Source organism: Microvirga terricola, from assembly GCF_011777495.1.
GTDB classification, from domain to species: domain Bacteria; phylum Pseudomonadota; class Alphaproteobacteria; order Rhizobiales; family Beijerinckiaceae; genus Microvirga; species Microvirga terricola.
Window position 1 is genome coordinate 679,883 of the sequence record NZ_JAATJS010000003.1, and the last position, 112,587, is coordinate 792,469.

Annotated in this window: 106 protein-coding genes and 2 pseudogenes (2 of these 108 only partly in view); 50 read left to right on the forward strand and 58 right to left on the reverse strand. The window is 61.4% G+C overall.

Features of this window, described 5'->3' with window-relative positions:
• Window positions 1-250: the 3' end of a glucose 1-dehydrogenase gene (locus tag HB375_RS11605; RefSeq protein ID WP_167673130.1), read on the forward strand. It extends 509 nt beyond the left edge of the window; the window shows 250 of its 759 coding nt (coding positions 510-759); its start codon lies beyond the left edge, outside the window; the stop codon is at window positions 248-250.
• A gap of 71 nt (window positions 251-321) precedes the next feature.
• On the opposite strand, the gene HB375_RS11610 is transcribed toward HB375_RS11605, so the two are convergent.
• The 3 genes from HB375_RS11610 to HB375_RS11620 form a co-directional block, all read right to left on the reverse strand.
• Window positions 322-477 carry a DUF1127 domain-containing protein gene (locus tag HB375_RS11610; protein ID WP_167673131.1) on the reverse strand — a complete coding sequence of 52 codons (156 nt, stop codon included), beginning with the start codon at window positions 475-477 and terminating at the stop codon, window positions 322-324.
• A 358-nt stretch (window positions 478-835) separates the two neighbouring features.
• Window positions 836-1,246 (reverse strand): four-helix bundle copper-binding protein, encoded by a 411-nt coding sequence (locus tag HB375_RS11615; protein WP_167673132.1) that lies wholly within the window; start codon window positions 1,244-1,246, stop codon window positions 836-838.
• Between the two features lie 160 nt (window positions 1,247-1,406).
• The gene (locus HB375_RS11620) at window positions 1,407-2,120 is read right to left on the reverse strand and encodes a hypothetical protein (protein WP_167672552.1); all 714 of its coding nucleotides are present in this window, start codon (window positions 2,118-2,120) and stop codon (window positions 1,407-1,409) included.
• A 326-nt stretch (window positions 2,121-2,446) separates the two neighbouring features.
• Between HB375_RS11620 and HB375_RS11625 the strand changes: the two genes are divergently transcribed.
• From HB375_RS11625 to atpC, 3 genes are all read left to right on the forward strand, one after another.
• Window positions 2,447-3,655, forward strand: a complete 1,209-nt coding sequence (locus tag HB375_RS11625; RefSeq protein ID WP_167673133.1) for an acetate/propionate family kinase — start codon at window positions 2,447-2,449, stop codon at window positions 3,653-3,655.
• A gap of 172 nt (window positions 3,656-3,827) precedes the next feature.
• Window positions 3,828-4,064: a hypothetical protein gene (locus HB375_RS11630; RefSeq protein WP_167673134.1), complete on the forward strand. Its 237-nt coding sequence runs from the start codon at window positions 3,828-3,830 to the stop codon at window positions 4,062-4,064.
• Window positions 4,065-4,154: 90 nt separating this feature from the next.
• Complete coding sequence (gene atpC, locus HB375_RS11635; RefSeq protein ID WP_167673135.1) at window positions 4,155-4,556, forward strand: ATP synthase F1 subunit epsilon; 402 nt, start codon at window positions 4,155-4,157, stop codon at window positions 4,554-4,556.
• A 15-nt stretch (window positions 4,557-4,571) separates the two neighbouring features.
• Here the strand turns inward: atpC and HB375_RS11640 are convergent, their stop codons facing one another.
• The gene (locus tag HB375_RS11640) at window positions 4,572-4,898 is read right to left on the reverse strand and encodes a DUF1476 domain-containing protein (RefSeq protein WP_167673136.1); all 327 of its coding nucleotides are present in this window, start codon (window positions 4,896-4,898) and stop codon (window positions 4,572-4,574) included.
• Between the two features lie 140 nt (window positions 4,899-5,038).
• On the opposite strand from HB375_RS11640, the gene HB375_RS11645 reads away from it, so the two are divergent.
• The gene (locus tag HB375_RS11645; protein ID WP_167673137.1) at window positions 5,039-5,215 is read left to right on the forward strand and encodes a hypothetical protein; all 177 of its coding nucleotides are present in this window, start codon (window positions 5,039-5,041) and stop codon (window positions 5,213-5,215) included.
• Between the two features lie 5 nt (window positions 5,216-5,220).
• Here the strand turns inward: HB375_RS11645 and ald are convergent, their stop codons facing one another.
• The 4 genes from ald to HB375_RS11665 all read right to left on the reverse strand — a co-directional run bounded on the left by ald (window position 5,221) and on the right by HB375_RS11665 (window position 9,609).
• The gene (ald, locus tag HB375_RS11650; protein WP_167673138.1) at window positions 5,221-6,336 is read right to left on the reverse strand and encodes an alanine dehydrogenase; all 1,116 of its coding nucleotides are present in this window, start codon (window positions 6,334-6,336) and stop codon (window positions 5,221-5,223) included.
• Window positions 6,337-6,406: 70 nt separating this feature from the next.
• Window positions 6,407-8,239 (reverse strand): ATP-dependent zinc metalloprotease FtsH, encoded by a 1,833-nt coding sequence (ftsH, locus tag HB375_RS11655; RefSeq protein WP_167673139.1) that lies wholly within the window; start codon window positions 8,237-8,239, stop codon window positions 6,407-6,409.
• A gap of 193 nt (window positions 8,240-8,432) precedes the next feature.
• Window positions 8,433-9,092: a dienelactone hydrolase family protein gene (locus tag HB375_RS11660; protein WP_167673140.1), complete on the reverse strand. Its 660-nt coding sequence runs from the start codon at window positions 9,090-9,092 to the stop codon at window positions 8,433-8,435.
• Window positions 9,093-9,135: 43 nt separating this feature from the next.
• On the reverse strand, window positions 9,136-9,609 hold the full coding sequence (locus HB375_RS11665; RefSeq protein ID WP_167673141.1) for a YbhB/YbcL family Raf kinase inhibitor-like protein: 474 nt from the start codon (window positions 9,607-9,609) through the stop codon (window positions 9,136-9,138).
• Between the two features lie 141 nt (window positions 9,610-9,750).
• Here HB375_RS11665 and HB375_RS11670 point away from each other — a divergent pair, with 141 nt between their 5' ends.
• A complete protein-coding gene (locus tag HB375_RS11670; RefSeq protein ID WP_167673142.1) occupies window positions 9,751-10,254 on the forward strand; it encodes a peptide deformylase in 504 nt (167 codons plus the stop codon).
• Between the two features lie 54 nt (window positions 10,255-10,308).
• Here HB375_RS11670 and HB375_RS11675 read toward each other — a convergent pair whose 3' ends face one another.
• The 6 genes from HB375_RS11675 to HB375_RS11700 form a co-directional block, all read right to left on the reverse strand.
• On the reverse strand, window positions 10,309-11,967 hold the full coding sequence (locus tag HB375_RS11675; protein ID WP_167673143.1) for a bifunctional metallophosphatase/5'-nucleotidase: 1,659 nt from the start codon (window positions 11,965-11,967) through the stop codon (window positions 10,309-10,311).
• A gap of 129 nt (window positions 11,968-12,096) precedes the next feature.
• Window positions 12,097-12,870, reverse strand: a complete 774-nt coding sequence (locus HB375_RS11680) for a ferredoxin--NADP reductase (protein ID WP_167673144.1) — start codon at window positions 12,868-12,870, stop codon at window positions 12,097-12,099.
• A gap of 184 nt (window positions 12,871-13,054) precedes the next feature.
• The gene (locus HB375_RS11685; RefSeq protein ID WP_167673145.1) at window positions 13,055-13,759 is read right to left on the reverse strand and encodes an ABC transporter ATP-binding protein; all 705 of its coding nucleotides are present in this window, start codon (window positions 13,757-13,759) and stop codon (window positions 13,055-13,057) included.
• On the reverse strand, window positions 13,759-14,505 hold the full coding sequence (locus tag HB375_RS11690) for an ABC transporter ATP-binding protein (RefSeq protein ID WP_167673146.1): 747 nt from the start codon (window positions 14,503-14,505) through the stop codon (window positions 13,759-13,761). The genes HB375_RS11685 and HB375_RS11690 overlap by 1 nt, the downstream gene beginning before the upstream one ends.
• Entirely contained in the window at window positions 14,502-16,373 is a 1,872-nt protein-coding gene (locus HB375_RS11695; protein WP_167673147.1) for an ABC transporter permease subunit, read from the reverse strand. The genes HB375_RS11690 and HB375_RS11695 overlap by 4 nt, the downstream gene beginning before the upstream one ends.
• A gap of 6 nt (window positions 16,374-16,379) precedes the next feature.
• Window positions 16,380-17,585, reverse strand: coding sequence for an ABC transporter substrate-binding protein (locus tag HB375_RS11700; protein ID WP_167673148.1), 1,206 nt, complete (start codon window positions 17,583-17,585; stop codon window positions 16,380-16,382).
• Window positions 17,586-17,739: 154 nt separating this feature from the next.
• Between HB375_RS11700 and HB375_RS11705 the strand changes: the two genes are divergently transcribed.
• From HB375_RS11705 to HB375_RS11715, 3 genes are read left to right on the forward strand one after another with little or no spacing between them, the layout of a single operon-like run.
• Window positions 17,740-18,063 (forward strand): XdhC family protein, encoded by a 324-nt coding sequence (locus HB375_RS11705; protein WP_167673149.1) that lies wholly within the window; start codon window positions 17,740-17,742, stop codon window positions 18,061-18,063.
• A 5-nt stretch (window positions 18,064-18,068) separates the two neighbouring features.
• Window positions 18,069-18,761 (forward strand): XdhC family protein, encoded by a 693-nt coding sequence (locus HB375_RS11710; protein ID WP_167673150.1) that lies wholly within the window; start codon window positions 18,069-18,071, stop codon window positions 18,759-18,761.
• Window positions 18,758-19,348, forward strand: a complete 591-nt coding sequence (locus HB375_RS11715; RefSeq protein WP_167673151.1) for a nucleotidyltransferase family protein — start codon at window positions 18,758-18,760, stop codon at window positions 19,346-19,348. Before HB375_RS11710 ends, HB375_RS11715 begins: the two co-directional genes overlap by 4 nt.
• Before the next feature lie 6 nt (window positions 19,349-19,354).
• Here the strand turns inward: HB375_RS11715 and HB375_RS11720 are convergent, their stop codons facing one another.
• The 3 genes from HB375_RS11720 to HB375_RS11730 form a co-directional block, all read right to left on the reverse strand.
• On the reverse strand, window positions 19,355-20,161 hold the full coding sequence (locus HB375_RS11720; protein WP_167673152.1) for a DUF72 domain-containing protein: 807 nt from the start codon (window positions 20,159-20,161) through the stop codon (window positions 19,355-19,357).
• 105 nt (window positions 20,162-20,266) lie between these two features.
• A complete protein-coding gene (locus tag HB375_RS11725; protein WP_167673153.1) occupies window positions 20,267-21,799 on the reverse strand; it encodes a UxaA family hydrolase in 1,533 nt (510 codons plus the stop codon).
• A 30-nt stretch (window positions 21,800-21,829) separates the two neighbouring features.
• Window positions 21,830-22,510 carry a GntR family transcriptional regulator gene (locus tag HB375_RS11730; protein WP_246728447.1) on the reverse strand — a complete coding sequence of 227 codons (681 nt, stop codon included), beginning with the start codon at window positions 22,508-22,510 and terminating at the stop codon, window positions 21,830-21,832.
• Between the two features lie 171 nt (window positions 22,511-22,681).
• Between HB375_RS11730 and uxaC the strand changes: the two genes are divergently transcribed.
• The 6 genes from uxaC to HB375_RS11760 are packed head-to-tail and all read left to right on the forward strand — an operon-like array spanning window position 22,682 to window position 29,676.
• A complete protein-coding gene (gene uxaC / locus HB375_RS11735) occupies window positions 22,682-24,085 on the forward strand; it encodes a glucuronate isomerase (protein ID WP_167673155.1) in 1,404 nt (467 codons plus the stop codon).
• Between the two features lie 52 nt (window positions 24,086-24,137).
• Window positions 24,138-25,325, forward strand: a complete 1,188-nt coding sequence (locus HB375_RS11740; RefSeq protein WP_167673156.1) for an ABC transporter substrate-binding protein — start codon at window positions 24,138-24,140, stop codon at window positions 25,323-25,325.
• 15 nt (window positions 25,326-25,340) lie between these two features.
• On the forward strand, window positions 25,341-26,414 hold the full coding sequence (locus HB375_RS11745) for an ABC transporter ATP-binding protein (RefSeq protein ID WP_167673157.1): 1,074 nt from the start codon (window positions 25,341-25,343) through the stop codon (window positions 26,412-26,414).
• Between the two features lie 11 nt (window positions 26,415-26,425).
• Complete coding sequence (locus tag HB375_RS11750; RefSeq protein WP_167673158.1) at window positions 26,426-27,331, forward strand: ABC transporter permease; 906 nt, start codon at window positions 26,426-26,428, stop codon at window positions 27,329-27,331.
• 4 nt (window positions 27,332-27,335) lie between these two features.
• Entirely contained in the window at window positions 27,336-28,178 is an 843-nt protein-coding gene (locus tag HB375_RS11755) for an ABC transporter permease (RefSeq protein WP_167673159.1), read from the forward strand.
• A 7-nt stretch (window positions 28,179-28,185) separates the two neighbouring features.
• A complete protein-coding gene (locus HB375_RS11760; protein ID WP_167673160.1) occupies window positions 28,186-29,676 on the forward strand; it encodes a mannitol dehydrogenase family protein in 1,491 nt (496 codons plus the stop codon).
• Here HB375_RS11760 and HB375_RS11765 read toward each other — a convergent pair.
• Window positions 29,666-30,487: an alpha/beta fold hydrolase gene (locus HB375_RS11765; RefSeq protein ID WP_167673161.1), complete on the reverse strand. Its 822-nt coding sequence runs from the start codon at window positions 30,485-30,487 to the stop codon at window positions 29,666-29,668. The genes HB375_RS11760 and HB375_RS11765 overlap by 11 nt on opposite strands.
• Before the next feature lie 259 nt (window positions 30,488-30,746).
• Between HB375_RS11765 and HB375_RS11770 the strand changes: the two genes are divergently transcribed.
• Complete coding sequence (locus HB375_RS11770; RefSeq protein WP_167673162.1) at window positions 30,747-30,911, forward strand: hypothetical protein; 165 nt, start codon at window positions 30,747-30,749, stop codon at window positions 30,909-30,911.
• A 94-nt stretch (window positions 30,912-31,005) separates the two neighbouring features.
• Here the strand turns inward: HB375_RS11770 and HB375_RS11775 are convergent, their stop codons facing one another.
• From HB375_RS11775 to HB375_RS11835, 13 genes are all read right to left on the reverse strand, one after another.
• Window positions 31,006-31,977, reverse strand: coding sequence for a PhnA-like protein (locus tag HB375_RS11775; RefSeq protein ID WP_246728448.1), 972 nt, complete (start codon window positions 31,975-31,977; stop codon window positions 31,006-31,008).
• 166 nt (window positions 31,978-32,143) lie between these two features.
• Complete coding sequence (locus HB375_RS11780; RefSeq protein WP_167673163.1) at window positions 32,144-32,476, reverse strand: hypothetical protein; 333 nt, start codon at window positions 32,474-32,476, stop codon at window positions 32,144-32,146.
• 321 nt (window positions 32,477-32,797) lie between these two features.
• Window positions 32,798-33,547: a 7-carboxy-7-deazaguanine synthase QueE gene (queE, locus tag HB375_RS11785; protein ID WP_167673164.1), complete on the reverse strand. Its 750-nt coding sequence runs from the start codon at window positions 33,545-33,547 to the stop codon at window positions 32,798-32,800.
• A complete protein-coding gene (gene queD / locus HB375_RS11790; protein WP_167673165.1) occupies window positions 33,526-33,882 on the reverse strand; it encodes a 6-carboxytetrahydropterin synthase QueD in 357 nt (118 codons plus the stop codon). Before queD ends, queE begins: the two co-directional genes overlap by 22 nt.
• Window positions 33,883-33,885: 3 nt before the next feature.
• Window positions 33,886-34,596 carry a 7-cyano-7-deazaguanine synthase QueC gene (queC, locus tag HB375_RS11795; protein ID WP_167673166.1) on the reverse strand — a complete coding sequence of 237 codons (711 nt, stop codon included), beginning with the start codon at window positions 34,594-34,596 and terminating at the stop codon, window positions 33,886-33,888.
• Between the two features lie 116 nt (window positions 34,597-34,712).
• Complete coding sequence (locus HB375_RS11800; protein WP_167673167.1) at window positions 34,713-35,576, reverse strand: urea carboxylase-associated family protein; 864 nt, start codon at window positions 35,574-35,576, stop codon at window positions 34,713-34,715.
• A 61-nt stretch (window positions 35,577-35,637) separates the two neighbouring features.
• Complete coding sequence (locus HB375_RS11805; protein WP_167673168.1) at window positions 35,638-37,260, reverse strand: ABC-F family ATP-binding cassette domain-containing protein; 1,623 nt, start codon at window positions 37,258-37,260, stop codon at window positions 35,638-35,640.
• A gap of 158 nt (window positions 37,261-37,418) precedes the next feature.
• On the reverse strand, window positions 37,419-39,020 hold the full coding sequence (gene ctaD, locus HB375_RS11810) for a cytochrome c oxidase subunit I (RefSeq protein WP_425515174.1): 1,602 nt from the start codon (window positions 39,018-39,020) through the stop codon (window positions 37,419-37,421).
• A gap of 270 nt (window positions 39,021-39,290) precedes the next feature.
• The gene (gene fabI, locus HB375_RS11815) at window positions 39,291-40,097 is read right to left on the reverse strand and encodes an enoyl-ACP reductase FabI (protein WP_167673170.1); all 807 of its coding nucleotides are present in this window, start codon (window positions 40,095-40,097) and stop codon (window positions 39,291-39,293) included.
• Entirely contained in the window at window positions 40,094-42,442 is a 2,349-nt protein-coding gene (locus tag HB375_RS11820; protein WP_167673172.1) for a DUF3141 domain-containing protein, read from the reverse strand. The genes fabI and HB375_RS11820 overlap by 4 nt, the downstream gene beginning before the upstream one ends.
• A 40-nt stretch (window positions 42,443-42,482) precedes the next feature.
• On the reverse strand, window positions 42,483-43,700 hold the full coding sequence (locus HB375_RS11825; RefSeq protein ID WP_167673173.1) for an acetate/propionate family kinase: 1,218 nt from the start codon (window positions 43,698-43,700) through the stop codon (window positions 42,483-42,485).
• A 2-nt stretch (window positions 43,701-43,702) separates the two neighbouring features.
• Entirely contained in the window at window positions 43,703-44,680 is a 978-nt protein-coding gene (locus HB375_RS11830) for a phosphate acetyltransferase (protein ID WP_167673174.1), read from the reverse strand.
• Between the two features lie 93 nt (window positions 44,681-44,773).
• Window positions 44,774-45,172 carry a (R)-mandelonitrile lyase gene (locus tag HB375_RS11835; protein WP_167673175.1) on the reverse strand — a complete coding sequence of 133 codons (399 nt, stop codon included), beginning with the start codon at window positions 45,170-45,172 and terminating at the stop codon, window positions 44,774-44,776.
• Window positions 45,173-45,302: 130 nt separating this feature from the next.
• On the opposite strand from HB375_RS11835, the gene HB375_RS11840 reads away from it, so the two are divergent.
• Window positions 45,303-46,007 carry an SDR family oxidoreductase gene (locus tag HB375_RS11840; RefSeq protein WP_167673176.1) on the forward strand — a complete coding sequence of 235 codons (705 nt, stop codon included), beginning with the start codon at window positions 45,303-45,305 and terminating at the stop codon, window positions 46,005-46,007.
• Window positions 46,008-46,027: 20 nt separating this feature from the next.
• Here the strand turns inward: HB375_RS11840 and HB375_RS11845 are convergent, their stop codons facing one another.
• On the reverse strand, window positions 46,028-47,572 hold the full coding sequence (locus tag HB375_RS11845; RefSeq protein ID WP_343232401.1) for a flavin-containing monooxygenase: 1,545 nt from the start codon (window positions 47,570-47,572) through the stop codon (window positions 46,028-46,030).
• Window positions 47,573-47,710: 138 nt separating this feature from the next.
• Between HB375_RS11845 and HB375_RS11850 the strand changes: the two genes are divergently transcribed.
• Complete coding sequence (locus HB375_RS11850; RefSeq protein WP_246728449.1) at window positions 47,711-48,181, forward strand: hypothetical protein; 471 nt, start codon at window positions 47,711-47,713, stop codon at window positions 48,179-48,181.
• Window positions 48,178-49,509 (forward strand): GAF domain-containing protein, encoded by a 1,332-nt coding sequence (locus HB375_RS11855; RefSeq protein WP_167673178.1) that lies wholly within the window; start codon window positions 48,178-48,180, stop codon window positions 49,507-49,509. The genes HB375_RS11850 and HB375_RS11855 overlap by 4 nt, the downstream gene beginning before the upstream one ends.
• Here HB375_RS11855 and HB375_RS11860 read toward each other — a convergent pair.
• On the reverse strand, window positions 49,506-49,859 hold the full coding sequence (locus HB375_RS11860) for a hypothetical protein (RefSeq protein WP_167673179.1): 354 nt from the start codon (window positions 49,857-49,859) through the stop codon (window positions 49,506-49,508). The two genes, HB375_RS11855 and HB375_RS11860, sit on opposite strands and share 4 nt — an antisense overlap.
• A 54-nt stretch (window positions 49,860-49,913) precedes the next feature.
• A complete protein-coding gene (locus tag HB375_RS11865; RefSeq protein ID WP_167673180.1) occupies window positions 49,914-50,786 on the reverse strand; it encodes a MurR/RpiR family transcriptional regulator in 873 nt (290 codons plus the stop codon).
• Window positions 50,787-50,884: 98 nt separating this feature from the next.
• On the opposite strand from HB375_RS11865, the gene HB375_RS11870 reads away from it, so the two are divergent.
• From HB375_RS11870 to HB375_RS11900, 7 genes are read left to right on the forward strand one after another with little or no spacing between them, the layout of a single operon-like run.
• Window positions 50,885-52,495, forward strand: coding sequence for an ABC transporter substrate-binding protein (locus HB375_RS11870; RefSeq protein WP_167673181.1), 1,611 nt, complete (start codon window positions 50,885-50,887; stop codon window positions 52,493-52,495).
• Between the two features lie 42 nt (window positions 52,496-52,537).
• On the forward strand, window positions 52,538-53,515 hold the full coding sequence (locus HB375_RS11875; RefSeq protein ID WP_167673182.1) for an ABC transporter permease: 978 nt from the start codon (window positions 52,538-52,540) through the stop codon (window positions 53,513-53,515).
• Window positions 53,512-54,423, forward strand: a complete 912-nt coding sequence (locus tag HB375_RS11880; protein ID WP_167673183.1) for an ABC transporter permease — start codon at window positions 53,512-53,514, stop codon at window positions 54,421-54,423. The genes HB375_RS11875 and HB375_RS11880 overlap by 4 nt, the downstream gene beginning before the upstream one ends.
• Window positions 54,423-55,403: an ABC transporter ATP-binding protein gene (locus HB375_RS11885; protein WP_167673185.1), complete on the forward strand. Its 981-nt coding sequence runs from the start codon at window positions 54,423-54,425 to the stop codon at window positions 55,401-55,403. Before HB375_RS11880 ends, HB375_RS11885 begins: the two co-directional genes overlap by 1 nt.
• Entirely contained in the window at window positions 55,400-56,404 is a 1,005-nt protein-coding gene (locus HB375_RS11890) for an ABC transporter ATP-binding protein (protein WP_167673186.1), read from the forward strand. The genes HB375_RS11885 and HB375_RS11890 overlap by 4 nt, the downstream gene beginning before the upstream one ends.
• Window positions 56,401-57,273: an alpha/beta hydrolase gene (locus HB375_RS11895; protein ID WP_167673187.1), complete on the forward strand. Its 873-nt coding sequence runs from the start codon at window positions 56,401-56,403 to the stop codon at window positions 57,271-57,273. The genes HB375_RS11890 and HB375_RS11895 overlap by 4 nt, the downstream gene beginning before the upstream one ends.
• Before the next feature lie 44 nt (window positions 57,274-57,317).
• Window positions 57,318-58,736, forward strand: coding sequence for a M20 family metallopeptidase (locus tag HB375_RS11900; protein ID WP_167673188.1), 1,419 nt, complete (start codon window positions 57,318-57,320; stop codon window positions 58,734-58,736).
• 25 nt (window positions 58,737-58,761) lie between these two features.
• On the opposite strand, the gene HB375_RS11905 is transcribed toward HB375_RS11900, so the two are convergent.
• Complete coding sequence (locus HB375_RS11905) at window positions 58,762-60,129, reverse strand: NAD-dependent succinate-semialdehyde dehydrogenase (RefSeq protein ID WP_167673189.1); 1,368 nt, start codon at window positions 60,127-60,129, stop codon at window positions 58,762-58,764.
• A gap of 308 nt (window positions 60,130-60,437) precedes the next feature.
• Between HB375_RS11905 and HB375_RS11910 the strand changes: the two genes are divergently transcribed.
• Window positions 60,438-62,405: an aconitate hydratase gene (locus HB375_RS11910; protein ID WP_167673190.1), complete on the forward strand. Its 1,968-nt coding sequence runs from the start codon at window positions 60,438-60,440 to the stop codon at window positions 62,403-62,405.
• A gap of 9 nt (window positions 62,406-62,414) precedes the next feature.
• Here HB375_RS11910 and HB375_RS11915 read toward each other — a convergent pair whose 3' ends face one another.
• A complete protein-coding gene (locus HB375_RS11915; RefSeq protein ID WP_167673191.1) occupies window positions 62,415-62,837 on the reverse strand; it encodes a DUF983 domain-containing protein in 423 nt (140 codons plus the stop codon).
• 199 nt (window positions 62,838-63,036) lie between these two features.
• On the opposite strand from HB375_RS11915, the gene HB375_RS11920 reads away from it, so the two are divergent.
• A complete protein-coding gene (locus HB375_RS11920; protein ID WP_167673281.1) occupies window positions 63,037-64,410 on the forward strand; it encodes an aminotransferase-like domain-containing protein in 1,374 nt (457 codons plus the stop codon).
• Window positions 64,411-64,427: 17 nt separating this feature from the next.
• On the opposite strand, the gene HB375_RS11925 is transcribed toward HB375_RS11920, so the two are convergent.
• Together HB375_RS11925 and HB375_RS11930 are read right to left on the reverse strand one after the other, a co-directional pair.
• Window positions 64,428-64,700, reverse strand: coding sequence for a hypothetical protein (locus HB375_RS11925; protein WP_167673192.1), 273 nt, complete (start codon window positions 64,698-64,700; stop codon window positions 64,428-64,430).
• 174 nt (window positions 64,701-64,874) lie between these two features.
• Window positions 64,875-65,330, reverse strand: coding sequence for a hypothetical protein (locus HB375_RS11930; RefSeq protein WP_205800148.1), 456 nt, complete (start codon window positions 65,328-65,330; stop codon window positions 64,875-64,877).
• 171 nt (window positions 65,331-65,501) lie between these two features.
• Between HB375_RS11930 and HB375_RS11935 the strand changes: the two genes are divergently transcribed.
• The 5 genes from HB375_RS11935 to HB375_RS11955 all read left to right on the forward strand — a co-directional run bounded on the left by HB375_RS11935 (window position 65,502) and on the right by HB375_RS11955 (window position 72,991).
• A complete protein-coding gene (locus HB375_RS11935; protein ID WP_167673194.1) occupies window positions 65,502-66,953 on the forward strand; it encodes an alkaline phosphatase family protein in 1,452 nt (483 codons plus the stop codon).
• Window positions 66,954-67,159: 206 nt separating this feature from the next.
• Window positions 67,160-67,783, forward strand: a complete 624-nt coding sequence (locus HB375_RS11940; RefSeq protein WP_167673195.1) for an isochorismatase family protein — start codon at window positions 67,160-67,162, stop codon at window positions 67,781-67,783.
• Window positions 67,784-67,876: 93 nt separating this feature from the next.
• On the forward strand, window positions 67,877-68,242 hold the full coding sequence (locus HB375_RS11945; protein ID WP_167673196.1) for a nuclear transport factor 2 family protein: 366 nt from the start codon (window positions 67,877-67,879) through the stop codon (window positions 68,240-68,242).
• 422 nt (window positions 68,243-68,664) lie between these two features.
• Entirely contained in the window at window positions 68,665-69,771 is a 1,107-nt protein-coding gene (locus tag HB375_RS11950; protein WP_167673197.1) for an efflux RND transporter periplasmic adaptor subunit, read from the forward strand.
• Window positions 69,772-69,775: 4 nt separating this feature from the next.
• Entirely contained in the window at window positions 69,776-72,991 is a 3,216-nt protein-coding gene (locus tag HB375_RS11955; RefSeq protein ID WP_167673198.1) for an efflux RND transporter permease subunit, read from the forward strand.
• On the opposite strand, the gene HB375_RS11960 is transcribed toward HB375_RS11955, so the two are convergent.
• Window positions 72,992-73,414 (reverse strand): hypothetical protein, encoded by a 423-nt coding sequence (locus HB375_RS11960; protein ID WP_167673199.1) that lies wholly within the window; start codon window positions 73,412-73,414, stop codon window positions 72,992-72,994. It lies immediately after the preceding gene.
• 299 nt (window positions 73,415-73,713) lie between these two features.
• On the opposite strand from HB375_RS11960, the gene HB375_RS11965 reads away from it, so the two are divergent.
• The 3 genes from HB375_RS11965 (at window position 73,714) to HB375_RS11975 (ending at window position 77,121) form a co-directional block, all read left to right on the forward strand.
• On the forward strand, window positions 73,714-75,438 hold the full coding sequence (locus HB375_RS11965) for a SulP family inorganic anion transporter (protein ID WP_205800149.1): 1,725 nt from the start codon (window positions 73,714-73,716) through the stop codon (window positions 75,436-75,438).
• On the forward strand, window positions 75,435-76,517 hold the full coding sequence (gene cax, locus HB375_RS11970; RefSeq protein ID WP_167673201.1) for a calcium/proton exchanger: 1,083 nt from the start codon (window positions 75,435-75,437) through the stop codon (window positions 76,515-76,517). Before HB375_RS11965 ends, cax begins: the two co-directional genes overlap by 4 nt.
• A gap of 64 nt (window positions 76,518-76,581) precedes the next feature.
• Window positions 76,582-77,121, forward strand: coding sequence for a transporter suffix domain-containing protein (locus HB375_RS11975; protein ID WP_167673202.1), 540 nt, complete (start codon window positions 76,582-76,584; stop codon window positions 77,119-77,121).
• Between the two features lie 53 nt (window positions 77,122-77,174).
• Here the strand turns inward: HB375_RS11975 and HB375_RS11980 are convergent, their stop codons facing one another.
• The 4 genes and pseudogenes from HB375_RS11980 to HB375_RS11995 form a co-directional block, all read right to left on the reverse strand.
• Window positions 77,175-77,831, reverse strand: a complete 657-nt coding sequence (locus HB375_RS11980) for a 3-oxoacid CoA-transferase subunit B (protein ID WP_167673203.1) — start codon at window positions 77,829-77,831, stop codon at window positions 77,175-77,177.
• Window positions 77,832-77,853: 22 nt separating this feature from the next.
• A complete protein-coding gene (locus HB375_RS11985; protein ID WP_167673204.1) occupies window positions 77,854-78,501 on the reverse strand; it encodes a CoA transferase subunit A in 648 nt (215 codons plus the stop codon).
• A gap of 39 nt (window positions 78,502-78,540) precedes the next feature.
• Window positions 78,541-78,740, reverse strand: a pseudogene (locus HB375_RS18240) (enoyl-ACP reductase FabI); the annotation flags it as partial.
• Window positions 78,741-79,138: 398 nt separating this feature from the next.
• Window positions 79,139-80,368: a thioredoxin family protein gene (locus tag HB375_RS11995; protein WP_343232402.1), complete on the reverse strand. Its 1,230-nt coding sequence runs from the start codon at window positions 80,366-80,368 to the stop codon at window positions 79,139-79,141.
• A 389-nt stretch (window positions 80,369-80,757) separates the two neighbouring features.
• Here HB375_RS11995 and HB375_RS12000 point away from each other — a divergent pair, with 389 nt between their 5' ends.
• The 7 genes from HB375_RS12000 (at window position 80,758) to HB375_RS12030 (ending at window position 87,985) form a co-directional block, all read left to right on the forward strand.
• Window positions 80,758-80,961, forward strand: coding sequence for a CsbD family protein (locus HB375_RS12000; protein ID WP_167673205.1), 204 nt, complete (start codon window positions 80,758-80,760; stop codon window positions 80,959-80,961).
• A 106-nt stretch (window positions 80,962-81,067) separates the two neighbouring features.
• On the forward strand, window positions 81,068-82,042 hold the full coding sequence (locus HB375_RS12005) for an alpha/beta fold hydrolase (protein ID WP_167673206.1): 975 nt from the start codon (window positions 81,068-81,070) through the stop codon (window positions 82,040-82,042).
• Window positions 82,043-82,074: 32 nt separating this feature from the next.
• On the forward strand, window positions 82,075-83,118 hold the full coding sequence (locus tag HB375_RS12010) for an alpha/beta fold hydrolase (RefSeq protein ID WP_167673207.1): 1,044 nt from the start codon (window positions 82,075-82,077) through the stop codon (window positions 83,116-83,118).
• Between the two features lie 104 nt (window positions 83,119-83,222).
• Entirely contained in the window at window positions 83,223-83,693 is a 471-nt protein-coding gene (locus HB375_RS12015; protein WP_167673208.1) for a (2Fe-2S)-binding protein, read from the forward strand.
• A 2-nt stretch (window positions 83,694-83,695) separates the two neighbouring features.
• Entirely contained in the window at window positions 83,696-85,891 is a 2,196-nt protein-coding gene (locus tag HB375_RS12020; RefSeq protein ID WP_167673209.1) for a xanthine dehydrogenase family protein molybdopterin-binding subunit, read from the forward strand.
• A 46-nt stretch (window positions 85,892-85,937) separates the two neighbouring features.
• Window positions 85,938-86,123 carry a hypothetical protein gene (locus tag HB375_RS12025; protein ID WP_167673210.1) on the forward strand — a complete coding sequence of 62 codons (186 nt, stop codon included), beginning with the start codon at window positions 85,938-85,940 and terminating at the stop codon, window positions 86,121-86,123.
• 224 nt (window positions 86,124-86,347) lie between these two features.
• The gene (locus HB375_RS12030) at window positions 86,348-87,985 is read left to right on the forward strand and encodes an arylsulfatase (protein WP_425515175.1); all 1,638 of its coding nucleotides are present in this window, start codon (window positions 86,348-86,350) and stop codon (window positions 87,983-87,985) included.
• A 408-nt stretch (window positions 87,986-88,393) separates the two neighbouring features.
• Here the strand turns inward: HB375_RS12030 and HB375_RS12035 are convergent, their stop codons facing one another.
• The 7 genes from HB375_RS12035 to HB375_RS18245 all read right to left on the reverse strand — a co-directional run bounded on the left by HB375_RS12035 (window position 88,394) and on the right by HB375_RS18245 (window position 93,838).
• Window positions 88,394-89,290: an SUMF1/EgtB/PvdO family nonheme iron enzyme gene (locus HB375_RS12035; protein WP_167673212.1), complete on the reverse strand. Its 897-nt coding sequence runs from the start codon at window positions 89,288-89,290 to the stop codon at window positions 88,394-88,396.
• A 61-nt stretch (window positions 89,291-89,351) separates the two neighbouring features.
• The gene (gene nirK / locus HB375_RS12040) at window positions 89,352-90,482 is read right to left on the reverse strand and encodes a copper-containing nitrite reductase (protein ID WP_167673213.1); all 1,131 of its coding nucleotides are present in this window, start codon (window positions 90,480-90,482) and stop codon (window positions 89,352-89,354) included.
• Between the two features lie 358 nt (window positions 90,483-90,840).
• Window positions 90,841-91,347, reverse strand: coding sequence for an NADPH-dependent FMN reductase (locus tag HB375_RS12045; RefSeq protein WP_167673214.1), 507 nt, complete (start codon window positions 91,345-91,347; stop codon window positions 90,841-90,843).
• 109 nt (window positions 91,348-91,456) lie between these two features.
• The gene (locus HB375_RS12050; RefSeq protein ID WP_167673215.1) at window positions 91,457-92,329 is read right to left on the reverse strand and encodes a DUF4238 domain-containing protein; all 873 of its coding nucleotides are present in this window, start codon (window positions 92,327-92,329) and stop codon (window positions 91,457-91,459) included.
• Between the two features lie 384 nt (window positions 92,330-92,713).
• Window positions 92,714-93,157 carry a hypothetical protein gene (locus HB375_RS12055; protein ID WP_167673216.1) on the reverse strand — a complete coding sequence of 148 codons (444 nt, stop codon included), beginning with the start codon at window positions 93,155-93,157 and terminating at the stop codon, window positions 92,714-92,716.
• 98 nt (window positions 93,158-93,255) lie between these two features.
• Window positions 93,256-93,462: a hypothetical protein gene (locus HB375_RS12060; protein WP_167673217.1), complete on the reverse strand. Its 207-nt coding sequence runs from the start codon at window positions 93,460-93,462 to the stop codon at window positions 93,256-93,258.
• 73 nt (window positions 93,463-93,535) lie between these two features.
• A complete protein-coding gene (locus HB375_RS18245) occupies window positions 93,536-93,838 on the reverse strand; it encodes a plasmid stabilization protein (protein WP_167673218.1) in 303 nt (100 codons plus the stop codon).
• 180 nt (window positions 93,839-94,018) lie between these two features.
• Between HB375_RS18245 and HB375_RS12070 the strand changes: the two genes are divergently transcribed.
• Complete coding sequence (locus HB375_RS12070; RefSeq protein WP_167673219.1) at window positions 94,019-95,548, forward strand: CYTH and CHAD domain-containing protein; 1,530 nt, start codon at window positions 94,019-94,021, stop codon at window positions 95,546-95,548.
• A 423-nt stretch (window positions 95,549-95,971) separates the two neighbouring features.
• Here HB375_RS12070 and HB375_RS12075 read toward each other — a convergent pair whose 3' ends face one another.
• On the reverse strand, window positions 95,972-96,127 hold the full coding sequence (locus tag HB375_RS12075) for a con-10 family general stress protein (protein ID WP_167673220.1): 156 nt from the start codon (window positions 96,125-96,127) through the stop codon (window positions 95,972-95,974).
• Window positions 96,128-96,405: 278 nt separating this feature from the next.
• On the opposite strand from HB375_RS12075, the gene HB375_RS12080 reads away from it, so the two are divergent.
• Both HB375_RS12080 and HB375_RS12085 read left to right on the forward strand, forming a co-directional pair.
• Window positions 96,406-96,813 (forward strand): DUF1236 domain-containing protein, encoded by a 408-nt coding sequence (locus HB375_RS12080; RefSeq protein WP_167673221.1) that lies wholly within the window; start codon window positions 96,406-96,408, stop codon window positions 96,811-96,813.
• 358 nt (window positions 96,814-97,171) lie between these two features.
• Entirely contained in the window at window positions 97,172-97,543 is a 372-nt protein-coding gene (locus tag HB375_RS12085) for an SOS response-associated peptidase family protein (RefSeq protein ID WP_425515172.1), read from the forward strand.
• Window positions 97,544-97,678: 135 nt separating this feature from the next.
• Here the strand turns inward: HB375_RS12085 and HB375_RS12090 are convergent.
• The 6 genes and pseudogenes from HB375_RS12090 to HB375_RS18590 form a co-directional block, all read right to left on the reverse strand.
• Window positions 97,679-98,181, reverse strand: a pseudogene (locus tag HB375_RS12090) (transposase); the annotation flags it as partial.
• Between the two features lie 206 nt (window positions 98,182-98,387).
• Window positions 98,388-101,384: a TrlF family AAA-like ATPase gene (locus tag HB375_RS12095; protein WP_343232403.1), complete on the reverse strand. Its 2,997-nt coding sequence runs from the start codon at window positions 101,382-101,384 to the stop codon at window positions 98,388-98,390.
• Between the two features lie 903 nt (window positions 101,385-102,287).
• Window positions 102,288-104,120, reverse strand: a complete 1,833-nt coding sequence (locus tag HB375_RS12105) for a TniQ family protein (protein WP_167673224.1) — start codon at window positions 104,118-104,120, stop codon at window positions 102,288-102,290.
• A complete protein-coding gene (locus tag HB375_RS12110) occupies window positions 104,117-105,205 on the reverse strand; it encodes an ATP-binding protein (RefSeq protein WP_205800150.1) in 1,089 nt (362 codons plus the stop codon). Before HB375_RS12110 ends, HB375_RS12105 begins: the two co-directional genes overlap by 4 nt.
• Before the next feature lie 2 nt (window positions 105,206-105,207).
• Window positions 105,208-107,373 carry a Mu transposase C-terminal domain-containing protein gene (locus tag HB375_RS12115; protein ID WP_167673226.1) on the reverse strand — a complete coding sequence of 722 codons (2,166 nt, stop codon included), beginning with the start codon at window positions 107,371-107,373 and terminating at the stop codon, window positions 105,208-105,210.
• Window positions 107,370-108,083 (reverse strand): TnsA endonuclease N-terminal domain-containing protein, encoded by a 714-nt coding sequence (locus HB375_RS18590; RefSeq protein WP_425515176.1) that lies wholly within the window; start codon window positions 108,081-108,083, stop codon window positions 107,370-107,372. Before HB375_RS18590 ends, HB375_RS12115 begins: the two co-directional genes overlap by 4 nt.
• 1,042 nt (window positions 108,084-109,125) lie before the next feature.
• Between HB375_RS18590 and HB375_RS18595 the strand changes: the two genes are divergently transcribed.
• Together HB375_RS18595 and HB375_RS12130 are read left to right on the forward strand one after the other, a co-directional pair.
• Window positions 109,126-109,509, forward strand: a complete 384-nt coding sequence (locus HB375_RS18595; RefSeq protein WP_425515173.1) for an antitoxin Xre/MbcA/ParS toxin-binding domain-containing protein — start codon at window positions 109,126-109,128, stop codon at window positions 109,507-109,509.
• Between the two features lie 21 nt (window positions 109,510-109,530).
• On the forward strand, window positions 109,531-110,793 hold the full coding sequence (locus HB375_RS12130) for a type II toxin-antitoxin system HipA family toxin (RefSeq protein ID WP_167673229.1): 1,263 nt from the start codon (window positions 109,531-109,533) through the stop codon (window positions 110,791-110,793).
• A 104-nt stretch (window positions 110,794-110,897) separates the two neighbouring features.
• Here the strand turns inward: HB375_RS12130 and HB375_RS12135 are convergent, their stop codons facing one another.
• Window positions 110,898-111,329 (reverse strand): MerR family transcriptional regulator, encoded by a 432-nt coding sequence (locus HB375_RS12135; protein ID WP_167673230.1) that lies wholly within the window; start codon window positions 111,327-111,329, stop codon window positions 110,898-110,900.
• Window positions 111,330-111,618: 289 nt separating this feature from the next.
• Between HB375_RS12135 and HB375_RS18600 the strand changes: the two genes are divergently transcribed.
• Both HB375_RS18600 and HB375_RS12145 read left to right on the forward strand, forming a co-directional pair.
• Window positions 111,619-112,086: an antitoxin Xre/MbcA/ParS toxin-binding domain-containing protein gene (locus HB375_RS18600; protein WP_167673231.1), complete on the forward strand. Its 468-nt coding sequence runs from the start codon at window positions 111,619-111,621 to the stop codon at window positions 112,084-112,086.
• A gap of 397 nt (window positions 112,087-112,483) precedes the next feature.
• A protein-coding gene (locus HB375_RS12145) for a DUF6998 domain-containing protein (protein WP_167673232.1) crosses the window boundary here: on the forward strand, window positions 112,484-112,587 show its start. 373 nt of this gene lie beyond the right edge of the window; 104 of the gene's 477 nt are visible here — the first part of the coding sequence; the start codon lies at window positions 112,484-112,486; its stop codon lies beyond the right edge, outside the window.

Here is a 112,587-nt window from a genome sequence, read left to right on the forward strand (position 1 = left end):
GACGATCGGGCTGTCGCAGGAACTGGCGGCAGACGGGATCCGGGTCAACGCCGTGTCGCCGGGGATCACGCGAACCGACATTCATGAGCGCAGCACGGGCGATGCCGGGCGGATGGAGCGCTTCCGGTCGAAAATTCCGCTCAATCGGATCGGCGAGCCGGAGGAGATTGCCGAGGCAGTGCTGTTTCTGATGTCGGACGCCGCATCCTACATCACCGGCGCCAATATCCCGGTCTCAGGCGGCCGGTAAAACTCGGCCCCAAAAAAGCGAACGCCCGCCGAGGGGCGGGCGAGGGCCTATGCTGCAGTGCAGCGAGTTTTTTACGCGAGAGCGTGTTCGCGAGCGATGTTCTCGATCTGGAAGCGCGAGATACCGAGATCGTCGAGCTCACGGTCAGAAAGCTGCGAGAGCTCGCGGACGGTATCGCGATAACGCAGGTAAGAGCGGACCTTAGAGAGGATGTAGGACACGAACATTGGGGTCTCCTATTAGTTAGCCGGTCCGAAGTGACCGACAGCCTTTGTTCTTGCGTGTGCGATGCAGCATATAGACGCGTGCGGCGCGAAACGGGAGTGGTAATAATGTAGGTCTGTTATGCTTTAGTAGCATAGCGACTTAAGGCCGGGTTAATCGGGCCTGCATCTGCCGCATGGGCGTTAACCCTGTTCCCGCCGGGCCAGCGGAAATTCCTTCAAGGCATTGTTTTGAAAACATTATTTTCAGCGTGCCGCTGGCGGAAGCCTCGGGGCAGGATTGCACACGCCCAACGTCGGCCCCTTCGTCGAGGCCGGCGAATGTGAATGTAGTCTGTACGTCGGATGACGCTTTTATGAATCAGTGCCACGAGCCCATGCTGTGCAGGGCCTGCTGGCAGGCCTGTTCGCAGCGGCGACAGGAATCGGCGCAAATCGCGCAATGCTCATGCTGGGCAGCATGACGCTCGCATTCGTCACCGCTCAGGCGGCAGGCCGCGATGCAAGTTTCCAGCAGCCGCTTCAGAACCTCATCGTTGGAACCCGTCCTGCGTGTCGCGACGGTCCCCATCATGGCGCAGATGTCGGCGCAGTCGAGATTCAGCCTGATGCAGAGGGTGAGCTGCTGGACCATCGACTCGCCGAGGCAGGCGTCGGCGCAGGAGGTGCAGACCTGCGCGCAGTCGTAGCATTCCTCGATGCAGCGGATCAAAGCCTCGTCGGCCTTTCCCTTCATCGCAGGGTGTGTGCGAATGATTTCCTGAGTGTGCATTGGCGACTCCTTCTTGCAACGGGGACCGGGGGCCGGCCTTAAGGAAGCAACAGGGAGGAGGGCCGCTCGTTCCCTGAATGAGACGAGGCGCTGAGGCGAGGCTTACGCGAAAAGACGCCGCTTGAATGCGGCGTCTCTCTCAGTTTCTGCTGTTCGCGTCCTAGTAGCGGACGCGGCGAACCGTGTGGCGAACGGGGGCGACGTGGCGGATGGTGGCCGTGTGATAAACCGGCCTGAAGGCGCGATGATAGACCACGCGCGTCCGATAAATGGGCCGATAGGCGACCCGATAGCCAAGAGGCCTGTAGTAGGCGAAGCGGCGGTAATAGCCGAGAGGCCGGTAGTACGCGAACCGGCGGTAGTAGCCGGGCCTGTAATAGGCGTAACGGCGGTAATAGCCGGCGACGAGGGGACGGCGGTAGTAGCCGCCGTAATAACTCGCGACCGGATAGTTATAGTAGGAGGACGGATAATACGCGTAGGGAGAGCCGTAGCCGTATCCGCCGTAATACGGATAATACGACGAGTAGTCGTAATACGGATATGCTGCCGCAGCGCTTCCGATGATCGCGCCGCCGACCAGGCCGGCGGCTAAGGCGCCTCCGTCCCACCAGCCGCGATTCCATTCCCAGCCGCGACCCCATCCCCAGCCGCCACCGCGCCAGGCAGCACCACGCCAACCCCAGCCACCACCACGCCAGCCGCCGAAACCACCGCCACGGAAGGCGGCGCCGCGGAAGCCTCCGAATCCTCCATGGAAGCCGCCAAATCCCCCATGGAAGCCGTGGAAACCACGTTGAGCTTGGGCTTCATTGGCACCGCAGAGAGCGAAAGCGATAACGGCGGTGCCCGCGAGAAGAGTAGACTTGAACATCACTCGACTCCTCAATGACTCGCACAAGACGGAAGAATGATATCCAAGCTAAGGGCGATGGCTTCCGCGGTGATTGACTAAAGTCAGATTAGCCGACCTTCCATGGTGCGCGAGGCACATGGCTCATGCGACAAATCAGCAATGCGGCACTGAGGACCGAAGCAATGCCATTCTGCCCATTGCTGCCACGGCACCATTGATATTTCGCAATGCTCTAGCCCGCGATCTTCCTACCGTCGTGGAGCAAACGAGGCATTCCGCGCATCTCCATACCGCTTTTGAATTGCCACGTCCGCAGCGTCCCGATCTTGCAGGGGGAACACGCGATGATGCCGGTTTTTGCGGCTATCAATGCCGGACTATCCAGCTTGAAATTCCAGATTTTCGAGGTTTCGAATCTGGCAGAACCGCGCGCCGTCTTTCGCGGTGTGTTCGAGGGACTAAAGGAGAGCGCGCAGCTGATCGTCAAGGATCGGTGCGGAATGGTCTGCGCGAAACTAGCCTGGGGAGCGGACGAGGGATTCGATCATGAGGCCGCGCTTGCTCATGTCGCGTCATGGGTGAGTGAGCATCAGGCGCGTTACAAGCTCGTTGCGGTCGGACACAGGGTGGTTCACGGCGGCCATGCCTTCACCGGGCCGGTTCTTGTCGACGACCATGTCCTCAAGAGGATGGAAGAGCTGATCCCCCTCGCGCCGTTGCACCAGCCGCACAACCTTGAACCTATCAGAGCCATCCGCAGAAGGCTGCCGCACGTGCCGCAGGTGGCGTGCTTCGACACGGCTTTCCACCATGATTTGCCGCAGCTCTCGCAGCTCTTCGCGCTTCCGAAGGGGATGACGCAGCAAGGCATCAGGCGCTACGGCTTCCACGGCTTGTCTTACGAATACATCGCGTCGGTTCTCGGCCGCCACGACCGTAGCCTTGCGTCGGCGCGGGTGATCGTCGCGCATCTGGGAAACGGCGCGAGTCTTTGTGCGCTCAAAGGCGGCGTCAGCGTCGCCACCACCATGGGTTTTTCTGCCCTTGATGGCCTGCCGATGGCAACGCGCTGCGGTGCGTTGGACCCTGGCGTGATCTTCTACATGCTTCGGGAGATGAAGCTAGATCCTCATGAAGTCGAGCGCATCCTCTACTCGGCATCGGGCCTTCTCGGCGTCTCGGGCATCTCCGGCGACATGCGCACCTTGCGCGCGCTTGCACCGACCGACGCGGATGCCCGGCAGGCGATCGATCTCTTCATCTACCGCATCGTGCGCGAGACCGGCTCGCTCATCGCGGCGCTCGGCGGTCTCGACGCATTCGTATTCACGGGTGGAATCGGCGAGAATGATGCCGCCACCCGCGCCGAGGTCCTTTCCGCGCTCTCGTGGGTCGGTTTCAACATCCACGAAAGATCCAACTGGGGAGGGGCGCGGCGCATCACGCGCGGCCGCGGACCGTCCGCCTGGGTCATTCCGACCGATGAGGAACTGGTTATCGCCCGGCAGATGAGCTGCGTGCTCGATGCGGAGCGCCAGCGCCTTGCATCCTAGCGGCTGGGTACGAGGTTTTTGCGCCAAACGTGGGACCAAATAAAAGCTTGGGCGTTGTCTGCTTAACATCTGGGAGAGAGAGATGCCGCCCCATCGCAGACCATCCGTCGAGCCTCCGCACGGTCACGCGCGTGACAAGTATCTCACGTAGCTTTCTGTTCGGAGGAGAACCATGCGCCAACATCCGATGTCGTCGAGTTTCACGCCCCTCGGGCGAGCGGAGGCCGTTCTCTATAGCTACCTCCCCAATTCCGCGTGGAGCCACGAAGCGGCGCGTGAATTGGTCGAGTATCACATGTACGTGGCTCTTGAATTGGAGCTTTTCGAGCGCGCCAGCGAGCTCAGCGCGGCTTTAAGCCTGATGGGCGCGATCGGCCCAGCCAGCCTCGCCAAAGGACGCTCTTCATAGGCTGAACGTCGACTTGCCGCCATCGGTCGCTTCGGTCAGGAATAAAGGCAGGTCGGCGCCGTTGCGGCGGCTCGGAAGGGGTTTCTGACGATGGCGGTTCTGAAGCTGGAGCTTCTGTCCCCCGAGCGCGTCATTCTTTTAGGAGAAGCGGAGGCCGTAATGTTGCCGGGCGTCGATGGCGATATGACCATCCTGCCGGGACACGCCCCCCTCGTGGCTCAGTTGCAAGCGGGCCTTGTGGTCGTGACGGATGCGCAGGGTCACGGCCAACGTGCTTTCGTCGGGGGCGGCTTGGCCGAAATCACGGGCGCCAGCGTGACGGTTCTCGCCAACCGCGCGCTGCCCCCGGAGGAACTGAGCCGCGAGCGGCTTGAGGAGGAGATCCTCCATTTCGAAACCTTGCGGGATGCGGCTCAGACTGATTCAGCGCGCCGTGAGGCGGACCTTTCGATCAGTCGCCTGCGGCAGGTTCAGGCCGCCCTCAAGTTCTGAACGAGCGGCGACGGCCTAAGACGCCGCGCTGCGGACCTGAGTGAAAGCAAGTCCGAGAAGTTCCTGCATCTTGTCGCGGATCTGGTCGTCGGAAACGGCGACGCCGCCGATCTCGAAATCGGCGTGAATTCTGCTGACGATGGCCTCGTCCGTTGGTGAGGCGACAACGCTCTCCATTAGCCTTTCGGCATAGCGCGAAGCCGCTTCTCCAATCAGGCCCATCTGCTCGGCGGCCCACAGTCCAATCAGCTTGTCGCGCTTCGCGACGGCCTTGAACCGCGTCTCTTCCTCCTGAACGAACATCTGCTCGAAGCCGCGTTCGCGATCATTAAAAATCGTCATGACCTACTCCTGATGACGAGCCCGACGAGCTTCATGCAGAACCGCCGACTGGAAATTGAGGAACCGCAATGAACGGCCTCGGTCATATGGTAGCCGTGTCGGCTCGCATCTGATGAGGTGATGTCGCGATGACGCGTGGAATGAAGACGCCGAAAGACCAAAGCGCCCGTCAGGCTGAGAAGAAGTCCGGCGCCGACACGCGGCTCGATGAGGCTTTGGAGGAAACCTTCCCCGCCAGCGACCCCGTGGCGGTCGGCCATTCCGAGCACGCGGGAAGCCCGCCGAACCACAAATCCGCGCGCCGCAAGCGCCCGTGATCCGCTCAGGCCAGCACGACATCCGGCGGCGTGTAGTGTAGCCCCTGCGCCTCGGCTACCGGGCGGCAGGTGATCTTTCCGGAATAGATGTTGAGCCCTTTGCGCAGGTATTCGTCCTGCCGCAACGCATCGCGCCAGCCCTTGTTGGCAATGGCGAGTACGAAAGGCAGGGTGACGTTGTTGAGCGCAAACGTCGATGTCCGCGCGACGGCGCCGGGCATATTGGTCACGCAGTAATGCACCACATCGTCGACCACGTAGGTCGGCTCGGAATGCGTGGTCGGGCGCGAAGTCTCCGAGCAGCCCCCCTGGTCGATGGCGATATCGACAAGCACCGAGCCTGGCTTCATGGTCGAGACCATCTCGCGCGTCACGAGCTTCGGTGCGGCAGCACCCGGCACCAAAACGGCGCCGATCAGGAGATCGGCCCGCGCCACAACCTGTCTGAGCGCGTCACGGGTGGAAAAGAGCGTCCGCACCTGCGAGCCGAATTGAACGGCGATACGGCGAAGCGCCTCTGCCGAACGATCGACGACGGTGACGGTCGCACCCATGCCATGCGCGATTGTTGCCGCGTGGGTTCCCGACACGCCGCCGCCGAGGACGACCACTTCGGCTGCAGGCACGCCCGGAACGCCACCGAGCAGGATTCCGCGTCCACCTTCGGCCTTTTCGAGATAATGCGCTCCGACCTGCGGGGCGAGGCGGCCGGCCACCTCGGACATGGGCGTCAGCAGCGGAAGGGCTCCTGAGGGCGATGTCACGGTTTCATAGGCGATGCAGGTCGCGCCGCTTAGCAGAAGATCACGGGTTTGCTCCGGGTCCGGGGCAAGGTGGAGATAGGTGAACAGGATCTGGCCAGGCTTGAGCTTGCGGCGCTCCTCCGGAAGCGGCTCCTTCACCTTCACGATCAGCTCCGCCCGGTCGAAGATCGCGTCGGGGCCGTCCACGATTGTGGCGCCGGCTGCGTGATAGGCCTCATCCGGCAGTCCGGCGCCGAGCCCAGCGTCCTTCTCGATCAAGACGTCGTGCCCCTGTGCGACCAGTTCCGTGACCGACGAGGGGACCAGCCCGACGCGGTATTCGTGGTTCTTGATTTCCTTCGGTACGCCGATGCGCATTTGCCAACTCCTCGCCAGGCAGTCACTAGCTTGGCGATATAGAGCCAGTGCGCCGCTCGGCGAGGTGATCTCAAGCTGCCTTTGTCGCCGCCTTCCCGGTTTGGCGGAGCGCGGGAAACTCGTCCGCCGTCAGCGTCTCCTGCCGTAGAAGGCGCGCTGTTCCTTCCTCCAGGTCGCCCATGCGCGAGCGGAGAATATCGCAAGCCCTGTCAAAGGCTTGTGCGACGATGTTGCGGCACTCGATGTCGATCTCTCGCAAAGTTTCCTCGGACGCGTTCGGCTTATCAATCATATTTGTGCCGAGGAAGGATTGCGGTGGCGGGGCATAGGTGCGCTGGCCAGTGGTTTTCACCATGCCGTGCCGCGTCACCATCTCCATCGCAATTTCGGTTGCACGCTGCAGGTCGTCAGCGGCGCCGGTGGAGACGTCGCCCACGAAGATCAGTGACTCCGCCGCGCGACCGCCCATGAGAACCGCGATCCGGTTGCGCAGGTCGCTTTGGGCCAGAAGAAACCGGTCCTCCGTCGGGCGCTGAATGGTGTAGCCGAGAGCACCCACGCCGCGCGGGATGATCGACACCTTGAGCACCGGATCGACACCCGGCAGGCTCGCGGCGACGAGGGCGTGGCCCATCTCGTGATAGGCGACGCGCCGTCGCTCGGCATCGTTGAGAACGCGGCTCTTCTTTTCCAAACCGGCCACGATGCGCTCGATGGCGACGGTAAAGTCATCGAGCGTGACTTCCTCCGCCTTGCGCCTTGTCGCGACGATGGCGGCCTCGTTGACGAGGTTGGCGAGGTCCGCGCCGGTAAACCCCGTGGTGAGCCCCGCGACATCGTCCAGCGAAACGGTGGGGGCGAGGCGGATCTTGCGCGCATGCACCTGAAGGATTTCGACGCGCCCCGTCCGGTCGGGACGATCCATGAGAACCTGGCGGTCGAAGCGCCCCGGTCGGAGCAACGCCGGGTCAAGCACCTCGGGCCGGTTGGTCGCGGCGAGCAGGATAACGCCGCTGCTGGGGTCGAAGCCGTCCAGCTCCGCGAGGAGCTGGTTCAAGGTCTGCTCCTTCTCGTCAAATCCGCCGACGAGATTGCCTGCTGTGCGGCTGCGGCCGAGCGCATCCAATTCATCGATGAAGATGATGCAGGGGGCCGATTTTCGCGCCTGCTCGAACAGATCCCGCACGCGTGCCGCGCCGACGCCTACGAACATTTCCACGAATTCGGAGCCCGAAATCGAAAAGAAGGCCACGCCCGCTTCGCCCGCGACGGCGCGCGCCATCAAGGTTTTGCCGGTGCCGGGAGGGCCGACGAGCAGGATACCCTTTGGGGCGCGGGCACCGAGGCGGCCATAGGACTTCGGGTCCTTGAGAAAGTTCACGACTTCCTGCAATTCGAACTTGGCCTCGGTCGCCCCTGCGACGTCTGCGAAAGTCACCTTGGTATCCGTCTCTACATAGACCTTGGCTTTCGACTTCCCGATGGATAACAGGCCGCCAAAACCCTGCTTGTCGGCCATGCGGCTGAACAGAAATGTCCAGAGCAGGTAGAAGCCCAAAAGGGGCAATACCCATGACAGCACTGCCGCCAGCAATCCGCCGCTTGGCGCGCCTGTCACCTTCACGCCCTTCACCGAGAGCTTGTCAGCCAGTGCGGGATCGACCCGCGCGGCGGTGAACTGGCGGCGGCCATCCGGCAGCGCCTCTTTCAAAGTGCCGGTGATAGAGTCCTGGCCGATGGTCACGTCGGCGACCTTGCCCTCGGAAACCAGCTGCTCGAACTGGCTGTAGGGGATCGTTTCCACCTGCCTGTACGTGGTCCAGAACTGCTGGAGCACAATGACCGCCATGAACGCCGCGAAGATGGACCAGAGGGTCCATTGCTGTCGAGAGTCTGCATCCATCCCGCATTCTCCCCGTAACGCCGCGGAGGCGACGGTGTGACACCAAACGTTACTGCTTCACCATAACGGCTCGTGCCGCTTCGCGGTTGCGTCGGAGCGCTGCCGTTCAAGCCGACCCTCGGCTCACTCAAGGCTTGGAGACGGCCTGAGGGGAGCGATGCAGCGCCATCTCTTTCGGGACTGTGATGGCTCATCAAGAGGAGGTCACTGGGTGCACCTTGCCGGCGAGGTGCTTCGTGAACCAATTCGATGCCGCCGCGACGACCTGACCCAATGTCCCCGGCTCTTCGAAGAGATGTGTCGCTCCCGGCACGACGACGAGACTGGTTTCGCAGCGCAAGTGCCGTTGAGCGATGCGGTTCAACTCCAGCACCTGATAATCCTCGCCGCCGACGATCAGAAGCGTTGGCGCTCTCACACGCTCCAGCACCGGCCCCGCGAGATCGGGCCGCCCGCCGCGCGAGACGACGGCGGAGACAAGATCGGGTGCCTCGGCTGCCGCGACCAAGGCCGCTGCAGCGCCGGTGCTGGCGCCGAAGAGGCCGACCGGAAGAGCGTTCAGGGTAGGCTGGGTGATTGTCCAGTGCAGAGCCTCGACCACGCGTCCGCCCAGAAGGGGAATGTCGAAGACATTCCGGCGGTCCATGGCTTCGTCGTCCGTGAGAAGGTCGAACAGAAGCGTTGCGAGGCGGTGCTCATTCAGCTGCCTCGCAACCATTGTGTTGCGAGGGCTCAAGCGGCTCGATCCGCTGCCATGCGCGAACACGACGAGGCCGATAGAGTCGGAAGGGACCGTCACCGCTCCGGGCAGTCCCAACTTTCCGACGAGCAATTCCGTGACCGAATGCACCATCGCAAAACGGTATCTCCGCAGCCGGAGCCGGTTTTGATATTCGTCAACGGGTCGATGGCCGCCCGAAATGGCCGACCAGTTCCGCAAGAGCGATCACGGAGGGCTTCGCTTTTTCCAGGATCTGCGCATATCTTGCATGGGCCGGGAGGCCGTCGAGGAGGTGGTCGATGGCCATAAGCCTGAAGCGATAGCGATGCGGCCGGTCTCCGCGAGGCGGGCAAGGGCCACCATAACCGACGCCGCCGAAGTCGTTGGTTGCCTCCTGGAACACGCCTCCCTGGCGCGACCCAGCACCTTCGGCAAGACCGTCGAGATCAGTTGGGATGTTGAACGCAACCCAATGGGTGAACACGCCGCGCGGGGCGTCCGGATCATCGCAAATCAGGAGCAGCGACGCCGCCCCAGCAGGGACGCCTGTCCAAGCCAACGGGGGAGAAAGGTCATCACCCTCACAGGTGTAGCGTTGCGGGATTGGGCCGTTCTGGACGAAGGCCGGGCTTGTCAACGTCATTCCCATCGCCGGTTTCCTGCATCACCCGGACAGAACTACCATCGGAGCCCGGCGGACGGCTGACAATTGTCAACGGCTTCATGCGACGAGTTGCGACGAGCGAGAGGGTGTGATCTCTCGCGAAAATCCTTCTCTTGGAGACATCGTGTGGCCCTGCTCCCCATCGTCCGTTTTCCCGATCCGCGCCTGCGCCAGAAGGCCGAGCCTGTGACATCGTTCGACGAGGCGTTGCGTGTGCTGGCGCAGGATTTGCTGGAAACGATGCACGCTGCTCCCGGCGTCGGCATCACCGCGCCGCATGTGGGTATCCTCAAGCGTCTCGTGGTGATCCAGCTCGAGCAGGCAAGCGAGCCGCGCATTTATGTGAACCCTGAGGTCGCGTGGGCGTCGTCCGACACTATCCGGCACATGGAGGGCAGCGTGTCCATGCCGGGCGCGACGGAGGAGCTCGAACGGCCGGCCCGCGTCCGCGTGCGCTATGCCGACCTTGAGGGACGGGAGCACGAGGAGGAGACTGAGGGCTTCATGGCGGTCTGCCTTCAGCATGAGATCGACCAGCTCGACGGGATTTTCTGGATCGATCGGCTTTCAAGGCTCAAGCGTGACCGGGTCGTCAAACGCTTCGAGAAGCTGCAGCGCGCCCGGCCCTGAAATGCAAATGGCCGGGACAAGCCCGGCCATCGCTTCGATCATGAGGGGTGAGCCTCAGTTGAGGCGCGTGATGCGGTCCAGCTTCACCGGCTCAATCGGGCTGTTGCCAGCGAAGTAGGCGGCGAAGGCGTCGATATCGAACGGGCCGTAGAGCGGGTTCTTCGCCTGCTTGAGCACGGAGAAGCCGTCGCCACCATCAGCCAGGAAGTTGTTGATGGTGACGCGATAGCTCTCTTCCAGAACGATCGGCTTGCCGTTGAGCTTGATGCTCTCGGCCAGAACCCGGTCGCCGGCAGGGCGGGCGTTGTCCCAAGTATAGCTGAAGCCCTTCGACACGTGCAGGACGCGCGGCTTCGGCTGATTGGCCCATTGTTGCTCAAGCATCGTCTTGATCTGCGCGCCGGTCAGATCGACGGTGACGAGAGAGTTGGCGAAAGGTTGCACGGCGAAGAGGCCCGCATAGGTCACCTTGCCTTCGTCTTTCTTCAGAAGATCGGTGCGCACGCCGCCGGGATTCATGAAGGCGACGACGGCGCGTCCGTCACGCTCCGCAGCGGTGGCTGCAAGCTGGCTATCGGCGATCACGCTACCAAGCGTGGTTTCGCCTGCCGGGCTTTCCTCCTTGGTCAGCGAAGCGCCGATGATGCCGACCACCCGGTTCGCGAGCGGGGCCGCAAGCTTCTGATATTCCTCGATCAGCTTGGTCTGCTCGGGGTCCTTGGCATAGGTCTCGGTCGCAACGATCACGTTGTCGGCCTTGGCCTCGATCAGAGCGCGGGTCTTGCGGTCGATCTTGATGTCGATGTTGGTGACGATGCTGCCGAACTTGTCGCCGCTCGTGACCAGACGGCCATCGATCCGGCAGTTATAGGCCTTGTGCGTATGGCCGCTGATGACGAGGCCCACTGCCTTGTCGAGCTTCTTGACGATGTCGACGATGGGGCCGGAGATACCGGGGCACTCGTTGTAGTCACCGGTCGGGAAGCCGCCTTCGTGGATTAGCACGACGATGGTGCCGACGCCCCTGGCGCGGATTTCGGGAATGAGGGCGTTCACGGTTTCCGCCTCGTCCTGGAACTTCAGCCCTTCGACGCCCGACGGCATCACGATGCCGGGGGTGTCCTTGAGCGTCAGGCCGATGAAGGCGACCGGAATGCCTTCGAATTCCTTGATGTAGTAGGGCGGAAGGAGCGGCTTATTGGTGGCCGTGTCGATAGTGCTGGCTGCCAGGTACTTGTACTTGGCACCTGTGAACGGGCGCGGGCCGGCACAGCCGTCCTTCTGGTGGCAGCCTCCGTTCTGCATGCGGAGCAGCTCGACCTTGCCCTCGTCAAACTCGTGGTTACCGACGGCGGACGCCTCAAGGCCCATGAGCGACAGGGATTCCACAGTCGGCTCGTCATGGAAGAGCGCCGAGAGCAGGGGGCTCGCGCTGATCAGGTCGCCCGCCGCGACGAAGATCGAGTTCTTGTTGCCGCTCTGCAGTTGCTTGACGAGCGTCGCCATGGCCTCGGAGCCGCCGGCCGGGACCGAGATGGTCTTGGACGGGTCCTTCGGGTCGCGGATCTTGATGGTGCCGGGCGGCAGCAGATTGCCGTGGAAGTCGTTGATCGCCAGGATTTTGACGTCAAGCGCGTCCTGTGCGTAGGCGACCCCTGTCGCCCCGAAGAGGGCGAGCTGAGCGGCCATGGCCAGGGTGGAGAAACGTTTCATGGAAGTTCTGCCCTCTGGAAAAGATCGTCGTTAGCCTGTTACGGCGGCGCGGGTTAAGTCACCCGCGCGCCGCGCAAAATAGCCGCCGTTCGTTATCCGGCTCATTTTCTCGGCGGAGTGCCCGTTCGCTCAGCGCTCGGCGAAGGCTTTCTCGATAACGAAGTGCCCGGCCTCACCGTGGTTGCCTTCCACGAAACCCCGCTCATCGAGCATGGTGCGGAGTTCCTGGATCATCTGCGGGCTGCCGCACAGCATGACCCGGTCGGATTCGCGGTCGAGCGAGGGGAGGCCGATGTCCTCGAAAAGCTTGTTCGTGGAAATCAGGTCCGTGATCCGTCCGCGATTGCGGAAGGGCTCGCGCGTGACAGTGGGGTAATAAATCAGCTTTTGGCGGATTTCCTCGCCCAAGAACTCGTCTTCGGGCAAGATCTTCGTGATGGTCTCGCCATAGGCGAGCTCATCGACCTGACGGCATCCGTGGACGAGGACGACCTTCTCAAAGCGCTCATAGGTCTCGGGGTCGCGGATGATGCTCATGAAGGGGGCGAGGCCCGTGCCGGTACCGAGGAGGTAGAGGTTTCGTCCCGGCAGGAGGTTGTCGAGAACGAGTGTCCCCGTCGCCTTGCGGCTGACGATGATGGGGTCGCCTTCCTTCATGTGCTGAAGCCGCGAGGTGAGGGGGCCGTCTGGCACCTTGATGCTGAAGAATTCCAGCTTTTCCTCGTAGTTCGGGCTCACGACGCTGTAGGCTCGCAGCAGCGGCTTTCCGTCGACCGGGATGCCGATCATCGTGAACTGGCCATTCTTGAAGCGGAAAGACGGGTTCCGGGTCGTGGTGAAGCTGAACAGCGTGTCGGTCCAGTGATGGATGCTCAAGACGCGTTCTTCGTTCAGATTGCTCATGCCTTCGGTCCGTCCTCGAAAGTGTTCAAAAAGTCCCGTCTCAAGGACGAAACTCCTTTGTCGGCCTGCTGTGCCGCTCGCATGCCCATTTATCTCCGCGATTTCTGAGCAGAAGGTCAGGCCGCAGGCATCAATTCCTTGCCTTGCCGCTTTGCGTGGCTCTCATACCACAAGGTACGAAAGATCAAACAGCCAGATAAGCGTCGCGGATGCCGGGATTGGCTTCGAGCTCGGCCATCGTGCCGCTGAAGCGGATGCGGCCCTTCTCGATGATAGAGGCGCGATCCGAAATTTTTCGGGCGAAATGCAGGTTCTGCTCCGAGAGGAGGACGCTCAGGCCCTCCCGCTTCATGGCGAGAACGACCTCGGCCATTTCCTCGACGATCTTAGGGGCTAACCCCTCCGAAGGCTCGTCGAGGAGGAGGAGGGAGGGGTTTCCCATCAAGGTTCGGCCAATGGTGAGCATCTGCTGCTCGCCCCCGCTCATACGCCCGCCAAGCCTACCGCGCATCTCGCCGAGGTTTGGGAAGAGGGAGAAGACCTTGTCCCGCGTCCAGGCCGGCGCTCCCTTACGGGGTGGCTGGCGGCCGACCATGAGGTTTTCCTCCACGGTCAATTCAGTGAAAATCCGGCGGTCCTCCGGCACATAGCCGAGGCCAAGCCTTGCGATCTCATGGGTCTGGAGGGTCGAGATATCTCTTCCCTCGAAGACGATGCGGCCTGTTCTCTGCGGCACGAGCCCCATGATCGAGCGCAGGGTCGTCGATTTTCCCGCCCCGTTGCGCCCCAGAAGCGCGACAACCTCGCCGGCGCCGACGTCGAGCGCGACATCGGATAGGATGTGAGCCGGGCCATAGAAGCTATCGAGCTGCGAGACGCTGAGCTTCATCAGGTCGCCCCGCCGAGATAGGTGGCCTTGACCCTGGCGTCGTTCCGCACCTGCTGCGGCACGCCTTGAGCGATCAGTTCGCCCCGGTTCAGCACCATGATCCGGTCCGCATGGGCAAACACCACGTCCATGTCATGTTCGGTGAAAAGCACACCAAGGCCTCGCTCGCGGGCGATGCGAGCCGTCAGGTTCATGAGGTCTGCACGTTCCTTTGGCGCCATTCCAGCGGTCGGCTCGTCCATGAGAAGTAACTTCGGCTCGTTCGCCAGCGCCACGGCGAGTTCAAGTCGCTTCAGGTCGCCATAGGCGAGTTCCCCGCAAGCGCGCTCGGCCTGATGGCCCATGCCGACCAGATCGAGGAGCGCATCGGCCCGCCCGACGTGGAAACGGCCCGCGAAGCCGCGCGGAACGAAAAGCTCGCGATGGTGGGAGAGCAGGGCGACCTGCATATTTTCGCGCACGGTCATGGAATTGAAAGTCGCCGTGATCTGAAAGGTGCGCCCGACACCTAAGCGCCAGATGGCGCGCGGGCTGAGACCAGTCGTATTTCGGCCCGCAATGCGGATGACGCCTCGATCTGGTCGGATCTGGCCATTGAGCATGTTGAAACAGGTGCTCTTGCCCGCACCGTTCGGGCCGATGAGGGCGAGGATCTTGCCGGTTTCAAGCGCGAACGAGACATCTCGGACAGCATGAACGCCGCCGTAGGACTTGGTGAGACCCTCGACTTCAAGGAGCGCCGTCATTCTGCGGCCTCCGCGACGGCGGCGGCTTTCGCGCGCGGCCTTCGGGCCCGCATGTCCTCGATGAAGCCGACGATGCCTTTCGGAAAAGCGACGACCAAGGTCACGATGACGCCGCCGAGTACCAGTTTGGAGAATTCCGCCTGGCTGACGAGCCAAATGGCGAGCGCCTTATAAACAATGGCCCCGGCGACCGCGCCGGACACCGTCTCGACGCCGCCGAGCAGCACCATGACGAGACCATCAATCGAAAGCGGGATCGCGAGGTTTTCGGGAAAGACGCTGCCTTTCAGGAACGCGAAGAGCGCTCCCGCGATGCCGGCGAAGGTGCCTGCAACGATGAATGCTGTCCACTGGACCCGCTTGCGGTCGATGCCGATGGCCTCCGCGCGCAGATCGGAATCCCGCGCCGCGCGCATGGCATAGCCGAAGGGCGAGAAGGCGAGGGCGCGTAGCGCTGCAATGCCGGTCGCGGTGATGGCAAGAACGAGCCAATAAAATCGCTCGGGATTTGCGGCCCAAGCCGAAGGCCAGACGCCCAGAATGCCGTTGTCGCCGCCCGTCCCTTCCACCCATTGGAAAGCGACCGACCAGGTGATCTGCGCGAAGGCCAGCGTCAGCATGGCGAAATAGACGCCGGAGAGCCGGACGCAGAACCAGCCGAAAACGACCGCGCCCGCAAGGCCGAGAAGCGGCCCGACAAGAAGCGCCACTTCCATCGGCAGGCCTGCACTTTTAGCGACGAACGCCGCGCCATAGGCGCCGAGCCCGAAATAGGCGGCATGGCCGAACGAGGAGAGGCCGCCGACCGTCATGAGAAAGCCGAGGCTCGCGGCAAACAGGGTGAAGACCAAAATCTCCGCCGCGACGGTGAGCGCATAAGCACCATCGACCAGAGGCAGCAGCGCCGCGACCAGCGCGGCGAGAGCGGCAGCGATACGCTCAGTGCGCGTAAAGGGCTTCCAGGGGCGGATGGTCAGGCCGAGGGTCTGACGAGGCTGGCCTTCGGCGCGGCCAAACAATCCCCACGGCCGAAAAACGAGGATCGCGGCCATAACGAGGAAGACGAGAACGAGCGATATTTTAGGTAGGATCAGGATGCCGAAGGCATTGAGTTCGGAGACGATGACCGCCGCGATGAACGCGCCGAACACGCTGCCGAGGCCGCCGATGACCACCACCACGAACGCCTCGACGATGATGCGCAGGTCCATGGCGTGGCTCACCGCATCGCGCGGAATCTGCAACGCCCCACCGAGCCCGGCGAGAAAGACGCCGAGCGCAAAAACGCTGGTGAACAGCCATTTCTGATTGACGCCCAGCGCCGCGACCATGTCCCGATCCTGCGTCGCCGCGCGGACCAGCACACCCCAGCGAGTGCGGCGAAAGAGGAGCCACAGAAGCCCAAGGACGGTGGGGCCGAGAACGATCAGAAACAGGTCGTAGCGCGGCACCAGCTGGCCGAAGATTTCGATCGCACCCTTAAGGCCGGGCGCGCGCGGACCCACAAGATCCTCCGGCCCCCAGATCATGACCACGAGGTCCTGCACCATCAGTGTCAGGCCGAAGGTGGCCAGCAACTGAAAAAGCTCGGGCGCGCGATAGATCCGCCGCAGCAGCATAATTTCGACGATGACGCCGATGGCGGCAATAGCGAGCGCGGCGGTCAAAAGACCGCCCCAGAAGCCGAGCGGCCCGGAAAGCCGCTCGGTCAGGGTGTAAGCTAGGTAGGCGCCGAGCATGTAGAAGGCGCCGTGCGCGAAGTTCACGATCCGCGTCACGCCGAAGATGATCGACAGGCCTGACGCGACGAGAAACAGCGAAGCTGCACTCGCAAGGCCGGTTAGAAACTGGACGGCGAGAAATTCCACGGAGGGTTATTCCGCAGGCCGCAGCTTCTTCACCTCGTCGTCGCTGGGCAAGTACTTGGCGCCGCTGCGATAACCGAAATCGACCATCACGCCCTTGCCATCCTTGACCGCCGTCTTGCCGACGAAGGCTCCGAGCGTCGATTGGTGGTCGCTCTTGCGGAAGGCGATTTTTCCGAAGGGCGAGTCGAGTTCGATCCCTTCCGCCGCTTCGATCATCTTGTCCGTGTCGGTCGAGCTCGCCTTGGCCAGGATCGCCGCGACCGATTTCATCGTGGCGTAGCCGACAATCGAACCGAGGCGCGGATAATCGTTGAACTTGGCCTGATAGGCCTTGAGGAAAGCGTCGTGTTCCGGTGCCTTGATGGCGTACCAGGGATAGCCGGTCACGGTCCAACCCTCCGGCGTCTCGTCCTTCAGCGGGTCGAGATATTCGGGCTCGCCGGTCAGGAAGCTCACGACCGCGCGGTCTTTGAACAGGCCGCGCGTATTGCCTTCGCGCGCCAGCTTGACGAGGTCGGGGCCGAACGTGACGTTCAGGATCGCTTCGGGCTTCGACGCGGCGATGGCCTGCACCACCGCCCCGGCGTCGATTTTGCCCTGCGGCGGCCATTGCTCCGCCACCCATTCGATATCCGGGCGCTTGGCCGAGAGAAGTTGCTTGAACACCGTCACGGCGGATTGGCCGTATTCGTAGTTCGGCGCGATGGTGGCCCAGCGCTTGGCGGGCAGCTTGGCGGCTTCTTCGGCCAGCATCGCCGCCTGCATGTAGTTCGAGGGGCGCAGACGGAAGGTATAGCGGTTGCCCTGTGACCAGGTCATAGCGTCGGTGAGGGGCTCCGCCGCCATGAAGAAAACTTTCTTCTGCTTGGCGAAATCCGAAACGGCGAGGCCAATATTGGAAAAAAAGGTGCCGGTGAGGAGCGCAACGCCCTCCCGCGAAACCAGCTCATTGGCGGCGGTGACGGCATCCGCAGGCTTGCCGGCGTCGTCCTTCGAGATCACGACAATTTTCTTGCCGCCGATGCCGCCGGCCGCGTTGACTTCGTCAACCGCGAGCTGCCAGCCCTTGCGATAGGGCTCGGTGAAGGCTGGAATACCGGAATAGCTATTGATTTCGCCGATCTTGATCTCGTTCTGCGCCAGGGCAGCCGTTCCCGCGCCCATCACGGCGAGGAAGGCGAGGGACGCCGACAACCGAAACCCCATCTTCATGACCTGCTCACTTTTCATCTGACCGGCAACAGCGCCCCTCCATACCGCCAAAGGCCGCCGCAAACAAACGCTGTCTCGCATTTCCCCTGGCCCTGTTCGATCCCGCCTCCACATTGAGCGTTGAAGGATGGAGGCGAGCGAGGAGGTTCAAAAGATGCTTTCCAGCGATACCGACATTTTGGGGCAGGCCGAGGCGTGGAGGCGCGCCGGGAAGGGCGTGGCGCTCGCCACCGTTATCGAAACCTGGGGGTCAGCTCCCCGTCCGGTCGGCAGCCAGTTGGTCGTTGATGCGGACGCCCATTTCCTCGGTTCCGTCTCCGGTGGCTGTGTGGAGGGGGACGTCATCACCGAGGCCATCGACGTGATCGGCGACGGGAGGCCCCGCCTGCTGGAATTCGGTGTCGCGGATGAAACCGCCTGGCGGGCCGGCTTGTCCTGCGGCGGGCGCATCAGGATCTATCTCGAGCGCTTGGATTAGCCCGTATGAAGCTTGACCTCCTGTCCGAACTCAATGTGGAACGGTCTGCCCGTCGCGGCGCGGTGGTGGTGACTGATATCGAAACCGGCGCGCAGCGCCTCGTGCGCGGCGAGGGCCTGAAAGGCGATCCTCTCGCGGAAGAGTTGAGGGAGTATCTGGGCCTTGGCAAAAGCGGTTTAATCGAAAGGGAGGGGCATCATTTCTTCCTGAACGTCCAAACGCCGCCCGTCAGGGCCGTGATCGTTGGCGCCGTGCATGTCAGCCAGGTGCTCGCGCCTCTCATGCGCAACCTCGATCTCGACGTGACGATCATCGACCCGCGCGCGGCTTTCGCGACGCCCGAACGTTTTCCCGATGTGCCGGTCGTGATCGAATGGCCCGACAAAGTGCTGCCTGCACTTGGACTCGATGCCTACACCGCGCTGGCGGTGCTGACCCACGATCCGCGCATTGACGATCCGGCCCTGATCGCCGCATTGCGGGCCGACTGCTTCTACATTGGGGCGCTCGGCTCGCGGAAGACACATGAACGGCGGGTCGAACGATTTAAGGAGGCGGGGTTCAGCGAAGCAGATATCGCTCGCATTCATGCGCCGATCGGGCTCGATATCGGAGCCGCATCGCCCGGCGAGATCGCAGTGTCGATCCTCGCGGAGATGATCGCAACTTTGCGAAAAGATCGGAGGCGAACAGCATGAGTGGCGTTGCCGCTCTCATCCTCGCCGCAGGACAGGGGAGCCGCTTCGGCACGGAGCCGAAGCTTTTGGCACACTTTCGCGGAAAACCCCTCATTCGCCATGTCGTGGAGGCGGTCATGGGATCGTCCGCACGGCCGGTGATCGTGGTGACAGGCTACAGGGCGCGAGAGGTTGAACGAACCGTTTCCGGGTTAGAGGTCGGCATTGTGCGCAACCCGTCCTTTTCCGAAGGTCTTTCGACTTCCCTGAAAACCGGGTTCGCGGCCCTGCCGCCGGAGGTTCAAGGCGTCATTATTCTTCTTGGCGACATGCCGCTTATCACCACCGGCCTTATCAACGTGTTGATCGCCGCCTGGAGCGAGGAAAGACCCTATGCGCTGGTTCCGACGTTCAACGGAAGACGCGGCAATCCCGTCGTGCTCTCGCGTGAAATCGGGATGATGGTCGGCTCACTTTCTGGAGACACAGGTGCTTCTCTCATCTTGCGCGGAAGAAGCGACGTGCTGGAATGGCCGGTCGATGACCCCGCCATTCTGGAGGATATCGACACGCCGGATATGCTACAGGAAGCCGCAATGCTGAAGTAGCGGTCTCTATTTCAGCTTGTCGATCATCGCTATTGCTGCTGCCGGGTTGCGTACCTTGAAGCCGCTGATGACATACATGAAAACATCATGCGGGCCGGTCTTGCCCTTGTGCGGGGTAACGATCTCCAGCCCGTCGGGCACGCCGCCGGCGGCCCAAACCTGCGCTCGTTCCGCCCAAAGCGCGATAGCTTTCTTGGAGTAGCCAGTCTCTTCGCTCTCAGACGTGCCCATAAGGCGCGCGTAGACGAAGGGCGCCGTGATGTCGGCGATCTGCGGATGCTCGCTGTCCGCCGCAACCACGATGGCAACGCCATGATCGCGTGCGAGGGCAATGAAATCGGGCGTGCGGAAGCTATCATGGCGCACTTCGACGGCGTGGCGGATCGTTCGACCCTCGACGCTTTTCGGCAAGAGTTTCAAAAAGCCTTCGAAATCCTGAGGATCGAACTTTTTCGTCGGCATGAACTGCCAGTTGATCGGGCCGAGCTTGTCTTTCAGCTCCATGACGCCGCTGGAAAAGAAACGCTCAATGGATTCGCCCGCCTCCGACAGAACCCGCCGGTTGGTGGTGAAGCGCGGACCTTTGAGCGCGAACACGAAATCGTCTGGCGTTTCGGCATGCCACTTGGCGAAGCTTTCCGGCTTCTGCGAGCCGTAATAGGTGCCGTTGATCTCGATGGAGGTCAGCTTGCTGCTGGCGTATTCCAACTCCCGTTTCTGCGTCAGGCCCTCGGGATAGAAGGTCCCCCGCCAGGGCTCATAGGTCCATCCGCCGATCCCGATATGGATTTTCGGCTTTGCGTCCTGCGGCATGTCTCAAGTCTCTCGGATTCGGGTTGCTGGCGTCGCTGCCCATAAGTAGTGCGCTTCAACGATAAAGCATCCCGTTTCCTGCTCTCAAGGCGGAGTCCTGCGTTTTCACATGGTCGCGCCGACCTGCCAGGGCACGAACTCGGCATCGCCGTAGCCCATCTCTTCCGACTTCGTGCGCTGTCCCGAAGCCATCTTGAGGATGGCCTCGAAGATTTCGCGGCTCTTTTCCTCAATCGAGACGCCGTCGAGAATGTCGCCGCAGTTGATGTCCATGTCGTCGAGCATGCGGCGGTAGATTTCGCTGTTGGTGGCGAGCTTGATCGAAGGCGTCGGCTTGCAGCCATAGGCCGAGCCGCGTCCGGTCGTGAAGCACAGAACATTCGCCCCCCCGGCCACCTGGCCCGTGGCTGAAGCCGGGTCGTAGCCGGGCGTGTCCATGAACACGAACCCCTTCGCCGTGACGGGCTCTGCATAATGATAGACGCCGTTCAGGACCGTCGTGCCGCCCTTTGCGGCCGCTCCGAGCGACTTCTCCAGAATGGTGGTGAGCCCGCCCGCCTTGTTGCCGGGGGAGGGGTTGTTGTTCATCTCGGCCTTGTTGCGGGCGGTGTAGTCCTCCCACCACCGGATCAATCCGATCAGCTTTTCTCCGATTTCGGGTGTCGCGGCGCGGCGCGTCAGGAGGTGCTCGGCCCCGTAGATCTCCGGCGTTTCGGACAGGATTGCGGTGCCGCCATTATGGACCAGAAGGTCGACTGCCGCGCCCAGGGCCGGGTTGGCCGTGATGCCGGAATAGCCATCCGACCCACCGCATTGCAGCGCCAGCATCAGTTCGGAAGCCGGTACGGTTTCACGTGTCGCGCGGTTGGCGATGGGGAGCATGTCGCGCACCGCTGCAACACCGGCGGCGACGGTCTTCTTCGTGCCGCCGATGTCCTGAATGGTCATCGAGCGGAAGGTGTCACTCTCTTCGAGATTGTAGAGTTCCTTCCAGCGGCCAATCTGAAATGCTTCGCAACCCAGGCCGACCATTAGTACGCCGGCCATGTTCGGGTTGGCGGCGTAGCCCCATTGGGTGCGCTTGAGGATGTCGTAACCCTCGCCCTTGGTATCCATGGCGCAGCCGGTGCCGTGAACGAGCGGGATGACGCCGTCGACATGGGGATAGTCGGCCAGAATCCCCGATCGCTCGATCTCCTTCGCGATGAAGCGGGCGACGGAGGCCGAGCAGTTCACGCTGGTGAGGATGGCGAGATAATTCCGCGTCCCGACCCTGCCGTTGGCGCGACGATAGCCTTCGAAGGTCGCACGCGCTTCCACTGGCAGGATGGCTTCGGGGCGAGCATCTTCCGCGAAGCGGTAGTCGCGGCTGAATTCGTGCATGGCGACGTTGTGCTCATGCAGCCAATCGCCCGGCAAAACCTGTTGTGATGCAAAACCGATGATCTGCCCGAACTTGAGAACGGGCTCGCCTTGCCGGATGGCGGCAATCGCCATCTTGTGCCCGCGCGGTACCCTCTGGCGGGCCGTGACGCCGTGCACGGAGGCTCCGACCTCGATGGGCTCGACCGCCACGACGAGATTGTCCCGGTCATGGAGGCGCACGGTGCGCGGCGTCAGGGCAGGCTTGTCCAACATGGCGATATCCTACGCGCCAACCGCAATCATTTACGCAATCAGCGCAGCGGGCGAGGCTTCGGGTTCCAATTCAAAAAGATCGGGATACTGAGCGGCAAGCTCCGGCAGAGACCGCAGGATCTCGCTCAAGTGCTGGCGCATGGCCTGTTCTGCTGCGATGGGATCGCCCGCCTTGATCGCGTCCACGATCAGCACGTGCTGCGCTACTACAATGTGACGCGGCGTGGCCTGCGTCATGTCGAGAAAACGCACGCGATCCATCTGCGGCTTAACATCCTCGATCATCTGCCACGCGGCAGGGCGGCCTGCAGCTTCCGCCAAAAGGCGATGGAACTCTTCGTCGAGCGCCAGAAACTCCTCGGTCGTCTTCGAGCGTTGGGCGCGCTTCTGCCGGGTCAGGCTCGCGTTCAATTCCGCCAGCATGGCGGGGCTGGCTTTCAACGCCGCTTCGCGGACGACCGCCGTCTCCACCGCCTCGCGAATGAAGCGCGCATCTTCGACGCCCGCGCGGGAGATCTTTACAACCTGGGTCCCGCGCTGGGGTAAAACGCGCACGAGGCCGGCTTCGCTCAACTTGATCAGGGCCTCGCGGACCGGGGAACGGCTGACTCCGAACCGCCGCGCCAAGTCCTGCTCCGACAGCATTTCCCCCGGCGACAGCTGCATCGTCACGATGGCGTTGCGGAGCGCCCGCGTGACTTGTCGGGCCATCGGCTCCCGGTTGATTTCCAGCTTCGTAAGGGTTCTATCGTTCATAAGTAGAACACTACCATACTAGTAGACCATTGCAAAGGAGCGCCGCTCGCTCTAAGCTTCCCTACCGTAGGCGCTCTGAACCGGTCCCAAAAACAAGCCGGTATGACGCCTCAAGGGAGTAACGCCATGCTGATCCACCCGGACCGGCTGTTTCCTGCCGAGCCATCGACCCGCGCCGTTGCGCGGCGGCTCTATGAAGCTGTCCGGGATCTGCCGATTGTTTCACCGCATGGCCACACGGATCCGCGCTGGTATGCGCAGAACGAGGCGTTCCCCGATCCCGCGACGCTGCTGGTCATTCCCGACCATTACATTTTTCGAATGCTCTACAGCCAGGGCGTGAGGCTGGAGGACCTCGGCGTCCCGACGAAGGACGGGAGCGCCATGGAGCGCGATCCGCGCAAAATCTGGCGCCGCTTCGCCGCGCACTATCATCTCTTTCGCGGCACGCCGACCCGCTCCTGGTTCGATCATACTTTCGCGACGCTGTTCGGCTTCACTGAACGCCTGTCGCCCAAAACCGCCGACGATTATTTCGACCGGATCGACGCTGCGCTGCGGACGCCCGAGTTTCGCCCACGGGCCTTGTTCGACCGCTTCGGCATTGAAGTCATCGCGACGACGGAGAGCCCGCTCGATCCGCTGGCGCATCATGAAACGGTGAGGCAATCGGGCTGGAACGGGCGCATCATCACCGCCTATCGGCCCGATCCCGTGATCGATCCCGATTTCGAAGGCTTCCCGCAGAACCTCGTTCGCTTCGGCGAAATCGCGGGCTGCGATACGCTCACCTGGGACGGATACCTTGAGGCGCACCGCAAGCGCCGCGCGTTCTTTCGCGGCTATGGCGCGACCTCCACCGATCACGGTCATCCCACCGCACGGACGGCCGATCTGCCGCGTGCAGAGGTCGAAGCTTTGTTCCGCAAGGTTTCGACAGGCGCTGTCAGCGCGGAGGAGGCTGAGCTCTTCCGCGCCCAGATGCTCACCGAAATGGCGGCCATGAGCGTCGAAGACGGGATGGTGATGCAGATTCACCCCGGCTCCTTCCGCAACCACAACAACGCACTCTTTGCCCGTTTCGGGCGCGACATGGGTGCGGATATTCCCTCGCAGACGGATTACGTCCGCGCGTTGAAGCCGCTGCTAGATCGGTTCGGCAACGATCCCAATCTGTCCGTCATCGTCTTCACCCTCGACGAGGCGAGCTATTCGCGCGAACTCGCGCCGCTCGCGGGGCACTATCCGGCTCTGAAGCTCGGCCCCGCCTGGTGGTTCTTCGATGCGCCGGAGGGCATGCGCCGGTTCCGCGAACTCACCACTGAAACTGCCGGTTTCTACAACACGGTCGGTTTCAATGACGACACGCGGGCCTATCTCTCCATTCCAGCACGTCATGACGTGGCCCGCCGAGTGGACTGCGCCTATCTCGCCGAACTCGTGGCCAGCCATCGCCTCGTTGAGGATGAGGCGCACGAGGTGGCTCACGACCTCGCCTATCGCCTCGCCAAAGAGGCCTACAAGCTGTGACGCCGGACAGGGCCCAACAAAGGGCCGTGCCGCACAGAACGGGAGGAAGATGATGAATAACTTGATCACCAGACGGACTTTCGTCGGCGGTGTCGCCGGCGCTGCGGGCGTGGCGGCCTTCGGCGGCCAGAGCTTCGCGCAATTGGCGCTGCCGAAGGAGCCGGTCGCACTCAACGTCATCGACGTCGCGGGCAACCTCGCGCTGACGCAGAAGGCCATCGAGAATTACCGCAAGGCGAAGCCGAACCTTGTGTCGCGCATCACCTTCACTAAGGCTCCGGCCCCTGAGCTCGCGGGCAAGATCAAGGCGCAGCAGGATGCGGGCCGCGTCGATATCGACCTCGTTCTGACCGGCACGGACGCGCTCTCCGCCGGTATCGATCAGAAGCTGTGGGTGGAGCTGCTGCCGACCCATGCGGGGGCGCTGCCGAAACTCGATGACATCTATCTCCCCGCCGCCGCGAAGATGCAGACGCTGGCAAAGGGGCAGGGCGTCGTCGTGACATATTATCCGTCCGGCCCGCTCCTTGAGTACATGCCAAACAAGGTGCAGACCCCGCCGACCACGGCGGAGGAACTGCTCGCCTGGGCGAAGGCCAATCCGAACCGGCTGATCTACGCTCGCCCGGCGAACTCCGGCCCAGGCCGCACCTTCATCATGGGCCTGCCCTACATCCTCGGTGACAGCAACCCGCAGGATCCCGCGAAGGGTTGGGACAAGACCTGGGCGTACCTGAAGGAACTCGGCCAGTACATCGAGTACTACCCGTCCGGCACCGGCGCAGTGATGAAGGAACTCGGCGAAGGTTCGCGCGACATGACCGTCTCGACGACCGGCTGGGACATCAACCCGCGCGTTCTCGGCGTTGTGCCGAAGGAGGCGAAGGTCGCGGCCCTCAAAGGCTTCCACTGGGTAGCGGACGCTCACTACATGTGTGTGCCGAAGGGCCTGTCGAACGAAAAGCTCGCCGTGCTAATCGACCTAATGAACTTCCTCCTCACCAAGGAGCAGCAGGCCTACACCTACGACGAGGGCTATTTCTATCCGGGCCCGGCCGTGAAGGGCGTGACCCTCGACATGGCTCCTGCCGAGAGCCAGGCCGCGATCAAGGAATTCGGACGCCCCGAATACGAGAAGCTGATCGCCGAAAACCCGATCGAGCTGCCGCTTCAGCCCGACCAGATGGTCGTCGCCTTCCGCATCTGGGATGAGCAGGTCGGCGGATCGAAGCGTAAGTAAAGTGAAGGACCCGCGATGACGATTGCCTTGTCACAGTTCAACGAGGTCCGGCTCGACAATGTCAGCCGCGATTTCGGCGCCCTCAACGCGCTGCGCAATGTCAACCTGACCATCAGACGGCGCGAGTTCATCGCACTGCTTGGTCCGTCCGGCTGCGGCAAGTCGACGACGCTGAACTGCATCGCGGGTCTTCTGCCCGTCACGGGCGGCGCGATCTGGCTCGACAAGAGCCGGGTCGATACCTTGAAGCCGGAGGAGCGCGGGTTCGGAATGGTTTTCCAGAACTATGCGCTCTTCCCGCACATGAACCTGCGCCAGAATATCGGCTTCGGCCTGAAGATGCGCGGCAAGACGAAGGCGGAAATCGACCGCAAGGTGGATGAGGCGCTGCGCCTTGTGCGTCTGCAGGGACAGGAGCACAAGCTTCCCGGCCAACTCTCCGGCGGTCAGCAGCAGCGCGTGGCGATTGCCCGCGCCATCGTGATCGAGCCGCCGCTCGTGCTGATGGACGAGCCACTCTCCAATCTCGACGCGAAGCTGCGCTTGGAAATGCGTGCCGAGATCCGCCGCATTCACAATGAGCTTGGGGCGACGACGATCTACGTGACGCACGATCAGGACGAAGCTCTGTCGCTTGCGGACCGGATCGTGGTTCTGCGCGACGGTGTGGTCCGCCAGGTCGGCACGCCGAAGGAGCTTTATGAAGCCCCCGCCCATCTCGACGTCGCGGACTTCATGGGCTTCCGTAACAAGCTCAAGGGAAGCGTCGTTTCACATGACAATGGCCGCGCGGTCGTCGATGTGGAAGGTGCGAAGATCAGCGGCGTCGCACGCGAGAAGCTGGCGGTCGGTGCGGTGGCCTTTGCGGCGATCCGCTCCGATGATCTCGTGGCCGGAGAGCCGGGGCCGAATGCGCTCGCGGTCACGGTCGACACTATCGAATATCGCGGACGCGAGTTCGTCGGTACGGCCCGCTCGCGCGGCGGACTGGATTTCGTATTCCGGTCTCACGTCGCCGTCGAGCCCGGAGCCGCCGTCCACCTGCGGGCCGCGGATGAGCGCGTTCTCGTTTTCGCCGAACCCGCCTAGGGGAGGGGAGGATGCATCAGACCGTCGCGCCCTCTATCATTCAAGGCCCCAGCCTGCGGCAACGGCTGGCGGCTCGCGGCTTCGACGCGGTGACGCTGTTGGTCGTGCCCGCCGCGGTCTTCAGCCTGTGCCTGTTCGTCTATCCCTTCGCCTTCGGCCTCATTCTCTCCTTCGAGCCGAAAAGCGGCGGCTGGCTTTCGAACTACGTTCGGTTCTTCTCGGATTCGTTTCTTTACGACACGATCGGCAAGACTCTCTGGCTTGCGGTTCCGGTGACGCTTCTCAATCTGGTTCTCGCGGTGCCGATTGCCTTTCGCGTTCGGCTCATGCGCCATCAGCGGCTTTTGACCACGATCCTCGTTCTGCCGATCACGCTCGGCACGGTGCTGGTCGCGGAAGGTCTGCTGAACTATCTCGGCCCGCAGGGATGGTTCAACCGGACCCTGATGACCTTCGGCCTGATCTCGCAACCCCTGAAGCTCGTGCACAATTACTGGGGCGTCTTTGCCTCGCTCGTCATCACCGGCTTTCCCTTCACCTTCCTTCTGACCCTGTCCTATGTCACCGGCATTGATCCGGCCCTGGAGCAGGCGGCCGCGACGCTGGGAGCGAGTGCATGGCAGCGCTTCCGTCACGTTTATCTGCCCCTGTTGATGCCGGGTTTTGCGATCACGTTCTGCCTCTCTTTCGTGCAGGCGTTTTCCGTCTTCCCGTCGGCGGTGCTCCTGGGTGCTCCCGCGGGACCAACCCGCGTCATTTCGATTGCGGCCTATCAGGCGGCGTTCGAGGAATATGATTACTCGATGGCCTCGGCCATCGCGATGATCATGGGCTTCGTGCAGCTTGCCATCGTCGTTGCGGTTCTGGCCTCGCGCGGCCTGTTCTACCGCGGCCCCGCCAGCGGCGCGAAAGGATAAGCCGATGATCCGCGATACCACTCTCGGCGCGAAGCTCTGGGCGGCAGCCATCTGGACGCTTGTCGGCTTCTTCGTCCTCAACCTCTTCGCCATGATCGGTACGGTCGTGACGAGTTCGTTCGCCACCCGTTGGCTCGGCACATGGCTGCCTATCGGCTGGACGACGCGCTGGTATGATTCAGCCTGGAGCGAATTCCAGCTTGGCGATGTTCTGCTCGTCACTTTCCAAGTGGTCGGAGCGGTCGTCCTGATCTCCGGCCTGCTCGGCGTCACGGCGGCCTATGCGCTTGCTCGCCGGGAATTCGCCGGCAAGCGGCTGCTCGTGCTGCTGTTCCTGCTGCCGCTTCTCATTCCCCCGATCACCTTCGGCATTCCGCTCGCGACAGTTCTCTACCGGACCGGTCTTGCGGGCACGTTCTGGGGTGTCGTCGTCGCCAACCTCGTGCCGACCGTGCCTTTCGTCATCCTGGTCATGATCCCCTTCATCGAGCAGGTCGATCCGAAGATCGAGGCGGCGGCGCGGGTTTTCGGGGCGAACACGTTCAAGCTCTTCGTCCATGTCCTGATGCCCCTGCTCCTGCCGGGTATTCTGGCGGCTCTGCTTCTGGTCCTGGTGCGCACCATCGCCATGTTCGAGCTGACCTTCCTGGTGGCCGGGCCGACGAGCCAGACGCTTGTCGTTGCGCTCTACTATGCGGTGTTTGCCGCGGGCGTTCGGGCTGTGCAGTCCATCGACGCCATGGCGGTGATCTATATGGTGACGACGCTTGTCTGGCTCATCATCGCTCTGCGCTTCGTCAACCCGACGCAGATCGTGACCCGCGCCAAGCAGCAGCCGGCCCATTGAGGACGTGATGACAAAGAGATTGAACAATGCCGTTCTGGCGGAACTTCCGCCGACGGTTCGGCGTCCGGACTACGACCGCTCACGGATCACGACCGGTATCGTTCATCTCGGTGTCGGCGCGTTCCACCGGGCCCATCAGGCCGCCTATACGGACGATGTTCTCGCCAATGATCCACACTGGGGGATCGTTGCCGCGAGCCTGCGCAGTCCTGATACTTCGGACGCACTGGAGCCGCAGGGCGGCCTCTATACGCTCTCTGTTCGTTCAAGTGCGGGAGAGGCGCTGCGCGTCATCGGTTCGATCTCGCGGGTCATCGTCGCACCGCAGGCCTTGGACGATCTTTTGGCCGTCATGAGCGATCCTGCAACGCGGATCGTCTCTTTGACCGTCACCGAGAAGGGCTATTGCCACGATCCGGCGACCGGGCAGCTCAATGAGGGGCATCCCGATATCGAGCACGACCTCGCCAATCCCGCGCAGCCGAAATCGGCGCCCGGCCTGATCGTCGAGGCGCTGCGCCGTCGCCGCGCGGCGGGTGCCGCGCCCTTCACGGTGCTGACCTGCGACAACCTTCCGTCCAATGGCCGCACGGTGAAACGTGTCCTGACCCGTTACGCAGAACTTGTTGATCGCGACCTGGGTCGCTGGGTCGAAAGCGACGTCGCCTGTCCCTCGACGATGGTCGACCGGATCGTTCCTGCTACGACCGACGACGATCGCGAGCGGATCAGCGCGCGCCTTAGTGCAATGGACGCCTGGCCTGTCGTCACCGAGCCCTTCATCCAGTGGGTCATCGAGGACCATTTCCCGCAAGGGCGGCCAGCCTGGGAGAAGGCGGGTGCGGAATTTGTCGCGGACGTCGAGCCTTACGAGCACATGAAGCTCCGGCTTCTTAACGGCAGTCACTCGACGCTCGCCTATCTCGGATACCTTGCCGGATACGAAACCGTTTCCGAAGCGATGGCCGATCCCGCCTATGAGCAACTGATCCGAGGATTGATGGATGAGGAAGTCACGCCGACGCTTCACATGCCGCCGGGCGCCGATCTCGCGTCCTACAAAAGCGCGCTGATCGAGCGCTTCAAGAACCTGGCGCTGAAGCATCGCACTTGGCAGATTGCCATGGATGGATCGCAGAAGCTGCCGCAGCGCCTGCTCGGCACAGTCCGTGACCGGCTGAAAAGTAATGCTTCCATCGATCGGCTCGCTTTGGGCGTCGCGGCGTGGATGCGATATGTCACCGGCATCGGCGAGACGGGCGTTCCCATCGACGTGCGCGATCCGATGGCCGCGCATCTGCGCATCCTCGCCGACCGCGCGGATGACTCTCCGGAGCGGCTAGCGCGCGAGCTTTTTACCGTGCGCGAGATTTTCGGCGACGATCTGCCCGCGGACCCGCGTTTCGTCGAGGCGGTGGTCTCGGCGTTGACACGCCTTTACGAGAAAGGTGCGAAGCGCACCGTCGCCGAGTTCGAGAGCCGCCTCGTCAGCCCTTGATGAACGCCAGAAGATCGGCGTTGAACTCGTCCTGCATCGTCTGGGCGAGCCCGTGCGGGCCGCCCGGATAGATTTTGAGCGCTGCGTTCGGAACGAGCTTGGCGGACAGCATGGCGGAGGCCGCAATCGGCACGATCTGGTCGTCGTCGCCGTGGGCGATCAGGGTCGGCACGTCGAATTTCCGTAGGTCTTCGGTGAAGTCCGTTTCCGAGAACTGCTTGATGCAGTCATAGGCGGCCTTGATGCCGGCCTGCATGCCCTGATGCCAGAACGAGTCCTGAATGCCTTCCGAGATCTTCGCGCCCTCGCGGTTATAGCCGTAGAAGGGAATGGTCAGGTCTTTGAAGAATTGCGACCGATTGTTGAAGACCCCAGCACGGATGCCGTCGAAGGCTTCCATCGGCGTGCCGTTGGGGTTGGTTTCGGTCTTGAGCATCAGAGGCGGGACGGCTCCGAGCAGAACCGCTTTCGCAACGCGGGACGTTCCGTGGCGACCTATGTAGCGCGCGACTTCGCCGCCGCCCGTCGAGTGCCCCACGAGAACCGCGTCGTGTAGGTCTAGCGAGTTGATCAGTTCCGCAAGATCGTCGGCATAGGTGTCCATGTCGTTGCCGTTCCAGGTTTGGTTGGAGCGGCCATGGCCCCGGCGGTCATGGGCGATGACACGATAGCCGTGCATGCCGAAAAACAGCATCTGGCCATCCCAGGCGTCCGCGCTGAGCGGCCAGCCATGCGAGAACACGACGGATTGGCCGGTTCCCCAATCCTTGAAATAGATCTTCGTGCTGTCTTTCGTTTTGAACCTGCTCATCGGTCTGCCCTTTCCCTCGTGTGAACCCGTTCGCCGCGCCCGGCTTGCCCGCGAGAAATAGAGCGAACGGGCGGACGGGCAGGGGGAGGACGATGGGGAAGTAGGGGGAGGCCTGGATGCCCGCGAGTTCCAGGAAAGATAGGCGATAATGAAGGTCGGGACCGATGCACGGACGGAGAATTGCCAAGCTCGACGTTGCTCGCTCGGCTCCATGATCTTGCCTTAATGGCGGGAAAGATTTCGGAACACCAAAGAGGGAGTGACGATCGTGACTCAATGGACTCTGGAAGCCGTTCAATCGCTGGTGGCCCTCGCCAAAGAGGGGGTTCCCGTCTCGGTGATCAGCCTGAAACTGAAACGCTCGGTCGTTGACGTCAGAGCCAAACTGGACGACCTCGGCATTACGCCGCCGGCAGAGGCTTGAGGCGCGCGTCAAAGCCGTTCATTTCCCATCGCCATCCAAAAGGACCTCGCCTCGGTGTCGCGCGCCGAGGCGAAGTCGTCCGTCTCCAGGCGATCTACGTCCGCCTGATCGCCTCACTGCCCGAAGGCATGTGCTCTTCCATTTCTCGCCGGGCTTGAGAGGCCGATGCCGCGAGATCTGCACGCATTGCTTGAGCCTCGGCAAGGGTTGGGCGCACCGTGCCCGTCCGTCCCCCGAACCAGCCCGCCAAGGCGCCGACGATCAACGCGAGTGAGCCGAACAGGGCACCACGAGCAACCGCCTGGGCGGCGGCATCGGCCGCGCGGGTCGCCTCGAGTTTCGCCTGGTCAACCGCCTGGCGATATTGCTGCTCCAGTTGCAGGACACGAGCGCGGGCTAGGTCGTCCGTTATGCTTTGGGCGCGCGCCAAGGCCGCGGCTGCGCGCTCTCGCAGCGCCTGCACCTGTGTCTGGTCGCCGGTGAGCAAGGCGCGCATGGAGGCGATGGCTGCATCGCGAAGCGCGCCGGGATCATTGCCGGCGACCGCTCCACGAATTTGGATCTCGACGGCGTTGAATGGATCCGCCTGCGACAGCGACGGGGCTGCCGCCTGAAGAGCCGTGGCGCCGACGCGGCCCATGCCGCCGAGGGCACTCGTGACGGCGCTGTAGGCTCCGCCGAGCACGCTGCCCGCTGTCGAAGTCAAGAGATAGACGATGACGAGCGTGGTAAGCGCCCAGGCGGTAAGGCCGTGCCACCCACCTGTCGATTCATTCGATTTGCCCGCAAGCCGGCTCGCAGCGTAGCCGCCTGCGAAGGACGCGATGATCCCTGATGCGAGGAACCAGATCCCCGCTCCGATGGAGAGCGACATCGCTGACGGATTTCCGCTCGTGCCTGCACTGGGATTGAGGGTGGAGACGCCAATCCCAATGCCGATGGTGTTGAGCACGAGCTGCGTGACGAGGGCGATGACGACGCCGGCGAAGACTGCGCCCCACGAGATGCGATTGAGCATCATCGTGCGGGCGTCCTCGGCAGCAAGAGCGACAGGACGATCGACCATAACCGCCTCCTGAACAACATGATCCCAAAAGGAACGTGCGCTCTGTAAGCCTGTTCCCCTTCGCTGCTGTGTGGAAAGCGAGCTTGGCGTATCCCGCTGTGGCTCAGTCGGCCCTCGTTTTTCTGCTCAGGAAAAGCACTGGCTCCGCTGCAGATCCGCCTGATCGTCAGCCATCGCTATCGCGAAGTGCATTCGCGTTCTTCAACGTCTCCGAGAGGAATTGGTAGAAGCGGACGGCCGGAAGCACCGCTGCGGCGGATGCCAGCACGATCAGGACCACGATCTGGACAGCGTCGAGATCGCCATAGTTCAACGGCTTGGCGATATCCGCCTGCAGGGAGGCGGATCGCTGGCCAAGGTAGTCGATCGCGCCCTGTTCGCCGACAAAGACCGCGGCGACGACCGCGAGGACGGTCACGGGGATGATCAGCGCTGCGAGGGGATTGTTGACGGCGAATGACAGCGCGCGCCGTTTGAGGCCGGATGAGACTTGTTTCACGAGGCTGCCCCACTGCGATGGTTATGCTTATCCCATCGTCCCTAAGCCGCGTCGCGCGCCCCTGGCAAGCCGCCAGGGGGAGGACATATTGACCGCCCTCGCGCTGCCACCAGGGGTGTAGACGGATTGTCCTAGGGCGGCGGGGCGCTGTGAGCACTATGGTCGCGTCGAGGTGAAGCCGCCACTCTCGTATCAGTCGTAGGGCGTTGTCCCGGTCTCTTTTGCGCCGATGGTTCCGGATCAGGATGGCCGAGACGGGCCCGACCATGACAAGGAGGCTGGATGCGGAGCGAAGAAGTTCCGAGAAGCCATTTGGGGGGCTTAGACCCCCCGTCTGTTCCCCCAAGCCAAAACATGCAACTGCGGCAGGACGGTCGCGGTGAACCAGCGATCCTCTGCCACTTTTTCGACAAGCCAGCGGAAGCCCCGCATGACCGCTTCGGTATCGGCGTCCTCGCTGCCCGCGCCCTCATGCGTCATCAGCGGTGCCGCGTTGCCGACCTGGAGGTAGATCGGCAGCGCCTCGTACCGGCTCGCCACATCGCGTGCGTAGGCGTAGTCGGTTTCGTCGAAGACCACGACCTTGAGGACGCTTTGCGGACCGGTGGCGGCGGCTGCGATGCATTCGTTGAGGGCCTGCCAGTCCGTTGCCATGCCGGAGGAGGGCGGTTTGGGGCTCAGCATGAGCCAGTCGAGGGCGGCGAACCACGGTTGCGGGATGCTGCCTTGTGTTTCGAGCGCGAAGCTATGGCCCCGTTCGCGGCCTTGCGCGATGAGGGGCTCCAGCGGCTGTAGAGCGGGATTGCCGCCAGAGAGCGAGACGAGCACTGGAGTTGAGCCCGACAATCGGTCGACCTCGGCCAGAATGTCGTCTGGGCTCATGAGGGTCCAATCGTCACGAAACTCGGGCAACACGGCGTAGAGCGTGTCGCACCAGCGACAGCGATAATCGCAGCCGCCCGTACGCACGAAAACTGTGGGGCGTCCGATCAGCGGGCCTTCGCCCTGGACCGTCGGACCAAAAATTTCGCTGATGCGGATGCTGCCTTTCATGGGCGATACTCCGCCCATGTCCGTGGGGTCTCGCTGACGCGCACGGCTGCGACCTCGGGCCAGTGCTCGCGGCACCAGTCGAAGAGCCATTTGGCGAGAAACTCGCTGGTCGTGCGGTCATGCCCGAAGACATCGTTGAGGTGACGATGATCGAGATGATCGTCGATGTAGGTCTTAAGCGCGGAGAGTTCGCGATAGTCGCGCACGAAGCCGACCGCATCGAGTTCGGCGGATTGCAGAACGACCTCGACCTCGTAGTTATGGCCGTGATGGCGCGCGCACGGATGCTCCGCCGGCAGGCCGCCGATGACGTGCGAGGCGGAGAACGAAAACCGCTTGGCGATGGTGTACATGGCTCAAGCCCGCTGCCGCGCCTGATGCTCGCGGCACGCTTCGATCCAGTAATCCCGATCTTCGTAAGACGTTGGGTCATCCACGCCTGCGAGATCGAAGGCTTCGCGCCGCTCGACGCAGGTGCCGCAGCGCCCGCAATGGATGGCGCCGCCCTGATAGCAGGACCACGTCTCATCAAAAGGCACGCCGAGGCGCGCGCCTTCGCGGGCGATATCGGCTTTGCTCAGACGCACGAACGGCGTGTAGAGCGCGATGTCGCTCATGCCATCGAGCGCATGGCGCTGCATGGTTTCGAAGGCTTCGATGAAATCGGGCCTGCAATCCGGATAGATGAAGTGATCGCCGCCATGAACGGCGGCTGCGACAGCATCGGCTTTTTCCGCTGCGGCGATGCCGAAAGCGATGACGAGCATGATCGCGTTGCGGTTGGGTACCACGGTCACGCGCATCGTGTCCTCGGCGTAGTGGCCTTCCGGCACAGCTTCGCCGCTGGTCAGGGCCGATCCGGTCAGGAGGCGGCCGACGGCGGAGATGTCGACGATGTCGTGGGGCACGCCGAGGCGCACGGCGCAGGCGTGGGCAAAATCCAGTTCCTTCTTGTGCCGCTGGCCATAATCGAAGGATACTAGGCGCGTGAGCGTGCGCTCCGCCGCGACCTTGTGGGTGAGAGTGACGGAATCCAATCCGCCGGAACAGATGACAAGAGTCTTCACGAGGGCTCCTTGTTTTGACCGGGTAGGCTGCGACCGGACCGGCTGACGTGCCGATGGACGTTGGCGAACAAGCGCCTGCGCGAAGCGCTTGTCAATCGCGCTGACAAATTGTCGCGCTACGACTCGCCGTGGCTGCCGTCGTAGCCGTTGCGGGCGGGCGAGACCCAGCCGATGGGCGCGGCCTTCGGCTTGTAGACCTCGACGAGGAGCGGGTAGCACGCCGCAGCGTCGCTGGAATGCTCGCTGCTGCAATCGCCGCCGGGGCAGGCGGAGAGCGCGCCCAAAAGGTCGATCTCAGCAAAGAATTCCAAAAAGTCGCCGGGCCGAACGGGGCTCGCCTTCATGAAATACTGCCCCGTATCGCGCGTGAAGCCGGTGCACATGAAGACATTGAGCACATCGTGCACCGCAGGCTCGACCGCAGCGAGGGGGCGGTTCAAGCGATGGGCCAGCGCCCGCGTCAGGTTCGAGTGGCAGCAATAGTGATAGTCGTGACCGGAGAGGAGGCGGTGCGTGTAGGGATCGCAGCGTGTGCCGATCACGTCATGCACGGAGCCGCCGTACTCATCGAAGCCATACCAGTCGAGCGTATCCTGCGTGATCGTCGCCATGGGCCGCAGGTAGGGCAGGCACGACCACAGCCGGTCGCCGGTGGAGAGGTGGGTGCCGTGCAGCGCCCGCGTCTTGCCGGAGAAGAAACGCTCGTTGATGTCGTTCAACGACCACAGGTTCAGGTCCCCCACCTGCGGGCCTTCAACGGAGACGATGCGGAAGAAGTGGCCGGCGGGAACCGTGAAGGAGCGCGCATCGCGCGGCGGCACGATGACTTCATCGACCTTCTGCCAGCCGTCGCGCGCAGCGCGATAGGCGGAAAGATCGGGCGGCGCCAGAGAATCCACGGGATAGCAGATGACCGGCGCAACCGTGCGGCGCGCATCGGCATCGAGCGGGCGCGGCGTCTCACCGTTTTCAAGCTTCATGCAACTCTCCAGCAATCTCGCGTGACACTCTACAGAGAAGCAACGGCGCGTGACTAGGCCGTCAGTGGCGCAGGCCGGGAGCCTCCTGACCGGTGCGCGCCACGTATTCCGTGTAGCCGCCGCCATATTGATGGATGCCCTCGGGCGTGAGTTCGAGCACGCGGTTCGAGAGCGCCGCGAGGAAATGGCGGTCGTGCGAGACGAAGAGCATGGTGCCCTCGTAACGCGACAGCGCCTCGATCAACATTTCCTTCGTCGCCATGTCGAGGTGGTTCGTGGGCTCGTCGAGCACGAGGAAATTCGGCGGGTCGTAGAGCATCTTGGCCATGACGAGGCGCGCCTTCTCGCCGCCGGAGAGCACGCGGCATTTCTTCTCCGCGTCATCGCCCGAAAAGCCGAAGCAGCCGGCAAGCGTGCGCAGCGAGCCCTGGCCCGCCTGCGGGAAGGAGTCTTCCAGGAATTGGAACACCGTGCGGTCGCCCTCCAGCACCTCCATGGCGTGCTGCGCGAAATAGCCCATCTTCACGCTGCCGCCGACGGTGACGGTTCCCTGATCAGGCTCGGTCGCGCCGGTGACCAGCTTCAGCAGGGTCGATTTGCCTGCGCCGTTCACGCCCATGACGCACCAGCGCTCCTTGCGGCCGATCATGAAGTCGAGCCCCTCATAGATCGTGCGGCTGCCGTAGCTTTTGTGGACACCTTTCAAGGTCGCTACGTCGTCGCCTGAGCGCGGCGCGGGCAGGAAGTCGAACGCCACGGTCTGCCGACGCCGGGGCGGCTCCACGCGCTCGATCTTTTCGAGCTTCTTGACGCGGCTCTGCACCTGCGCGGCGTGCGAAGCGCGGGCCTTGAAGCGCTCGATGAACTTGATTTCCTTGGCGAGCATCGCCTGCTGCCGCTCGAACTGCGCCTGCTGCTGCTTTTCGTTGAGCGCGCGCTGCTGCTCGTAGAACTCGTAATCGCCGGAATAGGTGGTGAGCGAGCCGCCGTCGATCTCGATGATCTTGTTGACGATGCGGTTCATGAAGGCGCGGTCGTGCGAGGTCATGAGCAGCGCGCCGTCGTAGCCTTTCAGAAACTCTTCAAGCCAGATGAGGCTTTCGAGGTCGAGGTGGTTGCTCGGCTCGTCGAGCAGCATCACGTCGGGACGCATCAGGAGAATGCGGCCGAGAGCGACGCGCATCTTCCAGCCACCGGAGAGCGCGCCCACATCGCCGTCCATCATCTCCTGGCTGAAGCCCAAGCCCGCCAGCACCTCGCGGGCGCGGCCTTCAAGCGAATAGCCGTCGAGTTCCTCATAGCGCGCCTGCACCTCGCCGTAGCGGGCGATGATGTCTTCCATCTCGTCCATCCGGTCCGGGTCCACCATGGCCGCTTCGAGTTCGCGCAGCTCGGCCGCGACCTCGCTCACCGGGCCAGCGCCCTCCATCACCTCGGCGACGGCACTGCGCCCGGCCATTTCGCCCACATCTTGGCTGAAATAGCCGATGGTCACGCCGCGCTCGGTGGAGATCTGGCCCTCGTCGGGCTCCTCCTCCTTGTTGATCATGCGGAAAAGCGTCGTCTTGCCGGCCCCGTTGGGGCCGACCAGCCCGATTTTCTCTTGCCCCTGAAGCGTCGCGGACGCCTCAATGAAAAGGATGCGGGGGCTGTTCTGCTTACTGACGTTTTCGACACGAATCATGAAACTCAAGGCCCGAAGAGAGTGACGGCGGCGGCCTTATGGCACGTGTCGGGCGCGGGGACGAGTGTCAGCTTTGTAGCGGGGGGGTACATTATATCAGGCTGAGAGATGCGGCGAGGGGCGCAAGGGTTTCTGAAACCCTGCTCCGGCCAAAGGTATCAGTGTTCCCCGTCCACGATGCGCGGCAAGGTCGCAAACTGGTGGAATGGGGGCGGCGAGGGCAGTGTCCATTCCAGGGTTCTAGCACCTTCGCCCCAGGGGTTCCCGGCGGCCTGTTCCTTGCGGATGAAGGCATAGATCACGCCGCCGATGAAGACGAGCAGGCCGAACGCGAAGATATAGGCCCCGATGGAGGACACGAGGTTCCAACCGGCGAAGGCATCGGGATAATCCGCAATGCGGCGCGGCATGCCGGAGAGGCCGAGGAAGTGCATCGGGAAGAACAACAGGTTCGAGCCGATGAAGGCGATCCAGAAATGGAGCTTTCCGATCCATTCGGGGATCAGGTAGCCGCTCATTTTGGGGAACCAGTAGTACATGGCGGCGAAGATCGTGAAGACCGAGCCGAGCGACAATACGTAGTGGAAGTGCGCGACGACGTAATAGGTGTCGTGGACGTAGCGGTCCACGCCCGCATTCGCGAGCACGACGCCAGTGACGCCGCCGATGGTGAACAGGAAGATGAAGCCGACGGCCCAGTGCATGGCAGCGGTGAAGCGGATCGAGCCGCCCCACATGGTCGCGATCCAGGAAAAAATCTTCACGCCCGTCGGCACCGCGATCACCATGGTGGCGAACAGGAAATAGGCTTGGGTCTGAAGCGACAGGCCGACCGTGAACATGTGGTGCGCCCACACGATGAACCCGAGCAACCCAATAGCCACCATGGCGTAAGCCATGCCGAGATAGCCGAAGATCGGCTTCAGGGAGAAGGTGGAGATGATGTGGCTGACAATGCCAAATCCCGGCAGGATCATGATGTAAACTTCCGGGTGGCCGAAGAACCAGAACAGGTGTTGGAACAACACCGGATCACCGCCGCCTGATGGATCGAAGAAGGTGGTGCCGAAATTGCGGTCCGTGAGCAGCATGGTGATCGCGCCCGCCAGCACCGGCAGCGAGAGCAGCAGCAGGAACGAGGTCACGAGCATCGCCCAGGCGAAGAGCGGCATCTTGTGCAGCGTCATGCCGGGAGCCCGCATGTTCATGATGGTGGTGATGAAGTTGATCGCGCCCAGGATCGAGGCCGCACCGGCGAGGTGGACGCTGAGAATGCCGAAATCGACGGCGGGGCCCGGGTGGCCGCTGGTCGAGAGCAGGGGGTAGAGCGTCCACCCCGTTCCAGCGCCCAACGACCCAGGCGCGCCCTCGACGAAGAGCGAGCAGATCAGCATCGCGAGAGCCGACACGGTGAGCCAGTATGAAATGTTGTTCATGCGCGGGAAGGCCATGTCCGGCGCGCCGATCATCAACGGAACGAACCAGTTGCCGAAGCCGCCGATGAGGGCCGGCATGACTGTGAAGAACACCATGATGAGGCCGTGGCCCGTCACGATGACATTGAAGGCTTGCGGGTTCGCGAAGATTTGCAGCCCCGGCTGCTGCAACTCCAGCCGCATCAAGATCGAGAAGGTGGCAGCGACAAGGCCCGCGAGAAACGCGGTGATGAGGTAGAGTGTGCCGATATCCTTATGGTTGGTGGAATAGAACCACCGCCGCCAGAAGGTCGGACGGCCGTCGGATACCGCGCCAGCTTCCATTGATGTCATAGCCGGAGCCTCCTTCTCGCGTGGCTCTTACACAGTAGAGCCCTCGACCATCAGAAGAGGACAAACGCAACGAACGCCGACGCACCCACCAAAATCAACGAAACCGGCAGCACCATGACCGACCTCATGTGAGCCTCCTGGCGATGGCGTCGCGGCGCAATGATAGCGGGCCGATAAACTCGGCTGTGCTCCGGTAGGTAGTTCCCGCGCCGGGGAACTCAAGGCTCGGCAGTCGGCAGCCGTATAACCCTTGGGGTTAGGCTACGCCATGATGCTGAGGCCGCCATCGACATAGACCGTCATGCCCGTCAGCCGTCGTGCATAGGGTGTCGCGAGAAAGGCGGTGGTCAGCCCGACATCGTCGATGTCGACCAGTTCGCCGAGCGGTGCGCGCTCGCGAGCCTCGGCGAGAAGCAGGTCGAAATCCTTCAGGCCCGAGGCGGCGCGGGTCTTGAGCGGTCCCGGTGAAACTGCATGGACGGTGATGTGCTTGTCGCCTAACTCATAGGCCAGATAGCGCACGGCGCTTTCCAGCGCGGCTTTCACAGGGCCCATGAGGTTGTAGTTCGGCACCACCTTGTTGGCGCCGTAATAGCTCATGGCGATGAGCGTGCCGCCCTTCGTCATCAGGGGCTCGGCCAGTCGCGCCATGCGGATGAAGGAGTGACAGGAAATGTCGATCGCGACCCTGAACCCCTCGGCGGAGCTATCCACGAGCCGCCCCTGAAGATCGGCCTTCGGTGCGAAGGCGATGGAGTGGAGCGCGACGTCGAGAGTGCCCCATTCGGCATTGATGCGTTCGAACAAGGCTTCGAGATCGCCTTCCTTCGCGACATTGCAGGGGGCGACAATCGACGCGCCGAGACACTCGGCGAGCGGTTCCACGAAAGGCCGGGCCCTGTCATCGAGATAGGTGACGGCGAGGTCGGCGCCGAGCCTGCGAAACACCTTCGCGCAGCCGAAGGCGATGGAGTTCTCATTGGCGATGCCGAGAACCAGTGCGCGGCGGCCCTGGAGAATCTTTTGATCCAAAGGCAGGAGTTGGTCGAGTTCCGCCGTGTCGTTCATTGCCGGGCCCTCGCGCGCGCGTCACTCCGGCTGCGGCGGCGGTTCTCTCGCTCCTGCGGTCGCGGAGGCACGGCGGCTCTCGCGCGGGTTCTGTCTTCGCCGCCGAGGCGTTGCCGGAACTCCTCAAGCAATGCCCTTTGGCCCGGCGTCATTTCGATCCGGGTTGCGACATTGTCGAAGATCGCAAGGGCGCTTTTGCGGTCATCCGCCCTGCGCAGAAGCTTGGTCAGGCCCGTCAGGGCTCGTTCCGGCTCGTAGTCGACGATGTGGGACTGTGTCCGGATGACTTTGCGCGCCTCGTCCTCCGGAATGGCTAGGAGGCCGACATCGTGTCCGACAAGCTCGCGGACCTGTTTTATCGTGGAGAGCCTGCGCTGCTCCGGGCCGATCTTTCTCAGCAGCAAGGCCATCCGGACGATGGCCTCCATGCGCCCACCCTCGTCGATGTGGGACAAAGCTTCCTGAACACTCTTGCTTGCCCGCAGAGACTCTTTCGCGGGGAGGAGGGCGGGAGCCGCCTCCGCTTCGGCGATGCTCAATGGAGCATAGGTTGAAAAGAACACGGCCTCGACGGAGGCATCGCGCAGATCCCTGAACAGATCCCAGCTCGCCGACGTCATGGTCGCGAGCCAGTGTTCCCATGCGGCGGAAGGGCCGGTTTCCTGGCGCGGCGCTCGACCGGCTTTGGCGAATTCCGCCCAAGGCGCGAGAGGCGCAAGGAATGGATTGAGATCAGACAATGCCCACCGCTGGACTCTGAGCGGATGCATGCGCCGCGCAAGTTGAGCCGCGGCCGGGCTCACCATTGGCGCGATCAGGGGATGCACGAGCTGCTCGTAGAGGGACGAGTTCATTTGTGAGGCTTGAGTGACTGCCTCGAACGGAACCTCATCCTTGCGGTGATATTTCTGCAGGGCCTGCAAGTCCTCGACCCGCCGCTCCCTCAAGATGATGTCGTACTGCAAGTGGCCGTCGGCCCGCACGTCCTCGATCTGCATGCCATAGAGGCCGGGAGGCAGCGTTTCGATGTAGTCGATGAGATCGACGATCTGAGCGTGCTCACGTTTGGCGATGCGGCCCGAGACGAAAATGCCCAGATGCCCGACGTTTTCATGCATCAGGCCGACGATGACCTGCCCGTTGGCCTTGAGCGCTTCCGTCGTCGGGTAGAGGTCCGCGACCCAGTTGAAGGCTTGCTGGGGCGGCGTGATGTTGTCGCCGAGCGACGCGAAGAGAATGATGGGCGACTTGATGTCCCTGAGATCGTAGGTCCGCCCTTCCGACCATTCCGCCTGTCCTGAAGCCAGTTTGTTGCCGACGAACAGGTTTTCGACGATCCATTTGATCTCGTCCCGCGCCATGAGGAAGAAGCCGCCCCACCAGCGCTCGAACTCCAGGAAGCGTTCGGGCTCCGTGTCGATCTTCGAGAACAGGGTGTAGTACTTGCCGAAGAAGGTGTTCGCGGGATTGAGATACTCGAAATTGTCGACGAGATAGGCCCCGTCGAACAAGCCGCCGCCGAGATCGCTCGCGAGTAGCGCGGGCCAACTGCCGCCCAAAATCCCGCCTGCGTAGCGCATGGGATTCTCGCCGTCGTTGCCGGCCCAATAGGACATCGGCGCGCCGTTGATGACGATGGGGCCGGGGAGGTCCGGGTCGAGCGCGCCGGCGAGCATGGCCGCCCAACCGCCCTGACAATTGCCGACCACCACGGGTTTGTGCGTCTCGGGGTGGCGCGCTCTCACGATCTGGAGGAACTTCGTCTCTGCGCGGGAAACATCGGCCAGGGTTTGTCCCGGCATGGGCTCGGGAAAGAAGATGACGAAGTAAACCGGATGTCCGGCTTCCATCGCGACGCCGACCTCCGAGTCTTGCTTGAAGCCACCGATGCCGGGGCCATGGCCTGCACGCGGATCGATGATGACGAACGGACGCTTGTTGGGGTCGATGCGCGTGCCCGGCGGCGGCACGATGCGGACAAGGGCATAATTGGCCGGTCGCTCGAATTCGCGCGCATCGGCCACCACCTCCCAATCGAAGTGGAGGAGGGGCGGCTTCCCCTCCTTCTCATGCTCCAGCCAGTTGTTGCCGCGTTGGCGCAGCGTGTCCCAAAACAGAACCGAGCGCTGGTTGAAGTCGATCCAGTAGGAACTCACGTCGCGCCAGAGATCGAGCGCGTTCTGCGGAGGCGCCGCCGCTTCTGACCAAGCCTGCATCGCGGCGCTCGCCGTCTCTCCGAAAGACTGAAACGCCGTCTGGCATCTATCCTGAAAAACCTCCGCGATCTTGGCGCGAACTTGAGGCATTTCGGGATGAGCTAGGCCCGACAGACGGGAATGCAACATGTCCGATCTCCGTGTCGTATCGTTGAAAGTCTCCAGGTGCTCAACCGGCGACGGCGGGAGCCGCTTGCCGTGCCGCGCTCAGCACCCGTTTCATCTGCTGCGCGACGACGAGCTCCTCGTTGGTTGGGATGATCCACGCGCTGGGGGCTGAACTCGCGGAGATGCGCGGCTCGTTGCGGCTATTGGCGGAAGCATCCAGCTCAAACCCGGCCCAGGAGAGGCCTGCGATCACGGCGGCACGGGTCGCGGCGTCATTCTCGCCAATGCCAGCCGTAAAGACGAGCCCGTCGATGCCTCCGAGCGCCGCGATCAGAGAGCCGATCTCGCGCGTGATGCGATAGGCGAAAAGGTCGATGGCGCGTTGCGCATCGGGATTCTTCTGTGCGTGAGCGCGCAGGGTCCGCATGTCGTTGGAGAGCCCCGAGACGCCGAGGAGACCCGATTGCGTATAGAGGATGCGCTCGGCCGCTTCCGCGCTGAAGTTCATCTCGCGAAGCATGTAGAACACGACGCCAGGGTCGAGCGCGCCGCATCGGGTTCCCATCGGCAGACCGTCGAGGGCGGAGAAGCCCATGGTCGTGGCGATGCTCTTGCCCTTGTTCAACGCGCACAGGCTCGCGCCATTGCCGAGATGAGCGACGATAACGCGACCCGCTTTCAGGACGGGGTCATAGTCGCCCAATACGGAGGAGATGTGTTCATAAGAGAGTCCGTGAAAGCCGTAGCGCAGCACGCCACTCTCGGTGAGTTCCTTGGGGATCGCGAAGAGCTGGGCGATGAGCGGCTGGCTGCGATGGAAAGCCGTGTCGAAACACGCGACCTGCGGAATGTCGGGCATCCGTCGGCGCAGAATGCGGATGGGTTTCAGATTATGCGGCTGGTGGAGGGGCGCAAGCGCCTCGAGCGTTGTGAGATCGTCCAGAATGGCGTCGTCATCCACGAGGACCGGGCGGTCAAAAAATCTCCCGCCATGGACCACGCGATGCCCGACCGCTCCGAGTCTGTACTCGCCACGGGATGTCTGCATCCATGTGACCAGCTCGACCAGGGCCTCCTCATGGCCGAAGGCCTCGCCATCGTCCCAGGTCTTGTCCGCCACGATGGCGCCGTCGCAATCCTTCACGAGGAAATGTGGCGACGTGCCGATGCCTTCGACCATTCCCCGATAAATCACCTTCGGTTTCATGTCGGAGGGATCGAAGATCTGGAATTTGAGGCTCGACGAGCCCGCGTTGAGGACGACAAAGACCGGAATCATCGTCACACCTCCGGCAGCGCGAGCTTGGCGCGTTGGGTACTCGCGACGAGCGAGGCAATGGCGCAGGAGGCGAGCCGGGTGATCTTGGAATCCGCGCGGCTGGTCAGGATGACGGGAACCCGCGCGCCGAGCACGATCCCGGCCGCATCAGCATCGGCGAGGAATGTCAGGCTCTTCGCCAGCATGTTCCCGGCTTCTAGATCCGGCACGACGAGCACGTTGGCCTGGCCCGCGACCGGGGACTTGATGTTCTTGATGCGCGCTGCGCCGAGATCGATGGCATTGTCGAGGGCGAGCGGCCCATCCAGAATGCCGCCGGTGATCTGACCGCGGTCGGCCATCTTGCAAAGGGCCGCCGCTTCAATCGTGGATGGAACTTTGGAGCTGACCGTCTCGATGGCCGACAGGATCGCGACACGCACCTCGTCAAGCCGCAGCGCGTGGCCGAGGTCGATCGCGTTCTGGACGATATCGACCTTTTCATCGAGCGTTGGCGCGATGTTGATCGCCGCATCGGTGATGATCAGCGGGGTTTCATGGGTCGGAATATCCATGACGAAGCAATGACTGATCCGGCGCGCGGTTCTTAAGCCACCCTCGCGGCGAACGACGGCGGCCATCAATTCGTCGGTGTGAAGGCTCCCCTTCATGACGGCTTCGGCCTTGCCGGTCCGGACGAGATCGACCGCTTGCTGCGCCGAGGCGTGACTGTGGGGTGTGTCGATGATTGTGAGGGCGGAGATGTCCCTGCCCAAATCCTTGGCCGCAGCCAGAGTCTTGTCGCGCGGTCCGACGAGCACGGGCTCGATCAAGCCCATCTCGAAGGCTTCCATCACCGCGTCAAGCGAGGCCCCGTCGCACGGATGCGCGACGGCAACTTTCAGTCTCGGCAGCGAGAGCGTAACGCTGACCAATCGCTCATATTTCTCATGGCGGCGCGTTAACCCAGCTGCCTCGTCGGCTGAGGCATGGAGGGACATGGTCCATTCTCCCGGATCCCTGCACCGTTAACAGCCGACGTTGTCCTTTGTTTCAGCGGCCAAGCTTTGCGTGGGCCGTCGGGGACGGTTCGGTCATGCGCCCGTATATTCGTCGTCGGTGACGTGCTCCATCCAGTCGACAGCTTTGCCGTCGAGGGACTCTTGAATGGCAATGTGGGTCATCGCGGTGGTCGGCGCCGCGCCGTGCCAATGTTTCTCGTCGGGTTCGAACCACACCACATCGCCGGGCCGGATCTCCTCAATCGAGCCACCCTCGCGCTGGACCCTGCCGCAACCTGCGGTGACGATCAGGATCTGGCCGAGAGGGTGCGTGTGCCATGCGGTGCGAGCGCCAGGCTCGAACGTGACCGCGTTGCCCGCCGCACGCGCTGGAGCGGTGGCCGGGAACAGAGGGTCGATACGCACCGTGCCGGTAAACCATTCCGCCGGCCCTTTGCCCGAGGCCTGTGAACCGCTTCGTTTGATCTCCATCGCCCATCTCCTGTGATGATATGGCGGTCTTTACCCTCGAGGCCGAACATATTCATAGTTCGGATCGGCATGGTGCCATAAGAAGGATAACGGGTACGCACCCATCCGATTCCCAACGAGGATCTAGCTTATGGCGATGGAAAAAGTAGCGATTGTCACTGCAGGTGGCAGTGGCATGGGCGCGGCGGCTGCGCGTAAGCTGGCCGCCGATGGTTTCAAGGTCGCGATCCTGTCCTCGTCCGGCAATGGCGAAGCCTTGGCGAAAGAACTCGGCGGCATTGGCGTGACCGGGTCGAACCAGTCTAGCGATGATCTCAAGTGTCTCGTCGATCAGACGATGGAGCGGTGGGGGCGTATCGATGCTCTGGTGAACAGTGCGGGCCATGGTCCGCGCGCGCCCATTCTGGAGATCACCGACGAGCAGTGGCACACGGGACTCGACGTCTATCTGATGAACGTGATCCGGCCGACCCGTTTGGTTGCCCCCATCATGGTGCAGCAGAAGACAGGGGCGATCATCAACATCTCGACGGCCTGGGCCTTCGAGCCGAGCGCCATGTTCCCGACCTCTGCCGTGTTCCGCGCGGGGCTGGCGTCATACACCAAGATTTTTGCGGATCAGTATGCGGCCGATAACGTTCGGATGAACAACATTCTTCCCGGCTGGATTGACAGCCTGCCCGCGACCGAGGAACGCCGCGAGAGCGTGCCAATGCAGCGCTATGGCAAGAGCGAGGAGATCGCGGCGACGATTGCGTTCCTCGCTTCCGACGGAGCCGGCTACATCACCGGCCAAAACATTCGCGTGGACGGCGGGCTCACCAGGTCGGTTTGACCGGCGGCCCGTTCCGACCTTCATGCCGCATGAGATGCGGCTGCTCCCGTGACCAGATCCCTCAAGTCGCGCTGCTCATCGTTCATCTCCGGCGTGCGGATTGCGCCAAAAGCCGCGGCAGCCTCGGCCGTGAGTGCGGGTGCATCGGCAAGGCTGTCCGGCCCTTGCAGGCGGAAGGAGACCGGCGAGAGCGGGCCGAAGAGCAGTGCCCGCTCCAGCTCTGGCCAGCGGCTGAGGTCCGGCTCCACGCCGGCTTTCTGTGCAAAGAGCAGCGCCAGGATATGCATCGGGATGCTCTGAGGCCCGCCGCGCTGAGCGCGGCCTCGGGCGAGCCCGACGGCCAGTGCGTCATGGCTCGGCGCCGGGATGACACCCGCCCATGCGGAGGCGATCCAGCGTCCCTGCAATTCGAGGACGGGGAAGAGAGGGCCAACCTGATCGTAAAGGCCTGCAAAGGCGAGCCCTTCAAGCTCGGGGTGGAAGGTGTGATCGCACAGGTCGATATGCTTGTGGTCGAGCCCGAGCGTCGCGGCTATCTCCGGCGCGAGGAAGGGCAACGACAGGCGATAGCCGGTGCCGAACAGGATGGCGTCGAAATCTCCTTGCGTGCCATCAGCGAAGCGAACGGCGCGTTCGTCGATGGACTCGATCCAGGGGCGAACCGCGATGCGGCCTTCGGCGACGAGGGGGAGGAAGTGCTGCGACTGTGTGATGCCGGCCGCGAAGATGTTGTCGTCAGCCGCCATCGCGCCGACCTGATCCGGCGCTCCCGCTACGGACAGCACCTGTGCTTTCAAGCCGGCCGCGAGAGCCTCAGGGGGCAGAATTTCGCCTGCGAGGGCTGCCGCGCGCGTGAACATCACATGCTCCGTCGGCACGCCGGACAGAAGCTTCGGCAGCACATAGCGCTGCCGTCGGTAGCAGACGGTCACGCTCCGTGCGCCCGAAAGGGCGGCGTCGGACGCGATCTCGAGCGCGCTGATTGAGCAGCCGGCAACCAAGACGTCCTGGCAGCGATAGGCATGGCCGCCAACGTACTGGCTGGCGTGGGCGGCTCCGAGAGCCCCGGTGAAGCCATTGAGCCCCGGCACCGACGGCACCTCCGGTGCCACATAGCGGCCGGAAGCGACGACTACACGGGCGAAACGCTCGGTCAAGACCATGTTGTCCCGGCGCGAGCGGAGAAGCCAACCGCCCCCGTCGGCCCTTTGAAGGCGCTCGACCCAGGTGCGGCAGCGGATGCGCGACATCAGTCCGAATTTTTCCGCATAGCCCTCCAGATAGGCGTACATCTCCTCGCGACTGGGAAAGACGGGCGTTCCCTTCGGGTGATCGAGGTCGGAAAAGCGCGTCATGACGCGGCTGGTGTTCGTGCGCATCCCGCGCCACGTGCCGCTTAGGGGTGAGGTCGCGTTCCATTGGCCGCCGGGGCCGTCGGCGGCTTCATAGAGGATGGGCTGGAAGCCGTGTTTCAAAAGCCAGCGTGCGGTCACGAGGCCCGCGGGGCCGGCGCCGATGATGGCGACGGCATTGGACGGCATCTCTTCGAAAACTGTATCGGTCACCGCAAAACTCCTCGATCAGAAGAGCCATGCATTAAGCCGATCTGCGATCCGTGTTTCCTAAATGGTTGCTAAGCGCCCGTTCCGGTTTTCCTAAAAGGATGCTAACGGCTATCTTCCGCGGGAGGGAAGCGCCCGGACATGTTGATCAACCCAGATCTCGCAGCCTTCATGACTAGCCCGGTGATGATCATCTTGGGCACTCGCGACGACGCGCTGGTGCCCGAGATCGCGCGGGCTGTCGGAGCAATTGTGCGCCCGGAGCAAGGTTGCGTCGATCTCATCGCTTCCGAATGGCAATGGCCGAAGACCGTTGCGAATATTCGCGCCAATGGCCGGCTCTCCGTCACCTTTGCGCGGCCGTCGGACTACGTATCCTATCAGGTGAAGGGGCACGCCGCGGTCACCCCAGCCTCAGCCGAACATGTCGCGCTGGCGGCGCAGTACATGGACAGGATGGCTGCCGCCCTGGCCGATCTTGGTCTCGAGAAGCGGATCACCGCGCCGTGGCTGGTCGACCGGGATCCAGTCACATTGCGCCTCGCGGTGCAGGAGGTCTTCGTGCAGACGCCCGGCGCCAAGGCAGGCCAGCTCATCGAGCGCGATCAATGACCATACAGCTCCAAGACCTCGCAGCCTGTTTCGAGGGCGTCATTCCATCCATCATCGCCACGGCGGCGCCTGACGGCATGCCGAACATTTCCTACCTGTCGCATGTGGTGCTGGTCGATGACGAGCGCGTGGCGCTCTCCAACCAGTTCTTCTCCAAGACAGCCGCCAATGTGCGGGCAAACCCCGTCGCTGCGGTTCTCATCGTCACCCCCCGGGACGGTGCGCAGTATCAGCTCGATGTGACGTTTGATCAGTCGCTCGATAGCGGTGACCTTTTCGACGACATGGCGGTCCATCTCCGGGCGACCAGTACGCAAATGGGCATGGGCGGGATCATGCGGTTGCGCGGCGTCGACATCTACCGGGTGAGGGCGGTGCGTGCCGTTCCCTCTCCAGCCACGGCGGTGGCTGAACCATCGCCGGCGGCGAGCTTGCCCCTCGCGGCGGTGGCTGCAGCTACGCGCAGGATTTCGGAGGCGGTCGAGGTCAGCTCCATCGTCGACGCCGTTCTCGACGGTCTGCATAAGTTCAGCCATGCGATGTTGCTGCTGAAGGACCCCACATGCCAGCGCCTCGTCACTATCGGAAGCCGCGGCTATGGCCGCAGCGGCATCGGCTCCGAGGTGCCGGTCGGCGAGGGCGTGATCGGAACAGCGGCCTCGGAACGGCGGCCCGTGCGTGTCAGTGACATGAGCCGGCTTCGGCGCTTCGGCTCTGCGGTTCAGGCCTCGTCAAGCGATGAGAATCGGACACGCACCATCGCTCTGCCGGGGATACCGGATGCCATGAGTCAGGTGGCGCTGCCGATGGTCGTGCATGGCGTGCTGCGCGGCGTGCTGTTTCTTGAAAGCTCCAAGCGGCTCGCTTTCACCAAAGAGGACGAAGCGGGACTCGCGATTGTCGCAGCTCATGCGGCCGCAGCTCTTGCCCTTGCCGAGAGCGAAGCAGGCGAGGGACAGCCGGTCATGCAGCCTGCCCAAAACAATCTCGTGACCAGAGGGCAACCCTTCCGCGTCGTCCACTACGCCTATGATGACAGTGTCTTCATCGACAATGAGTACCTGATCAAAGGCGTGCCCGGACGGCTGCTGACGCATCTGCTCCGCATTCATCTGCGCGAGGGGCGCACGGAGTTCACGAACCGCGAAATCCGGCTCTCAGATGAATTGCGCCTGCCAGATATCAAGGACAACCTTGAAACCCGGCTCCTGCTGCTCCGGCGGCGACTTGAGGAGAAGGCTGCGCCCGTCCAGTTGCTTCGAATTGGTCGCGGCCGGGTTCGCTTGGAGTTGACGGCCCCTGCGATTCTGGAAGAGGCCGCGAACTAAGAGAGTAACAATTCTCGCCTGATCGGATAAGGATTAGGAAAATCCTTCCACCATTTCGCATTGGGAAGCCTCGCACGGACCAGGGCTACGTTCAGCCGGTCGACGGAATCGAAATCCTGTTCGGCATCGTCGAGGGGACGCAGTCCGATCCGTGCCTGCTCGTGACGGCAGGCGTTCACGGATCCGCTGTCGGTGACGTGCTGGGGGAGATCAAGGACGTGTTTGGAACAGTGCTGGCGACGGTGCGATCCGAGAAAGCGGGCTTCGTTCTCTATCGCCTCACCAGCCTTTCCGTGAACAAAGGCGAAGCCCTGCTCGGGGTCGGCACGCCGTTCGAGACCCGATGCCATGCCGCCTTGTACCTGCTCTTGGGTGCGGGACGCCGCAGTCAGTGCAATCCGAAGTCACTCATGAAATGTCCAGAGGAGACTTTCGCTCAGCTCCTTCAACGCTTCGACAGCGTCGGGCCGTTCCCGCGCTACGGCCGTGATAATGGCATCCGCGAGTGCGAAGGTCGCCGATGGGGAGTTTGGCAGCATCCGGTTACGGGCCGGAGCAAACAGCGTCATGTCCGCGATGCGGGCAAGAGGGGATGTTGGTGCATCCGTGAGTGCCAGCACGAGTGCGCCGTGTTTTTTGGCGAGGGCCGTCAAATCGAGTGTTCGGCGCGAATAACGTGGCATGGAGATGGCGAGGACGAGATCGCCCGGCCCGGCCGACATCATCAGGCGAATGGCATGTTCCGGCCCGCCTCGTGAAGCCGCGAAGATCACGTTCGTGTCCAGATAGAGCGCCAACCCATCTTCGAGATAGGCTGCAACATGGTGGCTTGCACCCGACCCCACGATAAAGATACGGCGGGCCTGCAGCAGGGCTTCGATGACCCGAGCGCAGACGCGCTCATCCAACGTAGCGATCGTCTCTTCGAGATTGGCAGTCTGATCCTTCAACGCGGCGACAATCGTAGCGAATGTCGAGCCGGCGGCGGCGCGAGCGCCCGCAAGGCCGGCCACCGGCGCCATTGCAAGTTTAAGGGCCGACGAAAGGGCGCCACGAAATTCGCCATAGGAGCTATAGCCCAAGGCGCGCACGAAACGCGTCACGGTTGCCGTCGACGTGTCGCTCCGTCGGGCGAGGCCCTCAATCGTCATTGTTGCGGTGTCGAGCGGATTTCGTAGGACATAGTCCGCCGTCCTCCGGTGCGCGTCGCTGAGTGAGGGGTAGACGAGCGCGATCCGGTTGGCGAGGTCCGTCGTCGGTTTCAGAGTTTGAGACATCCGGGCTCCGGGGAGATTGACGTCAAAAAAATTTCATGGTCTCATTTTCATGAAAATAAATCTGTCAAAAGACAGGCGCAAGGGAACGGAGAGAGATCATGCGCAACCGTATCATGTTCGCGTTTGTTGCGGGCACCTGCTTGCTCAGCGCTCCTGCATGGGCCCAGTCCCTGCGGATCGCGCTCAGCTCGGAGCCGACGGCAATCGACCCACATTACCACGATCTGACGCCCAACAATGCCTTGGCGACGCATATCTTCGACAGTCTGACCAGGCAGGACGAGAAACAGGCGGTTTTGCCTAGCCTCGCGACGTCGTGGGAAAATGACGGCAAGAACCGCTGGACATTCAAGCTCCGTCAGGGAGTGACCTTCTCGAACGGTAAGCCCTTTACGGCGGAGGACGTGGTCTTCAGCTTCTGCCGGACCTTGAAGAACGAGACTGCGATTGCAGGCTCTTTCGCCGACATCACGGGCAACTTCACGGCTGTCGAGACGCCTGATTCGCACACCGTCGTCATCACGACGCAGGCACCGGATCCGCTGCTGCCGAACTTTCTCTCCAGCATCGCCATCCTGAGCGCGTCCATCCTCCCGCACGACAAGCTGACCTTCGATGTCGCGAAGAATTGCGGGGTCACCGGAACGTGGCCCGTGGTCGGTGACTTCAACGACGGCAAGCTCGCCATCGGCACAGGCCCCTACAAGTTTAAGAGCTATACGAAGGGTACGAGCATCGAGCTCGAGCGCAACGAGAAGTACTGGGGCCCGGCAGAGCCCTGGGCCAGCGTGAGCTTCGTGCCCGTTCCCAACGCCGGCCCGCGTCTCGCAGGCCTGCTCGCCGGCGATTACGACGTGATCGAGAATCCGGCCGCGCGCGACGTCGCCCGCATCAAAGACGACAAGCGCTTCGGTTATGTCATCACTCCGTCGACGCGCGTGATCTACTTCCAGCTTGATGTGGATCGCGAGCCGAGCCCCTTCGTGAAGGCCGACAACGGCAAGAACCCGCTCAAGGATCCGCGCGTGCGCAAGGCGATGTCGCTGGCGATCGATCGCGACGCCATCGTCAAGCGCATCATGGACGGTGCGGCCGAACCGGCCTATCAGTTCTTGCCCACCGGCATGTTCGGCGCGCTGTCGAACCCGCCTAAGCTGGACTTTAACCCTGCCGAAGCGAAGAAGCTCCTGACTGAGGCTGGATATCCGAACGGCTTCCAGGTCACGCTCTCGTCGACCAATGATCGTTACATCAACGACAGCCAGATCACGCAGGCGGTCGCGCAGTATCTGACTCAGGTCGGCATCCGCGCCGATGTGGACGCCATGGCGCGCGCCATCTACTTCCCGCGCCGCTCCAAGAAGGAGTTCAGCGTGGCGATCGGTGGCTGGGGCTCCACGAGCGGTGAAGCGTCCTCCTTCTTGAAGCAATGGGCTGCGACGCCGGATGAGGCGAAGACCATCGGCGGCTCGAACTACGGCGGCTATGCCAATCCGGAATTCGACAAGCTGATCCGCACGGCCATCACCACCCTCGATGACGCCAAGCGGTCCGAGCTTCTTCAGCAGGCCGGCGTGAAGGTTCTCGAAGGCGGCGCGTTCATCCCGCTGCATTTCGAAAGCACCGTCTGGGCTTACAAGTCCAACCTGACCTATCTCGGCCGCGCGGACCAATTCACGATGGCCATGCAGGTCAAGCCGGCGAAGTAACTCCGTAATAAACGAAACCGCGAGTAGACTAGGACGCATGCAATGACGGCCTACATTTTGCAGCGCCTGATCCAGAGTGTTCTGGTTCTACTCGCGGTTTCGATTGTGGTCTTTCTCGCCGTCTACGGCATCGGAGACCCGATTGAACTTCTGGTTCCTCCGCAAGTCAGCGCCGCCGAGCGCGCGGCGATGATCCGTCGCCTCGGGCTCGACCTGCCGGTTTGGCAGCAATACCTCTCCTTCCTGGGCAATGCGCTCAAGGGCGATCTCGGGCGCTCGTTCGTCCACGGTGTGCCGGCTGCCGGATTGATCCTGGCGAGGCTGCCCGCCACCTTTGAACTCGTTCTCTTGGCCATGAGCGGAGCGGCGCTCATCGGCGTGCCGCTCGGCCTCCTCGCGGGGCTCAATCCCGAGAGTCGCCCCAGCCGCGCGATCATGGCTGGCACGATCCTCGGCTTTTCCCTTCCGAGCTTCTGGAAAGGCATGATGCTGGTCCTGCTCTTCAGCGTTGCGCTCGGCTGGTTGCCGACCGCGGGACGGGGCGAGACGGTTTCACTTTTCGGCATCCAAACGAGTTTGCTGACGCTCGATGGCATCAGGCATCTCATCCTGCCCGCACTCAACCTCGCCATTCCCAACATGGCGCTGATGGTCCGGCTCGTCGCCGCGGGAACGACGGAAGCGATGACGCAGGACTATGTCAAATATGCACGCGCCAAAGGCGTCCGCCGCAAACGCATCGTCGGACGGCATGTGTTGCGCAACATCTTGATTCCGGTCGTCACGGTGGCCGGCATGGAATTTGGTAGCCTGGTCGCCTTCTCGACGATCACCGAGACGGTGTTCGCATGGCCGGGCATGGGCAAGCTCCTCATCGACAGCATCTATCATCTGGATCGGCCGGTCGTCGTCGCATACGTGATGCTCGCGACCTTGCTGTTCGTGGCCGTCAATTTCCTCGTCGACGTTCTTTACGCGGCGCTCGATCCACGCGTGAAGCTGACGGGAGAAATGGCATGAGCCTATCGAAATCGGTTGCGCCGGTTGTGGCGGCTAATGCCGACACGCCGTTGCGAACGAAGGTTTTGCGTCGGATTCGGAGCCGTCCCACGACGCGTGGCGCCGTGATCCTGCTGGGCGTCTTCGTCCTTCTTGCGGTGCTCGCTCCCCTCATCGCTCCGCAAAATCCGCACGACCTCGCATCGCTTAGCGTGATGGACAACCGCCTGGAGCCTGGCTCCCGGGGAATGACCGGAATAACGTACTGGCTCGGCACCGATGCCCAAGGCCGAGATATGCTCAGCGCAATCCTGTACGGGCTTCGGACCAGTCTTCTCGTCGGCCTCTTGTCCTCCGCCGGCGCGCTCGCCATCGGCATCGCTGCAGGACTTTTCGCCGCACAGTTCGGAGGAGCCGTCGACGCGGCGATCATGCGCGTCGTGGACTTCATGCTCGGCTTCCCGTCGATTCTTATCGCCCTCGTCCTGCTCGCTTCCATCGGGCGAGGCGTCGATAAGGTGATCATCGCGATCATCCTGGTGCAATGGGCGCAGTATGCCCGCCTGATGCGAGCCGCAGCGCTCGTCGAGCGGCGCAAGGAATACATCGAGGCGGCGGTGAATTTCGGTCTGCCCACGCCCCACATCATGCTGGCGCATCTTTTGCCGAACTCCGTCGGATCGGTGCTTGTCGTGACGACGATCAACATCGCGGGAGCCATCACGCTGGAGGCAACGCTGTCTTTCCTCGGCGTCGGTGTACCGGTGACGCAACCCTCTCTCGGCCTTCTGATCGCCAATGGGTTCGAGTTCCTGCTCTCCGGAGAATACTGGATTGCCGCGTTCCCCGGCATCGCGCTCGTGTTGCTGATCATGTCGCTCAACCTCGTAGGCGATCGCCTGCGCCGCAGCTTCAACGTGAGGACCTGATGACGTTGCCGCTGCTCGAAGTTCGCGGTCTCAAGACCGTGTTTCATGACCTTGCGGGTGCTTGGCCTGCCGTGGATGGGGTCGATCTCCTCGTGCATCCGGGGGAGATCCTCGGGCTTGTCGGCGAGTCGGGATCCGGCAAATCTGTGACCGGCTTCTCGCTGGTTCAGTTGATCGATCCCCCGGGCGAGGTCGTCTCCGGCGATGTGCTGTTCAAGGGTGAAGACCTGCGGTCGGCGTCCGAAGAGCGGTTGCGCAGCCTGCGCGGCGACCGCATTGCAATGATCTTTCAGGATCCGCTCATGACGCTCAACCCGGTGCTGAGCATCGGTGAGCAAATGTGCGAGGCCATCCAGGAGCATCGCAACTGCAGCAGGCAGGACGCGTTGAAGGAGGCCTCGCGGGCGCTCTCGCGTGTCGGCATCTCGTCTCCTGAAGCCCGTCTCAAGCAATTCCCGCACGAGTTCTCGGGCGGCATGCGCCAGCGGGTTGCGATTGCAACGGCGCTCCTGAACGAGCCGGACCTGATCATCGCAGATGAGCCGACAACGGCGCTGGACGTCACGATCCAGAGCCAGATCCTGTTCGAGGTCCAGAAACTCAGCCGCGAGACCGGCACGGCGGTGATCTGGATCACGCACGATCTCGCCGTCGTCGCTGAGCTCGCAGACCGTGTCGCGGTGATGTATGCCGGGCGGATCGTCGAGACGGGAACCGTGGACGACGTTTTGGATCGGCCCCGTCACCCCTATACCGTCGGTCTCCTCGGCTCTTCCGCAGCATCGGCCTCTCCCGGCGAGCGGCTGAAGCAGATCAACGGGGCCGCTCCCAGCATCTCCGCGCGTCCCAGTGGATGCCCGTTCCGTCCGCGCTGTGAGCGCGCTCTTGCCGTCTGCGAGCAGATCGACCCGTCGCCCCAGATCCTGGACGGACACGGTTATCGCTGCCACAACCCAGTGCCTGAGGGCAGTGCTCTATGACCGTGCCCTTTTTCGAATTGCGAGGTGTGAAGAAGCACTTCCGCAGCAAGTCGACATTTGCGCAACGCCTCCTCGCAGCGACGGGACAGGCGCCGCCGCCTCCCGTTCTGCGTGCAGTCGATGGCGTCGATCTCAGCGTGATGCGAGGAGAAGTGCTTGGGCTTGTCGGCGAGTCCGGCTGCGGCAAGTCGACTCTCGCGCGGATTGCGACCGGAATTTCCGCAGCGAGCGCCGGAGATGTCGTCTATGACGGGCGCCCGGTCGTTCAGCTCCGGGGCAAGGAGCGATTGGACTTCCTGCTCAAGGTCCAGATGGTTTTCCAGGACCCTTACGCCTCTCTCAATCCGCGCATGCAGGTGCACCGCATCGTCGGAGAGGCATTGCGCGTCCACCGCTTACTGCCGAAGAACGAGATCGATGCGGCGGTGGACAAGGCGCTGACCGAGGTTGGCCTCGATCTCGCCTACCGCAACCGGTATCCGCATCAGTTCTCCGGCGGCCAGCGTCAGCGCATCGGCATCGCTCGGGCGCTTGCGGTGAATCCCGATTTCCTGGTTTGTGACGAGCCGGTCTCTGCGCTGGATGTCTCGATCCAGGCGCAGGTCATCAACTTGTTCATGGATGTCCGCGAACGGCGTGGGCTGACTTACCTGTTCGTCAGCCATGATCTCGGAATCGTCCGGCATATCAGCGACCGGGTCGCGATCATGTATCTTGGACGAATTGTCGAAATCGGACCGGCTTCCGCCGTCTTCGACAAACCAGCGCATCCCTATAGTGCTGCGCTCATTGCCGCGAGCCCCTCGGCAGCACGTCGCAAGCGCGATTTTCAGCCGCTCAAGGGAGAGTTACCATCCCCTCTGGCGCCGCCGACCGGTTGCCCGTTCCACCCCCGCTGCGAACACGCCATGTCGAAATGCCGTGAGGTCCGCCCGGTCCTGCAAGAGATCGCGCCCGGACGCAGCGCTGCCTGCCATTTGCACACTTCGGATAACGCATGACCACGACCACGCTCACTCCCGAAATCGGCCGTAGCTCGCTTCCCTTCATCGATCCGTTTCACCCGGACCGGCCCATCGAAGTGAACTTCTATCGTCCCGCAGCCCACGGTCCCGATGATCCGGTTGTGATTGTCCAGCACGGCATGCTGCGCAATGGCGACGAGTATCGGGACTTCTGGATTCCGGCGGCGGAAAAGCATCGCATCCTGATCGCCGCGCCGACTTTTTCCGACGAGCATTATCCCAAGTCAGAAAGCTACAATAACGGGCTCGTCATCCGGGATGATGGCGATGTGCGGCCCTATGAGAATTGGCTTTACTCCGTGCCGGGCCGTGTCTTTGCCGCTCTGCGGAAAGGCGGCGTGACACGCCGTTCCCAGGCGCGGCTCTTCGGCCACTCCGCCGGCGGCCAGTTCGCGCATCGGATGCTCGCGACCCAGGGTCATGAATCCTTCGAGGCTGTCATTGCCGGCAACCCCGGTTGGTACACGCTTCCGACGCTGCAGCACGATTTCCCCGAAGGGATTGGCAGGATCGGCCTCGATGAGAAGGCCCTTGTGCGCTGGCTCGCTTATCCGATGACCATCTTCGCTGGCGATCAGGACATCAGCACGGACGATCCGAACCTTCCCGCCCAGGCCGAAGCCCTGAGGCAGGGGCCGCATCGTTATGCCCGCGCCCATTTCGTCTACGACTTCGGCCGTCGCGAAGCGGAGCGTCTCGGACTTCCCTTCCGTTGGCAGCTGGTCCGCGTCGAAGGCATTGGCCATGACGGCGCCGCGATGTCGCGCGCCGCCGCTGCCTACTGGTTCGAGGGGCGCATTCCGCCGGCTGAAGAGCTGGTGACTGAGGAAGTCGGCGCGCTGTAACGCTGCGCCTTGAAAGACGACACACGATACCTTCGGAGCGAGAGATGAACGTTCGCAATGAGATCTGGCAACAAGTGGACGCCGCCAAGGACCGGCTCATCGCATTGAGCGATAGAGTCTGGGGGATGCCGGAGGTCTGCTATACCGAAGTCCGCTCGGCGGCCGAGCACGTTGCGGAATTGCGGCATCAAGGCTTTCGCGTCACCGAGAACATCGCGGGCATCCCAACCGCTGTCATAGGCGAAGCCGGGGAGGGAGGGCCGGTCATCGCCTTCCTTGGAGAGTACGACGCCCTGCCGGGTCTCAGCCAGGAGGCGGGCATCGCGGAGCACCGTCCGATCGAGGCCGGTGGGCACGGTCACGGCTGCGGCCACAATCTTCTGGGGTCGGCAGCGCTCCTCGCCGCGGTCGCCTTGAAGAACTGGTTGGCCGAGAAGGGGATTCCCGGTCGCGTGCGTTACTATGGCTGCCCCGCGGAGGAGGGTGGCGCGGCCAAGGCCTTCATGGTGCGCGCCGGTGCCTTTGATGACGCCGACATCGCCATCTCATGGCATCCCTATAGCTTCTGGGAAGTTGCGCCGGCCCTGTCGCTGGCCAACACGCGTGCCGACTTCACCTTTACCGGACGCGCGGCTCACGCCGCCGCGTCTCCGCATTTGGGGCGCAGCGCACTCGACGCGGTGGAGCTGATGAATGTCGGCGTCAACTACATGCGCGAGCATATGCCGTCCGATGCGCGTGTGCACTACGCCCTGCTCGATACCGGTGGTATCGCGCCGAATGTGGTGCAGGCCCATGCCCGCGTTCGCTACTCCATCCGGGCTATGGACCTGCCCGGTATGCTCGAACTCGTCGAGCGCGTGCACAAGATTGCGCAAGGTGCGGCGCTGATGACTGAGACCAGCGTCGAAATGCGCATCGTCAGCGCCGTATCGAACACCCTCGGGAACAAGCCTCTGGAACAGGCCCTGCACAACGCCATGGAGGAATTGGGCCCGCCCGCCTTCGACGACGCTGACCGCGAGTTCGCCCGCCAAATCCGCGCGACTTTGTCTGCGCAGGAAATCGCTTCGGTCTATCGGGCGATTGGGCAACCGCAAACCGACGCGCCGCTCGCCGACTTCCTCGTGCCGCTGGATTCCCCGCGCAAGCCGATGATCGGCTCGACTGATATCGGCGACGTCAGTTGGGTGGTGCCGACGGTTCAGGCCCACGCGCCGACGGTGGCAATTGGGACACCGTTCCACACATGGCAGATCGTGGCGCAGGGCAAGGCACCGGCCGCGCACAAGACCATGGTCCACGTTGCGAAGGCCATGGCTGCGACCGGAATGGCCGCGATCACGGATGCCTCGCTGCGCGCTGCCGCCAAGGCCGATCTCGCCCAGCAGACTCGCGCGACGCCCTACGTGAGTCCTCTTAAGGAGGGCGTAGAGCCGCCGCTCGACATGTCGGTTGCCTAATACCTGGCCGCGGCGGTGAGGGCGGTCACGCGATCGAGACCGCTTTGATGTTGACGAACTCTCTGATCCCGAAATGGGAGAGTTCGCGACCGTACCCGCTTTCCTTGACCCCGCCGAACGGAAGGCGGGGGTCTGATGCCACGGTGTGGTTGACGAAGACGGAGCCGCTCTCGATCAGTTCCGCGGCGATCGCTTCGCCGCGGGCGACATCGCGCGTGAAAACGCCGCCGCCCAGGCCGAAGGAGGAATCGTTCGCAGTCGCAATCGCTTCAGCCTCGTCCTTCACCGTGATGACCGAGGCAACAGGGCCGAACAGTTCCTCCTCGTAGGCTGGCATCCCAGGTTGCACATCCGTCAGGACAGTGGGCGGATAATAGGCGCCGTTGCCTTCAGGAATCTCTCCTCCGAGCAGCAGGCGTGCACCCGTGACGATGCTCGCCTCGACCTGCCGGTGCAATTGATCCCGTAAATCCTGACGCGCAAGCGGGCCAAGCTGGGTTGCCTCGTTCAACGGGTCGCCCATTTGTGCCGCCTTCATCTTGCTCACGAGAAGCGCCTCGTAGCGCTCCCGCACAGATGCGACGACGATGAAGCGCTTGGCTGCGATGCAGCTTTGACCTGAATTGACGAGCCGGCCCTTGGCGCTCTCCGCCGCGGCGAGTTCCAGGTCCGCATCGTGCAAAATGAGATAGGCGTCGCTTCCGCCGAGTTCGAGCACGGTCTTCTTCAGCATCGCGCCCGCCTTGGCCGCGACCTGTCGGCCCGCCGGTCCGCTCCCTGTCAAGGTGACAGCACGGATCAGTGGATTTTCGATCAGCGCCTCCACCTGACCGCTGCCGACGAGCAACGTGCGAAAAAGGTTTTCCGGAAAGCCCGCATCCCGAAAGATCTCTTCGATGGCCAACGCGCATCCCGGTACGTTGGATGCGTGTTTCAGAACCGCGGCGTTCCCCGCCATCAGGCCGGGACCGGCGAAGCGGAAAGCCTGCCAGAACGGAAAATTCCAGGGCATTACGGCGAGAATGACACCTAAGGGATTGAAGGCGACGAAGCTCTTGCTGGATTCTGTTTGGACGGATTCTCGCGCCAGAAAACGCTCCGCATTATCGGCATAGAAATCGCAGGCGAGGGCGCATTTCTTCAGCTCGGCTTCGCCAGCCGAAACAGGCTTTCCCATTTCCATTGCCGTCAGCCGCGCGAGATCCTTGGCGCGAGCGCGTAAGACTTCCGCGGCCTTCTTCATCAATGCGGAGCGCTCGGCAAAGGAGGTTTGGCGCCATGCCAAAAACGCCTCATGCGTCTGAGCGACAATCCGAGAGGCGGCGTCAGGGGGTAATTCCTCATAGACCTGGATCGTCTCGCCTGTTGCCGGGTTGATCGCTGCAATGGTCATGATCCGCTCCATCGGCCTTCCTGTGGGCGTTGATCTAGCGCTCCGACTCCCTTCGAAAACCCGTCGCTGAGCGGCTTAGCTTCAGGCACTGGGACATGTTCGCGCTTAGAATGCCGCGGCATGGACAGTGCCGTGACCGCGCACCATATAGCGCCCATCGTCGAAGGGGCGTGGTTCGGCAGTGATCGACCCGAGCTGAGCGAAAAGTGGCTCGCCGCACGTCAAAGACCCTCGACACCAAGCGCGCGAATGGAGCGTCGCCGGGCCGGTCCAGCTAACTCCGCCGTTTTCGCAACGGAGGACTGGTGATGCCTTTGAATGTCGCGCAGAAACTGATTCAATCGCACCTCGTATCTGGCGAGATGAAGCCGGGAGACGAGATCGGGCTTCGGATCGATCAAACGCTGACGCAGGACGCGACCGGCACAATGGTCATGCTCGAGCTGGAAGCGATGGATCTTGATCGCGTGAAGACCGAGGTCAGCGTGCAGTATGTCGACCACAACCTGATCCAGGCGGATTTCAAAAACCCCGACGACCACCTTTTTCTCCGCAGCGCCTGCCAACGGTTCGGCGTGTGGTTCTCCAGGCCGGGAAACGGCGTGAGCCATCCATGCCATCAGGAGAATTTCGGCAAGCCAGGCAAGACACTTCTCGGTTCTGACAGTCACACGCCAGCGGGCGGCGCCTTGGGCATGTTGGCGATTGGCGCTGGCGGTCTCGAAGTCGCCTTAGCCATGGCGGGGGAACCATTCTACACGCGCATGCCACAGATCTGGGGTGTCAAACTCACAGGCGAGCTGCCGGAATGGGTGAGCGCCAAGGATGTCATTCTCGAGATGCTTCGCCGTCACGGCGTCGCAGGCGGAGTGGGGCGCGTCGTCGAGTATTATGGGCCGGGCCTCGCTACGCTGAGCGCAATGGATCGCCATGTCATTGCCAATATGGGTGCCGAGCTTGGCGCGACGACCACGGTCTTTCCGTCCGATCAGGAGGTCCGCCGTTTCCTGCGCGCGTGGAAAAGAGAGGAAGACTGGGCGGAACTCGTCGCGGATTCAGGCGCAGATTACGACGTGCACGACGAAATTGATCTCTCAAGCCTTGAACCTTTAATCGCGATGCCGTCGAGCCCCGGCAATGTGCGGCCGGTTCGCGAAGTTGCGGGTGAACCTATCTATCAGGCCTATGTCGGCTCCTCCGCCAATCCCGGTTTTCGTGACTTTGCCGTTTCCGCGATGATGGTGCGCGGGCGGCGCGTGCATGACCGCGTGTCGTACGACGTCAATCCCACATCCCGCGCACAGCTGGAGACCTTGGCGCGCGACGGATATGTCGTAGACCTACTTCATGCCGGCGCGCGGTTGCATCAGGCAGGCTGCAACGGCTGCATCGGCATGGGGCAAGCGCCTGCAACGCACGAATTGTCCTTGAGAACGGTGCCCCGCAACTTCCCCGGTCGTTCCGGCACGAAGGAGGACAAGGTGTGCCTGGTGAGCCCGGAGACCGCGACCGCGTCCGCCCTGACCGGTGTGATCACGGACCCGCGGACGCTCGGCATTCCTTATCCGCGGGTGGAAGACCCTGATGATCCCATCGTCAACCGCGAAACATTCCTCGCACCGCTCGCACCTGAAGCGGCGAGGGAAGTAGCCCTGCACAAAGGCCCGAACATCGCCTCGCTGCCTCCTTTCGAGCCGCTACCGGATACAATTGAAGTGCCCGTTCTGCTCAAAGTGGCGGACAACGTTTCCACGGATGAGATCATGCCCGCTGGAACCCGCGTGCTGCCATTCAGAAGCAACATTCCCAAGATCGCCGAATTCTCGTTCGACGTTATCGATCCCACCTATGCCACGCGCGCTAAACAGGCGTCAGGCCACATAGTGATTGGCGGAAACAATTATGGCCAAGGATCAAGCCGCGAACACGCCGCGCTGGGTCCGAAATTCCTCGGTCTGCGCGCTGTCATTGCCAAAAGCTTCGCGCGGATTCATTCGCAGAACCTGATCAACTTCGGAATGCTGCCGCTCACCTTCGTCGATCCTGCGGATTATGACGCGATCCAGAAGGGAGATGTGCTGCGTCTGACCGATCTGCACAAAGCGCTCGCGGAGGGAAATGAACTCACCGTCGAGAACGTGACCCAAAAGCGGAGTTTCCGGGTGCGCCACGCCATGTCACCCCGACAGGTGGAGGTCGTGCTTCGCGGTGGATTGATCAATGCGTTGAAGGAGCGTCTCGGCCAGTCGGAGCGTCCTCTATCGCAGGCATCATGACACTCGCTGTCAGCCGCCGGAAGCGGAAGGATTAGGCTCGTTCTTGGTCGCTCGTTGCGGGATCTCGAAGCGGCTTTCCTCCGCTTTGTGGAAGTATTGGCTGGCGATCAGCATTCCTTTGAACGGCCGGATCGTCGGCACGCAGCTCAGCAGCAGGAACGGCAACGTCGTGATGAGATGCACCCACAGGCCCGGCTCGTAGGTGAGTTCGACCCACACGCCAAACGCGGTTGCCGGAATGGCCATCGTCATCATGACGAAGAAGGCCGGGCCGTCGGCCGGGTCAGCGAAGGAGAAGTCGAGACCACACACCTCGCAGCGCGGAGCGAGCGTGAGAAAGCCGTTGAACAGGCGACCTTGTCCGCATTTGGGGCAGCGGCACTTCAGGCCGTACTTGAGGATGGCATCCTTCGCAGTCAGGTTCGCGGTCATATCGGATCCTTCAGGTGTGTACGCCCGAGCGCTTAATGTATGGTTTGACGATCCATACAAATAGCTGTAAATTTTGTGCCGAGATCGGGCAAATGCGACGATTTTGTCGAGTTTGCTTCGATCTGTTCGCGTATCGTGTATGTCTGCTGTGAGGCATACATTTGCAAGACAAGAAGGTCAAGGAAACGTGTTGTCCTGGATGCCGCAGATCGAGAGCAAAAGCGGGCCCAAGTACCTGGCTATCGCTGAGGCGCTGTTGGCTGACGTGCAATCCGGGCGCCTCAAGCCGGGCCACCGTCTGCCGCCACAGCGCCAACTCGCGAAGGAACTCGGGGTAGACCTCACCACGGTCACCCGTGCCTTCAACGAGGCACGCCGGATGGGGTTGATCGAGGCCAACGCTGGGCGGGGAAGCTTCATCCGCGGGAGGTCTTCGGAGCGGGACGACGCGGCGCCTGCTGGCTCGCCGATCATCGACCTGAGTATGAACATGCCGCCGCAGCCGCCGGAGGCGAGGCTGCGGGAGCGCATTCAGGAGGGGGTCGCGAGCGTTCTCTCGGCGCCTCACGGTCTGATGCGTCTGCATTACCAGGAGAGCGTTGGAGCCGGGCCGGACCGCGTCGCGGCCGTGCGCTGGCTTGAGCCGCGCGTTGGTCCGGTTCCGGTCGACCGCGTTGTGGTGGCCTCCGGAGCCCAGGGGGCGCTCTACGCCATCGTGCGGGTCCTAGTCCAGCCGGACGAGGCCGTTTCCGTTCCGGCTCTGACCTATCCGGGCCTGCGCGCGATCGCTGAGCAGCTCAAGGTACGGCTTGTGCCGGTGGCGATGGACGGGGAGGGGCTTGATCCCGCAGCGCTCGATGAAGCATGCGGACGCGAGAGCCCGAAGGCAGTCTATTGCGTTCCCACCATCCACAATCCCACCAGTGCAACGATGTCGCTCAAGCGGCGCGAGGCAATCGCCGAGGTTGCCCGTCGGCGTGGGATAGCGATCATCGAGGACGACGCTTACGGGGCGCTGCCGCGGGAGGCTCCGAAGCCGATTGCGGCACTCGCGCCTGACGTGACCTGGCACATTGCCACCCTGTCGAAATGTGCGACGCCCGCGTTGCGGACGGCTTACGTCATCACGCCTGGGTTAGCCGACACCTTGCGCCTTGCGGCGGAGATCCGCGCCATGACTCTGATGGCGCCGCCCCTCATGGCGGCCCTGGGCTCGAAGTGGATTCTGGACGGCACGCTCGATGCCATCACGGCGGCGATCCGACGGGAGAGCGCCGCGCGGCAGGCCATCGCACTACGGGTCCTGCACGGGCTCGACGTCCAGGCGCATCCGGAGGGACATCATCTCTGGCTCACCCTGCCGGAACGCTGGCACCGGGCCGATCTCAATGTCTATGCGCGGCAGTCGGGCCTTGCTCTCGTGCCGAGCGAAGCTTTTGCGGTCGGGCCTGCCCCGAACGCCATCCGAGTCTCGCTCGGCGCGGCCCAAAACAAGGCGGTGCTGGAGCGGGGCTTAGGGGTGCTGGCGACGGTTCTGTCGCACGGCCCCAGCACCCTGTCGTCGATTGTGTGATTTCCTGAGGCGGAGGGCTACGGGTCCCGTCGCTGATCGATGACCGTGTACTCGACGTCGATCACCTCGTCCCGCGAGCGCTGTTGCGCCTGACGCATGCGGCGACGCAGGTAGAAATACGAGGCGATTCCGGCGACCAGCATCAGCGGGAGAACGATGAAGAACCCGACGAATGCCATGACGAGCAAGGCGGCGCCAGCGGCGACAACGACCGCCAATCTGATCGCGATGTCCAAAAGGCCGCCCGAGCGGGACGATGTGGTCGAGGTTCGGAACGAGATGAAGTCCATGGCGGGATCCCCGGTTCAAGAGAAAAGTCCGACATCGCGAGCGGCCGGCGCTCGCCAGAGGGGCCCGGACCCTAAGACAGAAGCGACATAGGAAGCGCGGGGTTCGGATGCAAGATCGGGCGTAGCTGCTGTGCGGCTCTGGCGCAGTGCCACGCTTTCCGCCTTCGCCTGAAGTCAGCGATGTCCGCCTATCGTCAGCCCTTCCTGCTCGACGCTGATCCAGCACTCCTGGGGGCCGCGTCTGTCGAAGAGGGTCCATGCAGGCAGCCCCTCATCCGTCATAAAGGATAGGACGTGCATTTCGTTGGACAGGCCGACTTCGATCTCAGGCAAGCGGCCGAAGGTTTTGACATGGCGAACCTCGCTGCCGAGCAACAAGGCGAAAACATCTGGCCAAAGCGCCTCATCGCTCCAGCTCCCGCAGCGAATTGAGGTGCGGTCCTCAATCCGCCAGCTCCACTCAATCATCAGGCTCATCTGTCCTGAAGGTTGCATGGAACCGTCCCGTTTGAGGCTTTGCTTCAACTCCCCGAATTCGAGGAAAATTGCCGAGCCGTATCCCCGCCAGACGTGACGGAGTGGAAGTCCGATCAAGGGTGATGCGAAGGCATCGAAGGTGTTTTTCTCCATGCCTATCTGTAACATGGAAAGACATGCTTCCTAGCAACAAGCGCTGGCCGTTCCCACGATGTCGAGGGGCAGGGCAGGTGAACAGCATGGTTCTGAGCCGCCTCCGGCATAGCCGTCATCGCACGCTGCCCTAGCTTACCCGGATCTCTTCCCCAGGGAGCAGAGGCATTGATGCGTATCCGGTTATCGCTGCTTGGCGCAGCTGTGTGTGCCTGCACCACAATGGCCAATCCGAGTTTCGCCCAATCACCGCAAGGGCTTGAGAAACTCTCGCATATCCTGGTTCTCTATTTGGAGAACCGCAGCTTCGACAACATGTTCGGCGAGTTCCCGGGAGCAAACGGCATCGCCGATGCGGGAGAGGGGGCCATCCAGCGCAAACGTGACGGCCAGCCGTTCTCCACGCTGCCTGTGGCTAAAAAGCCTTTCAATCTCCCGGAGAATCCATCCGAGCTGAGGGAAATTGAGGCCCTTGGCGACTTACCGAACGAGCCCTTCGCCATCGACGGCATCCGGCCTGGCGTGACGACATCCACGTATACGCGGGATCTCACCCACTCGTTTTACACCCATCGCAGCCAAATCCACGGCGGCCAGAACGACTTGTTCGCCCTGTACTCAGACGCAGGGGCGCTCACCATGGGCCACTACAGTGCGGCCGCGCTCAAGGACAGCCATCTCTGGCAACTCGCCGGACGCTACACCCTGCTCGACAATTTTTTTCAGGGAGCCTTCGGCGGCTCATTCTTGAACCACATCTGGCTCGTCTGCGCGTGTGCGCCGGTCTGGCCTAATCCCCGGAAGGAGTTGCGGTCGGAGGTCGATGAACACGGAAACGTCGTTCGGGAGCGCAAGGTGAGTGCAGCCAGTGACGGCGACTACGCGCTCAACACGACGCAATCCGAACTCTTCAACAACGGCAAGCAGGGCAAGGACCTCCTGCCTCCGCAAACGGCCCCGACCATTGGAGACAGGCTGAGCGAGAAAGAGATCGACTGGGCCTGGTATGCAGGCGGCTGGAATCTGGCGATCAGGGACAGGACCACGGAGGAGGACGAGCAGCTCACCGATCTCGTCTTCCAATGGCACCATCAGCCCTTCGCTTCTTTCGCCCGCTTCGATCCCACGAATGTGGCCGGCCGCCACGAGCGGGACAAACACCTGAAGGATGCGACGCAGCTTGAGGAGGACATCAAGGCAGGAACCTTGCCGCCGGTTGCTTTCTACAAGCCCATTGGCGTGCTGAACCAGCATCCGGACTATGCCAGCCTCGATGCCGCGGATGAGGAGGTCGCGCGCATTGTCAGGCTGCTGGAGGACAGCCCGATGAGGGACTCGTATGCGCTTATCATCACCTATGACGAGTATGGCGGCTTCTTCGATCATGTCGCGCCGCCAGAGATCGGCGCTGACGGCGAGAAAGCCGACTTCTTCGGCCCGGGCTCCCGTGTGCCGACGATCGTGGTCTCTCCCTTTGCCCGTAAAGGTGTGATCGACCACACGCCGTATGACACGACCTCCATTCTGAAGCTAATCGGGGAGCGCCATCACCTCGCACCGCTGCCGAGCCCTCGCTACGGCGCAGTGGAAAGTCTGGCCAAGGCCTTCGATTTCGACCGCTGAGATTGAAGTGTTCCCCGTATCATTTGGGGGCCGCGCAGTGGAGCCCGGAATGACGGGGGAGATGCTGCCATCCCTGCACTCCGTTGCCCGGCAGGAGGTGTCTTTCCCCTGATAGTCCGGGAGCTACATTCGGGGGCGACCGACAATCGCAGTTGTCCGGAATGGGCCTTGCCTCTTTTGCATGCGAGTTCGCACTGGAGAATGTCATGTCCGAGCAGATTCGGCCCTACGCGCCGCTTACATCGGAAAATGCCGCGCTCGTTCTCGTTGACCATCAGGTCGGCCTCATGACTGGCGTTCGCGACTATTCAACGGGAGAGCTGAAACACAATGTTGTGGCGCTAGCCAAAGCAGCCCGAGTCCTGCACTTGCCAATCATCGTGACCACCACGGCACGCGACAGCATGTGGGGTCCGACTTTTCCGGAACTGGTCGAGGCGCTGCCCGGCATTCCGATTATCGATCGCTCGTCGGTCAACGCCTTTGACGATCCCGAGGTCGCCCGGGCAATTGACGCCACTGGGCGCACGAAGCTGATTTTCGCGGGCATCTCCCTCGAAGTCTGCGCCGCCTTCCCCGCCATCACCGCCATTGGCAAGGGTCTCGACGCGTATGTGGCCGTCGACGCTTCCGGAACTTTCAGCGAGACCAAACGCCAGGCCGGGCTTCTGCGGATGCTGCAGGCGGGCGTGATCCTCTCCGACTACGCCACGCTGATGGTGGAAATCCTCAAGGACAATGCGCGGCCCGAGGCCACCGCTGTTTACGACGCCATGGACATGCCTTGGGCGAAGCTCGTTGGACAGGTCGCCCAGGCCTACTCCAAGTGAAGAATGCGCCGGCGCAGCCTAGCTCCCTGGAGCCCCCCGGAACATCGGGCCGAGGCATTGCAAGCCGTACCCGGCGCCGGAAGGAAACAAGCTATGTCCCACAGCATATCGACCTTGCTGATCCGCAATCTTGAAGATGTATTCGGTGAAAACGACCCCGCGCGTCGACGCGCAGTAGTCGACGAGATCTTCCACGAAGACGCCGTCTTTTACGACCCCAACAACGGGGCATACCGTGGCCGTGATGAGATCCACCGCATCGCGGGCGTGATCAAGGCTACTCACCCCGACTTTCGCTATCAGCCGATCGCCCCGCCCGAGGAGTTGGGCGATGCCGGGCGGGTCCGGTGGGTGTCGGGTAGCCCTGGTAAGGCGCCGGCTTACGCCGGGACCGATTTCATCATTGCCCGGGACGGCCGGATTGCCGCCCTTTATCTCTTTTTCGACAAGTTACCCTAACTGGCCGGGCAGCCACGCCATCTACGTCTCGAATCCCGATGCTGTCGCGAGGCTCATCGAAGCCGCCGCCTCCGAAGATAACTAGCATTTTGTGCTTCTCCTATCGCGCGCTGCGCGCGACCGCCTCAATGGGCAGTCTGGATTCTCGGAGCGCAGACCATTGTGGGTGAGCCCCATAATAGAGCGGGCCTGTGAAGGCGCCTGCCGAGCCAAGATCGTAGGTACCTTGAGGCTCGAGGAAAATGGCCTACCTAAAACCTATGCTCGACCGCGACAGCGCATGACGGACGGCGTCTGGTTGGCCCCGTCCTGTGCCGTTCTGTGGTGTCACGGCCAAGCTCCTGACCGTTTTGACCTCGAAGGGCGGGGCGACTGTGACGTTCGAGAGCGCTTAAGAGGTCATTGGTGCAGCGGAGGCGTTCATGCGAATGATCCTCGTTGTCCTGATGGTGTTCGGGGCCACCCTTGCTGCGCGTGCACAATCGACGCCTCCGACCGATGCGATTCCGGTCGGGACTGTCCGCGCCGAGCAAAAGCCGATCTCGCAGAACGTGGAATTCGTTGGCCGTGTCGAGGCCCCCGAGCGCGTCGAAGTCCGCGCGCGGGTAAAGGGATACCTTGAGGAGGTCCTCTTCAAGGAAGGCGACATGATCAAGGCGGGTGCCCCGCTCTACCGCATTGAGAGCGACACGTTCGAGGCGGATGTCAAACAGGCGGAAGGCGCCCTGCAACGCAGCAAAGCCGGCTACGACCTCGCGGTCATCCAGCTTCAGCGAGCCGAGGATCTGCTGGCCAAAGCTGCCGGAACGGTGGTCGCCCGGGACCAGGCGCGCGCTCTCGCCGATCAGTCCAAGGGAGCCGTCACGTCCGATGAGGCCAATCTCAGCAATGCCAAGATCAACCTCGGCTATACCGTCATCTCTGCCCCCATCACCGGACGCATCGGCCGGACGAACGTCACGATTGGCAATGTTGTCGGGCCCGACAGCGGTGTGCTGACGACGATCGTCAGCCAGGACCCGATGTACGTGACCTTCCCCGTCAGCCAGCGCGAGTTGATGAAGCATACCTCCTCCGAGAACGTAACGGACCCGCGCGAACTCACCGTCCGCATCCGCTTTTCAGATGGAACCACCTACGACCAGGTCGGACGCATCAACTTCGTCGACGTCTCGGTTGAGCGCACCACGGACACGGTCACCGTGCGGGCGGTCATTCCAAATCCGAAGGGCCAATTGACTGACGGACAGCTTGTCCGTGTCCTGATCGGCACCGACAAACCCGAGACCAAGATCGTCATCCCGCAGGCGTCCCTCATCGCCGATCAGAGCGGCGTTTATGTCTTCATCGTCGAGGAGGGCAAGGCCGTGATGAGGCGCGTCAAGATCGGAGGTGAGAGTGGGACGGGCGCCATCGTCGATGAAGGCCTGTCCGGCGGCGAGCAGGTGATCGTGGAGGGATTGCAGAGCGTGCGACCCGGTGCGCAGGTGAGGGCAACACCGGTGCCCAGCACCTTGAGCGGGACATAGCGCCATGCTCTCGGCCGTCTTCGTGGACCGACCGAGATTGGCAATCGTCATTGCCATCGTCACCACCATCGCCGGGCTTTTGTCTCTGTTTGTGATCCCGGTCTCCCAATATCCGGATATCGTTCCGCCGCAGGTCTCCGTCACCACGAACTATCCCGGCGCCTCGGCCGATGTGGTGGACGCGACCGTTGCCCAGCCCATCGAATCCCAGGTCGTCGGCGTCGATAAGCTCATCTATATGAAAAGCGTGAGCGGGAACGACGGAAGCTATACGCTGACGGCTTCCTTCGAACTCGGCACAAATCCGGACATCAACGCCGTCAACGTGAACAACCGGGTGCAGGTGGCGCTGTCGAAACTGCCGCAGGACGTGCAGCGCCAGGGCGTCACGGTCAAGAAAAAGTCCTCCGCCTTGCTCGGCGTCGTCGCCTTCTACTCGCCCAAGCAAACGCACGATCCGCTGTTCATTTCAAACTATGTGACGATCAACATTCTCGATCAGGTGAAGAGCACGCCGGGTGTCGGCGATGCCTCGCTCTGGGGACCGCAGGACTATGCCATGCGCGCCTGGGTGCGGGTGGATCGGCTGACAGGTCTCAATCTGACGACCGGCGACATCATCAGCGCCATTCAGGCCCAGAACGTGCAGGCCGCGGTCGGCCGCATCGGCGCTCGTCCTATCTCGGATGATCAGCGGCTGCAGCTCAACATTCAAACCAAGGGGCGCCTGAATTCCGTCGAGGATTTCGAAAAGATCGTCCTGCGCACCAACCCGGATGGGTCGGTTCTCCGCCTCGGTGATGTCGCACGCCTTGAATTGGGGGCCGCCAATCTCGACCGTGAAACCCGGTTCAACGGCGGACCCGCCGCCGTCGTGGCGATCTATCAGTCTCCCGGCGCCAATGCGCTGTCGACGTTGGACGCGGTCAAGAAGCAAATCGCCGATCTGGCCAAGACCTTTCCGGAGGATCTCGAGTGGAAGGTCACCTATGACCCCACGACCTTCGTAACCGACACGATCCATGAAGTTCAGAAGACGCTGGTCGAGGCCTTCATCCTCGTCGTCCTGGTGGTTTTCCTCTTCCTCGGGAGCTTCCGCGCGACGCTGATCCCGACTTTCGCGGTCCCCGTGAGCTTGATCGGCGCATTCATTGTCCTGAACGCCGTCGGCTATTCGGCCAACACGGTTTCGCTCCTCGCGGTCGTGCTCGCCATCGGCATCGTGGTCGACGACGCCATCGTCGTCGTGGAGAATGTCGAACGCGTGATGGAGGAGCACCCCGAGCTTTCGCCCGCCGACGCGACCAAGAAGGCGATGGAGGAGATCACCGCGCCGATCATCGCGATCACGCTGGTGCTGCTCTCGGTCTTTGTGCCCGTCGCGTTCATTCCGGGCATCTCGGGCGAACTGTTCCGTCAGTTCGCCGTGACGGTTGCCGTCGCCATGTTTCTCTCCGCGATCAACGCGCTGACATTGTCGCCGGCTTTGTGCGGTGTGCTTCTGCGCCCGCACCACGGGCCGCGTCGTGGGGTCATCGGCTACGTGATGCGTTTCATCGACCGCGTCCGCGACGCCTATGGCAATGTCGTAGCGCGGCTTGTCCGCGTGTCCATCATCGGACTGGTCATGGTCGGGGTGGCGGGCGCCGGCGTCTACGGCCTTTCGAAGATCACCCCCACGGGCTTCTTGCCTGAGGATGACCAGGGAGCCTTCTTCGTCGTGGTCCAATTGCCCGACGGCGCGTCCGTCGCAAGGACCGAGGACGTCATTCGGCGCGCGGAAGCCGTCTTGAAGGAGGAGGAGGCGGTCGCGGACTACACCTCGGTCATCGGATTGAATTTCATCGACAACTATTCGCAGGCCAATGCCGCGTTCATCGTCGTCACCATGAAACCGTTCGAGGAGCGCCACGACCGCTCCCTTGGCGCGAACGCCGTCATCGCGCGCCTCGGTGCCAAGCTTCGCCAGATTCAAGGCGGGACGGTCGTTCCGCTCGCGCCGCCTCCCATCATCGGGCTCGGCACAGGCGGCGGCTTCACATACGTCCTGAAGGATCTGCGCGGAGGGGACCCGAAAGCACTGGCTCAGGTCCTGCGCGGTTTGACGGTCGCGGCAAACCAGGACCCGCAACTGTCCCGCGTCTTCAGCACGTTTTCTGCCACGAGCCCGTCCATCTATCTCGATATCGACCGGAACAAGGTGCAGATTCTCGGCGTCCCGCTGAACAGCGTTTTTCAGGCGCTGCAAGCCGCGCTTGGCGGATACTACGTCAACGACATGAATCTCTTCGGGCGCACGTGGCAGGTTCAGGTGCAGGCCGAGGCGCTCGACCGCTCGAAGGTCGATGACATCTATCGCATCAACGTCCGGAACGACAAGGGCGAGATGGTGCCGTTGCGAAGCATTCTCGAGGTCCGGGTTATCGTCGGGCCGCCGGCGCTGATCCGCTACAACAACCGTCGGGCCGTGACGATTCAGGGAAGCCCGGCGCCGGGCGTCTCGTCCGGGCAGGCGCTCAACGCGATGGAAAGCGTCGCCGCCCGCGTTCTCCCGACAGGATTTGCCGGTGAATGGACCGACACGGCATTTCAGGAAAAGCGCGCCGAGGGCAAGACAGCTATCATCCTCGCCTTCGCGGTGCTCTTCGCCTTTCTCTTCCTCGTCGCGCTCTATGAGAGCTGGACCATTCCGGTGCCGGTTCTCCTGTCCGTCGCCATCGGTGTGCTCGGGTCGTTTGCCGCCATCGTCGTGGGCCGGCTGACATTGGATCTCTACGGGCAGATCGGGATGATTGTCCTGATCGGCCTCGCCGCGAAAAACGGCATCCTGATCGTCGAGTTCGCAAAAGAGCAGCGAGAGAGGGGTGTGCCCTTGCTGGAGGCTGCGACCGAAGGGTCGCGGCTGCGTTTCCGTCCCGTCATGATGACGTCGCTGGCCTTCATCCTGGGTCTTTATCCGCTCGTTGTGGCCACCGGCGCGTCGGAACTGGCGCGGCGCAATGTCGGCACGCCCGTGTTCGGCGGCATGATCCTCGCGTCTTTCGTCGGAATCTTTGCGATCCCGCCGCTTTACGTGATGTTCCAGGCGCTGCGTGAGAAGGTGAAGGGGATTGGTGGTCCCAAGGCCGGAAAACCTGCGGAAGCGCCGTCACCCGCGCACGGGGCGGCCGAGCAGCCTTTGAGTGAAAAGGCGATCGCGAGGGCGCCGGAACGGGAATAGCTAACGACAACGCCGGTAGAGGGTCCCCGTTGTGTCCTGTTCGTTGAAGTAGCGCGCGAGACCGCCGTTAGACGATGGTGACATGATCACCTTCACCTCGTTTCCCGAAACGGAATTCGCGCAGTGCATGTTGAAAATCTGACGGTTCCCGCTCGTCGGTTCTATTGAGAGGATGCTGCATGTGGCCTGGGGCGTCCTGAGGCGGTTCCCTGACACGATGAAGGCTGGCGCAAACATATCCAGAGGCTTCTTGAAAGAGGTGCTCTTTCCTCCGGAGGCATAGAAGGCGTCGCAGCTGAGGCTCTGTTCCAGCCAAGCTCCTTGATACGCGGAAAGGTTCAGTTTTGCGGCATGTGCGTCCGAAGCGAGGGACGACAGGGCGAGGCTGAATGCGGCGAGACCGATGGTGGAGCGAACGCTCATCGAGACCTCCTTTGACGTCGAGCGTCATCAGACCTGTAGAGAGCGATGTTCGACGCCCGGAACACCGAGGGCGAGTGGCCATGCTTTCAAGCGTCTAAGCGGTTAAGTTATCAGAAGTCACAAGGTTGAGCATCGGAAACTCGGGAGGATCGAGCCGTGTCTTCGGTCTGAATGGCGGAGGTGACTTTCCTTCCTCGGCCGGCGCGCCACATGCATGGGGGTGAGAAGCGGCGCAGGACAATGGTGCCGACCATGAGATGGGTTTCGTTCTCGGTTGCCCCTCGTTCCCGAGGCGCTGCATGACGCAGGCTGCCTGGATACGCTGGATGCCGGGGCTTGCGACGGCGAGTGAGTACAAGCTTACTTGGCTGCCTCACGACATCTTTGCAGGTCTTGTTCTGACAACGATGCTGGTGCCGGTCGGCATCGCCTATGCGGTGGCCTCCGGCGTACCCGGCATCTATGGTCTTTACGCGACGATTGTGCCGCTGCTCGCCTATGCGCTTTTCGGCCCCAGCCGCATCCTCGTCTTGGGCCCAGATTCATCACTTGCCGCCGTCATATTGGGCGTGGTGATGCCTCTATCAGCCGGAGACCCGAGCAGGGCGATAGCCGTTGCCAGCCTGATGGCCGTGGTCTCGGGGAGCGTGTGCATTCTCGCGGGCGTAGCGCGCCTCGGCTTCATGACGGAACTGCTGTCGAAACCCATTCGCTATGGCTACATGAACGGGATTGCGCTGACGGTTCTTATCAGTCAGCTGCCCAAACTCTTCGGCTTCTCAATCGAGAGTGACGGGCCTCTCAGGAATCTGTGGGCAATCGGTGCCGCCATCGTCGCCGGCAAGACGAACTGGATAGCGCTCGCCCTTGGTGCGGCGGCCCTCGCGGCGATCTTGCTTCTCAAGAGAGCGCCGCGCGTGCCGGGAATTCTGATCGCAGTGGTCGCCGCAACGCTGGTCGTCAGCGTGCTCGATCTCTCCGCGCGCGCCGGGGTTGCCGTGCTCGGCCCACTCCCTCAGGGCCTGCCGGCCTTTTCAATCCCCTGGGTCCCTTATACGGATCTCGTGCCCGTTCTCATCGGCGGCGCGGCCGTCGCGCTCGTGTCCTTCGCCGACACGAGCGTTCTTTCTCGTGTCTATGCCGCCAGAACGGGCGTTGCTGTCGATCCGAACCAGGAGATGATCGGGCTCGGCGCTGCCAATTTCGCGGCGGGCTTCTTTCAGGGTTTCCCGATCAGCAGCAGTTCTTCCCGCACGCCCGTGGCCGAGGCATCCGGCGCGCGCACACAGCTGACCGGAGTTGTCGGTGCAGCGGCCGTGGCAATCCTGCTGATCGCAGCTCCCAACCTTCTTCAGAATCTGCCGTCAACCGCGCTCGCGGCCGTGGTCATTGCATCTGCCATAGGCCTCATCGAGATCGAAGGCCTTGTTCGCATCTATCGTATGCAGCCCTGGGAGTTCTGGCTGTCGATCGTGTGCTTCGTCGGTGTCGCCGCTCTGGGCGCGATCCCGGGCATCGGGCTTGCGGTCGGGATCGCCGTTCTCGAATTCCTGTGGGATGGCTGGCGGCCGCATTCCGCTGTGCTGGGCCATGCCGAGGACGTCATGGGTTTTCACGACATCAAGCGTTATCCTCACGCCCGACAAATTCCCGGCCTTGTCCTGTTCCGGTGGGATGCGCCCCTGTTTTTCGCCAATGCCGAGTTCTTCCGCGAGCGCGTACTGGAAGCTGCTGCGCAGTCGCCGACGCCGGTCCGCTGGCTCGTCGTTGCAGCGGAACCGGTCACCAGCGTCGATGTCACCGCAGCCGACACTCTTGGCGAGTTGAATGGTGCCTTGCACACGGCCGGAATCGATTTGCTGTTCGCGGAACTCAAGGATCCCGTGAAGGATAAATTGCGGAGGTTCGGTCTGCTCTCCGAACTTGGCGAGAACTCCTTCTTCCCAACCATCGATGCCGCCGTGAGAACGTATCTCGAAACATATTCGGTCGAGTGGCCGGGCCCCGAGGAGCGCCGCTCATGAACTGGCTCCTCATCTTCATCCCGGTAACGATTGCGCTCGAATGGCTCGCCCCCTCCAAGCACCTGCTCGTTTTCATCGCCTCTTCCCTTGCCATCCTTCCGCTCGCAGCGTGGATGGGGCGGGCGACCGAGCATCTCGCGGAACGAATGGGCGAGGGGGTCGGCGGCCTGCTCAACGCGACGTTTGGGAATGCGGCAGAACTTATTATCGCTATCGCGGCTTTGCGCGCCGGGCTTCATGATGTCGTCAAAGCATCTATTGCAGGGTCGATCGTCGGCAACATTCTGCTGGTGCTGGGAGCTTCGATGCTCGCGGGTGGCCTGCGGCGACCGGAGCAGCATTTCAATGCCGTGGCGGCGCGCTCGCAAGCCACGATGCTGACGCTGGCAGCGATCGGCCTGATCCTTCCCGCCGTGTATAACGTGGCCATTGGACACCAAGATTCCGGGAGTCTGGGCGGGCTCAGCATCACCATCTCGGTGGTGCTTCTGGTGGTGTACTGCTTGTTCTTGGTGTTTTCCCTCGTGACGCATTCGGCCCTTTTCACCGGGACACGCGATGCCGAAAAGAAAGGGGAGGCCCACACGCCGCCTTGGAGCGCCGGCCGCGCGGCTCTTGTGCTCGCCGCCGCGACGGTGACGATCGCGTGGATGAGCGAGATCCTGGTCGGTGCAATCGATCCGGTCGCGAAAGATTCGGGTCTCAGCAAAGCCTTCGTCGGCTTGTTCGTTGTCGCAATCCTCGGAAACGCAGCCGAGCACGCGACGTCGATCACGGCTGCGCTCAAGAACCGGATGGATCTCTCGCTCTCAATCGCCATCGGCTCGAGCGTGCAGGTTGCATTGTTTGTAGCTCCCATTCTCGTGCTCGTCAGCCTCGTCATCGGACCGACACCGATGGATCTCACCTTTCCGGCCGGGATGGTGCTTATCGTCCTGTTGTCGGTGTTGATTACGGCACAGGTGGCGGGGGATGGTCGGTCGGATTGGCTAAAAGGCGTTCAGCTTCTCGCTGTCTATCTGATCCTCGGCGTGACCTATTTCTTCTTGCCGGATCCCAGCGTCCCATCGAGTCCGTAGGGGCCCCCCAATATCGCGGTCGCGGCGTTATTCAGGATGGGGAGCACGTCGCTGGAGAAAGACAATGACAACTTTCCGTCACGAGCTCGGTCCGTCCTCGCTCGCCGGGCGACGGTGTAAGCTCGGAATAGCGATTTTCATTCTTGCATTCGTCCTGTGGCTGCTCGTTCCGCTGGCTGCTGCGCTCCAGGCGCCGCCCGCTCGCATTGCAGCGATGTCCGGAGCTATTTTCGTTGCCAACAAGGTCATGCTGGTCATCTGTGTGGCCGTGATGGGGAAGGAGGGCTTCCTCCAACTCAAGGCCATCCTCTCGAGGGCGCTGTTCCCGACGGAGGTGGGGCCCACGCGATATACAATCGGGCTGGTGATGTTCTGCCTGCCGCTCGTGTCGGCGATGTTGGAACCTTATGTGGAGCAGTTCTGGCCTGACGCGGGATCCGATCTATGGCTCAAGGCGGTTGGCGATCTCATGCTAATCGCGAGTTTCTTCGTGCTCGGCGGTGAGTTCTGGAACAAGGTTCACGCTCTCTTCGTCCGGACAGCCAAGGTTGTCGACACCGGGAGAATGGACGCCTCGGGGACGGCTTCGGGCATTGTCAATTAAACGACGCCGCGTGGGAGCGATCATAGGCCTGGACATGATCGCTGGTGGCTACCCTATGCGGACATCGTCATCCGGGGCACGTGATCAGGCACGACGAGCTTCGCTTCGGTTGCGGAAAGGACTTGCTCGACACTTACGCCATCCGCGATCTCGACGAGAGTGGCGCAGCCCTCAGGGAAAGCGATCACCGCAAGCTCCGTTACGACGAGATCAACCGGGCGGACGGAGGTGAGAGGCAGCGTACAAGTCTCGACGATCTTGGACTTGCCCTTGGCGGTGTGTTGCATCGCGACGATGACGCGCTTGGCTCCGGTGACCAGATCCATGGCTCCCCCCATACCGGGCACCATCTTGCCCGGGATCATCCAGTTCGCAAGCAACCCCGCTTGATCGACCTGAAGGCCCCCAAGGACGGTCAGATCAAGATGGCCACCACGGATGAGGGCAAAGGACATTGCGCTGTCGAAGGTCGACGCGCCTGGCAGGGCTGTAACGGGGCGCCCGCCAGCGTCTGTCAACCACGGAACAGCCATGCCTTGTTCGGGGATCGGGCCCGTACCGATGAGGCCGTTCTCCGATTGGAAGTAAACGTTAATCCCACTCGGAACGAAGTTCGCCACTAATGTCGGGATGCCAATGCCGAGATTGACCAGCATGCCATTTTGAAGTTCACGGGCGATGCGTTTGGCAATCAAAGCCTGAGGGTCCATGCGGTCACCCCTTTCGTGAAGATCAATTTTTGACGACCAGAAAGTCGACGATTGGAGCTGGGGTTACGACGTGATCAGGCGCGATGACGCCGACCGGAACGATGTTCTCGGCGTGCACAATGACCGTATCCGCCGCCATGGCAATCAGCGGATTGAAGTTACGCGCCGTAAGCGCGTATGCGAGATTGCCGAGATAGTCGGAGAGAAAGGCGTTCACGAGCGCGAAGTCCGCACGCAGCGCAGTCTCCAGCAAATACTCCCGATCATTCAGCGAGATCTTTTCTTTACCTTCTTCAACGACGGTGCCCACTCCCGTTGGGGTTAGAATGCCGCCCAGACCGCACCCACCCGCGCGAATGCGCTCCACCAGTGTTCCTTGCGGAACCAGATCGACCTCAAGGGTGCCCGCAAGCATTTGCTGTTGGGTTTCGGGATTCAAGCCGATGTGGCTTACAATGACTTTGTGAAGGAGCTTAGCTTCGACGAGCTTTCCGATGCCGATGCCCGGCGCGGCTGTGTCATTGGCAATGACGGTAAGGTTGCCCTTTCGCTGGCGGATCAGTTCATCGATCAACGGCTCCGGCGTGCCGACGCCTAGGAACCCGCCGATCATCAGGCTTGCTCCGTCGGGAATCATAGCGACCGCGTTCAAAAGTGAAATTGTCTGCATCTCAGTTCACGTCAATGATCAGCCCATGCGTCGCAGACCTCAGGCCATGATGCTAAGACCTCCGTCCATAGAGGCGGTCATCCCCGTCAGTCGCCGCGCATAGGGCGTGGTCAGGTAGGCTGTCGTGGGCCCGACGTCGTCAATATCGACCGGTTAGCTGCGCGCGTCTTTAGGGGCCCCGGAGACACCGCATGAACAGTGATATGCTTAGCGCCAAGCTCGTAGGTCGCCCGACGGATATAAACATCGGTCCAGCAGCGATCGTTCCGCAACAATACCAGCGGGCAGACTCAGACACGCCCGCACTGGGTTTCTGTCGTCCAGTCCTGTGGAACGCTACTCGGACCGTCCTTTTAGGGAGATGTTTCCACTTTTGAGAGGGAGCAATTGAGCTCCATTCATGGCGATTGCCGGAATCTGGCGGGAAGGGCAGGGAGGCGGCATCGCTGCCGCGCTGCTCCGCCACGGCTGGCAGGTTCGCGGACTGGCTCGCAATGTCGCCACAGCCCGCAATGCTGGCCCGGCGCAGATCGAGTGGATCGAAGGCGACACCATGCAAGGCGTTGACGTTGTCCGGGTTGCCAAGGGCGCGGCGATTATCGTGCATGCGGTGAACCCGCCCGGCTGCCGCGACGGATCAGCCAAACGTGAACGCAAAAGCCTCCACGCCCGGAGTGAGAAACTCAATCTCGAATTGGCGATCGGCGATCGGTTTCGATTGTCGGATCAACTGGTACAGACGCTGCTCGGTCGCTGTACCGTCGCCTTGTTCGTCAATGTCAGTTCCGCGAGCCGCGCCTGGCGCCTTTCCATCGATCAGCACGCGAAATCTCACGGACGGCCCTGACGCTGCCGGACCCATGACAAGATGAAGATCGCGAGCGTGAAAACGGTACGCCATGGTTCCGTTGGCCTTATTCAGCGCGGCCCTGTCGCTCTTCACCGTCCAATCGCCAGATAGCGCCCATTCATTCAAGCGCAACCCTACGGGCAGATCATACATGCGAGGCTTATCCAAGAGCGCCCCACCGGGCGATGCAAAGCTCTCGGTGCGATCATACCCGACATAATTTTCCGGGGACTTCAGATTGCTCCAATCCGCGGCCGCTTCAATTCCTTGGGCCTCGACCGACACGGGTTCACGGTTGATCCCGCGCATTCCCGCCTCGGCCAGCAATGCTTGAATAATCATCTCCGACTGCTCGTATGAGCCCTCGCCAAAATGATGATGTCGAACCCGCCCCTGCGCATCAATGAAATAAAGCGCCGGCCAATATTGGTTCTCAAAGGCTCGCCATATGACATGCTCATTATCCACAGCGACCGGATAATCGATCCGCATCTCTTTCACAGATCGGCGGACATTATTGATGTTCTTCTCAAATGCGAACTCCGGTGCGTGGACGCCGATCACCGCTAATCCTTGATCCTTGTATTTCTCTGCCCAGGCGCGGACATGGGGCAGTGTGCGCAGCCAGTTGATGCAGGTGTAGGTCCAGAAATCAACGAGGACGACTTTTCCACGCAACGCCGACGCCGTTAGGGGCGGTGAATTGAGCCACTCGTCCGCGCGCTCAAGAGACGCGATCTCGGATTGACCGGAAATTTGGCCAATGGGCAATCCGTGCAGGAACGGCACCCGTAGCCCCAAGGATGTTGTCGGCGCGTTCATATCACCCGCAAAACCAACATTCGGCGCAGCGATAGCGGTAGCAAATGCCGCAGCGGGCACGCCCACGGGAAGAACATTCAACGCACCTGCGGCGGCAGCCGAGGCGACCAGGAGGTCGCGCCGGTTCGGGACTGATGATGGCGCCGACATTGAATTGATCGTCTCCAAAACCACAAGGTTGATCGATGAGGGCAATGAGGCCCAATGCTATTGGATACTGCCAAGACGAAGAGGTATCGAGGCGAATTCATGCGAGCTTCTTCCGGCCCAGTGGCACCGCAAGTCGGCCTGATCGATACTTTCGATCATTGTGCTGTCTGTCCGAAGAATAAAGATGGCTGATTGTTGTTCCAAAGACCGCCACTAATGTCGTGGTCGCTCCGGCGATGACGCTCCTTGGTTGAGCCGCTCAGCTCAGCGCAATGGAATGAAGGTCGCGTCGGATTCTAACCATAAGTTCGTTGACGACGTGATCAGTTCGCACGGCAAATCATGTCTCGCCGCTGCCATTCGCATCCGTATCGGAAACCTTGCCTGGTCCAGCCAGTTGTAATGCTCGGAGCTTTCAAAAAGAGGAGGTCGCAATGGACTGGAACCGAGTTCAAGGAAACTGGAAACAGGCGCGGGGAAAAATCAAGGAGCAGTGGGGAAAGCTCACTGACGATGATCTCGATGTCATCAATGGCCAGCGTGACCAATTGGAAGGGAAGATTCAGGAGCGTTACGGCTTGGCAATGGACCGTGTCCGCCACGATGTTGACGCTTGGTTTCGTCAACAAAAATGGTGACGAGAACAGCTCTCTGCCGATCAAGCTCGGCAAACTTCAGTGAGTGGGTCTATTAGCCGGACATCTCTGTTTTGTCTGCACTCGACGGGGTGAGAGGAGGGCAGCGATGCGCGCATTCGCTTCGCCAGTTGTGCTTGCCGCACTCTGCACCACGAGCCCGGCCTTGCCGCAGACGGCGCAGACGCCGTTCGGCGATGTTGCCCATCACGTGGTCCGAGTGGACGGGCTTCGCTTCCACTATGTGACCGCAGGTTCGGGCGAGCCGGTCGTCCTGCTCCCCGGCTGGCCTGAAAGCTGGATCGCCTGGCGCAAGGTTATCCCACTGCTCGTCAAGGCAGGACGGCAGGTCTATGTGCTCGATCCGCGTGGCTTTGGTGACAGTGACAAGCCGCAAGGTGGCTACGATCTCGACACTGCCGCCCGCAACATGCACGACTTCCTGGCGGAGACGGGGCTCATTCGCCCCGGCGGCGTCGATATCGTTGGGCACGATGTCGGGACCTGGATCGCCCATGCCCACGCCGCGGCATATCCCGGCGAGGTCAAGCGGCTGGTCCTGACCGAATCCAATGTGCCGGGTGTCTCGCCGCCGGCGCCCGTGGGCATCCCGAGCGAGGCCGTGAATCTCAAGTCCTGGCAATTCGCCTTCAATCGGCTGATCGACCTGCCCGAGATCCTCGTGCAAGGGCGCGAGCGCGCTTATCTCGCCTGGCTGTACGGGACGAAGAGCACGCGAACCTACGCGATCGAGCCCGCCGCGCTCGACGAATATGTCCGTGTCTTCTCGCAGCCCGGAGCCCTGCGGGCTGGCTTCGCTTGGTACCGCACCGCGTTCAGCCCGGAAGGGCTTGCCCAAGCCAAGGCGCGCGCCGCCCAGCGATTGCCGATGCCCATGCTGGCGCTCGGCGGAGGAGACGGTGTCGGAGATGCTCTATACGCGGCGGTCGCAACGCTCGGAGACCGTGTCAAGGGCGGCGTGATAAAGGGCAGCGCGAACGAAGGCTGCGGGCACTTTCTGCCCGAGGAGTGCCCCGACGAACTTACCGCCGCGATCCTCGCCTTCTGGCGCGAGACTCCCTGATGAATATCAAGAAGCCAATGGGAGAGAGGTCGATGTCCGAAGACGTCAATCACGATCGCCGTCGCTTTTTGCGCAATGCGGCCATGACCGTTGCTGCGACCGAACTCGCCATGATCGGTTCGGCGGAGGCACAAACGAGCGGAGGAGCATCGCCCGCGATCAAGGCGGTGACGAGTACGTCGTTCGGCTCGCTGAAGCAGATTGATGCCGGCGTCCTGAACGTCGGATACGCAGAAGCCGGCCCCGCGAATGGCTCTGTTGTCATTCTTCTGCATGGCTGGCCCTACGACATTCACAGCTATGTCGATGTCGCGCCGTTGCTGGCATCGAAGGGTTACCGGGTCATCGTGCCCTACCTGCGCGGCTATGGCCCGACCCGCTTTCTTTCAAGTGAAACCTTCCGGAACGGCCAGCCATCGGCGCTCGCGGTCGATATCACCGCGTTGATGGACGCGCTCAAGATCGAGAAGGCGATCCTCGCCGGCTTCGATTGGGGAGCGCGGACGGCCAACATTATCGCGGCGCTCTGGCCGGAGCGTTGCAAGGCCATGGTCTCGGTCAGCGGTTATCTGATCGGCAGCCAGGAAGCCGGCAAGATGCCGTTGCCGCCCAAGGCTGAGCTCCAATGGTGGTACCAGTTCTATTTCGCCACAGACCGCGGCCGCGCCGGCTACGATCAATACCGGCATGATTTTAACAAGCTCATTTGGCAGCTCGCGTCGCCGAAATGGGATTTCGACGACGCCACATTCGATCGCACCGCGGCGTCCTTCGACAACCCGGATCATGTCAGCATCGTCATCCATAATTATCGCTGGCGGCTCGGCCTGGCGGCCGGAGAGCCGAAATATGACGATCTGGAAAAGCGGCTCGCCGAAGGCCCGATCATTTCCGTGCCGACCATTACGATGGAAGGCGATGCCAATGGGGCCCCGCACGCCGACGCCAGTTCCTATGCCAAGAAATTCTCGGGCAAATACGCCCACCGGCTTGTCACGGGCGGCGTAGGGCACAATTTGCCTCAGGAAGCGCCGCAGGCCTTTTTGGATGCGGTGGTCGAGGTTGATCGCTTTTGATCGGCGTTCGTCTGCTTCAAAGTCCCGCTCGCTGAAGTCAAACGGCGAAAAGCGTCGATGGATAGCGTTGCTGATTGCCGTTCGCAGTTCAAGGTGAGGACGCCATGGCCTTTGTGATCAAAGTCAACGGGAACTCGCATAGCGTCGATGTCGACGGCGACACGCCGCTCCTCTGGGTGTTGCGCGACGTGCTCGGCATGACGGGCACAAAGTTCGGCTGCGGCGCAGCGCTCTGTGGCGCCTGCACCGTGCATGTCGACGGCGTCGCAACTCGGTCCTGTGTCACGCCGATCGACAGCGTGGGCAGTTCCGAGATCACGACCATCGAGGCAATCGGCGCGACAGCGGCGGGCGCCAAGATCCAGAAGGCCTGGCTCGACCTGGAGGTCGTTCAGTGCGGCTACTGCCAGTCGGGGCAGATCATGTCCGCTTCGGCGCTCCTTGCGAGCAACTCACACCCGACGGACGCCGACATCGATGAAGCCATGTCCGGCAACATCTGCCGCTGCGGGACCTATCTCCGCATTCGTGACGCGATCAAGCAGGCCGCGCAATCGAGCGGACAGGGAGGCTAACCATGGCCATCGAGCACCTCCCATCCCGGCCCGGCGCCCCGGAACATGCTGGATCGGCGCTCTCCCGGCGCAGGTTCCTGCAGGTTGGAGTGGCCGCAGGCGGCGGTCTCATGCTGGGCCTGAGGTTACCGTTCGCCGGTGACGCCAGGGCGGCGGATGCCGATGGTTTCGAGCCGAACGCCTTTATCCGTATCGGCGGCGACGGACAGGTTGTCCTGACCATGCCCTATGTCGAGATGGGGCAGGGCACCTATACCTCGATCCCGATGCTGATTGCCGAAGAGCTGGAGGTCGACCTGCCACAGGTGCGGCTGGAACATGCGCCGCCGAACGAAAAACTGTACGCCAATCCGCTGCTGGGGGTGCAGGCGACCGGCAACTCGAACGCGGTCCGCGGGGCGTGGCGGCCCTTGCGCGAGGCCGGTGCGACGGCCAGAACCATGCTGGTGGCCGCGGCGGCAAAACGATGGAACGTCGATCCCGCGTCCTGCCGCGCGCAAAGCGGTGAGGTGCTTCACGCGCCGACCGGGAGACGGATCGCCTATGGCCAACTCGCCGCTGAGGCGGCCCGCATGCCCGTCCCGGAAAACGTCGCGCTCAAGCGACCGGAGGAGTTCCGTCTCATAGGCACCCCGGCCAAGCGGCTGGACACGCCGGCGAAGGTCAACGGAACCGCCGTCTACGGCATCGATGCTCGGCCGCCAGGCGTGAAGATCGCAACCCTGGCGCAATCGCCCGTCTTCGGCGGTCGGTTGAAGAACGTGGATGATACAGCGGCCAAGGCCGTGAAGGGCGTACGTCAGATCGTGCGACTCGACGACGCCGTCGCGGTCGTGGCTGACCATATGGGGGCGGCGAAGAAGGGGCTCGCGGCCCTGGTGATCGAGTGGGACGACGGTCCGCATGCCAAGCTCAGCACCAGTCAGATCGCGAGCGAACTCGAAACGGCGACGCTCAATCCGGGAGCGGTGGCGCAGGATACCGGCAACACCGACAAGGCCATGGCGAGGGCCGTTAGCAAAGTCGAGGCGATCTACGAGGTTCCGTTCCTGGCGCATGCCACGATGGAGCCGATGAACTGCACGGTTCACGTCCGCGAGGGCGGGTGCGAAGTCTGGGTCGGTAGCCAAGTCATGGCGCGCGTCCAGGCTGCGGCGGCGACAACAGCCGGCTTGCCCTTGGACAAGGTCGTGGTCCACAACCATCTGATCGGCGGCGGGTTTGGCCGACGGCTCGAAGCCGATGGCGTCATTCGGGCCGTCCAGATCGCCAAGCAGGTCGACGGTCCCGTCAAGGTCGTCTGGACGCGCGAGGAAGATATCCAGCACGACATGTACCGGCCCTATTGGTTCGATCGGATTTCTGCCGGTCTGGACGAGAAGGGCATGCCGGTCGCCTGGAACCATCGCTTTGCCGGCTCCTCGGTCATTGCGCGATGGCTCCCGCCGGCATTCCAAAACGGGCTCGACTCCGACACCACCGAAGGGGCGATCGATCTGCTTTATGCGCTCCCGAACGTCCACGTAGAGTATGTGCGGGTGGAACCTCCGGGCATTCCGACCGCCTTCTGGCGCAGCGTCGGGCCGTCACACAACGTGTTCGTGACGGAAAGCTTCATGGACGAACTGGCCGCGGCGGCAAAGCAGGACCCGGTTGCGTATCGGCTGGCCCTTCTCGACCAGGCGCCCCGCGCCAAAGCGGTCCTAGTGCTGGCAGCAGAGAAGGCCGGCTGGGGACAGCGATTGCCGGACAGGGTTGGCCGTGGCGTCTCCTTGCAGTACGTGTTCGCGAGCTATCTGGCCCAAGTGGCCGAAGTCGAGGTCTCGAAGGATGGTGCGGTTCGCGTCCGGCGCGTCGTCTGCGCCGTCGATTGCGGCACCGCCGTCAATCCCGATACCATCCGGGCTCAGATCCAAAGCGGCGTTATCTTCGGCATCACCGCGGCGCTCTATGGCGAGATCACGCTCAAGAATGGACGAGTCGAGCAAGCCAACTTCGACACCTACCAGATGCTGCGCATGAACGAGGCGCCGGCCATCGAGGTCTACATCGTCCAGAATTCCGAGCTGCCCGGCGGGATCGGCGAAACCGGGACCTCGGCGATCATGCCTGCGGTCGCCAACGCGGTGTTTGCTGCAACCGGCAAGCGCTTGCGGAAGCTGCCAATCGATCCCGCTGCGCTGAAGCAGTCGCCGTGAGTGGTGATCCTTGTGGCCCTCGCGGCAAGACAAGGAGGACCCGGACTTGATCCGGGCACCCACGTCTTTGCCCACGGTGTTGAGCCAGTCACCCGTCATCCCCGATCTCGTGCCGGCAATCCACGTCTTCTTCGCCCCGGCCCGTAAATTTCGCTTCGGAACGACGCGCTTCGCCTTCGTCATCACCGCACTTGTTGCGGCCATTCAAGCCTTTGCTTGCGACCTATCATGACAGCCGGCTTGTCGTTGTCCTGAGCGCATTCTGCTGAACAAAAATCGTCCGCGCGACTTTCCAGTAAGCTGAAGAACAGCAGCCCGAAGGCGCACGGATGCGTTCGCGTACGCGGTGGTTCCGAGAGTGCCGACATTGCAAGCTACCGCTACCAAACTCGGAGGATACGGATCATGTGTATCGGAAGAAGTACCGCGTTAGGCGTACTCGCAGTGTCCGTTGCCATGATGGTGGCGAGTCCGCAGGCGACAGCGCAGCAACCGAAAAAGCCCAACATTCTTGTGATCATGGGTGACGATGTCGGCTGGTTCAATGTCGGCGCCTACCATCGCGGGATCATGGCGGGCAAGACGCCGAACCTCGACAAGTTGGCGTCCGACGGCATGTTGTTCACGGACTATTACGCAGAAGCAAGTTGCACCGCGGGGCGCGCCAACTTCATCACAGGTGAGCTGCCGATCCGCACCGGATTGACCACCGTGGGGCAGGCTGGGGCCGACGTCGGCATCCCGGATCAGGCCGTCACGATAGCAACCGCCTTGAAGGAACAAGGCTACACCACGGGGCAGTTCGGCAAGAACCACCTTGGCGACCTGAACAAGTATCTCCCGACCTTACACGGCTTCGACGAGTTCTTCGGATATCTGTACCACCTCGACGCCATGTCCGATCCCTACTGGTTCTCGTTTCCAGCCGATCAGGACTTTTACAACAAATACGGGCCGCGCAGCCTGATCCACAGCTACGCGACAGACAAGGACGACTCCACCGAGATGCCGCGCTGGGGCAAGATCGGTAAGCAGAGGATCGTCGACGAAGGCCCCCTGCCGCCGTTCCCGGACATGTCGAACGTGCCGAACATGCACGACTTGCCGTTCCTGAAGGCGAAGTACGACATGACGACCTTCGACGAGGTGTTGGTCAAGGCCTCCAACGACTTCATGGACAAGGCCAAGAAGGACAACAAGCCGTTCTTCATTTGGCACAACACGACGCGCATGCACGTCTGGACGTTCCTGTCGAAGAAATACGGATCGCAGCAGAACAGTCAGACGGGCTACGGCCTCGAGGAAGCCGGCATGGCGCAGCTCGATGACAGCGTCGGCGCGCTGCTCAAGCATCTCGATGATATCGGCGAAGCCAACAACACCATCGTCATCTTCACCACGGACAACGGCGCGGAAGTGTTCACGTGGCCGGATGGCGGCATGACGCCGTTCAAGAACACCAAGGGCACCGTCGGTGAGGGCGGTTTCCGGGTGCCCAGCATTATCCGCTGGCCGGGCCAGGTTAAGCCGGGCACCGTCGAGAACGGCATATTCTCCGGCCTCGACTGGTTCCCCACATTGCTGGCGGCGGCGGGCGATCCCAACATTACCGACAAACTGCTGAAAGGCGTAAAACTCGGCGACCGGACCTACAAGAACCATCTCGACGGTTACAACCAGATGGATCTGCTCACCGGCAAGGGCCCATCCAAGCGCCACGAGTTGTTCTACTTCGGAGGCCCGAACCTCGGTGCGGTTCGTCTCGATGACATGAAGTTCACATTCTTCGAGCAGCCTTGGGGATGGCCGGGGGAAAAGATCACGACCGACATGCCCACGTTGGTCAATCTTCGCTGGGATCCTTTCGAGCGTACGCCGATACTTCGCGGTCAGTCGACTAACACCGGCGCGCCCGCCTACATGAACGACTTCTTCGCTCGCGAGTTCTGGCGCTTCGTCATGGTGCAGCAATACGTCGAGCAGTTGGCGCTGACGGCAGTCGACTATCCGCCGATGCAGAAACCCGCTTCGTTCAATCTCGACGCGGTGAAAGAGAAGATCAAAGAGACGCTTCAGTCCCGCGAAGGTCAGTAGCGAATCTCAAACCGGGAGCGCGCGGCGCGGTGCTGAAGATGCCGGTGACGTTCTTCTACGATGAGGGATCGGTTGCGTAAGGAACGCCGGTGATCCCGATCCGCTTCGCGTCGCGGGTCCCGGATCGAGATGGCCGGGACGAGCCCGGCCATGACACGGGTGGCGCGTGAGGAGGCGGATCCGCCGCTGGTTGTTGGAAAAGATGTCAAAGAGCAAGCGCCTTCGGGCTCGGAGCAGGATTGCTCCGGGCCTGAAGGGATCGAGGGAGGCGCGGCGTGCGGTCCGGCTCGATGGCAGATTGTGTAAGGAGAGCCGGCTGGGTGGCGATTGTAATGGGAGGCTTCTTCGGAAAACGCCGAGGGATAGCGTTGTTAAAGTTAGCAAGACGCCGAGCATCAGGTTACGAGGCTAACGAAATCCACGCGGCAATAGCTGGCGGAGCCGGAACGCCAGTCGGTCGCGCCAGTGCGGCTCCTTGACAAGCCGGAAGCCGAGATTGTCGGGCGGCGTGCCGACAGAGCAGCCGCCACTCTTCGGGTTGCGGATGAAGAAAGGTATCATCGTGCGATGCTGGCCCTCGACTACGTAGATGCCGCAGGTGCTAGTTTCGCCGACGGTGCGGTTGGCGGAGTCGAGCGTTACGCGGCGCTGGCAACTCTGCGTCCATTCCCAGACATTGCCGGCCACGTCGTAGATGCCGTGTTCGTTGGCCCCGAAGCTGCCGACCGGGCGCGGGGACGGGTCGCTCGCCGCCTTTCGGGCGGCCTCGCGCTCATAATCGGCAAGCCAGCGTCGGGCAGGATTGGCATCGTCCGGATCAAGGCCGCGCGCATCGTCAATGAAGCGGGAACCCGCTGCATGTGCCCATTCCCGGTCGGTCGGCAGGCGCCAAACCGCGCCGGTCTCGCGCGAGAGCCAGGTCGCGTAGTCGGTTGCATCGGCGTAGCTGACGCCGATGGCTGGCAGGTCGCCACGTAGTGGCGAACCATCAGGATGCTTACAAGCGCCCGCCGCGACACAGAGGACATAATCGGCAGCCGTTACCTGATAACGCATGATCTCGAGGGGCTCGTCGATCCTGACCGCGACACGGGGCGCGTCGACCGGTTTGCCGGCGCGATTGTACTCGCCGTCGAGCCGGTGCATCAGCGTTGCGGGTGGAATGATCGCAGTCTGCGGCAGAGGAACGGCCGAAGTCGTCCGGTGCACAGGAACAGCCACGATGAGCGCGGCAGTGCCAGCCATGCACAGAAGAGCGAGTGTGGTCAGCACCCTCTCAGGTGAAAGGAGGAGTGTCGTCGCCATGGGTATCGCCCCGTCTTAAAGGGAGGCGCCTCCTCGCCTGGACGAGGAGGCGAGGCGGAAGTCACATGCTGACCGGCGCCTGGATCAGCTTCATGAGGTCGTCGTTCCATTCGCCCTCGACCTTGAAGTGCCCGGCGGCTCCGAGCTCGAAGGCCTCGATCAGGTTGTGGTTGACGTAGGCGTAAATGCCCGGTTGCAGGAAGGTGTAGAGGGCCGCGCCCGCGCAGCCGCCGGGGATGAACCAGGTCTCGAGGTCGCGCTCCGGCGGGTTGCGGAACTTGCCGGTGGCCCAGACATAATCACCGTGGCCGCCAATCAGATGAGGACGGGTGTCGCGGTTAGCCTGCGAATGGACGATCAGAACCGTCTCGCCGACCTTGGCGGTCATCGCGTTCTTGCCGGTCAGGCCTCCAACCTTGCCGTTGAAGACGATATGACTGGGCGTCAGTGTGCGCATCGCCTTTTGCGTGTCCTCATACGCCTCGCCGGGGCTGGCGTAGCGCTTGAATTTGCCGTTCGCGTCGCGCGGCACGTAGAAGTCCTGCTCGCCGACGTAGTAGACGCGGTCGTACTTCAAGGGCTTTCCCTGGTGATCCTTCAGCCCGTCGCGCGGCAGCACCATAAGGGCGCCATTCATGCCGGCGGTGACGTGCCAGGGCACCATGCCGGGAGGGGCGCAATGATAGACGAAGACGCCCGGCCGGGTCGCCTTCCAGCGCAGCACGACCTTCTCGCCCGGGTTGACTTCCGTCAGTGCTCCCCCACCGAGCGCGCCCGTCGACGCATGGAAGTCGATGTTGTGCATCATCTCGTTCGTCGCGGCGCTGATCAGCGTGAGTTCGACATAGTCGCCCTCATGGACGACCATCAGCGGACCGGGCACCGTGCCGTTGAAGGTGAAGGCGAAGGTCTCGGTGCCGGCGTCATCAAGGACGATCTTCTTCTCATGGATCGTCATTTCGAACTCGACGACCTTCGGTCCGCTGGTGGCGACCTGCTCATGCGCATGCACGAATGGAGGGTCGACCAGCTTGACCTTAACCCGTGGCAGCTTGGCCACATCCGCGGCCGATGCCTTGGTCATAACCGCTTGTGCCTGTGCCGGCGCAGACGCTGTCGCCTGCACGAATGCCCCGCTGGCAGCCGCTGCTACCAGAATGTTGCGGCGGGTCAGTTTGAGTTCTTCACCCATTTCTTTCTTCCTTACTCGACGACCGGAGGTCGATCGGCCAGGAAGACCTTAGCGGTAGGGTGGGATCGCTCTTTGTTGCAAAGCAAATAATTCGGATGGTCGCGCCGTAGGCTGTCCTCCAGGTGGATGGCCGTGCGACGAGGCGAAATCCCCAACCGGGAGTGCGTGGCGCGGGTGCAGAAGATGCCGGTGACGTTCTTCTACGATGAGGGATCGGATGCGTAAGGAACGCCGGTGATCCCGATCCGCTTCGCGTCGCGGGTCCCTGATCGAGATGGCCGGGGCGAGCCCGGAACCCATAAACGCTGACGATACCGAAAGAGGCGCGGCGGCTCTCGCGCATCTTATCCGGCGAGAGCTACACGGAAACCCTTGCACCCTTGCAAGCCTTCACGAAGGCCGAGAGCCCAGCTTGCAACCCGTACATCGCATCGGCATCGCGCATGTCGACGGTCACGCCCGCTTCATGCACGATCCGTGCGGACATGGTGGTGAGCACTTCGTGCAAAGCGGCTTGCGCGTGAGACGCGCGGGGCGCGATGTTGATGAGCATCACCGGCTTTCCGGGAAAGTCCGTGCTGCCGACGAGCCAGTCGAGCGCATTCTTGAAGGAGCCTGGAATGCCGTGGGCATATTCGGGACAGGCGATCACCAATCCATCCGCTGCCGCCACCTGTTGCCGAAGCGCCGCGACAATCTCCGGCAGCTCGCTCATCTCCACATCGGGATTGAAATGGGGCAGGGCGCCGATGCTCTCATCCGGCGTGATCACAACACCCTTCGGCGCGAGCTTTTGCAGCGCGCGTAAGGCGCTGGTGTTGAACGAGCCCGCGCGCAGGCTGCCAGAGAGGGCGAGGAGGTGCATGGTGCTGAGGATTCTGAGAATCGGGGATGCTGAGCATGACAATAGCAGATTGAGTCTCCGAGCCCATTGACCCTTTACAGCCCGGCCATGACGGAAAGGAAGAGTCCGCTTACCTTCCTCTGTGTGGACCTAGATATTTGCTGAGCCACTTAGAGTTATTTGTTTCCGTACTGAAAACGAAACGCTCAGCCTGAAGTGCGCTTTGTATGTTAACGTGTCGGCAAACTTGAAATTTACTTAATCTTTCGATCCGATTTAAAGCCTCGCGATTTTGGGAGGCGAGGAAGGCTATTTTGGGTGTTAGTGGTAAGGCCCAAACACCACTGGAGTCCTTGATTGATCCGTCACGTATCAAGGGGCGATCTGCCAAAAGAAATGATCCATCTCCCGATCCCAAGCGAAGCAAATGCCAATGCGTTCTAAGTAAGGGTTCATAAGATCGCGGGCTGTCGGTGATTTTCTGAATTACTGTTAGTATTCTATCTTCGATTGTGGAGCCGCTTATTTTCTCAAAATAGACAGATGGTTTGTCATCAATCCCTTCGCGCTCAAAATGAGTGCGCACTTCGGTGTCAGTATCAAGTAAGTCGCTAAAGGAATTAGCTGTGGTTCGCAGCATCCTAACACTCGTCGGTCTGCGCGATTCCAAAGAAACAATCAAACGAGCAAAATCAAAACGTTGTTCGACATCAAGTTTGCTAGGGCCAAATTCGAGCAGCGCATTGCGGGCGACCGCTCCCTTCGTATCAATCTGTCCGAAAAAAATTCGCTCTATGGCGTCTCTCCCCAATTGATGAGAGCTTAGGGAAAGCAGATCGATCTGGCAGCAGAAGCTGTCTAGCCCCTTTCGTTTGCAGGCGATCTCTTTACGCTTTTGATCCCAATAATAGCCCCACAAGTTCAATTGGCGCTTTGACTCTTCTATTAACCAAGGGCGTAGAAGCAGTTTCGGTACGAAATGGTGATTGCGGGCTTCTTGCATGACTAGGAGGCTCAAGCCTTCCAAATGCTCATGTTGGGATCCGATCGGACCTTAAAAGGCGAGTCTTCTAAGTAAAAAGGGCAGCCTTTACTAGGCTACCCTTTTAATTGCTGCTGCAACGTACTTGCATCGGCGATCGTGTAGATGCCCCCAAAGGATGCCTCATACATACCATCAAGGTATTGGAAAATAAGGGCTTTCTAATTGGGAATGCCTCAACTTGGAGGTGATGCTACCTATCAGATTACCTCACCTCAATACTCATCAGTACGCCTCACTCTGAGGCACACTTTGGCGGTCCGCATGAAAAAGCCCCGGCATGCCGGGGCTTTTGGAGTGGATCATACCTCTTGAGATCGGAGGTTCGCACTTTCAAACGCATGTCTATGGTTTCAGGTTCATCACCATGTCCCGCTCATAAAATGCGGCATGCACTTCTCCCGTTGCAAACGCCGGGACGACACGAGCCGAGGTCAACATCGTTTTCAGCTTGCGGAAGTGGATACCCCTCTCTTCGGCGGCGACATGAAGCGAGATGTACCTGCTCATGAAGACGTCGAGATCGTCTTGGCGAACGACTTGCCTAGGACAGCGGTTCACAGGGTTGATCTCGATATGGGAGGGGAGGTGCCCACAGCCGATCAAAGCCTTCAGAACGCGCGTACTGGTTTGAAGCCTCCGTTCGGCCTGAGGCAAAGAAAGGCTGCCATTCGCTTGTCCCTGAACAAAAGGCTTCACCTCCTCGGAATCAACCAGCACGGACAGATAACCGGCAACGTCGGCTCGGCGCCTGACCCTTGTCAGCTTCCGGTCGAGGATCAGCCGCACGATCTCCATAGCCGAACAGCATGCACGCTTGGCCGCCTCGGGAATTCGGAAAAGACGCGCCGCCTCCTGGTCATCTTTGACCTCTGGTGCATTCTCACTCAGGAGTTCAAGGAAAGCAGGAGATCCTTGATCTCTCCGATGGTCTGATTTTGGTCGTTGACGATATCGAGCCCAACAAGATTGTAACTTAACACATCCGTCGGCTTCGCCCTCTCGAACTCGGGCGAGACCGATGTCGCGGTTTGGGCCAATGCGACTCCACCCAACAGAGGCACGGTGGCAAGAGCGATCAATATGTAACGCATTCTGTTCTCCTCATGAGTATCACAATACGCAATCAGGCAATCGAACGCTCAAAGCTCCAAGCTGAACTTACTCTCAGTGCTCCCGACGTGCGCGAGTAGCGGCAGCCTTCTTGGCAGATGCGGATCTTTCGCTTTTCGGCCTCGCCGCTGAGGCGGCGCCACCTATTCGACCCCCCTTATGTGCTGCCGGATTCCCCGTAGACTTACCGCGTCCGGAGCCGGATTTCTTACCCCCGGCATCATCCTTGTTGACCGTTGCCCAAGCCCGTCGTTCGGCTTCCTTCTCGGGTACGCCGCGCTCCTCGTAGTGCTCGGCAATATGATCGGCCTTCCGCTCCTGTTTGGGCGTATACTTTGACTTATCTCCGCGAGGCATCGCTCATATCTCCCAGATGCTTGCCAACGACAGAAGGGAGGAGCGGTTCCAGAGTAAGCGAGAGTACGCTACCTCAATCGGCTCATCCCAACGCGATGGCTCTCGTCGCCGCACGGCGCGAACGGGGAACACGCACTCCGTAGCCGCAGTTGTCCCGCATCGATGGCACAGGATTCGGCCATGCCGTCCGATCAGGAATTCGAGATCAAGCTTCAGCTTTCGGACGAAGCCGCCGACAAGTTGGCAACCATGCCCCAGGTTGCCACAGCACAACTGCGCACAGCTCATCTTCAGTCCGTCTACTTTGATACGCATTCGCGCGCGCTGCAAAAGGCCGGCTTACAGCTGCGGATTCGGCAGGATGGCCCAAGGCGGGTGCAAACGGTCAAAGCTGGCCATGGTGTCGTCCGAGGCGAATGGGAGCGAGAAGTCGAAGGACAGCTTCCCGACCTGGGGGCCGCCACAGGCAGTCCGGCGGAGCGGCTGTTGAAGAAAAGGAAGGTGCGCAACGACCTCATCCCCCTGTTCTGGGTCGACATCGAGCGGCGGAAGGGCTTGCTCCTGTATGACGGTGCCGAAATTGAGCTAGCAATCGACCGGGGGCGGGTTGTTACCGGAAACGACGACGAGTCGATCTGTGAGGCCGAGCTAGAGCTGAAGCAGGGCGAGCCGGAGGCGCTATTCGAACTTGCCCGAGCCCTTGGTGGACCTGTGAAGGCGGCCGTTTCCGTCGTCAGCAAGGGCGACCGTGGCTATCGGCTGGCCAGCGGAACTTCGCAAACGCCCGAGCGTGATCTGCTGCTGTCTCTCAACGCGGGGGAGAGCACCGCCACGGCCATCCAAAGCATTTTACGCGCCTGCCTACGCCAATTGTCGGTCAACGACGGCCTCCTACGCCAAACGCGCGCCGAAGAGCCCCTGCATCGAACGAGAGTGGCTGTCCGGCGCATCCGGGCGGCCTTGTCCTTGTTCAAACCCATTCTCGTAGGCCGGGAGGCGGATGAGATCCGTGCTGGTTTCAAGTGGATTTCCGATCTTTTGGGCGAGGCGCGGGACCTCGATGTCTTCCTCGCAAAGAGATTGGACCAGGTTCGTCTCCAACACGAGCACAGTCCAGGTTTCGAGGACCTCCGGCGGCAGATCAGAGATCGCCGCGAACATGCCTATGATCAGTTGCTTGCGGCTCTCGTCTCCGAGCGATACTTCAATCTGATGCTGGCGACCCAACGCACAATGGAGCTCGGTGAGTGGCTGTCGGACCCCGACAGCGTTGCCCGGCTTCACCGGACGCAGCCAATCGAGGTCTACGCCGCCGACGAACTGCAACGGCGGTTCGCAAGCGTCATGAAAGCTGGGCAAAAGCTGGCAAGGCTTGATGCGAAGCGGCGCCATCGGGTCCGGATCAAGGCAAAAAAGCTTCGATACATGGCTGAGTTTCTTCAGTCGCTGGCGCCACGCAAGCCATATACCGACCTCGACAATGCGCTGCACGACCTACAGCGTTCCCTCGGGAAGCTCAACGATGCCATCGTCGGACGCGAATTCATGGTTTCCATCTCAGGAGATACGGCGCTAAAGGCGAATCCTCAGGCCTCCTTTGCCGCCGGTATCGTCGCCGGCGCGACGACCACGCCCGAAAAGCAGATGATCTTAGCCGAGAAGGCTATTAAGCGGTTGAGCAAGCGGAGGCCATTCTGGCACAAGTTTTAGCAGAAACGGCGCGACATACAGGATTGTCACTTGCACGGGCTCCCCGAACCGTTCAGTCGTTCCCTTGTCAGTAAGCACGCACGGGATAAAGTTTTTCAGGACGTACGTTCTCGCATGAGCGGAGATCGCCGAGATAGGGTGTCCGGATTGCGCGTAAGAATTGCGCATTCTGTGCACCTCACTCGGCGATCCACCGGTGGCGTTGCGCAAAGCCAAGGCCCATTGCTGCCCTGTTGCTCATCGCCACACAACTCTAAACCTTCCCGTTGGAAAAGGTTTCCCCTCTCGCTGACCAATCGAACTGCGCAATCTGGAACTCTCTCATCGATGGCTGGAATTGAGCGGAAGGTTCGCTGACATTCTGCCGACATTCTATAGAAAAAGAGCCGCCAAAAAGGGGCTCTTTTTCGGTCCGCTATGACGCTAGCGCTTGCCGCCTTTACGCCCTGCTTCGGAGGCTTTCTCGGGATCCTTCTTGAAGTTCTCCGAGCTGCCCTCGCCGCCTTTCTTGGCGATTTCGCGCTGCTTGTCTTCATCCATCGACGCGGAGCCGCGTCCTGAGCCTTTACTCTGGGGCATCGTCACTCTCCTACAAATCCCACATGGCACTGCATATGGTTGCGAAGACAACGGTGCCTTTTGCGCTCGGTTCGACCTGCGCAATAATGATCAAATTGCGGGCCGCAAGAATCTCAAGAATCTGATGTGTCAGCTTCGGGAAACCAATTCCTTGCTTCGCTGGGCACGGCGACAGCAGATGCCACCTGGCCAGGAGCCAATGTCTTCTTCAGTGACGCTTCGAACCACCTCGGACACACAGGCGTTCTGTTGTTTGAATCGTTTCGGGAGCAACGGTAATGTCAAAAAGCATCTTCCTAGCCAGCGCCGTGATCGTCGTCCTTACATCCGGTTCAGCTCTCGCACAGTCCGGCGGCGCTGCGGTGGGCGCCGGAGCAGGTGCGGCTGGCGGGGCTGCCGTTGGCGGTCCGGCGGGCGCAGCAGTAGGCGGTGTCACCGGCGCGATTGTCGGCGGTATCGCGGATCAGCAGCAGCGAGAATTTCGTGATTACGTCACGACACAGCATATTCCCTCGTACACCTATAAAGAGGAAGTGCGCGTGGGCGCTGTTTTGCCTGAAGAGGGCGTAGTCCTTCGCGAGGTCCCGACCCAATACAAGGTGAAACAGTACCGTTACACCGTCGTGAACGGTATTCCTGTGCTTGTGGAGCCCGGTACCCGCAGGATTGTGCAGGTTCTTCACTAGGCTGAAGCCGCTATCGGCGCTCGCTGCGTTCCGTCGGCGACCGCCCTATAGTAGTACGTCGGTAGAACTCGGGTCCAGAAAGGCCCCACGTCGTCTGCTCGATGGCGGGGTTAAATGCCGTATGGGCTTTTCATCGGTAGCCCGGCGACGCGAGGTTCACTTCCGTCGGGCAACCCGCTATGGCTCCGGTTCCGACGGATCAGCCGAGCCGCAGTTTTCGATCCGGACCTTCTCACCTCCGTCACAATGCGAGCGCTCGTGATCCCTGCGAATCTCTCCAGCGCCGGAACATGCGCCCTAAATATGGACCATGTGCAACAACTATGAACAGCATGTCCGGTGGAGCGCGTACTGCAAAATGATGCGGGCGCTCGAACTTGGGATCCCGACCAATCAGAGCGAAGCCGAGCTTCCGCAGGCCGACGACATCAGGATCAACGATACGGGTCCCGTGATGCGAGCCGCGGGAAATTTGATTGAGTTGGTTCAGATGAACTTCAGCCTTCCGCCGTCAGGAAAGGGCGGTCCTGTGTTCAATTTCCGCTCGGAGGGGCGCCGCTTCGACGGCAGCACCCGCTGTCTGATCCTGGCATCAGCTTTCTTCGAGTTCACGGGCAAAAAGTATCCCAAGGTGAAGCATCGATTCGCCCTGAATGGCGCTCCGTTTATGACATTGCCGGAATTTGGCGGGAAGGACAGGCGGATCGACCGCCGGCATTCGCGATGTTGACGACTGAGCCAGGACGGGATGTAGCGCCGTACCATGATCGCCGATTTCGTTGAAAAACTCGACGGTGAGATCGTTCACAGCGCTGAGGCCGCCGAGGCGTCCTAGAATTTTGCGCGCGGGAGTTAGGCGCACTCCTCACAGGGCTGCTGCCACGGCCAAGCGGTACGGCGGCCTGAGCTTTGCCAGTCTCCTGAGGTTTTGGGCGGTTGCGGCAAGGGGGAATTCGTCGCGTGCCCCGCACGGGCCTCGCAGCCTCAGGCGAGACATCCGCAGGATGCGCTTGAGGTGAGCGAACAGCATCTCCACCTTCTTGCGCGCGAGCGCTCATAGTCCGGTGTGCCAGCAATTGCCCTGCCGACATCGCGTGCGTCTTCATGGAGATCGCGTGGCACCTTGCGCATGGGAGCGTTCGGGCAGCAGCGTGGTTTCAGTTCGCAAGCATCGCAATCCTTCTTGCGGGCTCGGTAAAGCCGGGTGCCTTCACTGGTGATGCCCGATCGAGGCGTCGCATAGCTGCGATGGAATTGCTTCAGTTCCTGTCCCGCCGGGCAGACGTAACGATCGTGTTCGCCGTTCCAGACGAAGTCGGCGCGCGAGAAGGTTCCATCGGTTCGGGTGGATTTGTCGAAGACCGAGATGATGATCGGCCGGCACATGCTCATCGAGACTGAAATCGTAAAAAAGTTGTACCGGAGCCGCCTGAAATCCCATCATCCGCATGATCCCCCGCAAATCACTCAGGGGATTGAATCATGCGTCCCAAGCATCAGCAACAGTGGGTTTTTCAACAATATTCGCCAAATGCGGACGTTGCAACAGAAAGCAACACCGCAATACTCTGCCATCAGGTGATTTGATACTTGAGTCGACGTTGCACGAAGGCGGGCCGCGAACCTTCGAGCACCCTTACGATATGCCCGTTGGTATTCGGGTTCTCGATCGCGCCGCAATCATAGCTGAACCTGTAACCGTTCACCTTGTCCAACCGGACATAGACGATCTGTTCGGCATCGGCTCCGACCGCGAGGTTTGGGTTATGCGTCACCAATATGACCTGCCGGGTTTTCTTCGCGTCGCGAATACACCTTGCGAGTACGGCGAATATGCTGTCGTTGTCGAGATTGTCCTCGGGTTGGTCGATGATGAGGGGCGAGCTATCGGTGTCCAGGTGTAGGTAGAAGACCAGCAGCAGAAGCCCCTTCTCTCCGGGGGAAAGCTGGTTCAGGTCTTTGCCTCCCAGTCTCAACTCGTACCGGGGTTCGAAGTATTCGAGGGAATAAAGGAAGTCGTAGAATTTCTTGACGTCTTTGGTCTGCCGTCTGATGTCACCCGATTTCATCGATCCGACCACATCGTCCACAAAGGCAAAGATGCTTTCGAAGGAGTTCCAGTCGACTATCGATAGCTTCTGCTGAAGGGCGCGTGCGCCTTCCGCGACTCCGCGGAAAGGACCGCTCACGTTTTGGTTCAGATGGTTGAAGAATTCATCACCGAATTTGGCAGACGGTACAAAAGACGCGTCAATCGACACCTTGAAGTCGCCGGTACTCACCGCGGTGAGTCGCGACTCGACCTTGGTTTTCAAACCCTCGTAGAAGGTTCTTATTTTGTGCTTGCTTTCGAAGAGGGCCAAGCACAGCGCCTTGCGATCTTCATACGCCTTGGACAACTCACCCGGCAGATCGTTGTCGATCCGGGCAATGCGGGCCTCCAGTTCCGCGATCGTACCTAGTTTCGGCGAGTCCTTTTGACCGACGATATCGCTGATCTGCTCGGATATCTCGCGGACGGCCTGCACATACCTTTGATAGCGCTGTTGAGGTGCCGAGAGAGCGGCGCGCATCTCGGCGATGCGATCGGCAATATATTTCTGCGCGGCACGCAGGTCGGGTATACTGGCGACTTTGGAAAGATCGGTCTTTGAATCGAAAACCATGGCGCTCTCGCGCTCAATCGCCGCGATTTCTTCGTTCACAGCCGCAATCCTCTTCGTGACCTCTTCGAGGTTGACGGAAAGACTGATGACTTGGTCAACATCGAAGCCAAGACCACTATACTTGGTTTTGAAAACCTCCTTGTCACCTTGCACACGGCTTTTCAGGGCATTTACGGCGTCTCTGAAGTCACTGACCTCTTGCAATGTAGTCTTATGCCAACCGAGCCGTGTGACGGCGCTCTTTTCACGCGCAGCAAGGTCGTCCAGCAACCGGGTTTGCGACGCGATTTCTTCTGTCGCCGCTTCCTGTTCCGCACTCTGGGCAGCCGGGGCAGCTTCCTCCGGAGGCTTCGACGCGTCGAGTGCGGACACCTGCTTCTGAAGGACCCCTAGTTCCGCCTGCAGTTTGGTTTTGAATGCAGGTTCGTTCTGTTCCTCGAGTTCGAGAATCCTGATGTTGAGTTCCCGCAGCTTCGTCTTGATCTGGCTAGCTTCCTGTCGACTGTTCAACGTCTTCCGTTCTTCGAGATCGCGGAAGCTCTTGGCGTCCATCTTGTCGCTGATGTCGACGTGCGAGAATACGACGTCTTCGATTTCTCGACGCAGTGCCTGGACTTCGATTTCGTTCGTCAGGCTCTCGAAGTAGTTCTGTGGCAGGTATTTGACCGCCTCCGGCTCGAGTACATCGACATCATTGTTCAGAGTCCGTTCGACAACGCTCTCGCTCTTCCATACGAGACGACCCGAAAAATTCTCGGCGAACCCGGGCCGCTTGAATTTCCTGTTGGTCTGACTGTCGGTTAGAAACGAGAAATATTTCGCTTGGCGAGTATTTCCGAGCAGCGCGACAATATCCGCGACAGCGCTTTTGCCGCTTCCCTTATTCCCTATTATGGCAGTCAGCTCAGGGTTGAACGGGATTTCGACGTTCCGAAACCAGGTTCCGTTATGACCGGCATAGGTGGCGAGGGGATTGATCTCCAGCCTGTCGATGAACTGCGTCGCCTCGCGTTCGAGCCGGACGAGAACGATTGGACGGTCTCCGACAAAGACGCGATGTTCCGGTTCGAAGATCGTCTGACGGAGACCTCGAAAAGTCAGATTTGCCTTGATCCAGGTCGATTGATAACTCGGTTCGTCGCCTGTTAAACGTCCGAGGTCCTCAAAGGAATGAGCGTCACTGGCATCATAGAGGGGCTTAGGCTCCGACTTCGACCCGTCCTCGTACCGAGAGTCGCTCAGAAAGAATGCCGTGCTGCGCGACTTCCCAAAGAAAGCGCTACTGATCCTGTCGAGTTCATCGGAAATGGATTTGCTACGCTGCGAATTTTTGGCGGTACCGCGTAGGCCATCGTTTCCGGCGGCGGTAACGATAATGTATTGCTCCGGCGCGAAGCATCCTTTTAGGGAGTCCATGACATCATGTATGCTGACGGTGGCCGCAGCGTAGTTCGCAGATGTCAGTTCACTGCAGCGTAACCGTCTGCCACCGACGGATATATGCGTTTCAAGGTCATTGAGGAACTTGCTCAAGGCTTCGGGCGACGCGACAGCCGGGTCTATCAGAACATGCGTGTTGACGTTTTTGCCGTCGATGCTGACCGTCTCGGTCAAACGCAGCTCCAGGTTCGGAATCAACAGCTTGGTCGAGTCCGGATACAATTGGCGATACCGCTTGACGGTATTCATGTAGCCGTCGAACGAAAAATAGTCCGTTATGCCAAAGGCCTGGACCTCGGATTGTTCGAGAATATCCACGAAGCGTTTCCACGTCGCGTCGTCCGGTTTGCCATATCCGCAAGAGAGCTTCGTACCGGGCGCGTGTAAATGCAGGTCCCACTTAAGCCACTGCGATCCTCGATGAGTCTCTCGTTTGGTAGCACGCGGCGTCGGGGACTCGCTCATCCGAAGCACTCCAGGTGACGGGTTTCCGATCCGAAGAAGCCGTGCCTGTCGTCCGGCGGGATCACGAATCTGCGCCTAGATAAAAGCGCGGGTACAATCTAGCCGGGTGAAAAAAGCAATCAAGGCGTGTTCTCACGACCTTAGAGCAACAAGCACCGCCTGACGCCGAAAGATGAAAGTCTGTGGTAGAGCAAGCCTCGCCAATTTGGACACGGCTCCATAGTGACGCCTGGCGCAGCGGCAGGTTCTCGACGTTGCGGCGAACAGGTCGGGCTGCCGCCATTGCCCGCCCGCATCCATGCCCTTCAGCCGCTCGGCCTTACCCGTCCAGTTGAGGTGGGGCGTTTGCATTCGCTTGTGCTCGATCAGCGCGTCCTTCATCGCTTGCGGATCGTTGCTGGGCGTGCTCCAGTACTTGCAGAAAGAGCTTGTTTTCCATGGCACTATCGCGCGCATCTTGCGATTACATGCCCAAATCATCCGTCAGGCGTGGCCATTTTTGAAGAAGGCTGGACCACCCGGCTCCTGCTATGCCGTTCGCTGGCTGTGACGCTTCCGACGCAACTCGCCGGGACGAAGGCAGAGTTCCGGATCGATCGCGAAAAAGCCCGCCTCAAGGGGTGAGGCGGGCTTTGGCGTTATTTGAGGCGCGCTATGGGGTGATTATGGCCATCCTTTGCGAGCGTCCTCAGATCGATGTGTGGATTGGGCTGATGTTTTTCCGCAGGTGCAATCCTAACACGTTGATTTTTTTGACGTCAGATTCATCGTTCTCGGGCTGTCTTTGCCGCAAGTGGACCCAAAGTCCTTCCGCAGCTTTGAGGAGGTTCGGTCTGTACTGGTCAGAAAAAAGCCGGCCACAACGAGGTGGCCGGCTCCAAATTGAGCCAGGAGGGGCTCAGGTCATAGGTCGCCGGGGACGTCCCGCCGCCGGTAGAACGTAGCCCCGATGCACATGCGGTCGAAAGCGGGCTCGATGTTTTTGGCCATAAGCCGCCTTTTCAATGCCATGAAGTGAAAGCCTCTCTCCCGCGCGATTTCTTGTAGGGAGCCGTATTCGACCATGAATGCGTCAAGCGCCCGTTTCGGGATAGCCATATAAGGGCAGCGGTTGAGAGGGCTGATCGCCGGCTTAGTTGGAAGGATTCCGTTTGCGACTAGTGCGTCGACCACTCGGGTAGAAGTCCTAAGCAATGTCTCAACTTGCCGGCGCGTGAGGTCGTCTCCATGATCGCTTCGCACTAGGCGTTTGACCTCCTCAGTATTGACCAGGATAGAGGCATAGCCACGCTCATTCGCCTTGCGCCCCACCCAGCGGAGTTTTTTATCGAGGATCAAGTGGACGATCTCAGCGGCTCCGCAATTCGCGCGCTTCGCCGCCTGTGCAATCGGATGGACCGGCGGCTTAAACGTGGCAATGGGCACAGCTCTGCTGAGCAGGGCGACCAGAAATGCTTCAAGATCGGCTGGGTCGTAGGCGTGGCGCCGCAAGGATACCTTTCCGCACGCAGCGAACGGACGAATAAATCCGTGCTTGGCAAGGAGCTGCGTCTGGACCCGTCCAGCGTTCAAGTATGTCTCGGCTTCCTTGTGGCTGATCGCACGTTGCGCGCGCATAAGAACCTGCTCCGCGCTTGTTGCCTCAAATACAATACGATCGTCGGTAAGATTCTGATGATCGGCCGGTATGATGCCCGTCGCGACCAGAATCCGTCTCAAGCGCTTCGGGTGAAGTCCCTTTTCCCGCGATGCTGTACGGATCGAATAGAAGCGCCGCCGCTCGACGACTTGCCGTCCGAAGAAGCGGGTTTGGGGCCCGAGTGGAACGGTTTCCCTCAGGAGATCGATGATGATATCGCGGAGAGGATCATAAGCTGGATCCGCCTGCGTATGAGTCAGCCACGTGTGGAGATGTCCGAACCAAGCCTGCGGGCCACCGTTGTCAGACCGCCGACTGGGGCTGCGGCGCATGGCTTCAAGGCAGGCCCGGATGCCCTCATGGCCTCCAGCCGCGATTTGGAACCCGGTAGCTCCCGCGCGCCGCCACTCCACGTCGTTGAAGGTCCGGATCGGGGCCCGGACTCCAAACTCCACGACTGCCCCGATAATCTCACAGATGCGAGCAGCCGCATACCAAGGCAGTGCATCGAGCCAGGCGGGCCCACGCTTTCCGTCAATGCGGTCGCGGAGATAGGTCTCCATCGCCGTCGGGGCTTCCTCGATGGCTTCCTCTGCTAAGCAAGGAATGTTTGCTAGTGCGGGCGCGACGCTTCGAGCAAAGTCATGGAGAATCTGGGGAGTGTGCGCGTGAGCCAATTCGACCAGCGGCACGTGGTGGTGCATACAGATCCTGACGGAGTTGAGGAGCCAACTGGCCCGTCCACTCGCCATCCAAGGCATGGCACTCTCTGCGAGATCTTCGGCTAGGCACCGCGGGCAAGCCACAGTTCGGGCGCGCCGGAGAGAGAAGCGCGTCAGTTCCTGGCCTCTGAAGCAGAATGAATTTCCGCTCCGTTGGATTGCAGCAGCGGCAAGCGGTTCGATCGGTTGGCCGGCGAGCTCGGCGAGGGCCGTGAGCGCGCGTAGGTCTCCGTCGACGATGGCCTGAAATGGAAACCCGACGTCCAGCGCGAATGTCCGCACGGAAGGGATGCCGTGGAGCATCGCCAAACGGGACACCAGGCTCGTCGGGGTCTCATCGATGCGGTGTGCAAGCGACGGGTGGAGACGAGTCATCGTTCGGTTCCCCGCTTCCGTTGTGTCCTGCGCATCTTGGAGCCCTTCGGCAGGTCATCGGAAAGGGAGGGCACTCTGGAGGACTCATTGACTAGCACAAGAGAGCAGTCCAAATCGGCCCAGTTCGCCGCCACGAAGGGGTTCATAGGAGCACTGCATCCAGTCCGATCGGTGTAGGCAATCGCGAAATGCTCCGAGTCAAGTGGCGCCCCTGTGGACACGGCGAGCTCGATGGCTTCATGAAGCAATTCGACCATCACACCGAACCGGTAGAGCGCTGCGTGTATGAGGCGGGGAGCCATCGAGCTGTCGACATCCTCTCGAACCTCGAGACCTCCGATCGTAGCAAGCCCCTTTATCACCTTCTCGACCAACTCGAGATCATCAGGAAGGTTGAGAAGCGGCACACGTAGGAAGCGGCCTCGACGACGAATTTCATCAATCTCCTGCATCTCGGGAACGAGACCCGGCAGCCCGGAGATGATCAGGCCGACGGGCCACTCGCGCGATACCATCAGGCCTTTCAGGGCCTTCCGGATGTTGGCGAGCTGCCCGACATTGGCTCCGTCGGTCAGGTTATGCATCTCGTCCAGGTGGAGGAGGAGCACGCCCGCCCGCGGCAGTTGCTCATGGATGCGTGCCCAGATGAGGTGCTCTTTCAAGTCACGAGCAAGCGGATATCCAAGAGCCTGGAGGATTCCCATTCCGAGTGTTTTGAGAGTGCAGGGAGCTGGCACCGTGACAGTAGCGAGCGGACACCGAGATCCGAGCTGGCCATATCCTGGAAGGGACGGGTGGGTCAGGAAAAGCCGGTTCAACGATTCAGTTTTTCCTGTACCGGCCTCGCCGACCACGACGAGCGCGCGAGCTTCTCTGCGTCGGTCGCCGATTGGTGAGCCCTTGACCATATGTCGGGTGACGACAGTTCGGAGAAGCGCTGTGAAACGCCGGAGCAGTTCATCGTCCCATTCCGTTTTGAGATAACGGCCCTTGACCTTCTCCATGGTTGCGACGATTTGCTGGTCGCCGTAGGAAAGGGAAGTGCGGAGCTGCTCGACGGCCTGATTGAAATCGTCATCAATCATGATCAATCCTCGAACTCGACGGTGCGCGAAGGCCGCATGGGCCCGCTTGAGACATGACGCGGAAAAGCTGTCGATTTGTCTCCGCCAGTTGAAATCGCTCTCGCCGTCAGGTCACCACCGAGTGGGTCAGTCGTTGACGGCTCCGTCGCCGGAGCGGGAAAACCAATGCCCAGGCTCTGCTCCGCGTGATCGAGCTGCGAGCGGGTCGGGCGGGTCGAGACAATGTTCGCGCGAGCAGCCGCTCTTGATGCCAGCTCCCAGGCGTCGCTGATGGCAGCTGCAATGACTTCGTCGTTCAGACGGGCCTCTGCAGCAAACCGTCGCCGCAGATCCGCGGACGCGGAGAGCCAGATGTGTGCTGGCACGTCGTCGAAGCCGGGCCGGATACAGGGGACGGCAAGCCAACCGGCTTCACTCAGGCGCACAGAAACATGGCCGAGATCGAGCGGATCGAGCCGAGCATCGACCTCGACATCACCGACCTTCCGACGATATTCCTGAAGCTCAGAGCAGGTGTAATGGAGCCCCAGCACACGGATGCCGCGCGAGGACAGGGCACGCGAGAGATCGACGCCGAATATTGCTCGACGCACATGGCGGTCAGGCGGCGGAATGACGCCGTACTTTGCGACCAGCCGCTTCCACGCGTTTGCCGGCGTTTCTCCGCCGAGACCAGCATGTGGGGTGTTGTGATAGATGTCGACGACCCAACGGACAAGAGCCTGACAGAGCTCTTCGACGGAGAGGCTCGCACGGGCCTGCGGGTCATAGTCGCCTTTCGCGACGACAGATTCAAACGTCCGACCGGTGAACGGAGCCAGAGCGCCCGTTCCGGCAGTTTTGAACAGGCGTTCGACCCTGCCGCGCAGGTGGGGCAAGCCCGCGGGCGGTGCGTCCGGATCCGTACCTAGATCCACAATTGCTCGTCGAAAGGCGGTAGATAGGAAGCTCGGACCCTGGTCATGGACAACGCTCTCCGGAGTTCCATAGAAATCACAAGGCGACAGCGCTCCTGCCGCGTCGGCGTAAGGCTTCTTTGGCGAAACCACCATCTCAAGTGTTTCGACAGCAAGGCTGGCAGTCGGAGTGACGTCAAGCTTCATTCCGAGGATCACGCGGGATGCCGCGTCCATCGCTACACAGATCCACGGACGTAAGGTCGCAATCTCTGTTTTTAGATCGTCTGGAAGCTTGTCGTGGAGAGCCGCGTTCGTGCACAACGTCATGAGGTTGACGCGCCACTCGTCGATCTCGGCGCGCTGCAAAGGGCGCTCGATGTCAGGTCCGTTCGCCACCATGGCAAACTTTTTCATGGCTGCTTGCAGACCATAACGGCCCGCATACACATCGAACTCCGGCAGTGAGCGCACCTCCTCGGCGAAGCGCTTGTAGGACGGGGGACGCAGTTTAGAGAGACCTGTGCTCGCACGCTCGCCGTTGCGTTTCTCGATTTCCGCTTTGAGAGCTTTGTAAACGTCACGGATTGAGGGGCGGTTTTCAGAGCCGTACCGGGGCGCGAACTCTACCATCAGGATTCGCGTTTCAGATTGAATACGTTCCGTCGCTCTATCGCCGCACATGCGGTAGCGGTCACGAAGTCCGGTCGCGCACAGACCAGAATCCTCGAACCGCTTGATCCAGCCACGCAGAGTGCGTTCGCACGGTGGTCGGGGCGGCTGGGATGATTGAGGATCGCCTGCTCGAGGGCGCACCAGGTGGCCATGCTTGCCGCGCTTGCCAGTTCGAATGTCCTCCTGAACTGCCAGTTCGCTCTGGATCTGTTTGATGGCCCTCTTCATTGAGGGGTCAGAGCGGGAGGCTTTTTTCGCGGCTTCCATCTTCAAAAAGGCTGTGCAGAAAGTATACTTCCAAAGCACCTTCATCTGCTCTTTGGCCGGCAGATCAGCGATCAGGTTAGCATCTGCATGCATACGAGCCTTTAAGTGGCCGACGTCAAAAGCGTGACGCTCAAAGCGGTAATCCGGCTGGGCAGAAAGTGCATGCAGCTGATCGTAAGTGAAGGTCTCAATGACACCGGGGTCGTCTACTCTAGCGAGTAGGTATCCGTCGCTGGTGCGCTGACGTAACCGGTAAGCTATACCGTCCAGAGTAATGCGGTCTTGCGGGCCGATGCGGTAGATTGGGATGAACTCGGATTGAGGCATCATGCAGCCTCTACAGTCGAGGCTCCGCTCCACATGACAGGAGCTTCGTATCCGATGCGAGCATTGCCGACGATTTGGATGGCTCCAGCTGCTATCAGACGCACAACCGCGCGAAAGCCGGCGCCTCCAAGACCGCTCGAAGCGACAAGCTCCCCAATGGTAGCCCTGCCTGGAGACGCTATGAGTTTTCGGATGATAAGATCGTGGGAAGGGTCAGCTGCCCGACGGGCGTGATGCAATAGGGCTGCGTTATGGACTATATCGCGGGGGAGGTCCTCATCCGTGATGAGGAGCACTCCATCCGCAAAGTGCCGGGGAATTTGTGTCGCGATTAGCGCGAGCGTTCTTTGCAGATGCTTGCGTTCGGCGTGAACCTTCGGTTTGACGGCGACCGCTATCCTTCGTGTGTCCCTGAGAGTGACGAGGAAATCGAACGTGTGGCGCCGCGCTCGTCCCTCCGCGTCACGCCATTCGACGGCATTCGGCTGCTCCCGCAGATCTGCGACTTGCGGGTGGGTGAGAAAGAAATGGGCAGCCTTTTTCTCAAGGCCGCTTTCGCACATGATCTCCCGTGGTTCGGCGCCGCCGACAACGGATGGCCGGCATGCCCCCTTTGACCGGGAATGCACATTGCGCGAGGAAAGAGATTTGCCTGGGGGGCGCCAAAGGGGCGCTGGAGAATTTGGGAGCGTCGGGACAGTAGATGAAGACATGGCGGATCCTTTCCCGCCAAGGATGAGATGCTGCTTGACCAGTGCGACTGGACAGGGCAGAATCCCATCACTCGACGGTAAGCCGTTAGAGTGAGACCGACCTTTCAAGCGGGCGGGTTGAATTTGAGAGGCGTTCCGGGTGCAACCGGGGCGCCTCTTTTGTTTTGGCGTTTATGGTGGTCGACGCGCGCGACTATCGGCTTTCGATATTCCCAGAGCCAGTTCAACGTGCGAGGCGAGATTTTCATTGCAGGCGGAGTCGGTCTCGGCATTCGCTCGTGCTGACGAGGCAGAGGCCGGTTCTATCAGGGGCTGCTTATTCATTGTTTTGTGTCGTCTGTTCGCGGTGTCGTTGACGCTCAGCGCGCATGGCGGCGAGGGTTTAGGTTGCGGCTTGATGCCTTCTCCACGCTGACGATGCCCAAAAAGGGGTGCGCTCCCCCGCACTTCTGAGGAGCGAGTCCGAGGCACTCTGCTTCGGATGACTCTGACGAGTTCTGGTCGTGCATCTGGAGGATCCCATAGGCACCCTGTTCTGTGTGGGTCTTTGGCTGCTGTTCGAGCCGTGACGCTAAAGTGGATCGACATCCAGAGTCCAGGGTGAACATGCGCGATTCGTTCACAGAACCGTAGATTCTTTACAACAAAGGCGCATCAGCTCGTCCCTATCCAAAGTATTTATGAGCTTTGGCTATCGAGATCGCATCTTGACAACTGGGGAATGTTATGGATCAGCGCGCAATGAAACGTCTCGAAGCAAAACGAATCCCAAACGAATCCTTAAAGAACTGCGAGATGTACTTTGCTTGTGGCGTAGTTTTGTTTCATGCTATCGAGCTTTCTGATGATGATTGGGTGGATTTCGTGAGCCAAGTAGCTCGGCGAGCATGTCGGGATGACGCATTGGCTGCTGAGCCGCCGACGGCGGAGAAATGGACGGAATTGGGCCAGAGCGACCTTCCGATCAGCTCGCATCAGCTATTGTTTCAGTGTTTTGCGTGCCCTACGGTTCTCGGGAAACGATCAAGTTCATGGTGTTCACATGCCCTTGAGTGAGAACTCGCCAATAGGGGATGCCGACAGGGTCGTTGTGTCTAAGGCGGCAGTTCGGGCGGCTGAGCGGCTCAAGATTCCTGATGAAGTGCTCGCGCGCGTACTCGGAATTCGAGTTGCGTCTCTGGTTTGCGTGAGGGCAGGTGATCTCGACTTAGTCAGCCAGGGGGCGATTAGGAACGCCATTCTCGTCGTTCGCATTTACCAGCGGCTCGCTGCGATTTTTCAGGGCGACGAGAGTGCAGCAGCGTCATGGTTCAATAGTGACAACACCGCCCTGGGTGCCCGGCCGATTGATATCATTCAGTCTTCATGTGGACTGGCGCAGGTAACAGACCATCTGGAGACGCATTACGCTGGGGTGATTCATTGAAATCCCGATCAGAGGAAGAACATGCTCCGCGTATGGACTGATAGGTGTTTGGCGGGAGGCGTCGACCGCCACGGATTCGGCTCGGTGTTCACCTATGAAGCGAATGCCACCGAGAACGATGCCATTTCACTCACAATGCGTAATCGCACAGCCTCGTGGGGTGCCCGCGCTAGGCTGGCCCCGATTTTCGATATGAACCTTCCCGAAGGTGCCCTGCGGCGCCTTCTGACCCGCCGTTTTGCGAAGACCGTTGGCAGTTTCGATGACTTCGATCTGCTTTCGGTCGTGGGGAGCTCTCAGATCGGGCGCCTGCGTTATTCAGCACCGGATGTGGATCTCAACGAGGATGTTCCGTTCCAATCGGTCGACGAAGTCCTTCGCGCGCGGCGCGGCGACGGGTTGCTCGATCACCTTCTTGAGCGCTTCGCCGTCCATTCCGGAATTTCGGGCGTACAGCCCAAGGTCTTGATCCGCGCCGTCAATAGGCCGGGGCCTCCCGACCGCCTGCGGTCGAGCGCTAGGAGCGCGACCCATATCGTCAAGTTCTGGTCTCCCGGCGGATACCCAGAACTCGCCGCCAATGAGTACTTCTGCCTGAAGGTTGCTCAGCGGGTGGGGCTTGAGGTTCCCTCGTTCCATCTTTCCGATGACGGGGCTGCCCTCGTTTTGGAGCGCTTCGACTTGAGCCCCAATGGAGGGCGCGTGGGATTCGAGGATTTCTGTGTCCTGAATGCCCTTAGGTCCTCTGGAAAATACATGGGCAGTTATGAAACGCGCCTGTTCAAGCGGGCAGCCGAGTTCACGGGTGCCGGCCATCGAGAGGCGCTTGAACGCCTCTACAAGCTCTTTGTGCTGAATTGCGCCATCCGCAACGGAGATGCACACCTGAAAAACTTTGGCGTCGTGTATCAAGACGTCACCCAAGATCCGCAGCTTGCCCCCGTTTACGACCTCATCACTACGCGGGCGTACCTTCCCAACGATGGTATGGCGCTCACACTTAGCGGCACGACACGATGGCCGGATCGCGAAAAGCTGACGAGTCTGGGTCGGACCCGAGCCGACCTCGGTGAGAAACAGATCGAGGCTATGCTGGAAGCGACAGCGGACGCCATATCGGACACCGCTAACGACGTTCGGGCTTACTTCGCTGACCGCGCTCAATTTCCGGAGGTAGGACTGTCATTGCTCGCGGCCTGGCAGGAAGGTATCGATCAAAGCCTTGGTTCAGGCCGGACACTCGTTGTCGGTTCCACCTCTGTTAAGGCAATGCTGCGGCGATGACCTCTGCCGATGCCCCAGGTTGATTTCAGCAGTCGGTTGAACGCGACCACTTCGTCGCTCCAGTGCGAAAGCACAGAAGTTACAGGTATCGTAGATGGCGAGGCTTAAAGGTTATGGCTGCGCATTAATTCCTCGGTGTCCTCGGCCAAGACCTTCAGAGCCCTCTGTTGAGCGTCCAATTTTTCCTTTAATGAGAGGACGTCCTTAAGCTTGACGCGTCGATGTTTGCCCACATACTTGAACGGCAAATCTCCGATATCCATACGATGGACTACCAAGGGTCGTGAAATTCCGAGGATCGGGGCTATATCGTTCGGGCTTAATTCCGGCTCGTCAACGAGGACCGCGACACGTTCGCCGCGAAGAAGGTGATCGAGCAATACGGTTACCAGCTTCATCGCCTGCGGAGGCAGCTGAACGTCTTTGTCTTTTCCGACGCGGAGCTGGATCTCGAGCTTGTCAGCCTTGGGACGGAGCCCGATCTGCTTCAAGTCACGTTCTGGCAATTGCACGTAGCTGAGCACATGAGCGACCATGGCGCGTCTCCTTTCGAGCTGAATATAGGGCGAGCGGAGTCATAACTGCAATAACTGAAATTTCGACGCCCCGTGGCTTGGTGGCCAATGTCGCCTCGGCATTCGAAAGCTGGTGACGCCAGTCGGACCATACGACCTGTCAATGACCTCGGGGAGAGGGTCAAACCGCGGCACTGAAAGCTGACGGGTGCCACGACGAGCGTTTAGAGTGAGCGGATGCAGCTCGGTCTGATCGAACTTGATGTGGCCGTGTCGCGTAAGGTGTATAGCTTCACGGGGGAGGGGGACCATGAGCGACCCCAGAAACATCGATGAATGGCAACGCATTCGGTCTCCAGGACTGAATGACTTTCTGGAACTCGTAGAGCGCTGGACTCTGTCCGAAGACGATCAAGCTCAGCTGCTCCGGTGCGGTTCCGTTGATCAGCTGAGGCGGTGGATAGCGATCAATCAGACTGACGGCGCCATAATATTCAGCTCTCATCAAACAGCGCGGATTGCCGCTGTGCTTAGGGTCGCCGAAGCCGCACGGCACCTCTTCTCGTCCGAACAAGAGGAGCGTTGTTGGCTATCTAACCCGAACACGGCATTGCCGTTTTTGGGCAGAACGCCTTTGAGCATGCTCAGGAACGACTCTACCGAGAGCATTTGGGATGTGCGTCGCTATTTGATGGGGCTGATCCAGGGCGGTCCGGGGCCGAACGAGATCGATAGCGACTTCATACCTTACACAGACGATGACCTCAGATGGACTTAAGGGCTGGCCCGCGGGGGATCCAGCGGCTGCCCTGAGCCTCGCGATTTCCGGCGCGCGCTCGATCAGCGGGTTTCCCGCGGGCGCGTCCAGGGTAAGGCGACGGAGATCTTGAATTAGTCGCGACCGAGGTCGCCGGTAGAGGCGCCGAGAGGTCTGGCTGTGCTTGGCCGGCAGCCTATTCGCTCAAAGCCTTTGGCATTAGACATGTTCAGGAAAGTTGAGGGGCCGGAGATTCTCGCCGCACTCGAGGTGGCGCGAGATAGGCTGTGCCGAGCTTGGATTCCGCACGGCTCGCCCGATCACATCGTCTCGCGAGAGGTCATCGCTCGGATTGACAGATGGGCCTCCATTAGAGGACGGCGCCGATCCATTGCATTGATTTCGAAGGAGCAGGACATTGGCGGAGAGTGCCGAAGTTCGCCGCGTGCGAGAGATACTGGCTGCGGTAAAGCCACTTGCTGCGGAGTACTACCAGCTAACGAAGAAGCCACTGGGCGTGAC

What these genes read in the sequence shown, in the direction of transcription:
- queE (WP_167673164.1), bottom strand. Translation starts at nt 33,547, where the DNA reads ATGGGCGGAGTATCGCCCATGAAAGGCAGCATCCGCATCAGCGAAATT.
- HB375_RS18590 (WP_425515176.1), bottom strand. Translation starts at nt 108,083, where the DNA reads ATGTCTTCATCTACTGTCCCGACGCTCCCAAATTCTCCAGCGCCCCTT.
- HB375_RS11880 (WP_167673183.1), top strand. Translation starts at nt 53,512, where the DNA reads ATGAGCCTATCGAAATCGGTTGCGCCGGTTGTGGCGGCTAATGCCGAC.
- HB375_RS12115 (WP_167673226.1), bottom strand. Translation starts at nt 107,373, where the DNA reads ATGATGCCTCAATCCGAGTTCATCCCAATCTACCGCATCGGCCCGCAA.
- HB375_RS11705 (WP_167673149.1), top strand. Translation starts at nt 17,740, where the DNA reads ATGCTTTCCAGCGATACCGACATTTTGGGGCAGGCCGAGGCGTGGAGG.
- HB375_RS11765 (WP_167673161.1), bottom strand. Translation starts at nt 30,487, where the DNA reads ATGAGCAGGTTCAAAACGAAAGACAGCACGAAGATCTATTTCAAGGAT.
- fabI (WP_167673170.1), bottom strand. Translation starts at nt 40,097, where the DNA reads ATGAACGACACGGCGGAACTCGACCAACTCCTGCCTTTGGATCAAAAG.
- ctaD (WP_425515174.1), bottom strand. Translation starts at nt 39,020, where the DNA reads ATGGAAGCTGGCGCGGTATCCGACGGCCGTCCGACCTTCTGGCGGCGG.
- HB375_RS11855 (WP_167673178.1), top strand. Translation starts at nt 48,178, where the DNA reads ATGACCATACAGCTCCAAGACCTCGCAGCCTGTTTCGAGGGCGTCATT.
- HB375_RS18245 (WP_167673218.1), bottom strand. Translation starts at nt 93,838, where the DNA reads ATGCCTCGCGGAGATAAGTCAAAGTATACGCCCAAACAGGAGCGGAAG.
- HB375_RS12030 (WP_425515175.1), top strand. Translation starts at nt 86,348, where the DNA reads ATGATGGTGGCGAGTCCGCAGGCGACAGCGCAGCAACCGAAAAAGCCC.
- HB375_RS11740 (WP_167673156.1), top strand. Translation starts at nt 24,138, where the DNA reads ATGAATAACTTGATCACCAGACGGACTTTCGTCGGCGGTGTCGCCGGC.
- HB375_RS11920 (WP_167673281.1), top strand. Translation starts at nt 63,037, where the DNA reads ATGCCGCAGATCGAGAGCAAAAGCGGGCCCAAGTACCTGGCTATCGCT.
- HB375_RS12095 (WP_343232403.1), bottom strand. Translation starts at nt 101,384, where the DNA reads ATGAGCGAGTCCCCGACGCCGCGTGCTACCAAACGAGAGACTCATCGA.
- atpC (WP_167673135.1), top strand. Translation starts at nt 4,155, where the DNA reads ATGGCGGTTCTGAAGCTGGAGCTTCTGTCCCCCGAGCGCGTCATTCTT.
- HB375_RS11685 (WP_167673145.1), bottom strand. Translation starts at nt 13,759, where the DNA reads ATGAAGCTCAGCGTCTCGCAGCTCGATAGCTTCTATGGCCCGGCTCAC.
- HB375_RS12130 (WP_167673229.1), top strand. Translation starts at nt 109,531, where the DNA reads ATGCTCCGCGTATGGACTGATAGGTGTTTGGCGGGAGGCGTCGACCGC.
- HB375_RS11965 (WP_205800149.1), top strand. Translation starts at nt 73,714, where the DNA reads ATGACGCAGGCTGCCTGGATACGCTGGATGCCGGGGCTTGCGACGGCG.
- HB375_RS11775 (WP_246728448.1), bottom strand. Translation starts at nt 31,977, where the DNA reads ATGGTCGATCGTCCTGTCGCTCTTGCTGCCGAGGACGCCCGCACGATG.
- HB375_RS11640 (WP_167673136.1), bottom strand. Translation starts at nt 4,898, where the DNA reads ATGACGATTTTTAATGATCGCGAACGCGGCTTCGAGCAGATGTTCGTT.
- cax (WP_167673201.1), top strand. Translation starts at nt 75,435, where the DNA reads ATGAACTGGCTCCTCATCTTCATCCCGGTAACGATTGCGCTCGAATGG.
- HB375_RS11745 (WP_167673157.1), top strand. Translation starts at nt 25,341, where the DNA reads ATGACGATTGCCTTGTCACAGTTCAACGAGGTCCGGCTCGACAATGTC.
- HB375_RS11835 (WP_167673175.1), bottom strand. Translation starts at nt 45,172, where the DNA reads ATGGAGATCAAACGAAGCGGTTCACAGGCCTCGGGCAAAGGGCCGGCG.
- HB375_RS11935 (WP_167673194.1), top strand. Translation starts at nt 65,502, where the DNA reads ATGCGTATCCGGTTATCGCTGCTTGGCGCAGCTGTGTGTGCCTGCACC.
- HB375_RS12080 (WP_167673221.1), top strand. Translation starts at nt 96,406, where the DNA reads ATGTCAAAAAGCATCTTCCTAGCCAGCGCCGTGATCGTCGTCCTTACA.
- HB375_RS12075 (WP_167673220.1), bottom strand. Translation starts at nt 96,127, where the DNA reads ATGCCCCAGAGTAAAGGCTCAGGACGCGGCTCCGCGTCGATGGATGAA.
- HB375_RS12070 (WP_167673219.1), top strand. Translation starts at nt 94,019, where the DNA reads ATGCCGTCCGATCAGGAATTCGAGATCAAGCTTCAGCTTTCGGACGAA.
- HB375_RS11620 (WP_167672552.1), bottom strand. Translation starts at nt 2,120, where the DNA reads ATGTTCAAGTCTACTCTTCTCGCGGGCACCGCCGTTATCGCTTTCGCT.
- HB375_RS11900 (WP_167673188.1), top strand. Translation starts at nt 57,318, where the DNA reads ATGAACGTTCGCAATGAGATCTGGCAACAAGTGGACGCCGCCAAGGAC.
- HB375_RS11665 (WP_167673141.1), bottom strand. Translation starts at nt 9,609, where the DNA reads ATGGGAATGACGTTGACAAGCCCGGCCTTCGTCCAGAACGGCCCAATC.
- HB375_RS11710 (WP_167673150.1), top strand. Translation starts at nt 18,069, where the DNA reads ATGAAGCTTGACCTCCTGTCCGAACTCAATGTGGAACGGTCTGCCCGT.
- HB375_RS11760 (WP_167673160.1), top strand. Translation starts at nt 28,186, where the DNA reads ATGACAAAGAGATTGAACAATGCCGTTCTGGCGGAACTTCCGCCGACG.
- HB375_RS11630 (WP_167673134.1), top strand. Translation starts at nt 3,828, where the DNA reads ATGCGCCAACATCCGATGTCGTCGAGTTTCACGCCCCTCGGGCGAGCG.
- HB375_RS11870 (WP_167673181.1), top strand. Translation starts at nt 50,885, where the DNA reads ATGCGCAACCGTATCATGTTCGCGTTTGTTGCGGGCACCTGCTTGCTC.
- HB375_RS12000 (WP_167673205.1), top strand. Translation starts at nt 80,758, where the DNA reads ATGGACTGGAACCGAGTTCAAGGAAACTGGAAACAGGCGCGGGGAAAA.
- HB375_RS11830 (WP_167673174.1), bottom strand. Translation starts at nt 44,680, where the DNA reads ATGTCCCTCCATGCCTCAGCCGACGAGGCAGCTGGGTTAACGCGCCGC.
- HB375_RS12050 (WP_167673215.1), bottom strand. Translation starts at nt 92,329, where the DNA reads ATGCAAGAAGCCCGCAATCACCATTTCGTACCGAAACTGCTTCTACGC.
- HB375_RS12135 (WP_167673230.1), bottom strand. Translation starts at nt 111,329, where the DNA reads ATGGTCGCTCATGTGCTCAGCTACGTGCAATTGCCAGAACGTGACTTG.
- HB375_RS11980 (WP_167673203.1), bottom strand. Translation starts at nt 77,831, where the DNA reads ATGGACCCTCAGGCTTTGATTGCCAAACGCATCGCCCGTGAACTTCAA.
- HB375_RS18600 (WP_167673231.1), top strand. Translation starts at nt 111,619, where the DNA reads ATGAGCGACCCCAGAAACATCGATGAATGGCAACGCATTCGGTCTCCA.
- HB375_RS11860 (WP_167673179.1), bottom strand. Translation starts at nt 49,859, where the DNA reads ATGGCATCGGGTCTCGAACGGCGTGCCGACCCCGAGCAGGGCTTCGCC.
- HB375_RS11750 (WP_167673158.1), top strand. Translation starts at nt 26,426, where the DNA reads ATGCATCAGACCGTCGCGCCCTCTATCATTCAAGGCCCCAGCCTGCGG.
- HB375_RS11805 (WP_167673168.1), bottom strand. Translation starts at nt 37,260, where the DNA reads ATGATTCGTGTCGAAAACGTCAGTAAGCAGAACAGCCCCCGCATCCTT.
- HB375_RS11730 (WP_246728447.1), bottom strand. Translation starts at nt 22,510, where the DNA reads ATGGCCCGACAAGTCACGCGGGCGCTCCGCAACGCCATCGTGACGATG.
- HB375_RS11915 (WP_167673191.1), bottom strand. Translation starts at nt 62,837, where the DNA reads ATGACCGCGAACCTGACTGCGAAGGATGCCATCCTCAAGTACGGCCTG.
- HB375_RS12110 (WP_205800150.1), bottom strand. Translation starts at nt 105,205, where the DNA reads ATGATTGATGACGATTTCAATCAGGCCGTCGAGCAGCTCCGCACTTCC.
- HB375_RS11800 (WP_167673167.1), bottom strand. Translation starts at nt 35,576, where the DNA reads ATGAAGCTTGAAAACGGTGAGACGCCGCGCCCGCTCGATGCCGATGCG.
- HB375_RS18595 (WP_425515173.1), top strand. Translation starts at nt 109,126, where the DNA reads ATGCCCTTGAGTGAGAACTCGCCAATAGGGGATGCCGACAGGGTCGTT.
- HB375_RS12045 (WP_167673214.1), bottom strand. Translation starts at nt 91,347, where the DNA reads ATGCACCTCCTCGCCCTCTCTGGCAGCCTGCGCGCGGGCTCGTTCAAC.
- HB375_RS11940 (WP_167673195.1), top strand. Translation starts at nt 67,160, where the DNA reads ATGTCCGAGCAGATTCGGCCCTACGCGCCGCTTACATCGGAAAATGCC.
- HB375_RS11690 (WP_167673146.1), bottom strand. Translation starts at nt 14,505, where the DNA reads ATGACGGCGCTCCTTGAAGTCGAGGGTCTCACCAAGTCCTACGGCGGC.
- HB375_RS12005 (WP_167673206.1), top strand. Translation starts at nt 81,068, where the DNA reads ATGCGCGCATTCGCTTCGCCAGTTGTGCTTGCCGCACTCTGCACCACG.
- HB375_RS12015 (WP_167673208.1), top strand. Translation starts at nt 83,223, where the DNA reads ATGGCCTTTGTGATCAAAGTCAACGGGAACTCGCATAGCGTCGATGTC.
- HB375_RS11890 (WP_167673186.1), top strand. Translation starts at nt 55,400, where the DNA reads ATGACCGTGCCCTTTTTCGAATTGCGAGGTGTGAAGAAGCACTTCCGC.
- HB375_RS12020 (WP_167673209.1), top strand. Translation starts at nt 83,696, where the DNA reads ATGGCCATCGAGCACCTCCCATCCCGGCCCGGCGCCCCGGAACATGCT.
- HB375_RS11700 (WP_167673148.1), bottom strand. Translation starts at nt 17,585, where the DNA reads ATGAAGATGGGGTTTCGGTTGTCGGCGTCCCTCGCCTTCCTCGCCGTG.
- HB375_RS11975 (WP_167673202.1), top strand. Translation starts at nt 76,582, where the DNA reads ATGACAACTTTCCGTCACGAGCTCGGTCCGTCCTCGCTCGCCGGGCGA.
- HB375_RS11985 (WP_167673204.1), bottom strand. Translation starts at nt 78,501, where the DNA reads ATGCAGACAATTTCACTTTTGAACGCGGTCGCTATGATTCCCGACGGA.
- HB375_RS11680 (WP_167673144.1), bottom strand. Translation starts at nt 12,870, where the DNA reads ATGAGCAATCTGAACGAAGAACGCGTCTTGAGCATCCATCACTGGACC.
- HB375_RS11660 (WP_167673140.1), bottom strand. Translation starts at nt 9,092, where the DNA reads ATGGTGCATTCGGTCACGGAATTGCTCGTCGGAAAGTTGGGACTGCCC.
- ftsH (WP_167673139.1), bottom strand. Translation starts at nt 8,239, where the DNA reads ATGGATGCAGACTCTCGACAGCAATGGACCCTCTGGTCCATCTTCGCG.
- HB375_RS11885 (WP_167673185.1), top strand. Translation starts at nt 54,423, where the DNA reads ATGACGTTGCCGCTGCTCGAAGTTCGCGGTCTCAAGACCGTGTTTCAT.
- HB375_RS11945 (WP_167673196.1), top strand. Translation starts at nt 67,877, where the DNA reads ATGTCCCACAGCATATCGACCTTGCTGATCCGCAATCTTGAAGATGTA.
- HB375_RS11910 (WP_167673190.1), top strand. Translation starts at nt 60,438, where the DNA reads ATGCCTTTGAATGTCGCGCAGAAACTGATTCAATCGCACCTCGTATCT.
- HB375_RS11930 (WP_205800148.1), bottom strand. Translation starts at nt 65,330, where the DNA reads ATGGAGAAAAACACCTTCGATGCCTTCGCATCACCCTTGATCGGACTT.
- HB375_RS11895 (WP_167673187.1), top strand. Translation starts at nt 56,401, where the DNA reads ATGACCACGACCACGCTCACTCCCGAAATCGGCCGTAGCTCGCTTCCC.
- HB375_RS11925 (WP_167673192.1), bottom strand. Translation starts at nt 64,700, where the DNA reads ATGGACTTCATCTCGTTCCGAACCTCGACCACATCGTCCCGCTCGGGC.
- HB375_RS11825 (WP_167673173.1), bottom strand. Translation starts at nt 43,700, where the DNA reads ATGATTCCGGTCTTTGTCGTCCTCAACGCGGGCTCGTCGAGCCTCAAA.
- HB375_RS12060 (WP_167673217.1), bottom strand. Translation starts at nt 93,462, where the DNA reads ATGCGTTACATATTGATCGCTCTTGCCACCGTGCCTCTGTTGGGTGGA.
- HB375_RS11675 (WP_167673143.1), bottom strand. Translation starts at nt 11,967, where the DNA reads ATGAAACGTTTCTCCACCCTGGCCATGGCCGCTCAGCTCGCCCTCTTC.
- HB375_RS12010 (WP_167673207.1), top strand. Translation starts at nt 82,075, where the DNA reads ATGTCCGAAGACGTCAATCACGATCGCCGTCGCTTTTTGCGCAATGCG.
- HB375_RS12035 (WP_167673212.1), bottom strand. Translation starts at nt 89,290, where the DNA reads ATGGCGACGACACTCCTCCTTTCACCTGAGAGGGTGCTGACCACACTC.
- HB375_RS11850 (WP_246728449.1), top strand. Translation starts at nt 47,711, where the DNA reads ATGTTGATCAACCCAGATCTCGCAGCCTTCATGACTAGCCCGGTGATG.
- HB375_RS11820 (WP_167673172.1), bottom strand. Translation starts at nt 42,442, where the DNA reads ATGTTGCATTCCCGTCTGTCGGGCCTAGCTCATCCCGAAATGCCTCAA.
- HB375_RS11840 (WP_167673176.1), top strand. Translation starts at nt 45,303, where the DNA reads ATGGCGATGGAAAAAGTAGCGATTGTCACTGCAGGTGGCAGTGGCATG.
- HB375_RS11615 (WP_167673132.1), bottom strand. Translation starts at nt 1,246, where the DNA reads ATGCACACTCAGGAAATCATTCGCACACACCCTGCGATGAAGGGAAAG.
- HB375_RS11755 (WP_167673159.1), top strand. Translation starts at nt 27,336, where the DNA reads ATGATCCGCGATACCACTCTCGGCGCGAAGCTCTGGGCGGCAGCCATC.
- ald (WP_167673138.1), bottom strand. Translation starts at nt 6,336, where the DNA reads ATGCGCATCGGCGTACCGAAGGAAATCAAGAACCACGAATACCGCGTC.
- HB375_RS11610 (WP_167673131.1), bottom strand. Translation starts at nt 477, where the DNA reads ATGTTCGTGTCCTACATCCTCTCTAAGGTCCGCTCTTACCTGCGTTAT.
- HB375_RS11725 (WP_167673153.1), bottom strand. Translation starts at nt 21,799, where the DNA reads ATGTTGGACAAGCCTGCCCTGACGCCGCGCACCGTGCGCCTCCATGAC.
- HB375_RS11905 (WP_167673189.1), bottom strand. Translation starts at nt 60,129, where the DNA reads ATGACCATTGCAGCGATCAACCCGGCAACAGGCGAGACGATCCAGGTC.
- HB375_RS12085 (WP_425515172.1), top strand. Translation starts at nt 97,172, where the DNA reads ATGATGCGGGCGCTCGAACTTGGGATCCCGACCAATCAGAGCGAAGCC.
- HB375_RS11960 (WP_167673199.1), bottom strand. Translation starts at nt 73,414, where the DNA reads ATGAGCGTTCGCTCCACCATCGGTCTCGCCGCATTCAGCCTCGCCCTG.
- HB375_RS11720 (WP_167673152.1), bottom strand. Translation starts at nt 20,161, where the DNA reads ATGCCGCAGGACGCAAAGCCGAAAATCCATATCGGGATCGGCGGATGG.
- HB375_RS11625 (WP_167673133.1), top strand. Translation starts at nt 2,447, where the DNA reads ATGATGCCGGTTTTTGCGGCTATCAATGCCGGACTATCCAGCTTGAAA.
- uxaC (WP_167673155.1), top strand. Translation starts at nt 22,682, where the DNA reads ATGCTGATCCACCCGGACCGGCTGTTTCCTGCCGAGCCATCGACCCGC.
- nirK (WP_167673213.1), bottom strand. Translation starts at nt 90,482, where the DNA reads ATGGGTGAAGAACTCAAACTGACCCGCCGCAACATTCTGGTAGCAGCG.
- HB375_RS11865 (WP_167673180.1), bottom strand. Translation starts at nt 50,786, where the DNA reads ATGTCTCAAACTCTGAAACCGACGACGGACCTCGCCAACCGGATCGCG.
- HB375_RS11645 (WP_167673137.1), top strand. Translation starts at nt 5,039, where the DNA reads ATGAAGACGCCGAAAGACCAAAGCGCCCGTCAGGCTGAGAAGAAGTCC.
- HB375_RS12105 (WP_167673224.1), bottom strand. Translation starts at nt 104,120, where the DNA reads ATGACTCGTCTCCACCCGTCGCTTGCACACCGCATCGATGAGACCCCG.
- queD (WP_167673165.1), bottom strand. Translation starts at nt 33,882, where the DNA reads ATGTACACCATCGCCAAGCGGTTTTCGTTCTCCGCCTCGCACGTCATC.
- HB375_RS11955 (WP_167673198.1), top strand. Translation starts at nt 69,776, where the DNA reads ATGCTCTCGGCCGTCTTCGTGGACCGACCGAGATTGGCAATCGTCATT.
- HB375_RS11875 (WP_167673182.1), top strand. Translation starts at nt 52,538, where the DNA reads ATGACGGCCTACATTTTGCAGCGCCTGATCCAGAGTGTTCTGGTTCTA.
- HB375_RS11950 (WP_167673197.1), top strand. Translation starts at nt 68,665, where the DNA reads ATGCGAATGATCCTCGTTGTCCTGATGGTGTTCGGGGCCACCCTTGCT.
- HB375_RS11715 (WP_167673151.1), top strand. Translation starts at nt 18,758, where the DNA reads ATGAGTGGCGTTGCCGCTCTCATCCTCGCCGCAGGACAGGGGAGCCGC.